Genomic DNA, 105,961 nt, shown 5'->3' on the forward strand with positions numbered 1-105,961 from the left:
TGCTTTTGCGCGCGGAAAAAGGCGTGCTTCCTCGCTTCTTTTCTCGACTGCGAATGCCGGCGGCGACTGTCACAATTGCCCTGGAAACTACCCATCCTGCATGAAACGGATGGACGGCTACCTCCCCCAGGCGGATCGAAAACGCGCTCCAGAGGGCCTCCCGGGCCCCTCCGTGAAAGGCTGGAGCCCTTGTGTTTCCAGGCTTTTAGGGGTGTGGCAGGGCTTCTCCCAAGGCTTGCGGAAAAATGTCGGAAGGCTGATGGCATTTCATCCAACTGTCACATTCCTTTCATAGAGTCTTCATGCGGCCTGACGATACTGGCCCCCGTTCCATCCAACCCCATCCTGTCCAAGGAGCAAGGCATGAAACTCAAGCGTTTGATGGCGGCCCTGACGTTCGTCGCCGCAGGCGTAGGCGCCGCTTCCGCGGTAGCCGCGATCGACCCGGCGCTGCCGGAATATCAGAAAGCCAGCGGTGTGTCGGGCAACCTGTCGAGCGTCGGCTCCGACACTCTGGCCAACCTGATGACCATGTGGGCCGAGGAGTACAAGCGCCTCTATCCGAACGTGAACATCCAGATCCAGGCTGCCGGCTCTTCTACCGCGCCGCCGGCCCTGACCGAAGGCACCGCCAACCTGGGCCCGATGAGCCGCAAGATGAAGGACGTCGAGCTGCAGGCTTTCGAGCAGAAGTACGGCTATAAGCCGACCGCCGTCCCGGTCGCTGTCGACGCCCTGGCGATCTTCGTGCACAAGGACAACCCGATCAAAGGCCTGACCATGCAGCAGGTCGATGCGATCTTCTCCGCTACCCGCCTGTGCGGCAGCAAGCAGGACGTGAAGACCTGGGGCGACCTGGGCCTGACCGGTGACTGGGCGAAGAAGCCGGTGCAACTGTTCGGCCGCAACTCGGTTTCCGGCACCTACGGCTACTTCAAGGAAGAAGCCCTGTGCAAAGGCGACTTCCGTCCGAACGTCAACGAGCAGCCGGGTTCGGCTTCCGTGGTGCAGTCGGTCAGCCAGTCGCTGAACGGCATCGGCTACTCCGGTATCGGCTACAAGACCGCCAGCGTGAAGACCGTGGCCCTGGCCAAGAAGGAAGGCGCTGCCTTCGTCGAGGACAACGAGCAGAACGCCCTGAACGGCACCTACCCGCTGTCGCGCTTCCTCTACGTCTACGTGAACAAGGCGCCGAACAAGCCGCTGGATCCGCTGGAGGCTCAGTTCCTCAAGCTGGTTCTGTCCAAGACCGGCCAGCAGGTCGTGGTCAAGGACGGCTACATCCCGCTGCCGGCCAAGGTGGCCGAGAAGGCGATCAAGGAACTGGGCCTGTAATCCAGTGACTTGAGCGGATGGCCCAGCGATGGGCCGTCCAGGCATGAAGGCTCTGCCGGCGGGCGCTAGGACCCGCCGGCCTTTCCCGCCAGCGAGGCTCTGCTGGCGGGCTTTGTTGCGTCATGTTGCTGTCATCTGTCTGTCATACAGAGCCTTTAGGGTGTCACCCCATGAACGACATGGCCAACTCCCCGATGAACTCCTCCCTTGCTCCCGAGCGGATTGACTTCAATACGCCAGCCCTGCAACGCAAGCGCCGCATCCGTGCCCTCAAGGACCGCCTGACCCGCTGGTACGTGCTGGTCGGCGGCCTGGCCGTGCTGGCGGCGATCACCCTGATCTTCTTCTACCTGGCATACGTCGTGCTCCCGCTGTTCCGCGGCGCCGACCTGGAGACCCGCGAAGCGCTGACTCCGGCCTGGATGCAGCAGGCGCAGGTGCCCCTGCTGCTCAGCATCGAGGAGCAGAACCAGGTGGCCATGCGCGTTGGCGGCCAGGGCGAGATCCTCTTCTTCAACGCCAAGACCGGTGTCGAACTGAAGCGTGTCGCTCTGCCGCTTCCGGCGGGCAGCGAGATCCGCTCGATCGCCCAGGACCAGCCGGGCAGCCCGACGGTCGCCCTGGGCCTGTCCAACGGACAGGTGCTGGTGTTCCAGCACACCTACAAGGTCACCTACCCGGACAACAAGAAGACCATCACCCCGGAGATCGCCTTCCCCTACGGCGAGACCCCGATCGGTCTCGATCCGCAGGGCCGCCCGCTGGAGCATGTGAGCATCAATGCCGGCGACGACAGCCTGCTGCTGGCTGGCTCCGTCGACAAGCAACTGCTGCTGTTGAGCATGACTCGCGAAGAGAACATGCTGACCGGCGAAAGCACGCTGGACGAGGAGCGCATCGAACTCCCGCAGATCGCCGAACCGGTGAAAGCCATCTACCTCGACCCGCGCAAGCAGTGGCTGTACGTGATCAACGGACGTGCCACCGCCGATGTGTTCGACCTGCACAGCCGCCAGTTGAACGGTCGCTACAAGCTGCTGGAAGACCCCAACGCCGAGGTCACCGCGAGCACCCAGCTGCTGGGCGGCATCTCGCTGCTGGTGGGCGATTCCAAGGGTGGCATCGCCCAGTGGTTCATGGCTCGCGATACCGACGGCGAACCGCGCCTGTCGCACGTTCGCGACTTCAACCTGGATGGCGCGCCGATCAGCGCCATCGCTCCGGAACAACGGCGCAAGGGCTTCATCGCCCTGGACGAGAAGGGCAACCTCGGCGTCTTCCACAGCACGGCGCACCGTACCCTGCTGGTCCAGCCGGTCGCCGACTCTTCCGGGGTCATCACCCTGTCGCCGCGGGCCAACCGCCTGCTGCTGGAGCAGGGTGGCAAGATCCACCGCTTCGCCCTGAGCAACCCGCACCCGGAAATCTCCTGGAGCGCGCTCTGGGGCAAGGTCTGGTACGAGAGCTACGACAAGCCGGCCTACGTCTGGCAGTCCACCGCCGCGACCACCGACTTCGAACCGAAGCTGAGCCTCTCGCCGCTGACCTTCGGCACGCTCAAGGCCGCCTTCTACGCGATGATCCTGGCAGCTCCGCTGGCCATCGCGGCCGCCGTCTACACCGCCTATTTCATGGCTCCGGCGATGCGCCGCAAGGTCAAGCCGGTGATCGAGCTGATGGAGGCGCTGCCGACGGTGATCCTCGGCTTCTTCGCCGGCCTGTTCCTGGCGCCCTACGTCGAAGGCCACCTGCCGGGGGTGTTCAGCCTGCTGTTGCTGACGCCGCTGGGCATCCTTCTCGCCGGCCTGCTCTGGAGCCGCCTGCCCGAGCGTATCCGCCTGAGCCTGCCGGCCGGCTGGGAAGCCGCGCTGCTGATCCCGGTGGTGCTCGCCGTCGGCGCCTTCGCCCTGTGGCTGAGCCCGCACCTGGAGACCACCTTCTTCGGCGGCGACATGCGCCTCTGGCTGAGCCACGACCTGGGCATCACCTACGACCAGCGCAATGCCCTGATCGTCGGGCTGGCAATGGGCTTCGCGGTGATCCCGAATATCTTCTCGATCGCCGAGGACGCCATCTTCAGCGTGCCGCGCAGCCTTACCTACGGCTCCCTGGCCCTGGGCGCCACGCCCTGGCAGACGCTGACCCGCGTGGTGATCCTGACCGCCAGCCCAGGCATCTTCTCGGCGCTGATGATCGGCATGGGCCGCGCCGTCGGCGAGACCATGATCGTGCTGATGGCGACCGGCAATACCCCGGTGATGGAACTGAACATCTTCGAAGGCATGCGCACCCTGGCGGCCAACGTCGCGGTGGAGATGCCCGAGTCGGAGGTCGGCGGCAGCCACTACCGCGTGCTGTTCCTCTCGGCGCTGGTACTGCTGACGTTCACCTTCGTGATGAACACCCTGGCAGAGCTGATCCGTCAGCGTCTGCGCAAGAAATACGCGTCGTTGTAAGCGGCGGAGGTATAGCTCTGTGAAACAGAAACAGGAAACCGTCAAAGCCTGGTTCGGCAGCGGCTCGCCCTGGGTGTGGATGAACGCCGGCGCGGTGTCGATCGCGGTGATCATGACCATCGGCCTGCTGGCGGTGATCGCGGTACGCGGCCTCGGCCACTTCTGGCCGGCGAACGTCATCGAGGCGACTTACCAGATCCCTGGCGAAGCCGCCAAGACCGTGATCGGCGAGGTGGTCCAGGCCGAGGAAGTGCCGCGCGCGCGCCTGCGCAGCGCCGGCATGCCGGTCCCGGAGGCCGGCCCCGAATTCATGACCCGCGAGCTGCTCAAGCTGGGCAACCGCGAGCTTTACGGCAGCGATTTCTCCTGGGTCGTCGGCGAGTGGCTGCAGGACATCAAGCGTCCCGAAGCGCTGATGGTTCTCGAACGCCGCGAGTGGGGCAACTTCTACGGCTACCTGCTGAGCGTCAAGGAGAACGGCCAGGTGGTCGCCGAAGGCGACGCCGCGGTAGGCGAACTGCAGAAGCGCATGCAGCGGGTGGATGACCTCTACGCCAAGCTCTACAAGCTGGAGAAGGGCGACATCGGCGGGATCAACCACGGTCTCGAGCGCCTGCGCCTGAAAGAGCGCAAGTTGCAGTTGGACGGCAAGCTGGACGCCGCCGCCCAGGCCGACCTGGCCGCCGAGCGCAGCGAGTTGCAGGCGCGCTACAAGGTCCTGGAAGAGCAGCTCAACGGCCTGCACCAGGAGTTCAACCGCGACAGCGTGGTAATGCGCGACGCCAGCGGCCGCGAGAGCGAAATCACCCTTGGCAAGCTGGTGCATGCCTACCAGCCCAACGCCATGGGCCTGGGCACCAAGATGACGGTGTACTTCAAGAAGCTCTGGGAGTTCCTCAGCGACGATCCGCGCGAGGCCAATACCGAGGGCGGTATCTTCCCGGCGATCTTCGGCACCGTGATGATGACCCTGGTGATGGCGCTGATCGTCACCCCGTTCGGCGTGATCGCTGCGGTCTACCTGCGCGAGTACGCCAAGCAGGGGCCGCTGACCCGGGTGATCCGCATCGCCGTGAACAACCTCGCCGGCGTACCGGCGATCGTCTACGGCGTGTTCGGCCTGGGCTTCTTCGTCTACGTGCTGGGCGGTTCCATCGACCGGCTGTTCTTCCCCGAGGCCCTGCCGGCGCCGACCTTCGGTACCCCCGGACTGTTCTGGGCCTCGCTGACCCTGGCGATCCTCGCCGTGCCGGTGGTGATCGTCGCCACCGAGGAAGGCCTGGCGCGGATTCCGCGCGCGGTCCGCGAAGGCTCCCTGGCGCTCGGCGCGACCAAGGCGGAAACGCTGTGGAAGATCGTCCTGCCGATGGCCAGCCCGGCGATGATGACCGGCCTGATCCTCGCCGTGGCTCGTGCCGCCGGCGAAGTGGCGCCGCTGATGCTGGTCGGCGTGGTGAAACTGGCACCGTCGCTGCCGGTCGACGGTAACTATCCGTACGTGCATCTCGACCAGAAGATCATGCACCTCGGTTTCCATATCTACGACGTCGGTTTCCAGAGCCCCAACGTCGAGGCCGCACGGCCGCTGGTATACGCTACGGCGTTGCTGCTGGTCGTGGTGATCGCCCTGCTGAACTTCTCCGCCATCGCGATCCGCAATCGCCTGCGCGAGAAGTACAAGGCCCTGGAAAACTGATTGAGGGAGCTTCCCATGCAAAACGAGACCGCCAGCCACGGCATCAACTTCGATGCGCTCGGCCGCGACCGCCAGAGCCTCGACCTGGCTTCCGAAAGTGTCGAACTGGAAGTGCCCGGGCTGAACCTGTTCTACGGCGCCAAGCAGGCCCTGTTCGACGTCCGGATGAACATTCCGAAGCAGCGCGTGACCGCCTTCATCGGCCCGTCCGGCTGCGGCAAGTCGACCCTGCTGCGCTGCTTCAACCGGATGAACGACCTGGTGGACGGCTGCCGCGTCGAAGGCGAGATCCGCCTCGATGGCCACAACATCTTCGCCAAGGGCGTCGACGTCGCCGAGCTGCGCCGTCGCGTCGGCATGGTGTTCCAGAAGCCCAACCCGTTCCCCAAGAGCATCTACGAGAACGTGGTCTACGGCCTGCGTATCCAGGGCATCAACAAGAAGCGCGTACTTGACGAGGCCGTCGAGTGGGCGCTGAAGGGGGCTGCGCTGTGGGAGGAGGTGAAGGATCGCCTGCACGAGTCCGCCCTCGGCCTGTCCGGTGGCCAGCAGCAGCGCCTTGTGATCGCCCGGACCATCGCGGTGGAACCGGAAGTGCTGCTGCTCGACGAGCCGTGCTCGGCGCTGGACCCGATCTCCACGCTGAAGATCGAAGAGCTGATCTACGAGTTGAAGTCGAAGTTCACCATCGTCATCGTTACCCACAACATGCAGCAGGCCGCGCGGGTTTCCGACTATACGGCGTTCATGTACATGGGCAAGCTGATCGAGTTCGGCGACACCGATACGCTGTTCACCAACCCGGCGAAGAAGCAGACCGAAGACTACATCACCGGCCGCTACGGCTAGCGGCGCGTCCGGAGGCGCGGCGATACCGCTGCCTCCGGCGCTCTCCGTAGCTCGTTGATGTCACCGGTCGCAGCGGCTTCAGAAGGATTCCCCACATGATCAACAAAGACAGTCTCACCCATCACATCTCCCAGCAGTTCAACGCCGAGCTGGAGGATGTGCGCAGCCACCTCCTGGCCATGGGCGGGCTGGTGGAAAAGCAGGTCAACGACGCGGTCAACGCGCTGATCGACGCCGACTCCGGCCTCGCCCAGCAGGTCCGCGAGATCGACGACCAGATCAACCAGATGGAGCGCAACATCGACGAGGAGTGCGTGCGTATCCTCGCCCGGCGTCAGCCGGCGGCCTCCGACCTGCGCCTGATCATCAGCATCTCGAAGTCGGTGATCGACCTCGAGCGGATCGGCGACGAGGCCTCCAAGGTCGCCCGCCGCGCCATCCAGCTGTGCGAGGAAGGCGAGTCGCCGCGCGGCTACGTCGAGGTTCGGCACATCGGCAGCCAGGTACAGAAGATGGTGCAGGAGGCACTGGACGCCTTCGCCCGCTTCGATGCCGACCTGGCGCTGTCCGTGGCGCAGTACGACAAGACCGTCGATCGCGAATACAAGACCGCCCTGCGCGAGCTGGTCACCTACATGATGGAAGACCCGCGGGCGATATCCCGCGTGCTCAACATCATCTGGGCCCTGCGCTCGCTGGAGCGCATCGGCGACCATGCGCGCAACATCGCCGAGCTGGTGATCTACCTGGTTCGCGGCACCGACGTTCGTCACATCGGTCTGACCCGCATGAAGGAAGAGGTCGAGAACAACCGCGGCGAGTGATCTTCCGCAGGCAAGGCTCCCTTGACCTGGAGCCTTGTTTCTTCGCGCGACTGCAGCAAGGCTTGGCATCCTGCCAGCAGGGGAGGCTATCCTAGGCGAACCTGTCCAGGAGAAGTCGATGAGCAAAGTCAGCGCGCTAGTGGTGGATGACGCCCCCTTCATCCGAGATCTGATGAAGAAAGGGTTGCGCGACAACTTCCCCGGCCTTCATATCGAGGAGGCCGTGAACGGCCGCAAGGCCCAGCAACTGCTCAGTCGGCAGAACGTCGACCTGATCCTCTGCGACTGGGAGATGCCGGAGATGTCCGGCCTCGAACTGCTGACCTGGTGCCGTGCCCAGGAAAACCTCAAGACTACCCCGTTCATCATGGTCACCAGTCGCGGCGACAAGGAGAACGTGGTCCAGGCGATCCAGGCCGGGGTGTCGGACTACATCGGCAAGCCATTCTCCAATGACCAGCTGGTGGCCAAGATCAAGAAGGCCCTGAGCCGCAGCGGCAAGCTGGAAGCCCTGGCGGCCCACGCGCCGCGCCGGGAGATCGCCAGCGGCATGGCCAACGATTCGCTGGCCGCCCTGACCGGCGGTCGCGCCGAGGTGATCAAGCCCGCCGCCAGTCCGGCAAAACCGGCTCCCGCGCCGAAGCCGGCTTCGGCTCCCCAGGCCAGCGCGCGTCCCGCCGGCAGCGGCAACCCGCTGGGCCAGGCGCAATTGCGCCTGCCGCAGAGCAGCATGCCCTGCGTGATCAAGGCGGTCAGTCTGAAGGAAGCGCAACTGGTGGTGAAGCGCGCCGACCCGTTGCCGCAGGTGCTGGAAAGCGCGGTGCTGGACCTCGAGGAAAACAGCGACGTGGCGCGCCTGAACGGCTACCTGCACGCCATCGCCGCGCTGGAGCCGAAGCCGGATAGCGATTGGCTGCTGCTGACCCTGCGTTTCGTCGACCGCGACCCGCAGAAGCTCGACTACCTGTCGCGCCTGATCGCCCGCGGAAGTACCCAGAAGCACTACGTTCCCGGCGCCTGAGCGGGTTTTTTCCCGACGATCCGTTCACAGCCCGCTCGCTGTCGTCTCGCCCTGGCAATAAAGCGCTGCTAGTCTTGCCGATTCGGGATAACCAGAACGACACGATCCGTGCAGTCATGCTAGGGCGCCTTCTCCTTCTCTGTGGCCTGTTCGCCGCGGCAGCTCCGGCTGCGGCCCTGACCATCTACAAGTACACCGACGCCAATGGCGTGGTGACCTACTCCGACCGCGCCGTGGCCGGGGCGCAGGTGTTCGTCTTCCGCGACCGGATGGTCGAGCACCTGGAACGGGAAGTGAAGCTGGAGACGAAGAAGCACGCGGGTGGCGAGACCCTGCAGGTGCGCAACGACCTCTACGCGCCGGTCGAGGTCGAGTTGCGGATCCGCAACCCGCGCAATGCCGTTGGGGTGCCCGACGGGCCGATTCGCTGGGTGGTCCCGGCGCGCAGCCAGGTGCGCCTGGCGACCCTGGCGCCGCGCAAGGCCGGCAAGCCGATGAGCTACACGCCGAAGCTGCGCTATGCGCTCGGCGACCCGCGCCAGCAGCCGCTGCTCTATCGCTATCCGCTGCCCTGGCGCGGCGGGCCGTTCCGCCTGTCCCAGGGCGCCAATGGCAAGTACAGCCACTTCACCCCCAAGGGCCGCTACGCGATGGACATCGCCATGCCCGAGGGCACGCCGATCATCGCCGCCCGCGGCGGCACCGTGGTGAAGATCGAGAACAACCAGAGCGGGCGCGGCAACAATCCCTCGGGCAACTTCGTCCGCATCCTGCACGACGACGGCACCATGGGCGTCTACCTGCACCTGATGCGCCATTCGGTGCTGGTCGCCGAGGGCCAGCGGGTCCAGGTCGGCACGCCGCTGGCGCGCTCCGGCAACACCGGCAACAGCAGCGGGCCGCACCTGCACTTCGTGATCCAGCGCAACGTCGGCCTGGCGCTGGAGTCGATTCCCTACGACTTCGCCCAGCCGGTCGACAGCCTGCCGAACTTCGCTATCGTCCGCGAGCCTTGAAAAGTCACCGGCGCCGTGGCGGCGCCGGCTCGTCTCAGTCGAGCTTGACCACCTTGGCCAGGACGATCTTCGGACCGCGCATCTTCTTCACGATGATCCGCAGGCCCTCGGTGTCGAGGACTTCCTCTTCCTCCGGCACCCGCTTCAGGGTGTCGTAGACCAGCCCGGCGAGAGTGTCCGCCTCGACATGATCGAGGTCGATGCCGAGCAGGCGCTCGAGCTTGAACAGCGGTGTGTCGCCGCGCACCAGCAGCTTGCCCGGCTGGTAGGCGAGGATGCCGCGCTCGGTCTTGCGGTGTTCGTCCTGGATGTCGCCGACCAGCACTTCCAGCACGTCCTCCATGGTCAGGAAGCCGACCACCTTGTGATCGGCCTCTTCCACCACGGCGAAGTGCGCGCCGCCCTTGCGGAACTGCTCCAGCAGGCGCGACAGCGGGGTGTGCTTGGTGACGATCTCCAGCGGGCGCACCAGTTCGTCGAGGTCGAAGGTCTCCGGCAGGCTGTCCAGGGCGGACAGTGCCAGCAGCAGGTCCTTGATGTGCAGCAGGCCGATGAACTCGCCCTTGTGGCTGTCCCAGACCGGGTAGCGGCTGTACTTGTGGCGGCGGATCACCGCGAGGATGTCCGCCAGCGGCGCATCGTGCTCGAGGTAGACCAGGTCTTCGCGGGAGTTGGCCCAGTCGACCACCTCCAGCTCGCCCAGCTCCACCGCCGAGGCCAGCACGCGCATGCCCTGGTCGCTGGGGTCCTGGGCGCGGCTGGAGTGGAGGATCAGCTTCAGTTCGTCGCGGCTGTAGTGATGCTCGTGGTGCGGGCCGGGCTCGCCCTGGCCGGCGATCTTGAGGATGGCGTTGGCGCTGGCGTTGAGCAGCCAGATCGCCGGGTACATCAGCCAGTAGAAGAGGTACAGCGGCACCGCCGTCCACAGCGACAGCAGTTCCGGCTTGCGGATCGCCCAGGACTTGGGCGCCAGCTCGCCGACCACGATGTGCAGGTAGGAAATGATGAAGAACGCGGTGAAGAAGGAGATCCCGCGGATCAGTTCGTCGGAATGCACGCCGATCATCGCCAGCAGCGGTTCCAGGAGTTCGGCGAAGGCCGGCTCGCCGACCCAGCCCAGGCCCAGGGAGGCCAGGGTGATGCCCAGCTGGCAGGCGGACAGGTAGGCGTCCAGCTGGTTGTGTACCTTGCGCAGGATGGCGCCGCGCCAGCCGTGCTGCTTGGCGATGGTTTCCACGCGGGTGGCGCGGAGCTTGACCATGGCGAACTCGGCGGCGACGAAGAAGCCGTTGAGCAGGACGAGGAAAAGCGCAAAGAGGATCAGGCCGGCATCGGCGAAATAGGTGGCGATGCTGGTACTAGGAGAAGGGTCCATGGGGGTGTGCGGTAGCCAAAAGGCCCTTAAGAATGAGGGGCTGTGTCGTCGCTTGCAAGCCTTGGCCGTGCCGACGCCGGCGGCGCGGCACCGCGACGAGGCTCACTTCGACGCCTTGCGCTCGGCCTCGGCGACCTGCGCCGGGGCGAAATGGCAGGTGAAGGTGCTGCCCTTGCCGGGCACGCTGCTGATTTCCAGGCGCGCGCGGTGGCGGATCAGCACGTGCTTGACGATGGCCAGGCCGAGGCCGGTGCCGCCGGTGTTGGAGGCGCGGCTGGAGTCCACCCGGTAGAAGCGCTCGGTCAGGCGCGGCAGGTGCTTGGGATCGACGCCGATACCGGTGTCCTGCACCGACAGGTGCGCGCCCTGTTCGTCGGCCCACCAGCGGATGCGGATCTCGCCCTCGTCGGGGGTGTACTTCACCGCGTTGAATACCAGGTTGGAGAAGGCGCTGCGCAGTTCCGCCTCGCTGCCCTTGAGCTGCACCGCGGGTGTGGCGTCCAGGCTGATGCGGTGGTTGCGCCCGGCGGACAGGGCCTGGGCGTCGTTGCGGATGCTGGCGAGGAGAGCGTCCACCGCCACCGGCTTGTTGTCGCCGGGGTATTCGGTGGCCTCCAGCTTGGCCAGCAGGAGCAGGTCGTTGAGCAGGTTCTGCATGCGTCCGGCCTGCTGCTGCATCTGTTGCAGGGCGCGCAGCCAGCGCGGGTTCACATCCTCGACGTTGTCGAGGAGGGTCTCCAGGTAGCCGGCGATCACCGTCAGCGGCGTGCGCAGCTCGTGGGAGACGTTGGCCACGAAGTCCTTGCGCATCTGCTCCAGCTGGTGGACGCGGGTGACGTCGCGGACCAGCATCAGGTGCTCGCGGTTGCCGTAGAGGGTGATGTGGAACTGCAGGCGCAGGCGCTCGTTGATCGGCGAGGGGATTTCCAGCGGCTCGCGGTAATCCTCCTGGTCGAAGTATTCCTTGAAGCGCGGATGGCGGATCAGGTTGCTCACCGGCTGGCCACCGTCCTGCGGGGTCTTCAGGCCGAGCAGGTTTTCCGCGGCGAGGTTCCACCATTCCAGATTGCCGTCGCTGTCGAGCATGATCACCGCGTCACGCAGCGCCGCGGTGGACTCCTGGATCCGGTCGATCACCGCCTGCAGGCGGCCACGGGCGCGCTGGTTGCGGCGTTGCAGGTGGTAGATATTGTCGAAGACTTCGCCCCAGAGGCCGTAGCTGTCCGGCGGTGGCTCGTCTGGCTGGTGGTTGCGCAGCCACTGGTGCAGGCGCAGTAGCTGCCAGAGGGTCCAGCCGAGGTAGAGAGCCAGGCCGAGGGCCAGGGCCCAGCCGTAATGGCCGCTGACCACGCCGAGCACGAGGCTGGCGGCCAGCACGAGAAGCAGGTGGCGGATCAGCGCTCCACGCCAGTCTTGGTTCACGACGGATTGCATCCTGTCCAGTGGCGGTCCGTCACGGACCGTCCAGGGGAAACGACTCCGGCCGCCGGGCGGCCGGGCGCGGGGTCAGCTCTTGGTGGAGAAACGATAGCCGGTCCCGCGGACAGTCTGAACCAGATTTTCGTAGACCTCGCCGAGCGCCTTGCGCAGGCGGCGGATATGCACGTCGACGGTGCGCTCCTCGACATAGACGTTGCCGCCCCAGACCTGGTCCAGCAGTTGGCCGCGGGTATAGGCGCGTTCCTGGTGAGTCATGAAGAACTGCAGCAGGCGGTACTCGGTGGGGCCCATCTCGGCCGGCTTGCCGTCGATGGTCACGCGGTGGCTGATCGGGTCCAGCAGCAGGCCGCCAACCTCGATCGGCGCCTCGCTGTCGCCAGGCCCGGTGCGGCGCAGTACGGCCTTCAGGCGGGCGACCAGCTCGCGGGGCGAGAACGGCTTGGTGATGTAGTCGTCGGCGCCGACCTCCAGGCCCTGGATCTTGTTGTCCTCCTCGCCCTTGGCGGTGAGCATGATGATCGGGATGTCGACGGTCAGTTCGTCACGCTTCAGGCGTCGCGCCAGTTCGATGCCGGAAGTGCCGGGGAGCATCCAGTCGAGCAGGATCAGGTCCGGCTTGCGGTCGACGATCACCGCGTGCGCCTGCTGGGTATTTTCCGCCTCCAGGCACTCGTAGCCGGCCATCTCCAGGGCCACGGCGATCATCTCGCGAATCGGTGCTTCGTCATCAACGATGAGGATTGTCTTGCCAACCATGGTCTTGCCTCGGGTCGATCTGTCTTGCGCCGCATTAGATAACGAAATTGTGTCAGGTATGTGACACAACGGCGTAGTTTCCGCCGACTGCCCGCGGCGGGGCTATGCTCAACAGGTTCCGGTGCCGTCCCTGCGGGCGGCGAACGCTCCACCTGAAGACACAGGAGAGAGACGCGATGAACAGAATCCACCTGGCGCTGGGTCTGGCGCTGGCCCTGCCGGCGTTCGCCGCGCTGGCCCAGGAAACGGTGGCGCCGGCCACCGAGAAGGACGGCGTGCTGGTCGATGGCAAGGGCATGACGCTCTATACCTACGACAAGGACAGCGAAGGGCAATCCGCCTGTTCCGGGCAGTGCGCGAAGAACTGGCCGCCGCTGGCAGCGGCCCAGGGAGCGCAGGCCAGCGGCGACTGGAGCCTGGTCGCTCGCGAGGACGGCACCCAGCAGTGGGCCTACTACGGCAAGCCCCTTTATACCTTCATCCAGGACAAGAAGCCTGGCGACAAGAACGGTGACGGCAAGATGGGCGCCTGGCACGTCGCCCAGCCGGACATGGACTAGACGGTCGCCGGCCTGCGCGCCGCTCAACGCAGCGCGTAGTCGGCGACCGTGCCGAGGAAGATCGCCAGGCCAGCCCAGTGGTTGTGCAGGAAGGCGCGGAAGCAGGCCTGCGGGTCGCGGTCGCGGGTCGACCAGGCTTCCCAGACGAAGCAGGCCGCCGCCACCGCCAGGCCGAGGTAGAAGCACAGGCCCAGTTCGAAGCGGTTGCCGGCCAGCGCCAGCAGGAGCAAGGTCAGGCCCTGCAGGCTGCCGATGATCAGGCGGTCGGCATCGCCGAAGAGGATTGCGGTGGACTTGATGCCGATCTTCAGGTCGTCCTCGCGGTCGGTCATCGCGTAGTAGGAGTCATAGGCGACCGTCCACAGCACGTTGGCCAGGAACAGCAGCCAGGCGCTGGCCGGCAGTTCACCGCGCTCGGCGGTGAAGGCCATCAGGATGCCCCAGGAATAGGCGGCGCCCAGCACCACCTGCGGATAGTAGGTGTAGCGCTTCATGAAGGGGTAGAGCGAGGCCACGGCTACCGCGCCGAACGACAGCCAGACGGTCGTTGCGTTGGTCAGCAGGACCAGGCCGAAGCTCAGCGCGACCAGGACGGCGAAGGTGATCCAGGCCTCGCGCACGCTGATCTTGCCGGTGGCCAGCGGGCGCGCCTTGGTGCGTGCGACATGGCCGTCGAAATTGCGGTCGGCGAAATCGTTGATCACGCAGCCGGCGGCGCGCATCAGGATGACGCCGAGGACGAAGATCAGCAGGTTCTTCAGCTCCGGCACGCCGTCCGCGGCGATCCACAGCGACCAGAGGGTCGGCCAGAGCAGCAGGTAGATGCCGATCGGCCGGTCCAGCCGCACCAGTTGGACGAAGTCCCAGGCGCGGGGGTGCAGGCGGGCCAGCGGCTTGATCAGGGTGACGAACATGGGGACCTCCGGAGTCGACCGGGGGATTATACGTCGGCGATTCCCGCCTGGTCCCACAGGCGCGGTAGGAACACCTCCGCCACCAGCACCCCGAGCGCGCCGCGGGAAAACCGTGAGCGACGGCCCCAGAGACCCTCGGCGCGGACCTCGGCGGGCAGACCGGCCGCCGGATAGCGGCAGACTTCGATGGGCCCGCGCTCGAAGGCGCTGTCGCTGAACAGCAACTCGCCCAGCGAGCGGGTGCCGAGCAGCGCCAGGTCGAAGCCCGAGCCTTCCAGGGCGCTGCGCGCCGCCACGCTGCGGGCGAACACCCAGGGACGGTCGTGGCCATGCAGGTAGACCTCGCGGACCCAGCCGCTACTGCCGGGAGGGACGTCGAGCCCCTGGCATTCGTCGTCGCGCAGGGTCTGCCAGCCTTCCAGCAGGGGTTCGACGCGGAACGCGCCGTCGGCCAGGGCGGTCAGGCGCCGGGTCAGCGACCCTTCGTCGAACAGCCAGTCGAGGACGGCGGGGGAGACGCTGGACAGTTGGTCGGCGCGAAGCCAGAGCGCATTGCTGGGCATGACGGGACTACGAGACGGCGGCAGAAGGCGGCGAGGGTAGCACGTTCGGTCGGCGGCCGGTCTGCGACGCGGTGGCGCGTCACCCCCAGCCGTTCAGGCGCAGGGTGGCGCGGACCAGGCGCTGTTCTTCCTGCTCGATCTCCCGCAGGTTGTCGCGGATGCTGTGGATATGTTCGCGCGCCGCCCGTTGCGCCTGGTCCGGCTGGCGCTCGCGGAGGGCCGCGTAGAGGCGCGCGTGCTGGCGGTCGATCTGGCGTTTCTGCGGCGGCCGGTGATAGAGGTTGTTCACCGAGGCGAACACCGTGCTCAGCAGCAGTTCGTTGAGCGATTGCAGGGTATGCACCAGCACCGGATTGTGCGATGCCTCGCTGATCGCCCGGTGGAACGCGTGGTCGCGGCGGGCGTGCTCGCGGGGATCGATCGGCTGGGTTTCCTCGTGGCTGGCGAGCATCTCTTCGTAGCGCCGGGCGAGCAGGACGAAGTCTGCCTCGGTGCCGCGTAGCGCTGCCAGGCGGGCCGCCTCGCCCTCCAGCAGGGCGCGGACTTCGAGCAGGTCGTAGAGGGTGCGCGGCTGGGAGCCGAACAGGTGCATCAGCGGGCTGGCGTCGGCGTTGCGGTCGAGATCGGCGACGAACGACCCACGGCCATGCTCGGTATCGATGATGCCGCGCCCGCGCAGCGCCCGCAGGCCCTCGCGCAGGGCCGAGCGCGAGCAGCCGAGCTTGGCCACCAGGCGCCGCTCGGACGGCAGTGCCTGGCCGACCTTGAGCACGCCGTCGACGATCAGCCGCTCGATACGCTCTGCGACCTGGTCGGCCACCCGCTGTTTCTGCATGGAAGCTCCCGTTGCACTGGTAGGACCAGTTGGCTGTCGTTACTCACTATAGAAGCTCAGGGACTTTCTAGCATGCGCCTCATGCCCATGGCTCCTGGTGATACTGGTAGGACCAGTTAGACGCCTGCTGGACCCCGGCGTCCGCGCGGTACAGGCTGTGGACGCTTGCTGATCCCGCCGACAACCACAACAAGGACAGCCGCCATGAACATCCTCTACGACGAGCGTCTGGACGGTCCGCTGCCGCAGGTGGACAAGGATGGCCTGCTGGCCGAGTTGCGCCTCCGCCTGCCCGACCTCGAACTACTGCACGCCGCGGAAGACCTGCGTCCCTACGAGTGCGACGGACTCTCGGCGTATCGCTGCACGCCGTTGCTGGTGGCATTGCCGGAACGCATCGAACAGGTTCAGGGCCTGCTCGCCCTCTGCCATCGGCTGAAGGTACCGGTCGTGGCGCGCGGTGCCGGCACCGGCCTGTCCGGCGGCGCGCTGCCGCTGGAGAACGGCGTGCTGCTGGTGATGGCGCGTTTCCGGCGGATCCTCGAGATCGATCCGCTGGGTCGTTTCGCCCGGGTCCAGCCTGGCGTGCGCAACCTGGCGATCTCCCAGGCCGCTGCCCCTCATGGTCTGTACTACGCACCGGACCCGTCCTCGCAGATCGCCTGCTCCATCGGCGGCAACGTCGCGGAGAACGCCGGCGGCGTGCATTGCCTGAAGTACGGCCTGACCGTGCACAACCTGTTGCAGGTGGACATCGTGACCCTGGAAGGCGAGCGCCTGAGCCTGGGGTCCAGCGCCCTGGACAGCGCCGGCTTCGACCTGCTAGCGCTGTTCACCGGCTCCGAAGGGCTGCTCGGCGTGGTGGTGGAGGTCACCGTCAGGCTGTTGCCGCGCCCGCCGGTGGCGAAGGTCCTGCTGGCCAGCTTCGACGATGTGGAAAGCGCCGGGCGGGCGGTGGCCGACCTGATCGGTGCCGGCATCGTCCCGGCCGGGCTGGAAATGATGGACAACCTGTCGATCCGCGCCGCCGAGGACTTCATCCATGCCGGCTATCCGGTCGATGCGGCGGCGATCCTGCTCTGCGAACTGGATGGCGTGGAAGCCGACGTGCACGAGGATTGCGAGCGGGTCCGCGAGCTGTTCGAGGCGGCTGGCGCCACCTCGGTGCGACAGGCCCAAGACGAGGCCGAGCGCCAGCGCTTCTGGGCCGGGCGCAAGAATGCGTTTCCGGCGGTCGGGCGGATTTCCCCCGATTACTACTGCATGGACGGCAGCATCCCGCGCCGCGAGCTGCCGCGGGTGCTGCATGGCATCGCCGAGCTTTCGCGCGAATACGGCCTGCGGGTGGCCAACGTATTCCACGCCGGCGACGGCAACATGCACCCGCTGATCCTCTTCGACGCCAACCTGCCGGGCGAGCTGGAGCGCGCCGAAGCGCTGGGCGGCAGGATCCTCGAGTTGTGCGTGGCGGTAGGCGGCAGCATCACCGGCGAACATGGCGTCGGCCGCGAGAAGATCAACCAGATGTGCGCTCAGTTCAATGCCGACGAGCTGACCCTGTTCCACGCCGTGAAGGCGGCGTTCGACCCGGCCGGGCTGCTCAATCCCGGCAAGAACGTGCCCACCCTGCATCGCTGCGCCGAGTTCGGCGCCATGCACGTCCACCACGGTCGACTGCCGTTCCCCGAACTGGAGCGTTTCTGATGAGCCAGCCGTATTTCGATCCGGACGCTGGCGCCGACCATGCCGGCGCGCTGCTCGAGCGGGTCCGCGACGCCCTGGCGCGGCGCGCCCCGCTGCGCATCGTCGGCGGCGATAGCAAGGCGTTCCTCGGCAGGCCGGTCGCGGGCGAACCGCTGGCGCTCGCCGAACACCGCGGGATCGTCGCCTACGATCCCTGCGAACTGGTGATCACCGCCCGTGCCGGTACGCCGCTGGACGAGCTACAGGCCGTGCTGGCGCGCGGCGGGCAGATGCTTGCCTGCGAGGCGCCGGGTTTCGGCGGCCGGGCGACGGTCGGCGGGGTGCTCGCCAGCGGCCTGTCCGGACCGCGCCGGCCCTGGGCGGGAGCGGTACGCGATTTCGTCCTCGGCACGCGGCTGATCAGTGGCCTGGGCACCCACCTGCGCTTCGGCGGCGAGGTGATGAAGAACGTCGCCGGCTACGACCTGTCGCGGTTGCTGGCGGGCAGCTTCGGTTGCCTCGGGGTGGTCACCGAAGTGTCCTTCAAGGTGCTGCCCATGCCGCGCTGCCAGGCCGGCCTGAGCCTGGACCTGCCGGTGGCGACGGCGTTGCGCAAGCTGGCCGAGTGGGGAGGCCAGCCATTGCCGATCAGTGCGGCCTGCCACGACGGCGAAGCCCTGCGCCTGCGCCTGGAGGGCGGCGAGGGCTCGGTACGCTCGGCGCGCGACCGCCTCGGTGGCGAAGCGCTCGAGGACGGCTTCTGGGCCGACCTGCGCGAGCAGCGCCTGCCGTTCTTCGACGACCCGCGACCGCTCTGGCGCCTGTCGCTGCCGGCGCTGGCGCCGGAGACGCCGTTGCCCGGTCGTCAGTTGCTGGACTGGGGCGGGGCGCTGCGCTGGCTGAAGAGCGACGCGCCGGCCGCGGACATCCGCGCGTGGGCCGCCGCCCATGGCGGTCACGCCACCTGCTACCGCGCCGGCCATCTCGATGCGCCGTTCCAGCCGCTACCGCCTGGACTGCTCGGTCTGCACCGGGCACTCAAACGCCAGCTCGACCCGCAGGGCATCTTCAATCCCGGGCGGATGTACGCCGAACTCTGAGGAGGCGCGATGCAAACCAACCTCTGCGATTCCGCCCGGCAACGCGCCGAGGCCGCCGAAGCCGAGCGCATCCTGCGCAGCTGCGTGCACTGCGGTTTCTGCAACGCCACCTGCCCGACCTACCAGGAGCTGGGCGACGAACTCGACGGCCCGCGCGGACGGATCTACCTGATCAAGCAGTTCCTCGAGCGCGACGAGGCCAGCGAGCGCACCCGCCTGCACCTCGATCGCTGCCTGAGCTGCCGCAACTGCGAAACCACCTGCCCGTCCGGAGTCGAGTACCACAAGCTGCTGGATATCGGCCGCGACCTCCTCGCCGAACGCCTGCCGCGCGGCTTCCGGCAACGCCTGCTGCGCGACGGGCTGCGCCTGCTGGCCCCGCGCCCGGGGTTGTTCGGCGCGCTGGCCGGCGCTGCCGGGCGGCTGAGGCCTCTGCTGCCTGAGGCGATGCAGGGCAAGCTGCCACGTCGGGTCGCGGCGCCGGGCAGGCGGCCGCAGCCCCGGCATGCGCGGCGCGTGCTGCTGCTCGAAGGTTGCGTGCAGCCGGCGCTGTCGCCGAACACCAACGCCGCCGCCGCGCGGGTTCTGGACCGCCTGGGAATCAGCGTGACGCCGGCGGCCGCGGCCGGCTGCTGCGGCGCGCTGGATTTCCACCTGGATGCGCAGGAGCGCGGCCGCCAGCGCGCGCGGCGCAATATCGACGCCTGGTGGCCGTTGTTGCGCGAGGGTGCCGAGGCCATCGTGCAGACCGCCAGCGGCTGCGGCGCCTTCGTCAAGGACTACGCCTACCTGCTGCGCGACGACCCACGGTACGCGGACAAGGCGCGCGAGGTCGCCGCCGCTGCCCGCGACCTGGTGGAAGTGCTTCGCGACGAGCCGCTGGAATCCCTCGGCCTGCGCTGCGACCAGCGCCTGGCATTCCACTGCCCATGCACACTGCAGCACGCGCAACGACTGGGCGGGGCCGTGGAGGCGGTGCTGCGGCGACTGGGCTTCCATCTCACCGAGGTGGCCGACGGTCATCTCTGCTGCGGCTCCGCCGGCACCTACTCGCTGACCCAGCCGGCGCTGTCCCGGCGTCTGCGCGACAACCGCCTGGACGCCCTGGAAAGCGGCGCGCCGGATGTCATCGCCACGGCCAACGTCGGTTGCCAGGCCCATCTCGACGGGGCCGGACGGACCCCGGTACGCCACTGGATCGAGCTGCTCGACCAGGCCTTGCCCGGAGGAGAGTGAAACCATGCACAGCAAGCCGGTACTCGGCCGCGAGGAGGTCGCCCGCGTCCTTGGCGCGGCCCGCGAGGAGGCACAGCGCCAAGGCTGGGCGGTGAGCATCGCGGTGGTCGACGACGGGGGCCACCCGCTGGCGCTGGAGCGCCTCGACGGCTGCGCGCCGATCGGTGCCTACATCGCGACGGAAAAGGCCCGCAGCGCCGCCCTCGGGCGCCGGGAAACGAAGCGCTACGAGGACATGATCAACGGCGGACGCAGTGCCTTCCTCTCGGTGCCGCTGCTGCAGGCCACCCTGGAGGGCGGCGTGCCGATCCTGGTGGACGGACAGGTGGTCGGCGCGGTCGGGGTTTCCGGCGTACGCGCCGAAGAGGACGCCCAGGTGGCGCGGATCGGAGCCGAGGGGCTGTGAGGCGACCGGTGGGCACCACCCATCTTTGGTTGGCCCGTTCGGCACCACCTTGCCTTTCGGGCAGGTTGGCGGACAGGGTGGATTTGTTATAGGTTGCCGGCGCTGAACCGTGGTAACCCGCCCGAGGTAAACAATGAAGAAGTGGCAATGCGTGGTGTGTGGACTGATCTATGACGAGGCCAAAGGCTGGCCGGAAGAAGGCATCGAGGCGGGAACGCGCTGGGAAGACGTGCCTGAAGACTGGCTGTGCCCCGACTGCGGCGTCGGCAAGCTGGACTTCGAGATGATCGAAATCGGCTGAGCCCCGCTCGCCGGCGAAGAAGGCGGCCCTGGCCGCCTTTTTTCATGCCTGGCCAGCGGCCGTCCAGGGGTTATCCTTGGGGCTTGGGTCCGGTCATTGACTGTCCTGCCGGGAACGCCCGGCAGCCTTGCCGTTGGCCGGCCACCGACGCTGAGCTAGGTTCGACGAACGAGGAGGGTGGCTATGCGCAAGTGGCAATGCGTGGTCTGCGGCTTCATCTACGACGAAGCCCTGGGCCTGCCCGAAGAAGGCATTCCGGCGGGAACCCGTTGGGAGGACATCCCGGCGGACTGGGTCTGCCCGGACTGCGGTGTCGGCAAGATCGATTTCGAGATGATCGAGATCGCCTGAGCGAAATCCACAGAAGCGGCGCCCGGCGCCGGCAATCACAGAGGAACGGAAATGAGCGAGCGTGCGCCCCTGGTAATCATCGGAACCGGCCTGGCGGGCTACAACCTGGCCCGCGAGTGGCGCAAGCTGGACGGCGAGACGCCGCTGCTGATGATCACCGCCGACGACGGCCGTTCCTATTCCAAGCCGATGCTCTCCACCGGCTTCTCGAAGAACAAGGACGCCGACGGCCTGGCCATGGCCGAACCGGGCGCCATGGCCGAGCAACTGAACGCGCGCATCCTGACCCATACCCGGGTCACCGGTATCGATCCGGGCCATCAGCGGATCTGGATCGGCGAGGAAGAGGTGCGTTATCGCGACCTGGTCCTGGCCTGGGGTGCGGAGCCGATCCGGGTGCCGGTCGAGGGCGATGCCCAGGACGCGCTCTACCCGATCAACGATCTGGAAGACTACGCGCGCTTCCGCCAGGCGGCTGCCGGCAAGCGCCGGGTACTGCTGCTCGGTGCGGGGCTGATCGGTTGCGAATTCGCCAACGACCTCTCCAGCGGCGGCTACCAGCTCGACGTGGTGGCGCCTTGCGAGCAGGTCATGCCGGGCCTGCTCCACCCGGCCGCGGCAAAGGCCGTGCAGGCCGGCCTGGAAGGCCTCGGCGTGCGCTTCCACCTGGGGCCGGTGCTGGCCAGCCTGAAGAAGGCCGGCGAGGGGCTGGAAGCGCATCTTTCGGATGGCGAGGTGATTCCCTGCGACCTGGTGGTCTCCGCCGTCGGCCTGCGTCCGCGCACCGAACTGGCCTTCGCCGCCGGGCTGGCGGTCAACCGCGGGATCGTCGTCGACCGCTCGCTGCGCACCTCCCACGCCAACATCTACGCGCTGGGCGACTGCGCCGAAGTGGACGGCCTCAACCTGCTCTATGTGATGCCGCTGATGGCTTGCGCACGCGCGCTGGCGCACACCCTCGCCGGCAACCCCAGCCAGGTGGCCTACGGTCCCATGCCGGTGACGGTGAAGACCCCGGCCTGCCCGCTGGTGGTGTCGCCGCCGCCGCGCGGAATGGATGGCCAATGGCTAGTGGAAGGCTCTGGAACGGACCTCAAGGTCCTGTGCCGGGATACCGCTGGTCGAGTGATCGGTTATGCCCTGACCGGAGCGGCGGTGAACGAAAAATTGGCCCTGAACAAAGAGTTACCCGGCCTCATGGCTTGAATGCCATTGGTTCCGGCCGTTATGCCGTCGAGACTTGCGGCAAAATTGTCGGACGATACTGGCGCAGTCCTCGGGAGCATGCCATCCTCCATCGCGTCTACCGCAGTCTAGAGCCTATGGTTCCGGTGGACTGCGGTGCCTTTGAGCGCTGCTGGGAAGACAGCACGGACACAAAAACAACAAACCGTCAAAGAGGCAACTATGCGTAAACCAGAACTAGCCGCCGCTATCGCCGAAAAGGCCGATCTCACCAAGGAACAGGCCAATCGCGTTCTCAACGCCCTGTTGGATGAAATCACCGGCGCGCTGAACCGCAAGGACAGCGTGACCCTGGTCGGTTTCGGCACCTTCCTGCAACGCCATCGCGGAGCCCGCACGGGGAAGAACCCGCAGACCGGCCAGCCGGTGAAGATCAAGGCCAGCAACACCGTCGCCTTCAAGCCGGGCAAGGCCCTGCGCGACGCGGTCAACTGACCGCCGAGAGCCCGGAGTCAGAGCGGCTCCGGGCTTCGTCGAAGACGCTTCCGCGCTCATCGAAAGGACAGCTGTAGTCCTCCTCGCGAACAGCTACAATGCGCCGCTCATCTCCCCGGATATCGAGGCGCGTGCATGAAATTTCGTCTTCTCCTGTGGATGCTTGGTCGCCTGATGGCCAAGGCCAGCCGCGACAATCCCGCTTTCCAGAAGCAGCTCGAGGGCAAGGACCTGGTGTTCCAGTTGCATACCCTCGACGGCAAGGTGGCGCGCCACTACCTGGTCAGGGACCTGCGCGTCAGCAGCAAGCGCGGTACCCATCCGCAACCGGCATTTTCCCTGGGGTTCAAGGACGGAGCCTACGGTTTCGCCGCGATGACTTCGAAGAACCCGCAGTTGGCCTTCATGCAGGGCATCCAGAACAAGGACATCCAGATACAGGGCAATCCGGCGCTGGTGATCTGGTTCCAGGGTCTGGTGAAGTACCTCAAGCCGAGGAAGAAGGCTCCGGAGAAGAAAGCCGCCTGAGGGCGGCTTTCGATCTCATCCGGGCTGCGGCCGCAGCCTTTCGGTAGTGCGTTTCGCGGCGGACTACCCGGTCACCCCGGCAAGCGATTGAACTGGGCCGCCAGTTCGCGCAGGGCCGCTTCCGCTTCCAACACCTTTTTCACGGCGTCCCCGGCCTTCTCCGGGGTGATCCCCAGGCGCTCGTACAATGCCGCCGGAATCGCTTGCTGCGGGCCATCGCCGATGCCGCTGTTGCGCAGCAACCGGTTGGTCAGGCAGATCAGGTTGGCGTAGACCGCGTTCGGCCCGGTGTAGCTGGGGTCCTGCTGGAAGCGCAGGGCGCAATAGAGGTCGTCAGGCATGTCCCAGACGCGCATCAGCCAGGCGCCGATCTGCTCGCGGGTGATCCCCAGCAGGTGCTGTTCGATGTAGGCATGGCCGAGGTGCGGGTTGACCTCCAGGTGCCGGCAGATCAGCGAGAAATGCGGCGGGAAGACATGCGCCAGGACCAGGTAACCGAAATTGTGCAGCAGGCCGCCCAGGTAGCTCAGGCCGGACTCCGGGCGCAGTTCGCGTGGCATGGCGCGGGTCAGGCCCTCGATCACCGCGGCGGTGTAGATCGCCTGCTGCCAGTAGGGCGTGGCCTGCTGCGGCTGGTCCTTGGGCAGGCTCAGGCTCTTGCCCAGGGCGAGGCCGAGGGCCAGGTTGATCACCAGGTCGAAACCGAGGACGCGGACGATCGCGTCTTCCACCGAGCGGATCTTGCCCGGCGCGGCGTAGTAGGGCGAGGCCGCCCAACTGACCACCTGGGCGGCGAGCGCCGGATCGGTTTCCACCAGGCCGGTGATGTCGTCGACGCTGGCGTTGGGGTCGACCCGCAGCTTGATGATCTTCTGCGCCGTCTGCGGCAGCGGTGGAATCTCGATGGTCTGCTCCAGGCGCTGCTGGATGCGCCGGGCGGTGAAGGCCTGCACGGCCTGGCTGATTTCCGCGCGGTCATCGTCCGGGCGGTCAAGGTTCAGGTTGATGTTTTCCAGCGGTTCGCCGAAGCGCGCGGCGCTGGCCTTGCCCAGCAGGCCGCGGAAGTCGTTGCTGGCGATCTCCAGGAGGATGCCGGGCTGGCCGGACTCGATCAGCAGGCGCGGTTCCTGCAACAGGCGCTCGTCGTACAGGCAGGGCGAACTGGTCAGGGGCGGCAACGCCGGCAGGCGGTGCAACTCGTGCTTGCCGAGCATTCGTTCCAGGCGCTCGGGCTCGATCGCCAGCAGCTTGCGGCCGGTCAGTTCGGTGAGCCGGGCGAGGTCCAGCAACTGGCTCTGCGGGAACAGCACCAGCAGGGTGCCGACGGCGTCGTCCAGCAGCACCGCCTGGACCCGGCGGGCGGCAGGCAGCTCCGCGCTGTCGCTGACCTCGCGGCAGGCGATGCCTAGCTTGGCGAGCAGCTGGAGGATGACCTGGGGGGCGTGAGGAGCATCGGCGGAGGCCAGGGCGGCTTCTGTCATGACGAGACCATGCGAGCTGGATTTTCCCTCAGTATAACCAGAGCTGCTTCAAGACTGAGACCTACGCCGGTCAGCGAGAGCGAAATAGATCACACTTGACCGTATTGCTGGCCGTGGCGCAACCACCGTTCGAGCAGCGGGCTGACATGCTGCGGCCAGTGCGCCAGGAGGGATTGGGCGGCATCGCGGACCGCCGGCAGCAGGTCTGCGTCGCGCATCAGGTCGGCGACCTTGAATTGCAGCAGGCCGGTCTGGCGGGTGCCGAGCATTTCGCCGGGGCCGCGCAATTCCAGGTCCTTCTCGGCGATGACGAAGCCGTCGCTGGTTTCGCGCATGATGCCCAGCCGCTCGCGGCCGATCTGCGACAGCGGCGGGTGGTAGAGCAGCACGCAGTGGCTGGCGGCGCTGCCCCGGCCAACCCGGCCGCGTAGCTGGTGCAGTTGGGCCAGGCCAAGGCGCTCGGGGTTCTCGATGATCATCAGGCTGGCGTTGGGCACGTCGACGCCGACCTCGATCACCGTGGTCGCCACCAGCAGTTGCAACATGCCTTCCTTGAAGGCCTCCATCACCACGGCCTTGTCCGCCGGCTTCATGCGCCCGTGGATCAGGCCGACACGCAGTTCGCCCAGCGCCGAGGAAAGCTCTTCGTAGGTGGTCTCGGCGGCCTGGCAGGTAAGCTCCTCGGACTCTTCGATCAGGGTACACACCCAGTAGGCCTGGCGCCCTTCGCGGCAAGCCGCGCGGACTCGCTCGATCACCTCGATACGGCGGCTGTCGGCCACCAGCACGGTATTCACCGGGGTACGCCCGGGCGGCAGCTCGTCGAGGATCGAGGTGTCGAGGTCGGCATAGGCGCTCATCGCCAGGGTCCGCGGGATCGGCGTGGCGGTCATGAACAACTGGTGCGGGCAGAGCCTGCCGTCCACGCCCTTCTGGCGCAGGGCCAGGCGCTGCTGCACGCCGAAGCGGTGCTGTTCGTCGATGATCGCCAGTGCAAGGCGCTTGAATTTCACTTCATCCTGGAACAGCGCGTGGGTGCCGACCACCATCGGCGCGCCGTCGCCGATGCGTTCCAGTGCCGCCGCGCGGGCCTTGCCCTTGAGCTTGCCGGCCAGCCAGGCGACTTCGATGTCCAGCGGCTGGAGCCACTTGCTGAAGTTGAGGAAATGCTGCTCGGCGAGGATCTCGGTCGGCGCCATCAGCGCCACCTGGTAGCCGGCCTCTATGGCTTGCAGGGCGGCGAGGGCGGCGACCACGGTCTTGCCGGCGCCGACGTCGCCTTGCACCAGGCGCAGCATCGGTTCGTCCTGGGCCAGGTCGTAGGCGATCTCCGCGCCGACCCGGCGTTGCGCGCCGGTTGGCTGGAAGCCGAGGTTGGCAAGGAAGCGTTTCGGCAAGCGGCTGGCCGCCGGCAAGCGCGGCGCTGCCTGCGAACGCACGGCTTCGCGCAGGCGCTGCAGGGATAACTGGTGGGTCAGCAGTTCTTCGAAGGCCAGGCGCAACTGCGCCCAGTGCCGGCCTTCGGCCAGTTCCTCGATGTCGGCATCCGGCGGCGGCCGGTGCAGGTAGCGGATCGCCTGGTCGAGCGGGCCAAGTTGGTAATCGCGGGCCAGTTCCGCCGGTAGCCAGTCGGGCAGGCTGCTGGGACCGAGCATGGCCAGGGCCTGTTGGCTCAACTGGCGCAGGCGCTGCTGGGTGAGTCCTTCGGTAGTCGGGTAGATCGGCGTCAGGGTCTGCTCCACCGGAATCGGCTCGTCGCCGTTCAGCGCGCGGTATTCCGGATGGTAGATCTCCAGGCCCGAGGCGCCCGGCCGGACTTCGCCGTAGCAGCGCAGGTGGGTGCCGCGCTTGAGACCGTCCTTCTGCGCCTGGCTGAAATGGTAGAAGCGCAGGCTCAGGGTGCCGCTGCCGTCCTGCAGGCGCACCAGCAGGCTGCGGCGGCGCCCCATCACCACGTCGGCGCCGGCCACCACGCCCTCGACCACCGCGTCGGCCCCTGGCCGCAGGGCGCCGATGGCGGTGACGCGGGTACGGTCCTGGTAGCGCAGGGGCAGGTGGAACAGGATGTCCTGCAGGGTTTCCAGGCCTACCCGAGCGAGCTTCTCCGCCAGCGCGGCGCCTACGCCCTTTAGCGCGGTGACCGGGACCCTGGACAGCTCGGTCATGCGATTTGCGGTTGTTCCTGGGTTTGCGGGCGGGCCACCGAGCACAGGCGGATCGAGTCGGCCAGCACTTCGATGGCGCGTGGACGCGGGAAGCTGGCGCGCCAGGCGATGGCAACGGTACGGAACGGCACCGGCGCGCTGAACGGGCGCACTTCGATGACGCCCGGGGCGTAGTGGTGGCTGTCCACCGCGGAGAACGGCAGCACCGAGACGCCCAGTCCGGAGGCGACCATGTGGCGGATGGTCTCCAGCGACGAGGACTCCACCGTGGTGTGCTTGTTCTCGTCGCCCTTGCGCACGGTCGGGCAGGCTTCCAGCACCTGGTCGCGGAAGCAGTGGCCTTCGCCGAGCAGGAGCAGGCTCTTGTCGTTGAGCAGCTCGGAATCGATGCTGGCCTTGGCGGTCCAGGGGTGGTCGGCCGGCATCAGCACATAGAAAGGCTCGTCGAACAGCGGCTTGGTCAGGACGTCGGCTTCCTGGAACGGCAGGGCGATGATGATCGCGTCGAGTTCGCCGGTGCGCAGCTTGTCGCGGAGGATATGGGTGAAGTTCTCCTCGATGTACAGCGGCATCTGCGGCGCGACCCGGTGCAGCTGGGGAATCAGGTGCGGGAACAGGTACGGTCCGATGGTGTAGATGGCGCCGACCTTCAGCGGCGCGGCCAGCTGGTTCTTGCCGGCCTGGGCCAGCTCGCGGATGCCCTGGGCCTGTTCGAGGACCTTCTGCGCCTGGGCGACGATGCCTTCGCCCACTGGCGTCAGGCGCACGGCGCTCTTGCTGCGCTCGAAGATCAGCACCCCCAGCTCGTCCTCGAGCTTCTTCACGCCGACCGAGAGGGTCGGTTGGCTGACGTGGCAACGCTCGGCGGCGCGGCCGAAGTGTTGTTCCTGGGCGAGGGTGACGATGTAGCGCAGTTCGGTGAGGGTCATGGCTGCTCATCCGTTAAGATCGGCCAAGCATAGCGGCTGCACCGCCGCGAACCAACCTCCGGGGGCATGATCGGGCGTGCATTGCAGACGATTCGACGCCTACACTGCCCGCCTTGTTGTAGGAAGGAGACGGCTTCATGTCGCAAACAGTGATGATCGCCGGCTGCGGCGATGTCGGCGGGCGCCTCGGCGAGGCGCTGCTGGCCGATGGCTGGCGGGTCCATGGCCTGCGTCGCTCGGTGGACGCCTTGCCGCAGGGGATCCTGCCGGTGGCTGGCGATCTGCAGGCTCCGGAGTGTCCCGCGCAGTGGCCGAGCGAGCCGCTCGACTACCTGGTGTACAGCGCCGCCGCCAGTCAGCACGACGAGGCTGGCTACCGTGCCGCCTACGTCGACGGCCTGCGCCATGTGCTGGGCTGGTTGCAGGCCCACGGCCAGCGGCCCAGGCGCCTGCTGTTCGTCTCCAGCACCGGGGTCTACGCGCAGACCGATGGCGGCTGGATCGACGAGGAGTCGCCGGCGCTTTCCCAGGCCTATTCCGGACGGATCATGCTCGACGCCGAGCAGGTCGCGCTGGACAGCGGGATACCGGCTACCCGCGTGCGCCTGGCCGGCATCTACGGTCCGGGGCGGGAATGGCTGCTCAACCAGGTGCGCCAGGGTTACCGGGTGGTCAGCGAGCCGCCGCTGTATGCCAACCGGATCCACGCCGACGATGCGGCCGGGCTGCTGGCCTTCCTGTTGCGCGCCGATGCCGGCGGCCAGGCGCTGGAGGACTGCTACATCGGTGTCGACGACGCGCCCGTGGCGATGCACGAGGTGGTCGACTACCTGCGCCAGCGCCTGGGCGTCAGCCAATGGGCCGACGAACATTCGGTACGCCGCGCCGGCAGCAAGCGTTGCAGCAACCGCCGCGCCCGGGCGCTCGGCTGGGTGCCGCGCTATCCGAGCTACCGCGAGGGCTACGCGGCGGTGCTCGGGGACGCCTGATGGCTGCCAACCGGTTGTTGGCGCGTCCCTGGCTGCCTGGCGTGGAGCTGTTCCATGCGGACTTCTCCGGCCAGGCGTTCGGCCGCCACAGCCATTCGGCCTTCGCCATCGGCTCGATCCTCCACGGCGTCGGCGGCTACCAGTGCCGCGGGCGGCGCCATGCGCTGCCGGCCGGCACCCTGTCGCTGATGAACCCGGAAGAGCCGCATACCGGGCACGCCGAATCCGAGCGGCTGGTCTACCGGATGCTCTATGTCGAGGAAACGCGCCTGCTCGGCCTGCTCGGCCGCAAACAGTTGCCGCGCGGCTTCGGCGAACTGAACCCGGCCGACGACGGCAGCGTGGCGGTTGGCCTGGCGCGACTGGCCGAGGACTTCCAGCGCAGCGACGCATTGGGGTTGGAAAGCCGCCTGCTGGCCTTGCTCGAACAGGTCTTCGTGCGCCACGGCGGCTTGCGCCCGGCGGCCGCGGCGCCCCGCGACGGCGGAACCACCGCACGCCTGCGCGATTACCTGGAAGCGCATGCCACCGAGGCGCTCGGTCTGGACCAGCTGGCGCAGTTGCTGCAGCGCCACCCGCGCCACCTGATCGAGGCTTTCCGGCGTGCCTACGGCGTGCCGCCGCATACCTACCAACTGCAATGCCGGGTGCGCCAGGCCAAGCGCCTGTTGCTGGAAGAACGGCCGCTGGCGGAACTCGCCCAGCACCTCGGCTTCTACGACCAGGCGCACTTCTCCACGACCTTCCGGCGTTTCACCGGGGTCACTCCGGGGCAGTTCCGGCGCAGCGCCAAGACCTGAGTTTTTTCCAATACGGCGCCCGCCGCGCTGCACAGACTGGAGGCCTTCGCGTTTCGAGGGGCCTTCATGTTCGCCGCGTTCGTCCTTGTCGCCAGTACCCATTTCGCTGCCCTGCTGTCGCCGGGGCCGGACTTCTTCCTGTTGGTGCGCGCCGCCCTGCTGCGCGGCCGGCGCCAGGCCGACGGGGTGGCCGCCGGCATCGCCCTGGCCAACCTCCTGAGCATGCTGCTGGTGCTCGGCCTGCTGGCCAGCGTGCCGGACTCGGCGCACAGCGCCTTGCGCTGGCTGCAGGCGCTCGGCGGACTGTACTTCCTCTGGCTGGCGGGCCAGGCGCTGCTTGCGCAGAGGCGACTGGAAATGCCGGCGCAGCGCGACGTCCCGTCCCGCGGCGGCTATCTGCGCGGGCTGCGCGACGGCCTGCTGGCGAGCAGCCTGAATCCCAAGCTGCCGATCTTCTATGCGGGGCTGTTCGGCGTGCTGGCGCGCTTCAGCCTGCCGGGCTGGGCACTGGCCCTGTGCCTGGCGTGGATGAGCCTGGCGGTGCTGTGCTGGGACATGGCGCTGGTGCGCCTGCTGGACAGGCCGCGCTGGCGCGGCTGGTTGCAACGGCGGGTAGGTGCGCTGGACCGGCTGTGCGGCGTCCTGCTGCTGGCGCTGGGCGGCTGGCTGGTGCTGGCCGCCCTCTGAGAGGCGTCAGCGCTCCAGCAGCCAGACGCGCTTGCCGGGCACGTAGCTGGGCATCTCGTTGGCGCCGGCGGTATTGACCGCTTCGAACAGTTGCAGCTCGTCGTCGTCGAGGCTGAACAGCAATTCGCGGCCGCGGTTGCCTTGTTGCAGCCAGATGCTGTCGTTGTCGCCGCTCATCGCCGCGCAATCGCCGGCCAGGCACAACGCGTAGCGTTCGGCGCCGGGCAGACCGCTGACCAGGCCATTGGCCTGGAACTCGACCTTGCCGCCCTGGCCCTGGCCTTCGCGGATCTTCCAGCTGCCCTTCAGATAGCTGCCGTACAAGGCCCGCTCGAAACCGCTGCCGGCAGGGCTGTTGGCCGCGGGTTGCGGGTCGAGACGGCGGAAACGCTGTTCCGGGCCGTTGGCGCTGGCCTGCTGGATCAGCTCCTTGCCGTCCAGTTCGAGGCTCTCCTGGTTGTCGTCGCCATAGAAGGCAACCTTCCAGTGCTCGTCATCGCTCTTGCTCAGGGTCCCTTCGCCCAGTTCGAAGCCGTTGCTGAAGGTGGCTTCGCCTGCCTTGCTGTCGAGCTTCCATTCCAGGTTCGGGCCATAGGCGAGCAGGGCCTCGCGCAGCTTGCCGTCCTTGCTCGCGGCGTCGATGGCGGCCTGGTTGATCCAGGTGCCGGACGGATCGGCCGTGCCGGCGCAGCCGGCCAGCAGGGTGGCGGCTGCGGCGAGGAAAATCACGCGGCGCATCGTGCTACTCCATGCAGAGCGACGGGGCCTTGGGCCCCGTCGCGAACATCCGGCTTACTCGAGGACGACGATGGCGTCCATTTCCACCTGTGCGCCCTTCGGCAGGGCGGCCACGCCGATGGCGGCGCGCGCCGGGTAGGGCTGGGTGAAGTAGCGGCCCATGATCTCGTTGACCTTGGCGAAGTGCGACAGGTCGGTGAGGAAGATGTTCAGCTTGGCGACGTCGTGCAGGTAGCCGCCGGAAGCCTCGATCACCGCCTTGAGGTTCTCGAACACCTGGACGGTCTGCTCCTCGAAGCCTTCCACCAGTTCCATGGTCTTCGGGTCCAGCGGGATCTGCCCGGACACGTAGACGGTATTGCCGGCCTTGATGGCCTGGGAGTAGGTGCCGATGGCGGCCGGGGCGTTGTCGGTGTGGATAACGGTCTTGGTCATGGGAACTCCTTGCTGAAATCGAGTGGGCGCGGGGGCGCCGGATGACACAGGAAAAAGCGGGTCAGCTGCGCAGGCGGGTGATCCGGATCACTCCCTTGAGGGCGCGCAGCTTCTTGATGACGCGGGCCAGGTGGACGCGATCGTGCACGCTGACGACCAGCTGGACCACGCTGATGCGACCGTCGCGCTCGTCCATGCTGATCTTCTCGATGTTGCCGTCGGCCGCGTTGACGCTGGTGGCGAGCAGGGCGATCAGGCCACGCTGGTGCTCCAGCTCGACGCGCAGTTCGACATTGAATTCGCCGGTGACATCCTTGGCCCAGCTGAGCTGGATGCATTTTTCCGGGTTGTGGCGTACTTCGCTGATGTTCTTGCAGCTTTCCAGGTGCACCACCATGCCCTTGCCGGCGGACAGGTGGCCGACGATCGGGTCGCCGGGAATCGGCGTGCAGCACTTGGCGTAGCTCAGGACCAGGCCTTCGGTGCCGCGGATCGCCAGCGGACCCTCGGCGCTCGGCGCTTCCTCGCCCTCGCTGGACAGCAGGCGGCGGGCGACCACGTAGGCCATGCGGTTGCCCAGGCCGATCTCTTCCAGCAGGTCCTCGAAGACTTCCATGCGGTACTCGGCGAGCACGGCCTGGATGCGTTCCTGGGGAATCTTCTCGAGGTGGCTGTCGAAGCCGGTGAGGGTCTTGTTCAGCAGGCGCTCGCCGAGGTTGATCGACTCGGAGCGGCGTTGCAGCTTGAGCGCATGGCGGATATGGGTGCGCGCCTTGCCGGTGACCACGAAGCTCAGCCAGGCCGGGTTCGGCCGGGCGCCCGGGGCGGTGACGATTTCCACCGTCTGGCCGCTCTGCAACGGCTCGGAGAGCGGCGCCAGGCGGCGGTTGATGCGGCAGGCGATGCAACTGTTGCCGACGTCGGTGTGCACCGCGTAGGCGAAGTCGACCGCGGTGGAACCCTTGGGCAGTTCCATGATGCGGCCCTTGGGCGTGAACACGTAGACCTCGTCCGGGAACAGGTCGATCTTCACGTTCTCGATGAATTCCAGCGAGTTGCCGGCGCGCTGCTGCAGTTCCAGCACGCCCTTCACCCATTGCCGGGCGCGGGCATGGGTGCCCTTGGGCGTCTCGTCGTTGGACTTGTACAGCCAGTGCGCGGCGATCCCGTGGTTGGCCATCTCCTCCATCTCGCGGGTACGGATCTGGATCTCGATGGGCACCCCGTGCATGCCGAACAGGGTGGTATGCAGCGACTGGTAGCCGTTGGCCTTGGGAATCGCGATGTAGTCCTTGAAGCGTCCGGGGAACGGCTTGTACAGGCTGTGCACGGCGCCCAGTACGCGATAGCAGGTATCGACCTTGTCGACGATGATGCGGAAGGCGTAGACGTCCATGATCTCGTTGAACGCCTTACGCTTGCCGCGCATCTTCTGGTAGATGCTGTAGAGGTGCTTCTCGCGGCCGATCACCTGGCCTTCCATGCCTTCGCGGGCGAGGCAGTTGACCAGCGACTCCTGGATCTTGCCGACGATCTCGCGGCGGTTGCCGCGGGCCTTCTTCACCGCCTGGCGGATGCGCTCGGCGCGCATCGGGTGCATGGCCTTGAAACCGAGGTCCTCGAACTCCACGCGCATGGTGTGCATGCCCAGGCGGTTGGCGATGGGCGCGTAGATTTCCAGGGTTTCCTTGGCGATGCGCCGGCGCTTCTCGCCGGACAGCACCTCGAGGGTGCGCATGTTGTGCAGGCGGTCGGCCAGCTTGACCAGGATCACGCGGATATCGCGGGCCATGGCCATGGCCATCTTCTGGAAGTTCTCGGCCTGGGCCTCGGCCTTGGTCTCGAAGTTCATCTGGGTCAGCTTGCTGACCCCGTCGACCAGTTCCGAAACCGTCTCGCCGAACTGCGCGGTGAGCGCTTCCTTGGCGATGCCGGTGTCCTCGATCACGTCGTGCAGCATCGCGGCCATCAGGCTCTGATGGTCCATGTGCATGTCGGCGAGGATGTTGGAGACCGCCAGCGGGTGGGTCACGTACGGCTCGCCGCTGCGGCGGCGTTGCCCGTCGTGGGCCTGCTCGGCGTAGTAGTAGGCGCGGCGGACCAGGTTGACCTGGTCCGGCCCGAGGTAGCTCGACAGTCTGTCGGCGAAGGCGTCTATGCCCGGCAAGGGTTCACCCCCTGCCCGTAGGCGGGTTGCGGCGCTCGCAGGCGACGTCGAGCCGAGGCCATGGCTTACAGGGCCTCGGTGTTGGCCTCGTCGTCGAACGCTGCGAACAGCGGTTCGTCCTCGACGATGTCTTCCTGCTGGACGACGTTCTCATCGACCAGGCCGGAAGCGATCTCGCGCAGGGCGACGACGGTCGGCTTGTCGTTTTCCCAGGCCACTTTCGGCTCCTTGCCGCCGGTAGCCAGCTGACGGGCGCGCTTGGTGGCGAGCATGACCAGCTCGAAACGGTTATCGACGTTGTCCAGGCAGTCTTCAACGGTGACGCGGGCCATGGTGTTCCTCGTAACGAAAAGTGAGCCCGACGTTTGCCGGGCGGACTGAATAGTCTAAAAAATCGCCAATCTTTATGGAAGAGCCGATTTAGGCGAGCAGACGACCGAGCAGTTCGGCGTGGCGTTGCTGCTGGGCGTCCTGGCGCAACTGGCGGGCGCGGAAGATCGCCTTGAGGTCGTCCAGGGCGTGGGCGAAATCGTCGTTGATCACCAGGTGATCGTACTCCACGTAGTGGCTCATTTCGCTGACGGCTTCGCGCATGCGCCGCTCGATCACCTCGTCGCTGTCCTGGCCGCGGTTGGTCAGGCGCTGGCGCAGGGCTTCCTGGCTCGGCGGGAGGATGAAGATCGATTGGGCCTCGGGCATCAGCCGGCGCACCTGCTGGGCGCCCTGCCAGTCGATCTCGAGGATCAGGTCGAGGCCTTCGGCGAGGGTTTTCTCGACCCAGCGCTGCGAGGTGCCGTAGAGGTTGCCGAAGACTTCGGCGTGCTCGAGGAACTCGTTGCGTTCGAGCATGGCGAGGAATTCCTCGCGGCTGGTGAAGTGGTAGTTGACCCCGTCCACCTCGCCCGGACGCATGCCGCGGGTGGTATGGGAGACGGACACGCGGACCTCGGGGGCGGCGTCGAGCAGGGCCTTCACCAGGCTGGTCTTGCCGGCGCCGGAGGGAGCGGAAACGATGTACAGGGTGCCGGACATGAGGTGTTCCTGGTGCTTCGTACGGGTTGGAAAGAGATCGGGCGGAGGCGCCCGCCGGTCATTCGATGTTCTGGACCTGCTCGCGCATCTGCTCGATCAGGACCTTGAGGTTGACCGCCGCCTGGGTCGAGCGCGGGTCGAACGCCTTGGAGCCTAGAGTGTTGGCTTCCCGGTTGAGTTCCTGCATCAGGAAGTCCAGGCGCCGACCGGCGGCGCCGCCGGCCTTGAGGACCCGGCGGACCTCGCCGACGTGGGTGGCGAGGCGGTCCAGCTCCTCGGCGACATCGCTCTTCTGCGCCAGCAGGACCAGTTCCTGCTCCAGGCGCTGCGGATCGAGTTCGGCCTTGAGTTCGGCGAAGCGGTCGAGGATCTTCTGCCGCTGGTTGGCCAGCATGGTCGGCACCAGTTCGCGCAGGTTGCCGACTTCCACCAGCATCGCGTCGAGCCGATCGTTGAGCAGCTTCGCCAGCTCCTGGCCTTCGCGCGAGCGGCCGGCCTTGAGTTGCTCCAGGGCCTGGCCGAAGGCTTCCAGGGCGGCGGCGTTGAGCGCCTGCGGATCGGCCGAGTCGGCCACCAGTACGCCGGGCCAGGCCAGCACGGCGAGCGGATCGAGAGGCGCCGGCTGGCGGATCAGGGCGGCTACGCCTTCGGCGGCGGCGACCAGTTGGCGGGCGCGCTCCTGGTCGACCTGCAGGCTCTTGCCGGCGGTTTCCTCGGCGAAGCGCAGGGTGCATTCCACCTTGCCACGCGACAGGCCCTGGCGCAGCGCCTCGCGCACCGCGCCTTCGAGGTCGCGGAAGGCGTCGGGCAGGCGCAGGTGGGGCTCCAGGTAACGGTGGTTGACCGAGCGCAGCTCCCAGCTCAGGGTGCCGTGGGTACCGGCCTGCTCGACGCGGGCGAAGGCGGTCATGCTGTGCACCATGGGTCTACCTCGATAGTCGTGTGGGGAGTGCGTTCGGCGCCGGACGCGCGCGGCTGCCGTGATTCGAGCCGGGCATTGTAACCCACGTCCGGCGGGGCCCGCACGCCGACGGTGGTTGAGAGCCCGGGCTGGCCTCTATAATGGCGGCCAATTCCGCTTTCTCAGTACAGGATATCCACGATGAATCGTCCCAGTGGCCGTGCCGCCGACCAGCTGCGCCCGATCCGCATCACCCGCCATTACACCAAGCACGCAGAAGGTTCGGTGCTGGTCGAGTTCGGCGATACCAAGGTGATCTGCACCGTCAGCGCCGAGTCCGGGGTGCCGCGCTTCCTCAAGGGCCAGGGCCAGGGTTGGCTGACCGCCGAGTACGGCATGCTGCCGCGCTCCACCGGCGAGCGTAACCAGCGCGAGGCCAGCCGCGGCAAGCAGGGCGGTCGTACCCTGGAGATCCAGCGCCTGATCGGCCGTTCCCTGCGAGCGGCGCTGGACCTCAGCAAGCTCGGCGAGAACACCCTGTACATCGACTGCGACGTGATCCAGGCCGACGGCGGCACCCGCACCGCCTCGATCACCGGCGCCACCGTGGCGCTGATCGACGCCCTGGCGGTGCTGAAGAAGCGTGGCGCGCTCAAGGGCAATCCGCTGAAGCAGATGGTCGCCGCCGTTTCCGTGGGCATCTACCAGGGCGTGCCGGTCCTCGACCTGGACTACCTGGAGGATTCCGCCGCGGAAACCGACCTGAACGTAGTGATGACCGATGCCGGCGGCTTCATCGAGGTGCAGGGAACCGCCGAAGGCGCGCCGTTCCGTCCCGCCGAGCTGAACGCCATGCTCGAACTGGCCCAGCAGGGCATGCAGGAGCTGTTCGAACTTCAGCGCGCCGCGCTGGCCGAATGAGCAGACGCCCGGCACTGCCTGCCGGGCCCCGGAGAAGGAGCGCTACATGAACGATGTATCCGAAGAGGTCGCCGCGACCCCCGGCCAGGAAGCCCGGCAATGGGCGATGTTCTGCCATTTCGCGGCGTTCATCGGCCTGGTGTTTCCCTTCGGCAGCCTGCTCGGGCCGCTGATCGTCTGGCAACTCAAGCGCGAGAGCGATCCGTTCGTCGACGCCCAGGGCAAGGAAGCGCTGAACTTCCAGATCACCGTGGCGCTGGCGATGTTCGTCAGCTTCCTGCTGATGCTGGTGGTGATCGGCTTCTTCCTGCTCGGCCTGGTCTGCCTGGCGGCGCTGGTGTTGACCATCATCGCCGGCATCAAGGCCAACGAAGGCAAGGCCTATCGCTATCCGTTCTGCCTGCGGCTGATCAAGTAGGTCGCACGTGGAATAGAGTGGAATAGAAAAGCCGGCGCATGCGCCGGCTTTTTCGTGTCTGACAGGGCTCAGATGCTCAATTGCCAGTCGTAGTCGACGATCAGCGGCGCATGCTGGGAGAAGCGCGGCTGGCGCGGCAGCTTGGCGTTGCGCACGAAGCGGCGCAGGCCGGGGGTCAGCACCTGGTAGTCGAAGCGCCAGCCGAGGTTGAGCATCTCGGCCTGTTCGCTGTCCGGCCACCAGCTGAACTGGTCGCCTTCGCGGCTGACTTCGCGCAGGGCGTCGGCATAGCCGAGGTTGCCGAACACTTCGTCCAGCCAGGCCCGTTCGGGCGCGAGGAAGCCCGGCATCTGCTGGCATTCGCGCCAGTTCTTCACGTCCATCTTCTGATGGGCGACGTACAGCGAGCCGCAATAGATGTATTCGCGGCGCTTGCGACGCTGCTTGCTCAAGTAATGGGTGAAGTCGTCCATGAACTTGAATTTCTGGTTCAAGCTCTCGTCTCCGCTCTGCCCGGAAGGCAGCAGCAGGGTGGCGATACTCACCTTGTCGAAGTCGGCTTGCAGGTAGCGCCCGTAACGATCGGCCGTTTCGAAACCTAAGCCGCTGATCACAGCTTTGGGCTGCAAACGGCTGTAGAGTGCGACACCGCCCTGTTCGGGTAGCTCGGCATCGCAGGCATAAAGGAAGTAGCCGTCCAGTTGGAAGGACGGGTCATCCAGATCGAAGGCGGAGGCTCGGGTGTCCTGCAAGCAGATCACGTCGGCATTCTGTGCTTGCAGCCAACTGAGCAAACCGCGCTCGGCCGCAGCCTGAATACCATTCACGTTCACACTGATGATCCGCATAAATGGCCCCCAAAATCACGTGCGTGTATGATACCCGAGCTCAAACGGTTTAGCTAAATTCATGCGGCTTGGTGTCATTCATGCAGGCGTATCAGCGCGATTTCATTCGTTTCGCCATCGAGCGCGGGGTTCTGCGCTTCGGTGAGTTCACCCTCAAGTCCGGGCGCACCAGCCCCTATTTCTTCAATGCCGGCCTGTTCGACAGCGGCCTGGCTCTGGCCCGCCTGGGACGCTTCTACGCCGAGGCGGTGATCGACAGCGGAATCGACTTCGACGTCCTGTTCGGCCCGGCCTACAAGGGCATTCCCCTGGCCGCCACCACCGCGGTGGCCCTCGCCGAGCAGCACCAGCGCGACCTGCCCTGGTGCTTCAACCGCAAGGAAGCCAAGGACCACGGCGAAGGCGGCACGCTGGTCGGCGCGCCGCTGAGCGGCCGGGTGCTGATCATCGACGACGTGATCACCGCCGGCACCGCGATCCGCGAAGTGATGCAGATCATCGACGCCCAGGGCGCCAGGGCCGCGGGCGTGCTGATCGCGCTGAACCGCCAGGAGCGCGGCAAGGGCGAGCTGTCGGCGATCCAGGAGGTCGAGCGCGACTTCGGCATGCCGGTGGTGAGCATCGTTTCCCTGGAGCAGGTGCTGGAATATCTTGCCGAAGATGCTGAACTGAAGAAGCATCTGCCGGCGGTAGAGGCCTATCGCGCCCAATACGGTATCTGAACCTTTCACAAGGGACTGGCATGGTCGGACAGGATGTAATGCGTTGCCTGATGGCCCTGGGGCTGGTGCTCCAGGGGCTTTCCTTCGGCGCCCAGGCGGCGCCGGGCGGAGCGGTGGAGCTTTACCGCTACGTCAACGACAAGGGCGTGGTGGTGCTCGACCGCCAGGGTGTGCCGCCGCAGTACATCGGCAAGGGCTACCAGGTCCTCAACGACCAGGGCCGGGTGATCCGCACCGTACCGCCGGCGCCGACCGCCGAGGAGCTGCGGCAGCGCAAGGCGGCCCAGGCCCAGGCCAGTTCCGATGCGCAGTTGCTGCGCCTGTATTCCAGCCTCGAGGACGTCGACCGCGCTCGCGAACGGCGCCTGGCGGAACTGGACGGGCTGAGCAGCGTGGCGCGCGGCAACCTGCAGTCGCTCAAGCTGCAACAGGCCAACCTGCAAGGCCAGGCGGCCAACCAGGAGCGTGCCGGACGTCCGGTGGCGCAGGCGCTGGTGGACCAGCTGGACGATCTCAAGCAGGAGGAAAAGCGCCTGCAGGGCGAGATCGGGCGCTTCCAGAAGGCCCGCGAAGAGGCGGAAAGAACCTATGCCGCCGACCGCGCGCGGCTCTCCCAGCTACTCGGCGTGAGTCCCTGACTCCACTGGCGACTGTCGCTCGAACGCCCTGATCTTCTCGCGCAGCCAGTCCGGTACGGGCTGGCTCTGTCGCTCGTTCGCATCCGCATAGACGTAGACCAGCTCGCCGACGGTGAGCAGCTGCTCGTCGCGCCAGATGCCCAGCTCGAAAACCAGGCTGCTGCGCCCCAGCCGCGCCACGCGGGTGCCGATGTCCAGCCAGTCGTCGAAATGCGCCGGGGCGCGGTATTCCAGGGTGCTCTTCACCGCGAACAGGTCGCCTCCGCCGCGCAGCAGGTCGGCCGGGTAGGACATGCCGAGCTGGCGGTAGTACTCGGTGGTGGCGACGTCTAGATAGGTCAGGTAGTTGCCGTTGAAGACGATGCCCTGCGGATCGACCTCCGCCCAGCGAACCCGCAGGGAATGGAAGAAGGTGTAGTTCTGGCGCTGTGCTGCGCTGCTCATGCCGGCTCCTCGACGCTGCTGCAGACATCGACTCTAGACCGCCATCGCGCGGTGCGAAAGGGCTGGCCGCAGAACCCCCCGTCGCTGGCCCGCATTGCCCTCATCCTCGGGGCGTCGCGGCCTTAGTGTTGTTCGACGAGAACGCACGCCGTGCGCAACGAGAGAGGAACACCATGTCGTCCACGCTCCGCCCCGGACCGGGCAACTCGCGCCTTTGCCGCCCGGGGTTGCTGCTTGCCCTGGGCCTGATGCTGGTGGCCTGCGGAGAATCCACGGAGCCGCCGGCGCGGGCCGCCGATTCCCAGCGTGTCCCTGCGGACCCTGCGTTGGCGCAGGTGTATTCCGCCAGTTGCAAGCTCTGTCACGCCAATCCCGCCTCCGGCGCGCCGCTGACCGGCGATGCCGCTGCCTGGGCGCCACGCCTGGCGCAGGGCATCGACACCCTGCTGGACCACAGCATCAACGGCTACAAGGGCATGCCGCCCATGGGCATGTGCATGCAGTGCTCGGAAGAGCAGTTCCGGGCTTTGATCGATTTCATGTCCGCAGCGCAGGACCGATAGGGGATACCGGCATGCCAAGTCATCTGTCGCGACGCCAGCTCCTGCAACGGGCGGGAGCGCTCGGTGCGTTCGCCGCCATGGTGGGAAACCCCGCGCTGGCGGAGTTGCTCCGCGCACCGCGCCTGATTCCCTGGCGCAACTGGTCCGGCGCGCAAAGCTGCCTGCCCCTGGCGCGGGAGGCACCGAAAGACCTCGACGAACTGGTCCGGGTCATCCGCCAGGCGTCCGGCAGGATCCGCCCGGTGGGCTCCGGCCATTCGTTCAGCGCGTTGGTCCCGACCGACGGCACCCTGCTCTCACTCGCCTACTTCAGCGGCTTGCTCAGCCACGACAGCGCGACCCTCCAGGCCGAGTTCGGCGGTGGTACGCCGATGTCGCAGATGGGCGCTCCGCTCAGGGAGATCGGCCAGGCGCTGGTGAACATGGCCGACATCGATTACCAGACCCTGGCTGGCGCCATCGCTACTTCCACCCATGGCACCGGGGTCGGCTTCGGTTCCTATTCCGCCCAGGTTCGCGGTCTGCAACTGGTCACCGCGAGCGGCGAGGTGCTCGAGTGCGACGCCAAGCGCAACGTGGAGGTGTTTGATGCCGCGCGGGTCTCGCTGGGGGCGCTGGGCGTCGTGACCCGGGTGCGCCTGCAGAACCGCGCGGCCTACCGCCTGCGTGAACGGCAGTGGATCGCCCGGACCGAGGAATTGCTGGAGGACGTGGAGAAGAACACGCGCGAGAACCAGCACTGGGAGATGCTGGTGGTGACCCACTCCGACTACGCCCTGTCGATCGCCCTCAACGAGACCGACGAGCCGAAGACCCCGCCCCTGGACCCGGCGAAGGAAGGCGGCAACGAGTTCGTCGGCCTGATCGAAGGTCTCGACAAGTACCTCAGCGACTTCCCGGAAACCCGCCGTACCCTGCTCAACAGCCTGCGCCACTTCGCCCGCTTCGACGAGCGGGTCGACGATTCCTATGCGGTCTACGCCAACGTGCGCAACGTGCGCTTCAACGAGATGGAGTATTCGGTCCCCGCCGAGCATGGCCCCGCCTGCCTGCGGGAAATCCTCGCGCTGATCCGCGACAAGGACCTGCGCACCTGGTTTCCCATCGAGTACCGCTACGTGAAGGCCGACGACATTCCCCTGAGTATGTTCGAGGGCCGCGACAGTTGTTCCATTTCCGTGCATCAGCACTACAACATGGACCACCACAACTTCTTCGCCGCGGTGGAACCGATCTTCTGGAAATACGCCGGGCGTCCGCACTGGGGCAAGCTGCATGGCCTCAACGCGCACCAGTTACAGGGACTCTATCCGCGCTGGAAGGCGTTCGCCGAGGTGCGCCAGGCGCTGGATCCTCGCGGGCGGTTCCTCAATGCGCACCTCTCTTCCATCCTGGGCGTGACCTGAAAGGAGCAACGCCGTGAATCGACGCAAGTTCATGTTCGCCGGCCTCGGGGCCGGCGCGCTGCTGGCGGGAACTGCCGCCTGGATGCGTCCCGCCGACCGTGGCGGGCCGTACGACGACTATTTCCGCGCGCTGAACCGCGAACTCAAGGCCAATGGCCCGATGTGCCCGGTGCTGCTCATCGACCTCGATCGCCTGGACCACAACATCGATGTGGTGATGCGTTCGGTCCGCCGCGGCGGCAAGCATCTGCGGCTGGTGGAGAAGTCGCTGCCCTCGCCCGGCCTGCTGGCGTACATCGCCAGGCGCGCCGGCACCCGGCGGCTGATGTCCTTCCACCAACCGTTCCTCAACCACGACGCAGTCGCTTTTCCGGATGCCGACATCCTCCTCGGCAAGCCGTTGCCGGTGCGTTCGGCGGAACTGTTCTACCGCGAGCACAAGGGCGCGTTCGACCCGGCGCGGCAGTTGCAATGGCTGATCGATACGCCGCAGCGCTTGCGTCAGTACCTGGCGCTGGCCCAGGGGCTGGGGACCCGGATGCGCGTCAACATCGAACTGGACGTCGGCCTGCATCGCGGCGGGGTGGCCGACCAGGCCGCGCTGGGTGAATTGCTGGCGCTGATCGCGGCGCATCCGCAGCACCTGGAGTTCGCCGGCTTCATGGGCTACGACCCCTTCGTCGGAATGGGTGTGCCGGGCATCCTCGGTTCGCCCGAGGAGCTGTTCGCCAAGGTCATGGCGCTCTACCAGGGACATGTCGACTTCGCCCGCCAGCGCTTCGCCGCGCTGTGGACACCACAGCTGACCCTGAATACCGCCGGCAGCCCCAGCTATCGCATGCACGAGAAGGAAACGCTGAGCAGCGAGGTCTCGGTGGGCACCGCCATGCTCAAGCCGAGCCACTACGACCTGGCGTCCCTGGCCGAGCATGTGCCGGCCGTCTACATCGCCACGCCGGTACTCAAGAGCACCGGCGCGGTGCAGATCCCGGCGCTGGACGGCAAGTCCCGGCTGTTTTCCTGGTGGGACCCCAACCAGCGCGGCACCTTCTTCATCTACGGCGGCAACTGGATGGCCGACTTCGCCTCGCCCGAGGGACTGCGCAGCAACGGCATCTACGGGCGCAGCTCGAACCAGGAAATGGTCAACGGCTCGCCTTCGGTGGGCCTGGAGGTGGACGACCAGGTCTTCCTGCGGCCGACCCAGAGCGAGTCGGTGCTGCTGCAATTCGGCGACCTGCTGGCGCTGCGCGGCGGGCGGATCGTCGAGCGCTGGCCGGTTTACGCCTAGGACGCCTGGCGCTTTTCCTAGTCGATGGCGGCAGCCCGCGGATACCGGGCTGCCGCTTCGTTCCGATGCCTCAGAGTTCGAACGGAATGGTCAGCTTGGTCCAGAGCATGTCGCCTTCGGGGCGGTTCTCCACGTCGAATTCCTTGGCCCAGCGGATCTCCGCGCTGGCGTACTTGAGGAAGGTCAGGTGCACGGCCGGGCCGATGGCGAAGACCTGGCCGCGTACGCCGTCGTCGACTTCCTCGCCGAAACCGAACACCCGTACGGTCTCGCCGTTCTGTTTGTCGTCGGTGGTCTGCTTGAGGTAGTAGCCGTTCAGGCCGAGGCGCAGGTTGTCGGTCACCCGATAGCTGGCGGAATAGTCGAAATGGAAGATCTGCCCCGAGCGATAGTCGGTGTCGTGGTTTTCCATGTTGAAGCTGTAGGTGGCCTTCAGCGACAGCTCGGTGCGTTCGGTGGGCAGCCAGGTGAAGGAGAACAGCGGCTTGTAGGTGTAGAAGTTGTTGCTGGTGTTGGCCAGCCGCTCGGCATCGTACTTGCCGGTGGGCACGGTGACCTCCACGGCGGCGGCCAGGGTCAGGTCCTTGCCCATGTCCCAGAGGATGATCGGCGCGAAGGTGGTGTCACCCATGCTTTCCCGTTCGTCGCTCAGGCCGAACGCGGCCACCCGTTGGCGGATATAGGGCTGGGCGATGTAGCCGCCCAGGCGCCCGCCGAAGATCCGCAGCGGGCTCAGGTAGTCCAGGCGAGGGATGATCGCATCCGAGCTGATCTTCACGTCGGACACCTTGCCGCCGAAGGAGCTGATGTTCAGCTTCCTGGCTTCGTAGTGGTTGTAGTAGACGTTGAAGGCGAACATGTGGTCGGGGAGGTTGTCGACGTCCAGTGGCAGGGTGAAGAAACCGTCGGTTCCTGGACCTATGTTGTCCACGCCGCCTTCGCTGGCATGGGTGCAGCAGCTGAAGGCGAGGGTGACGCAGGCGGCCAGGCGCAGGGGCCTGCGGGGGTGGGTCGGATTCATGGGCGGGCTCTTATTATTGTTTGGCGTGGCTCGGGGTACGGCATAGGAATAAGCCCTATCGACAGGCCGAGGCAGGGCATTGACGGTCAGCGAGGGGGGGATTTGCGGACACCGTGCAATGCTTTGTTACATCTGTGCGGAACGCTATATGATGGGACGCTCATCCCATGTCGCGATCCACCGCCAGAACAAGAACGAAGCCGAGACCGGCTCAGGATTTCGCCCATGCACAACAATGCCGCCGATGCGCGCTACGAACTCGCCCAGGTATCCACCTTCCTGCTGCAGACGCTGGCCGAGGTGGTCGAAGGCCATGGTGTCGATCCCGCGCGGCTGTGCCGGGGCCTGGGCTTCACCGTCGAAGACCTGCAGGACCCTACCCAGCGCATCTCCTACCGCCAGGCCGTGAGCATGATCCAGCGTGCCCTCCAGGCCCTGCCGGAGCGGGGACTGGGGCTGTGGGTCGGACACCAGAACGTGCTCGGCACCCTTGGCCTGCTGGGTCATGTGCTGTCGCTGTGCCGGACCCTGCGCGACGCGTTCGACATCGGCGTGCGCTACCAGCACAGCTCGGGCGGGATCGTCACCTCCAGCGTCTACCAGCAGGGCGAAACCTTCTTCGTCGAGGTCGAATGCCACCTGCCCAGCAGTGAGGTGCAGGTGTTCGCCATCGAGGAGTTCTTCGCCAGCCTGCTGGTGTATGGGCGTGCCCTGGTCAGCCCGGCGTTCGAACCGCTGGGCATCGAACTCATCCATGCCGCTCCGCCCTACGCGGGCGAGTACCTGCGCCTGCTGGGCCCCCAGGTACGCTTCGGCTGCCTGCACAACCGCATGGCGATCGCCAGCCACTGGCTGGACATGCGCCTGCCCAACCACAACCTGCCGGCGTTGCGCCAGGCGCTGGCCCTGCTGGAGCAGGAAAACACCCAGGTGCACCGGAAACTCGACCTGGTCCAGGCGGTGGAACGGGCCATCGCCCGCGACCTCAGCCTGGGCAGCCAGATCGAAAGGATTTCCGCCGAACTGAACATGAGCAGCCGCACCCTGCGGCGCCGGCTGGCCGAACACGGGCTGACCTTCGAGGCGTTGCTGGAGCAGGTGCGACGAGGGCGGGCGATGAGCCTGCTGGGCAACCCCGGGATGTCCATCGAACGTATCACCGAGGAAGTGGGATACCGTGACATCCGCAGTTTCAGGCGCGCTTTCAAGCGTTGGACGGGAGTGAGCCCGGCGACCTTCCGCAGCGAGGGTGCGAGCCCGCTGGAGCAGGCCTTCGCGCTGGCCGCGCGACGCTAAGGGAGAACCGTCATGGCGCGCCGGAGCGCGCCATGGCCGGGCGATCAGTGACGCTTGCGGTTGCTGATCAGGGTGCCGACGCCGCTGTCGGTGAAGATTTCCAGCAGCACGGCATTCGGCACCCGGCCATCGATGATGTGCGCGCTGGTCACGCCGCCCTGTACCGCTTCCAGGGCGCAGCGGATCTTCGGCAGCATGCCGCCGTAGATGGTGCCGTCGGCGATCAGCTCGTTGACCTGTTCGGTGGACAGCCCGGTCAGCACCTGGCCCTGCTTGTCCATCAGGCCGGCGATGTTGGTCAGCAGCATCAGTTTCTCGGCCTTCAGCGCTTCCGCCACCTTGCCGGCCACCAGGTCGGCGTTGATGTTGTAGGACTCGCCGTTGCTGCCCACGCCGATCGGCGCGATCACCGGAATGAAGTCGCCCTTGACCAGCATGTTCAGCAGTCCGACGTTGACCCCGGTGACTTCGCCCACATGGCCGATGTCGATGATCTCCGGCTTGGTCATCTCCGGGGTCTGGCGGGTCACGGTGAGCTTCTTCGCGCGGATCAGCTCGGCGTCCTTGCCGGTCAGGCCGATGGCGCTGCCGCCGTGGCGGTTGATCAGGTTGACGATGTCCTTGTTCACCTGGCCGCCGAGGACCATCTCCACCACGTCCATGGTCGCCGCGTCGGTGACGCGCATGCCGTCGATGAAGTGGCTCTCGATCGACAGGCGCTTGAGCAGGTCGCCGATCTGCGGGCCGCCGCCATGCACCACCACCGGGTTGATGCCGACCGCTTTCATCAGCACCACGTCGCGGGCGAAGCCGGCCTTCAGCTCCTCGCTCTCCATGGCGTTGCCGCCGTACTTGATCACCAGCGTCTTGCCGACGAAGCGGCGGATGTAGGGCAGGGCCTCGGAAAGGACCTTGGCAACCTGGGCGGCGTCATCGCGACTCAGGGTCATGGGGAGCTCCGACATGTCAGAAGGGCACGGGCAGCGAGGAATCCACTGCCTTCAGTTGGTTACGGAAGACGGTCTTGATGCGCTCCAGCTCTTCCTCGGTGTCCGCTTCGAAGCGCAGGACCAGCACGGGAGTGGTGTTGGAGGCGCGTACCAGGCCCCAGCCTTTGGGGTAGTCGACCCGCACGCCGTCGAGGGTGGTGATGTTGCCTTCGCCCCATTGGGCGTCGCGTTGCAGCGCCTCGATGATGGCGAACTTGCTGTCCTCGGTGACGGTGATGTTGATTTCCGGGGTGGAAATGTCGCTCGGGAAGGCCGAGAACACGTGCTCGCTGTCACGCTGGTCCTGGCTGAGGATTTCCAGCAGGCGGGCGGCGCTGTAGATGCCATCGTCGAAGCCGAACCAGCGCTCCTTGAAGAACACGTGGCCGCTCATCTCGCCGGCCAGCAGGGCGCCGGTTTCCTTCATCTTCCTCTTGATCAGCGAGTGGCCGGTCTTCCACATCACCGGACGGCCGCCGTAGCCGCTGATCAGGGCGATCAGGCGGCGGGTGCACTTGACGTCGAAGATGATGTCGGCCCCCGGGTTGCGCGAGACCACGTCCTTGGCGAACAGCATCAGCAGACGGTCCGGATAGATGATGGTACCGGTATTGGTGACCACGCCGACGCGATCGCCGTCGCCGTCGAAGGCCAGGCCCAGGTCGGCGTTCTCGGCCTTGACCTTGGCGATCAGGTCCTTCAGGTTCTCCGGCTTGCCCGGGTCCGGATGGTGGTTCGGGAAGTTGCCGTCGACCTCGCAGTACAGCGGGATCACGCTGCAGCCCAGGGCCTCGATCAGCTGCGGGGCGATCACCCCGGCCACGCCGTTGCCGCAGTCGACCACCACCTTCATCGGCTTGGCCATGGCGATGTCGTCGCGGATCTGCTTGAAGTAGCGCGGCAGGATGTCGACCTGCTCTACGCTGCCGACGCCGGATGCCAGGTCGTTTTTCTCGATGCGCTCGCGCAGGGCCTGGATCTGCTCGTTGGCCAGGGTCTCGCCGGCGACCACGATCTTGAAGCCGTTGTAGTCCGGCGGGTTGTGGCTGCCGGTCAGCATCACCCCGGACTTGCCCTCGAGCACGTTGGCCGCGTAGTACAGCACCGGGGTAGGCACCATGCCCACGTCGCTGACCTGGCAACCGCAGTCCACCAGGCCCTGGATCAGCTGCTTGACCAGTTCGGGACCGGACAGGCGGCCATCGCGGCCGACAGCGACGCACGGTTCGCCGCGGGCGAGACTTTCCGAGCCGATGGCGCGACCGATCCAGTAGGCGGTCTCGGCGGTGAGGGTATCGCCTACCACGCCGCGGATGTCGTAGGCGCGGAAGATGCTGGCGGGCAGCGTCGGTGCTTTTGCAGTGCTCATGATGGGGGTTTGCTCCAATCCCAGGAGGTCCTGGTCTTCATCGAGAATGTCGATATCCAGAATGTCGGTGTTCTGGAACAACGGATCTGCCAATGCCGGCTCCTCGCGAGGAGGCGCTTTCGCCACCGCCACCGCCACCGGCGCCACCGGCGCTGCCTTGGCAGGGCTGGGCGCGCTGGTCGGCTCCGGCTTGCGCCGCGGCTGGCGGGCCAATGCCTGGATCAGCGGGGCGAAGCCCGGCAGGCTAGGCACAGGGGGTTTGGCAGTGCGTTGCCCGCCGAGTTCCTGAAGATACTGACCGAGGGTCAGGACATCCTGGTGCAGGCGGCGCAACAGCGACGAACGGGTGAGGTAGGCGCCGAGGATGCCGCCGAGCAGGGCCAGCAGCGCCGCGAGTGCCAGCAGCAGCGGCGAGGCCTGGGTCGAGGCGACGCTGCCGGGTGTGTAGTTCAGTTTCCAGTTCGGATTGCCGCTGTCCAGCGCTTGCGCACCCTTGCCCGGCGCCGGCATACCGCGTTGCAGCAGCACCTGGGCCGGTGCGCCGGAGAACTGCTGGACCAGTTGCACCTGGCCGGCATCGCCCGGCAAGGGCGGCAGGGCGCGCAGCAGCCGTTGCAGGTCGACCGCCAGCAGCAGCGTGCCTTGCAGGCTCTGGTCGGCGCCGCGCACCGGCGCGGCGCTGTACAGCAGCCAGCGCTGGCCGACCTTGTAGGCTTCGGCGGCGACGTTCTGGCCACTTTCCACCCGGTGCAGGATATCCAGGGCGGCGAAGCTGACCGGGCCGGGGCTGTCGTTGTCCTGGGTGGCCTGACCGGGCGCGTTCAGGTGGGCATCGACCACGCCGTCCCAGGCCAGCAGGCTGCGCTGGGCGGCCTCGATGCGGGCGGCGTCGCCGCTTTGCAGGGCTTCGAGGGCGAGGGGGCTGGCCGCGGCGGCGCGGGTGTCGGCGGCGAGTTGCTGCAAGGCCTGGCGCAAGGCGCCGGCCTGGCCTTCGGCCCAGGCCGCGTCCAACTGGCGCTGCTGTGCCTCACCGGCGCCGCCGAAGACGCCGAACCAGAGCAGGGCGCCGGCGGCCGCCACGCCCAGCAGGCTGGCGCCTATGCCGGGCAGCAGGTCCTTGCCGTCAGCGCGTTCGGACGCTGCCTTGCGCGGCTTCTTTTCCGGTTCGAGCAGGTCGCCCAACTCGTTCCCATCCTTGGCGGTGCGCTGGAAAAGCTTCATGCCGCGTCTCCTCGGCGTCTCGTCCTGTGTTCGGGGTCAGTGGCTGCCGGAATGGCCGAAGCCGCCGGCGCCGCGCTGGCTTTCGTCGAACTGCTCGACCAGCTCGAAATGCGCCTGCACCACCGGCACCAGTACCAACTGCGCGATGCGCTCGCCGACGGCGATGGTGAACGGCGACTCGCCGCGGTTCCAGCAGGACACCATCAGCTCGCCCTGGTAGTCCGAGTCGATCAGGCCGACCAGGTTGCCCAGCACGATGCCGTGCTTGTGGCCCAGGCCGGAGCGCGGCAGAACCAGGGCGGCGAGGCCGGGATCGGCGATGTAGATGGACAGGCCGGTGGGAATCAGCAGGGTCTGGCCCGGGCCGAGGACGGTGTCTTCCTTGAGCATGGCGCGCAGGTCGAGGCCGGCCGAGCCCGGCGTGGCGTACTGCGGGAGCGGGAAGTCGGAGCCCAGGCGGGGGTCGAGGATCTTGGCTTGGAGAGAGTGCATCAGTAACTCATTGCTGGTTGAGGCGGTCGGCGATGAAGGCGATCAGCTGGCGAGCGATCTTGCCCTTGCTGGTCTGGGCGAAGGTGCTCGGATGCAGGTCGCGGTCGATCACCGTGATCGCGTTCTCGTCGCTGTTGAAGCCGATCGAGGGGTTGGCCACGTCGTTGGCGACGATCAGGTCGAGGTTCTTGTCCTTCAGCTTGCGTGCAGCATAGTCCAGCAGGTTTTCGGTTTCTGCGGCGAAGCCCACGCTGAAGGGACGATCCTCGCGCTGTGCGAGGGTGGCGAGAATGTCGGGATTGCGCACCAGCTGCAAGAGCAAGCCCTCGCCGCTGGTAGGGTCTTTCTTCAGTTTGTGCGCGGCGACCACTTCCGGGCGGTAGTCGGCGACCGCCGCGGAGGCGATCAGCAGGTCGCAGGGCATCGCCGCCTCGCAGGCGGCCAGCATGTCGCGGGCGCTGACCACGTCGACGCGCTGCACCCGGTCGGGCGTCGGCAGGTGCACCGGGCCGGTGACCAGGGTCACTCGTGCGCCGGCTTCCACCGCCGCCTCGGCGAGGGCGAAGCCCATCTTTCCGGAGCTGTGGTTGGTGATGTAGCGCACCGGGTCGATGTTTTCCTGGGTCGGGCCGGCGGTAATCAGCACATGCACGCCGGTCAGCGCCTGGCGCTGGAAGCAGTCGGCGGCGCGCTGCGCCAGTTCCTCGGCTTCGAGCATGCGCCCGAGGCCGACGTCGCCGCAGGCCTGGCTGCCCGCTGCCGGACCGAACAGGTGGAAGCCGCGCTGGCGCAGCAGCTCGGCGTTGGCCTGGGTCGCGGTGTCGCGCCACATGGCCTGGTTCATCGCCGGTGCCAGGGCGATTTGCGCGTCGGTGGCCAGCACCAGGGTGGTCAGCAGGTCGTTGGCCACGCCCTGGACCAGGCGCGCCATGAGGTCGGCGGTAGCCGGTGCGATCAGCACCAGATCGGCCCAGCGGGCCAGTTCGATGTGGCCCATCGCGGCTTCCGCCGCCGGGTCCAGCAGATCGGTATGCACCGGATGGCCGGACAACGCCTGGAGGGTCAGGGGCGTGATGAACTCGCGGCCGCCCTGGGTCATCACCACTCGGACTTCAGCGCCCTGGTCGCGCAGGCGGCGGACCAGTTCGGCGCTCTTGTAGGCGGCAATGCCGCCGCCCACGCCGAGGACGATGCGTTTCCGATAGAGCCGCTGCATAGGCTTGCCTTAATAAGGAAATGGATGACATGCGCTTCGGCAAACGCGCCTCCCCAGGTCGTCTGCCGCGCAAAAAGGATGGGCTAAGATAGCACAGCGTCCGCACGGGAACAGCGGGCGGGCTCGATGGGGAAAGCGAATGAGCATCCGCGATTGGCCCGAAGCCGAACGGCCTCGGGAGAAGCTTCTGGAGCAGGGCGCGGCGGCCCTTTCCGATGCCGAGCTGTTGGCGATCTTCCTGCGCACGGGAGTGACCGGTTGCAGTGCGGTCGAGCTGTCGCGGCGGCTGTTGAGCGAGTTCGGCGGGCTGCGTGCCCTGCTCGAGGCGGACCTCGCCTCGTTCTGCGGCCATCTCGGGCTCGGCGTGGCCAAGTATGCGCAATTGCAGGCCGTGCTGGAGATGGGCCGGCGCCACCTGGCCGAGCGCCTGCGTCGCGATTCGATACTGGAGAGCCCGCAGGCGGTGCGCGACTATCTCAAGGCGCGCCTGCGCCACGAGCAGCACGAGGTGTTCGCCTGCCTGTTCCTCGACACGAGGCACCGGGTCCTGGCGTTCGAGGTGTTGTTCCAGGGCAGCATCGATGGCGCCAGCGTCTACCCGCGCCAGGTGGTCAAGCGCACCCTGGCGCACAACGCGGCGGCGCTGATCCTGACCCATAACCACCCTTCCGGCGACGCCCGTCCGAGTCTCGCCGACCGCCAGCTCACCGCGCGCCTCAAGGAAGCCTTGGCGCTCATCGACGTGCGGGTGCTCGACCACTTCATCATCGGCGACGGCGAGCCTCTGTCGCTGGCCGAATACGGTTGGCTGTGAGCGTTCGGCGAAGGGCCCAGCCCAGGCGCCGCTCGATGCCCGCCAGCAGGCGCCGGCGGATCAGCCCGCTGACCGGGCGGATCGCCACCCAGTAGGGGGTGAAGCGCAGGCGGCTGGCGCGATCGGGGCAGAACACCCGGGTTTCCGTGTGCAGCAGGGTAGCGCCGGCGCTTCGTGCAGGGCGCACCCCAGCGGGTCGTCGAAGCGCAACAGGCCTTCCACCGCGTCGAGCAGCGCGGCGGCCGGCGCGTCGATCAGCCGCTGATGGCGCTCGCTGAACTGCCAATGCGGCAGGTAGAGGGGTCGAGATCCATCGCCGGGTTCTCCCGGGCGTGGCCTTCAGCGTTTCACGGCGACCCGCGAGAAATCCTGGCGACCGAACGGATTGACCTGGTAGCCCTGCACCTCCTGGCGGGTCAGGGCGAAGGCGGTCGGGTGGGCCAGGGGCAGCCAGAGCGCCTGTTCGTGGATCAGTTTCTGCGCCTGGTGGTACAGGCCGGTGCGTTGTTCCTGGCTGCTGGCGACCTTGCCGTCGGCAATCAGCTTGTCCAGGCCGGGATCGCAATAGCGCGCGAAGTTGAGCCCCGACTTGACGCTGGCGCAGCTGAATTGCGGAGTGAGGAAGTTGTCCGGATCGCCGTTGTCGCCGGCCCAACCCATGAACAGCAGGTCGTGTTCGCCATTCTTGGCGCGACGGATCAACTCGCCCCATTCGATGACGCGGATGTTGGCCTTGATCCCGGCCTCCGCCAGGTCGGCCTGGAGCAGTTGGGCGCCGAGGCTCGGGTTGGGGTTGAGCAGGCTGCCGGACGGGCGGGTCCAGATGTTCAGCTCGGGAAGCTGCTTGCCGGCCAGCAGCTTGCGCGCCTGTTCGGGGGCGTGCGGGTAGGCGGGAATATCCCTGGCATAGCTCCAGGTGTTCGGCGGATAGATGCCGATGGCGGCACTGGCGCTGCCTTCGAATACCGCTTGCAGGTAGCTGGTGCGGTCGAAGGCCAGGTTGATCGCCTGGCGCACCTTGGGATCGTCCAGCGGCGGATGCTGGGTATTGAGGGCGACGAAGGCGGTCATGAAGGCCGGCGTCTGCTCGACCTTCAGGCTGGCGTCCTTGCGCGCGCTCTCCACGTCCAGCGGCTTCGGCGACAGGGCGATCTGGCATTCGCCGCGGCGCAACTTCTGCAGGCGCACGTTGGCGTCCGGGGTAATGGCGAAGATCAGCGCGTCGACCGCCGGCTTGCCGGCGAAGTACTCGGGGTTGGCGGCGTAGCGCACCACCGCGTCCTTCTGGAAGCGCTTGAACACGAACGGCCCGCTGCCGATCGGCGCGGTGTTGAGCTTTTCCGGGGTTCCGGCCTTCATCAACTGGTCGGCGTACTCCGCCGAATAGATGGAGGCGAAGCCCATGCTCAGCATCGGCAGGAAGGTCGCGTCGGGGTGGTCGAGAACGACCAGCACCTGGTGGTCGCCGCTTTTCTCCACCCGCTTGATCAGCTCCGGCAGTTGCATCGACTGGGCGTGCGGGAAGCCGTTCTGCGCCACCTTGTGCCAGGGATTGGCCGGATCGAGCATGCGCTGGAAGCTGAACACCACGTCGTCGGCGTCGAGCGTACGGCTCGGCTTGAAGTAGGCGGTGCTGTGGAAGTGCACGCCCTGGCGCAGGTCGAAGCGATAGCTCAGGCCGTCGTCGGACACCGACCAGCGCTCGGCCAGCGAGGGCACCACCGTCCCCTTGCCGGCGTCGAACTCGACCAGGCGATTCATCAGCACATCGGCCGAGGCGTTGGTGGTGGTCAGCGAGTTGTACTGGACCACGTCGAAGCCCTCGGGGCTGGCCTCGGTACACACACTCAAGGTGGCAGCGGCGGCGGGCTGGGCGAGCAGCAGGGGGGCGAGGAACAGGGAGAAAGCGGCGAGGCGCATGACGGGCTCCATTCGAACGGTTAACATGCCCATCCGCAGCGGTTGGGCGCAGTCATGCAAGGCCGTTGGCGACCTTGAATCGCTACCCTAGACCATGCGGCGGGCAGCGACAACGAGGCAAGGCGACGAACGGCCACGGTGCGAAGCCCGCAGCGAGGCGGGCCGCGGCTGCGCCATGGGCCTTCGCCCTTGCGGCGCGGGGCGCCTTTCTGATATAAAGCTGCGCTCTTTTCTGGGGCCACGCTCTCCTTCGTCGGGATGCAGCGGGTAAGACCCCGGTGAAACTGAGTATCGAACTTGAGTTAAAGCAGCCAACCCATGCCGGGTTGGGCATGAGGTTATAGAGGGCTGAGGCATGTCTAGAGTCTGTCAAGTAACCGGTAAGGGTCCGGTTACCGGGAATAACATTTCCCACGCACACAACAAAACCCGCCGCCGTTTCCTGCCGAACCTGCAGCACCACCGTTTCTGGGTCGAGTCCGAGAAGCGCTTCGTACGTCTGCGCGTTTCCGCCAAGGGCATGCGTATCATCGACAAGCGTGGCATCGAGGCCGTCCTGGCTGACCTGCGTGCCCGCGGCGAAAAATTCTAAGGAGCTGAATCATGCGTGAATTGATTCGTCTGGTGTCCAGCGCCGGTACCGGCCACTTCTACACCACCGACAAGAACAAGCGTACCAAGCCTGAGAAGATCGAGATCAAGAAGTACGATCCGGTCGTTCGTCAGCACGTGATCTACAAGGAAGCCAAGATCAAGTAATTGATCCGGCACCTTGCGAAAAGCCCGCCATCCGGCGGGCTTTTTCATTTCCGGCGTACGAACTCCCGGGCTGGCGCACAAAAAAGCCCGCCAGGTGGCGGGCAAGGGTAACAAGCATTCGGGATGAAGCCGGGGCTCAGGCCTTGGCTTCGAAGATCACATAGACCTTGCGACAGGCTTCGAGCACTTCCCAGGTGCCCTGGAAGCCGGCGGGGATCACGAAGCGGTCGCCGGCGCGCACGGTCTTGGCGTTGCCGTGCCGGTCGCGCAGCACCGAGACGCCCTGGATGATCTCGCAGTACTCGTGTTCGGTGTAGTTCACCGTCCACTGGCCCACGGCGCCTTCCCAGATACCGGCGTTGAACTGCCCGCAGGGGCTGCCGTAGTGGTTGCGCACGCTCTGTTTCGGGTCGCCCTTGAGGATTTTCTCCGGCGCCGGGCTGTAGTGCTCCGGAGCGCTGTTGGCCTGGGCGAAGTCGACGATCTGTTCGATGTTCATGCTGACTCTCGGTTCTTGTGGTTCTGGCCAGTTGGAGGCAGGGCGGCGCCAGCCGCCCGCCTGGATCAGACGCTGGCGCGGATGGCCTGGGCCAGGCGCTCGACGATCTGGTCGATGTGGGGCTTGTCGATGATCAGCGGCGGCGACATGGCGATGATGTCGCCGGTCACCCGGACCATCAGGTCGTGCTCCCAGAAGCAGCGCTCGAAGACGTCGTAGCCGCGCTTGCCGGGGCCGTCCGCGTGCGGCGCCAGTTGCACGCCGCCGACCAGGCCGACGGCGCGGATGTCGACCACGTTGGGCAGGTCGCGCAGGCTGAACAGCGCGTCCTGCCAGTAGCCTTCCAGTTCGACGGCCCGCTGGAACAGGTCGTCGCGACGGTAGATGTCCAGGGTCGCCAGGGCGGCGGCGCAGGCTACCGGGTGGCCGGAATAGGTATAGCCGTGGAAGAACTCGATGGCGCCCTGCGGGCCTTGCATGAAGGCGGCGTGGATCTTCTCGTCGACGAATACGGCGCCCATCGGGATGCTGCCGTTGGTCAGCCCCTTGGCGCAGGTCAGCAGGTCCGGGACGACGCCCCAGCGCTGCGCGGCGAAGGCTTCGCCGACGCGGCCGAAACCGGTGATCACTTCGTCGAAGATCAGCAGGATGCCATGCTTGCGGGTGATCTCGCGCAGCCGCTGAAGGTAGCCCTTGGGCGGCAGCACCACGCCGGCCGAGCCGGACATCGGCTCGACGATCACCGCGGCGATATTCTCGGCGCCGTGCAGGGTCACCAGGCGTTCCAGCTCCTCGGCCTTTTCCGCGCCATGCTCGGGCAGGCCGACGGTGAAGGCGTTGCGGGCGACGTCCAGGGTGTGCGGCAGGTGGTCGACCCCCGGCAGCAGGTTGGCGGAGAAGGCCTTGCGGTTGTTGACCATGCCGCCTACCGACAGGCCGCCGAAGCCGACCCCGTGGTAGCCCAGTTCGCGGCCGATCAGGCGGGTGCGGGTGCCCTGGCCGATGGCGCGCTGGTAGGCAAGGGCGATCTTCAGCGCGGTGTCCGCCGATTCCGAGCCGGAGTTGGTGAAGAACACTTTGTTCAGGCCCGGCGGGGCGATTTCCGCCAGCCGCGCGGCGAGTTCGAACGGCAGCGGGTGACCCATCTGGAACGGCGGGGCGTAGTCGAGGGTGGCGATCTGCCGGGCCACCGCTTCGCTGATCTCGCGCCGGCCGTGGCCGGCATTGCAGCACCAGAGGCCGGCGGTGCCGTCGAGGATGCGGCGCCCGCCCTGGGCGATATAGTGGATGCCTTCGGCGCTTTCCAGCAGGCGCGGCCGCGCCTTGAACTGGCGGTTGGCGGTGAAGGGCATCCAGAAGTTGTCGAGGCTGCTCGACTGCGGCTCGTTATTCATTGTCATAGGGCCACCCAGGTTGCACGCGAGGGATGAAGACGCTAGTCCGGGCGAGTCTATGTTTAAAATAATGAACGTGACAAGGGAGTTAGAGGGGTTCCTGTCAAATATATTGAAAACAGGCGCTGCTCTGGTTTAGGGTGGCGGACACCACGGGCCGCGCGCCCGCCTTGCAGAATCTGACAGCGCGCCTGTCTCCCAGGCGCCCAGAACACCAATAAGAGGACACGTTGTCATGACCACCCTGACCCGCGCCGACTGGGAAGCCCGCGCCAAAGACCTGAAGATCGAAGGCCGCGCCTTCGTCAACGGCGAATACAGCAACGCCGCCTCCGGCGAGACCTTCGATTGCCTGAGCCCGGTGGATGGCCGCTTCCTGGCCAAGGTCGCCAGTTGCGACCTGGCCGATGCCGAGCAGGCGGTCAAGGTCGCTCGCAATGCCTTCGATTCCGGCGCCTGGTCGCGCCTGGCGCCGGCCAAGCGCAAGCAGGCGATGATCCGCTTCGCCGATCTGCTGCTGGAGAACGCCGAGGAGCTGGCCCTGCTGGAAACCCTGGACATGGGCAAGCCGATCAGCGACTCGCTGCACATCGATGTCGCCAGCGCCGCCAACAGCCTGCGCTGGAGCGCCGAGGCGATCGACAAGATCTATGACGAAGTCGCCGCCACTCCCCATGCCGAGCTGGGCCTGGTGACCCGCGAGCCGGTCGGCGTGGTCGCCGCCATCGTGCCGTGGAACTTCCCGCTGCTGATGTCCTGCTGGAAACTCGGTCCGGCCCTGGCCACCGGCAACTCGGTGATCCTCAAGCCCTCCGAGAAGTCGCCGCTGACCGCCATCCGCATCGCCCAGCTGGCCGTCGAGGCCGGCATTCCGAAAGGCGTGTTCAACGTGCTGCCGGGCTACGGCCACACGGTAGGCAAGGCGCTGGCACTGCACATGGATGTCGACACCCTGGTGTTCACCGGTTCGACCAAGATTGCCAAGCAACTGATGGTCTATGCCGGCGAGTCGAACATGAAACGCGTCTGGCTGGAGGCCGGCGGCAAGAGCCCGAACATCGTCTTCGCCGACGCCCCGGACCTGAAGGCCGCCGCCGAAGCCGCTGCCGGCGCCATCGCCTTCAACCAGGGCGAAGTCTGCACCGCCGGTTCGCGCCTGCTGGTGGAGCGCTCCATCAAGGACAAGTTCCTGCCCCTGGTGATCGAGGCCCTCAAGGGCTGGAAGCCGGGCAACCCGCTGGATCCGGAAACCAACGTCGGCGCGTTGGTGGACACCCAGCAGATGAACACCGTGCTGTCCTACATCGAGGCCGGTCACAACGACGGTGCCAAGCTGGTTGCCGGCGGCAAGCGGACCCTGGAAGAAACCGGCGGCACCTACGTCGAGCCGACCATCTTCGACGGCGTGACCAATGCGATGAAGATCGCCCGTGAGGAGATCTTCGGCCCGGTGCTCTCGGTGATCGAGTTCGAGGATGCCGAGGAGGCCGTGCGCATCGCCAACGACACGCCCTATGGGCTGGCGGCGGCGGTCTGGACCAGCAACCTGTCCAAGGCGCACCTGACTGCCAAGGCCCTGCGCGCCGGCAGCGTCTGGGTCAACCAGTACGACGGCGGCGACATGACCGCTCCGTTCGGCGGCTTCAAGCAGTCGGGCAACGGTCGCGACAAGTCGCTGCACGCCTTCGACAAGTACACCGAGCTGAAGGCGACCTGGATCAAGCTCTGATCGCCTAGGTCGGCCCTTCCGGGCCGGCTCTCTCGAGCCACACCCGCGGCCGGGTTTCCTTCTGGAAGCCCGGCCGCTGTGCTTCGTGCGCCGGATATATCCGCTCGCCCCGGCAAGGCTTCCGGGGTGCCAACGGGAGAATCGCAATGCGTTGGGGAAGCTATTTCGCCGTCTGTTCCGCAGTCATTAGTATCGGCCTCGCCCTTGGCCTGACCATGCCGCTGGTCTCGTTGCGCCTGGAGAGCTGGGGCTACGGCAGTTTCGCCATCGGCGTGATGGCCAGCACGCCGGCAGTGGGCGTGCTGCTCGGCGCGATGATCGCCGGGCGCCTCGCCGCGCGCGTCGGTACGCCGCGGCTGATGCAGTTGTGCCTGCTCACCGGGGCAGCCTCCATCGGCCTGCTGGCACTGCTGCAGAGCTACCCGGTATGGCTGTTGCTGCGCCTGCTGATCGGCGTGCAGCTCACCGTGGTGTTCATCCTCGGGGAAAGCTGGATCAACCAGTTGGCGGTGGAGAAGTGGCGTGGCCGGCTGGTCGCGCTGTACGGCACCGGCTACGCCCTCAGCCAACTGTCCGGGCCGGTACTGCTGACCTTCATCGGTACCGCCGACGACCGTGGCTTCTGGTTCGGCGTCTGCCTGCTGATTGCTGGCTCGTTGCTGCTGCTGGGCCGCGGCGGTGCGCCCAGGGTCGATCCGCACAGCGCCTCCGGGCGCGGTTTGTGGGCCTTCTGCCGGGGCCTGCCGGCGATCGCCTGGGCGGTGGTGTTGTTCGCTGCCTTCGAGGCGATGATCCTCACCCTGCTGCCGATCTACGGGTTGCGCCAGGGCTTTCCGCAAGCGGTGGCGCTGGCCATGGTCAGTACCGTGGTGGTGGGCGATGCATTGTTGCAGTTGCCGATCGGCTGGCTCGCCGACCGGGTCTCGCGCAGCGGCCTGTTCGGCGGCTGCGGCCTGGTGCTGCTGCTGAGCAGCCTGGCGATTCCCCTGCTGCTGCAGACGCCGTTGATCTGGCCGCTGCTGGTGCTGTTCGGGGCCAGCGCCGGCGGGTTGTTCACCCTGGCGCTGATCCTGATCGGCGAGCGCTACCGAGACGATGCCCTGGTCCGGGCCAATGCCCATGTCGCGCAGCTATGGGGGATCGGCTGCCTGCTCGGCCCGCTGGCCACCGGCGCCGCCAGCCAGTGGATCAGCGGTCACGCCCTGCCGTTGATGATGGCGCTCGGCGCGGCGGGCTTCGTGGTGCTGGTGCGGCTGCGCGGGGCGATTCCGGCGGACGAGGAGGCAACCGGCCTGGAAGCCTCCGAGTGACCCTCAGAGCATCTTTTCCAGTCCGATCATTCCCGCGACCCAGGCGTTCAGGCGTCGCCACAGGCTACCCGGCTCGTGGCGCAGGACCTGGGCCCGGCCGTCGCGTTCGTCGATCCAGACCAGCTTCGGCCGGCTGCCGCTGCGGTCGATGCGAACCTGGTAGCTGACGCTCGGCGCCATGCCCTCCAGCGCCAGTTGGCGGACCTGCTCGGCCAGCAGCGGACTGTCGACGATGACCCCGACTTCGGTGTTCCACAGGATCGAGCGCGGATCGAAGTTGAACGAACCGATGAATACCTTGCGCCGGTCGAAGACCATCGCCTTGCTGTGCAGGCTGGCGCTGCTCGATCCGTGCAGGCGCCAGGGCGCGCCGCTCAGCGGCTGGTCGGGATTGGCGCGCAGCTCGTAGAGCTTCACGCCATGTTCCAGCAGCGCCATCCGATAGGGTGCGTAGCCGGCATGCACGGCGGGCACGTCGGTGGCTTCCAGGGAGTTGGTCAGCAGGCGCACGCGGACGCCGCTGTCGGCCTTGCCGGTGAGGTAGTTGAGACCGTCCTTGGCCGGAACGAAATACGCCGAGACCAGGATCAGTTCCTTCTGCACGCCCTTGAACAGGCCCGCCAGGTGCGGACTGAGCAATAGGTGCGGGTCGGGCTCGCCGCGGCTCAATACCTTCAGCGGCGCATCCCAGATCGCCTCGGCGCGTGCCCAGGTGAGATTCTCCAGCCAGTTGCCCAGGCGTGGCTGGTCGCCGCGGTCGAACAGGTGGCGGATGTAGCCGGACTCCTTCACCGACTCCTTGCGCAGGTAGCGCTGCAACTTGCGTCGGGCCGACTCCAGTTCGCCGGGATAGGGCGCGCGCCAGAGGAAATCCTCGATCGGCCGGCTGATGGCGCTGTTCCAGTACTGGTCGAAGCTGTGCGAGAGCTGGTTGGCGATGGGGCCGACGCCGAGCAGGTCGAGGTCGGTGAAGTTCATCTCCGGTTTGGCGTTGAAATACTCGTCGCCGAGGTTGCGTCCGCCGACGATGGCCGCCGTGCCGTCGGCCAGCCACAGCTTGTTGTGCATGCGCCGGTGCTGCTGGGACAGGTTGAACAGGCGGCCGACGCCTCGCGTGATGCCGGTGGCGCGGCCCAGGTGCAACGGGTTGAACAGGCGCACCTGGATGTTCGGATGGGCGGAGAGCACACCGATCTCGTAGTCCCAGCCATCGCTGGCGGTGTCGTCGATGAGGATGCGTACCCGCACGCCACGGTCGGCTGCTTTGAGCAACTCGTAGGCGAGGGCGCGCGTGGTCAGTCCGTCGTGGACGATGTAGTACTGGATGTCGAGGCTGCGCTGGGCTGCGCGAATCAGCGCCGCGCGGGCGACGAAGGCATCCTCGCTGGCGCCCAGCAGGTGGAAGCCGGACTGGCCGGGGTGGTCGCGCCCCTGGACTTCGGCCTGCCTGGCCAGCCAGGTACCCTCGGCGGGCAGTGCCGACGACGGTTGCGGCGGAGGAGTGCTGGCGCAGCCGGAGAGGGCCAGGAGGGCCAGCAGGAGGAATCGGCGAAGCAAGGACATCTCCCGTGGAAACTCGAACGACCGGCTCATCCCGGTCGTGCGAATTCTAGGAGTTTTCCTCGGAAGAGCGATGCCCCGCCTGATTTTTTCAGAATCCGCCGAGCCTCGGATGGGCTCAGCTACCGAGTTTTTCCTTCAGCCGGTACCAGGCCATGCCCAGCGCCAGCAGTGGCGAGCGCAGCAGCTTGCCGCCGGGGAAGGTGATGTGCGGCACCTTGGCGAACAGGTCGAAGCCGTCGCTCTGCTGGCCGCCGATGGCTTCGGCGAGCAACTGCCCGGCGAGGTGCGTGGCGTTCACCCCGTGTCCGGAATAGGCCTGGGCGAAGTACACGTTGGGTTGCCCCGGCAGGCGGCCGATCTGTGGCAGGCGATTGGCGCCGATGCCGATCATGCCGCCCCATTGGTAGTCGATGCGGACGTTCGCCAGTTGCGGGAATACCTCCAGCATCTTCGGCCGCATGTAGGCGGCGATGTCGCTGGGGTCGCGGCCGGAATAATGGCAGGCGCCACCGAACAGCAGGCGGTTGTCGGCGGAGAGCCGGTAGTAGTCGAGGGCCACGCGCTGGTCGCACACTGCCATGTTCTGCGGCAGCAGTTGGCGGGCCAGTTTCTCGTCCAGCGGCTCGGTGGCGATCACGTAGCTACCGGCCGGCAGTACCTTGCCGCCGAGCAGCGGGTTGAGGTCGTTCATGTAGGCGTTGCAGCCCAGCACCAGGGTCTTCGCCCGCACCTTGCCGGCGGCGGTATGCACCTGGACTTCCGTGCCGTAGTCGATGCGCGTCACCGGCGAGCGCTCGAACAGGCGGACGCCCAGCGACTGGGCAGCGGCGGCTTCGCCGAGGACCAGGTTGAGCGGGTGCAGGTGGCCGGAGCCCATGTCCACCAGGCCGCCGACGTAGCGATCGGAGCCGACCACGCTGCGCATCTCCGCGGCCGGCACCAGGCGCATCTCGTGGCGATAGCCGAGGGCCTGGAGTTCCTCCATGTCCTCGCGGAAGCCCTGGTAGTCGCCGGGCTTGTTCGCCAGGTCGCAGTAGCCCCAGCGCAGATCGCAGTCGATGGCGTATTGCTCGACCCGGCGACGGACGATCTCCACCGCCTCCAGGCCCATCAGCTTGAGTGCCTTCACGCCGTCGGCGCCGATCACCGGGAGGAACTGCTCGACGTCATGGCCGACGCCGCGGATCAACTGGCCGCCATTGCGCCCACTGGCGCCCCAGCCGATCCGGTGCGCTTCCAGCAGGACCACGGAGAAGCCGCGCTGGGCCAGTTCCAACGCCGTGTTCACCCCCGAGAAACCGCCGCCGACGACGCACACGTCGGCCTGCTCTTCGCCGGCCAGGGGTGGGCACTCGATGCGTCGGTTGAGCGTGGCGGCGTAGTAGGAGGGGGCGTGTTGGGCGGTATGCACCGGCTGGTGAACGCGGGCGTTCATGTGTGAAATCCTGATTATTATGTGTGGAAAATTTGACGGAGCATAAACGTCAGTCGAGGCGCTCGCCAAGGGCGAAAAAGGAAAAAACTGCGAGGTGTTGCGGGGATCGTGTGCGGAAACGACGGTGTTTCCCGTCTATGCCGGGAGTCCTGGCGGACTCCCGGAGCGTGTCATGTCAATCCGGAACCGGTAGGTCGAGCGACTCCTTGACCTCTTCCATGACGATATAGCTCTTCGACTCGCGAACGTGCGGCAGTTTCAGCAGGATGTCGCCGAGCAGCTTGCGGTAGGACGCCATTTCCGAGATGCGAGCCTTCACCAGGTAGTCGAAGTGGCCGGACACCAGGTGGCATTCCAGCACATGGGGCAGCTTGAGCACCGCCCGGCGAAACTCTTCGAAGGTATCGCCGGACTTGTAGTCCAGGCTGATCTCGACGAACACCAGCAGGCTGGCCTTCAGATGCTGCGGATTGAGCCGGGCGTGGTAGCCCATGATCAGGCCTTCGCGCTCCAGGCGGCGCACGCGTTCGGTGCAGGGTGTGGTCGAGAGGCCGACGCGTTCGCCCAGCTCGGTGAAGGAAATGCGACCTTCCTCCTGCAGGATGCGGAGGATGTTGCGGTCGATCTTGTCCAGCTCGCGCTTGCTCTGATGCTGGGTACGCATGGATGGAGGCTCCCCGTCTGGCTCGGAAAATCCGGAAATTTTCCGCCAATATAACGTCGAAAGCAGGGAAAAACACTGGCCGGGGAAAACGCCTTGATCTTGCACGAGGGCCCCGCCACCCTTGGCCGGGTCGGCAACGGACAGAGGTAGGACATGCGTTTGCGCAGAAGGACAACGTTGCTGCTGGTATTTGCAGTGCTGTTGCTGCTGGCGTTCGGCTACGGCTGGCATGCCTGGCGCAGCCTGTTGCGCGAGCAGGGTGTCGAGCGCCTGGAGTGGCAAGGCCTGGGCCTGTCCGCCGAAGGCATCGGGCTGCGACGGCTGGCGCTGGAGCGGCGCGGCGCGGATGGCGCCAGCCTGCGACTGGACGTGGAACATGCGCTGCTGCGCTGGCCCGGGCTGTCGGGTTGGCGTCCGCGTCTACCCGGCCTGCGCGTGGAGCAAGTGGCGCTCGCCTGGCAACCGGCTGCCGCGAGTTCCGACGACGACTCCGCTGCGCTGGACTGGACGTCCCTGCGGGAGACCCTCGCCTGGCTGCCGGAACAGATCCACCTCGAACGCTTCCATCTCGACCTGCCTTGTCCCGCCGGCCGCTGCGAGCAGGAAGGCGGACTGGATATCGGCCGCCCGTCGGGAGCGCTGTTTCCGCTGGCTGCGCAACTGCGCCTGCAACAGGAGGCGCAGCAGGCCCAGCTCGACGCCCAGCTCTTCGAGGAGCCTACCGGCTGGCGCCTGCGTGCGCGCGCGCAACTCGACCGGCAGGCGCTGCTGACGCTGGACAGCCAGCTCGCGCCGTCCGATGGCGACGGCCTCTGGCAGGGGCGCCTGGAGGCGCCCGGCCTGCCCGACACCCGTGGCCTGGTGGTCTGGCTCAATCGCTGGCTGCCGGAAGCGCAGCGCCTGCCCGACGCACCGCAAGCCCTGCGTCTGCAAGCGGACTGGACGATCCGCCTGGCGCCTGGCAGCGACTGGCTGGAGCCGCGCCGGGTGCTCGACGGCGGTGGCTCGGCGGCGCTGCTGGTGCAGGCTCCGCAAGCCTGGCCGCTGCCCGGTCTGGGTAATGTACAGGGCGAACTGCAAGTCCAACTGGATGGAGACGAGGGCGCCTGGTTGCCACGCCAGCTGCGCAGCGACTTGCGCCTGAGCCAGTTGCACGGCGAGTGGTTGCAGGCGCTGCCGGCCGAGTTGCGGCCGAGCGCGCTGGGCTTGCGCAGCGAGCCGCTGGAGCGCGATGCCGATAGCGTCACCGCGTTGCGCCTGGCGTTCGCCAGCGAGGGCGCGAGTACGCTGAAGCTGGAGGCGCGTCTCGACCTGCTGGGCATCTCGCCGTGGGCCGCCAGGCTGGTGGAGGGGCGCTTGCAGGTGGACGCGCCGCGCCTGCAATACCAGGGCTGGAAAGCCGAGCGACTGGTCGCGGAGATTCCCCTGGAGGGCCGGCTGGACGGGCAGCGCGCCAACCTCTCCTTCGGCAGAGGCGCGCGGTTGCAGGCGGCGTCCCTGGCCGAGCCGTCGACGCTGCACCTTGGCCAGCCCCGCCTCAATCTCGCCGGGACCGCTCTCGAACTGGCCTACCAGCCGCTGGCGCTGCATTTCGCCGGGCCGCTGCAGGCGCAGGTCGGACAACTCCGCCAGGCCAACCTCAAGCCGTTGGCCTGGACCTTCGAGGGGCCGCTCGACACCACCCTCGAGCGCACCAGCCTGAAGGGACGGCTGAGCAACGGTGCGGGGCTGGCGGCGGACATCCAGCTGCAGCGCGATGCGAAGACGCCCCTGGCACTCTCCGCCAGGCTGGCCGAGGTGTTCTTCCGTACCGGCAATCCGCTGGCCGCGACCCTCGCCGACTGGCCGGGGCTGCTCGAACTGGGCAATGGGCGCGCGACCGCCGCGGCCGGCTGGAAGCTCGACGCGGCGGGTGGCTCGTCCCTCGACCTGGACCTGACCCTGAAAGGCCTCGACGGTATCTACGACCGCAGCGAGCTGAAGGGGCTGGGCGGCAGCCTGGCCTTGCGCCTGCGCGGCGGTCAGTTGAGCCTGGACAGCCCCGGCCTGAGCCTGGCCGAGGCCAATCCCGGCCTGCCGCTGGGGCCGGTGAGTTTCCGCGGGCGCTACGAGGCCCCGCTTTCCGCGCCGGGCAGCGGCCGCCTGAGCTGGCAGACGTTGCAGAGCGGCCTGTTCGGCGGGCAGGCCTCGGTCCCCGCGGGGAGCATCCGCCTGGGTCAGGCCGAGCAGAAGTTCGCCTTGCGTATCCAGGGCATACAACTTGGCGAGATTTTCCGGGTCTATCCGGCGGAGGGCCTGGCCGGCGAAGGCACCCTGGACGGCGAGCTGCCGCTGATGCTGAACCGCTGGAAGCCCAGCGTCTCCGGCGGCCAGGTCAAGGCCCGCGAGCCCGGCTACCTGCGCTTCCGCTCGGCGAAGATCGAGGCGCTGGGGCGCAGTAACCCGGGGATGAAGCTGGTCGCCGATGCCCTCGACGATTTCCACTACGACGTCCTGCAAAGCAGCGTCGATTATCATGAGAACGGCAAGCTGTTGCTCGGCCTGCGCTTGCAGGGCAGCAACCCGGACCTGGAGAAGGGGCGCCCGGTCAACCTCAACGTCAACCTGGAGGAGGATATCCCGGCACTGCTGACCAGCCTGCAACTGAGCGACCGGGTCAGCGAAACCATTCGCCAACGTGTGCAGGAGCGCATGCAGAAACGCAAGGCTTCGGCGCCATGAGCCATACAGGAGAACCCCCGATGCGCCTCTGCGCTCTATTCGCTGTCCTGCTGCTGGGCAGCCTGACGATGGCCTGCACGCCCACCGTGCAGCTGGCGGCTCCCAGCGAGCCGATCAACATCAATCTCAACGTGAAAATCGAGCACGAGATCTACATCAAGGTCGACAAGGCTCTGGACGGCATCATCAACGAGAACAGCGGCCTGTTCTAAAGGAGCGGATCCATGACAACCCGTAGCAAACTCAGTATCGCCCTGCTGGCCCTCGGCATCAGCCTTTCCGCCATGGCGATGGACCTCGGCCAGGCCATGTCGGCCCTTGGCGGCGCCAAGGCCCAGGGCCTGGTCGGCGAGCAGGCGGACGGTTACCTTGGCGTGGTCAGCAACAGCGGCCAGGCGGCGGACATCGCCGCGCAGATCAATGCCGCGCGGCGCGCCGAATACCAGAAGGTGGCCAACAGCAGCGGCGCTTCGCTGGCCGACGTGGAGGCCATGGCCGGCAAGAAGGCGATGGAGAAAACCCCTGCCGGGCAGTACGTCCAGGTTGGCGGCAAGTGGGTGAAGAAATAGCGCGAAGGCTCTGCGAGCCCTCTGGGACGCTGCTCCGATCGCAAGGGCCGGGCAGCGTCCGCGGGATTTTTCCTGTCGCGATTGCTTCCCCTAGGGACTCCTGTCGTTTTCCATGGATTCTGCGACAGGCTTTCCCGAAAAAGCGGCTCCCGGCCTGAGTTCGATCATTTAAATATGCGGTATTTTTCCAGTTTTATGGTGGATGCGCCTCGGTAAAACCCCTATTTGTCCGGTTTTTTACCTGAGTAGTCGCCTAAAATTGGTGATTATTTCTGCCTGCCTCTTCCTATACTGCGCGCATCTACACGCTCAAAATAACAAACGTCCGCGGTTCCTCCGCGACGTGGGAGGCGACAATGCGAGTTCTGGTCCTTGGCAGCGGTGTCATCGGTACCGCCAGTGCGTATTACCTGGCCCGAGCCGGGTTCGAGGTGGTGGTGGTCGACCGTCAGGACGGTCCCGCGCTGGAAACCAGCTTCGCCAACGCCGGCCAGGTGTCTCCCGGCTACGCTTCGCCCTGGGCAGCCCCGGGCATTCCTCTGAAGGCCATGAAGTGGCTGCTGGAAAAGCACGCGCCGCTGGCCATCAAGCTCACCTCCGATCCCAGCCAGTACGCCTGGATGCTGCAGATGCTGCGCAACTGCACCGCCGAGCGCTACGCGGTGAACAAGGAGCGCATGGTCCGCCTGTCCGAGTACAGCCGCGATTGCCTCGACGAACTGCGCGCCGAGACCGGCATCGCCTACGAGGGCCGCACCCTCGGCACCACCCAACTGTTCCGCACCCAGGCGCAGCTGGACGCCGCCGGCAAGGACATCGCCGTGCTCGAGCGCTCCGGCGTGCCCTACGAGGTTCTCGACCGCGACGGCATCGCCCGCGTCGAGCCGGCCCTGGCCAAGGTCGCCGACAAGCTGGTCGGTGCCCTGCGCCTGCCCAACGACCAGACTGGCGACTGCCAACTGTTCACCACCCGCCTGGCGGAAATGGCCAAGGGCCTGGGCGTGGAGTTCCGCTTCGGCCAGAACATCGAACGCCTGGACTTCGCCGGCGACCGCATCAACGGTGTGCTGGTCAACGGCGAATTGCTCACCGCCGACCACTACGTGCTGGCCCTGGGCAGCTACTCGCCGCAACTGCTCAAGCCGCTGGGTATCAAGGCTCCGGTCTATCCGCTGAAGGGCTACTCGCTGACCGTGCCGATCACCAACCCGGAGATGGCGCCGACCTCGACCATCCTCGACGAGACCTACAAGGTGGCGATCACCCGCTTCGACCAGCGCATCCGCGTCGGCGGCATGGCGGAAATCGCCGGCTTCGACCTGTCACTGAACCCGCGTCGCCGCGAAACCCTGGAAATGATCACCACCGACCTCTATCCCGAGGGCGGCGACATCAGCCAGGCGACCTTCTGGACCGGCCTGCGCCCGGCGACCCCGGATGGCACCCCGATCGTCGGCGCCACCCGCTACCGCAACCTGTTCCTCAATACCGGCCACGGCACCCTGGGTTGGACCATGGCCTGCGGGTCGGGTCGCTACCTGGCCGACCTGATGGCGAAGAAGCGCCCGCAGATCAGCACCGAAGGCCTGGATATTTCCCGCTACAGCAATTCCCCGGAGAACGCCAAGAATGCCCATCCAGCGCCAGCACACTAACGAGCGTATGAGCCAGATCGTCGTCCACAACGGCACCGTCTACCTGGCGGGCCAGGTGGGCGAGGACATGTCCGCGGGCGTCGAGCAGCAGACCCGCGAGACCCTGGCGGCCATCGAGCGTCTGCTGGAAGAGGCCGGCACCGACAAGACCCGGATCCTCTCGGTGACCATCTACCTGAAGGACATCGACGCCGACTTCGAAGGCATGAACCGCGTCTGGGACCAGTGGCTGCCGCGCGGCGTCGCGCCGGCGCGGGCCACCGTCGAAGCCAAGCTCTGTGAGCCGGAGATCCTGGTAGAGATGTCGGTGGTCGCTGCGCTGCCCTGAGTTTTGTCTGGCCCGGCCGGAGAGCCGGGCTTTTTTTCGCCTGATGAAAGGTGCGCGATGCCGCACCTCGCTGAAGAGAGACCCGTCGCCATGCGCCCCGCCCGTGCCCTGATCGACCTGCAAGCCCTTCGTCACAACTATCGGCTGGCCCGCGAGGCCACCGGCGCCCGTGCGCTCGCGGTGATCAAGGCGGACGCATACGGCCACGGCGCGGTGCGCTGTGCCGAAGCGCTGGCGGCCGAGGCCGATGGCTTCGCCGTGGCCTGCATCGAGGAGGGCCTGGAGCTGCGCGAGGCCGGTATCCGCCAGCCGATCCTGCTGCTGGAGGGCTTCTTCGAGGCGTCCGAGCTGGAGCTGATCGTCGCCCACGACTTCTGGTGCGTGGTGCATTGCGCCTGGCAATTGGAGGCGATCGAACGCGCCAGCCTGGCCCGCCCGCTGAACGTCTGGCTGAAGATGGATTCGGGCATGCACCGCGTCGGCTTCTTCCCCGAGGACTTCCGCGCCGCCCACGAGCGCCTGCGGGCCAGCGGCAAGGTGGCGAAGATCGTGATGATGAGTCACTTCTCCCGCGCCGACGAACTGGATTGCCCGCGCACCGAGGAACAGCTCGCCGCCTTCGCGGCCGCGAGCCAGGGCCTGGAAGGCGAGATCAGCCTGCGCAATTCGCCAGCCGTGCTCGGCTGGCCGAAGGTGCCCAGCGATTGGGTACGTCCGGGCATCCTGCTCTACGGAGCCACGCCGTTCGAGCGCGCACATCCGCTGGCCGACCGCTTGCGCCCGGTGATGACCCTGGAATCGAAGGTGATCAGCGTCCGCGACCTGCCGGCCGGCGAACCGGTCGGCTACGGCGCGCGCTACAGCACCGAGCGTAGCCAGCGCATCGGCGTGGTCGCCATGGGCTACGCCGATGGCTATCCGCGGCACGCCGCCGACGGCACCCTGGTGTTCATCGACGGCAAGCCGGGGCGCCTGGTTGGCCGGGTATCGATGGACATGCTCACCGTCGACCTTACCGACCATCCCCAGGCCGGGCTGGGCAGCCGGGTCGAACTATGGGGCCCGAACGTGCCGGTCGGCGCCCTGGCGGCGCAGTTCGGCAGCATTCCCTACCAGCTGCTGTGCAACCTGAAAAGGGTGCCGCGCGTCTATTCCGGGGCTTGAGAAAAACTTTCCGAATTCTTTGCGCAGGCATGTCGACCGATCTGTTGTAAATACTGAACAGTGTTGCCATGATACGGCCGACTTGGGGTCGCCAGCCGTGTGCGGCCTCGTTTTGCCTTGCCTGCCAGAAGAATAAGGAGGACTCCACCCTTGGACGTCGGTGCTCGTCTGCAAACCATCCGAAAGCTCAAAGGTCTTTCCCAGCGCGAACTCGCCAAACGGGCGGGTGTCACCAACAGCACTATCTCGATGATCGAGAAAAACAGCGTGAGCCCTTCCATCAGTTCGCTGAAGAAGGTGCTGGGCGGTATCCCCATGTCCCTGGTGGAGTTCTTCTCCCTGGACCTGGAGCAGGACAGCCATACCCAGGTTGTCTACAAGGCAGACGAACTGATCGACATTTCCAGCGGCGCGGTGTCCATGCGCCTGGTGGGCAAGGCGCACCCGAGCCGGGCGATCGCCTTCCTCGACGAAACCTACCCGCCGGGCTCCGACACCGGCGAGGAAATGCTCAACCACGAAGGCGAGGAGGCCGGGGTGCTGGTCGACGGGCGCCTGGAACTGACCGTCGGCAGCGAGACCTATGTGCTCGAGCGCGGCGACAGCTACTATTTCGAGAGCAACAAGCCGCACCGTTTTCGCAATCCCTACGATGTGCCGGCACGCTTGATCAGCGCCACCACGCCCGCAAATTTCTGACCTGAAGCACAAGACCCCGCCGGGCCCGAAGGGCGCCGGCCGACAAGGGGCATGCGGGGCTGCGACCTAATGCCGCAAGGCTTTGCGAGGGTGTGCAATTGTTTCTGCCGGGCTTTCTTTGCCGTTATACTTGCGCCCGCCCGCGCGGCCCGCAGTGATCGGTATCGTGCCCGGGTGTGATAAGCCACGATGAGGGTGTAAGGGTGAACCTGATTAAAAAAATGCTGGCGGCCCAAGCTGCCGTGTTGGCCCTGTGGGCTGTAAGCGCTCAGGCTACGACCACTGACGATGCGATCGCCAAGCGCCTCGAGCCGGTAGGCAAGGTCTGCGTACAAGGCAAGGAATGCGAAGGCGTCGGCGCCGTCGCGGCAGCCGCCGGTGGCGGCGGTGCGCGTTCCGGCGAAGACATCGTCGGCAAGACCTGCAACACCTGCCACGGCACTGGCCTGCTGGGCGCGCCGAAGGTTGGCGACAAGGCCGAGTGGGGCAAGCGCGCCAAGGAGCAGGGCGGCCTCGATGGCCTGCTGGCCAAGGCGATTTCCGGTATCAACGCCATGCCGCCGAAAGGCACCTGCGCCGATTGCTCGGACGACGAGCTGAAAGCCGCGATCAAGCATATGTCCGGTCTGTAACAACGCCGGGACAGTGTCGCGAAAAGCCGCCTCCTGGCGGCTTTTTCGTATCCGCGGTGCGGGTTTTTCCCGCTGGCGGATCGTCCCGCCGGCAAACAGGGTCCAAACTTCCGGCTACCCATTCGCCGGAGGGCATCGTCTTGAGCCGAACCTGTTCCATCGACGCCGCAGTCGATCACTTGCTGCAGACCATCAAGGGCCCGATCCGCATGGGCCTGCCCCTCGGGCTGGGTAAGCCCAACCGACTGGTCAATGCGTTGTACCAGCGGCTGCGGACCCTGCCGGAGCGCCAGCTGACGCTGTATACCGCGCTTTCCCTGGGGCGTCCCGCCGCTGGCGGCGACCTGCAACGGCGTTTCCTCGAGCCTTTCGCCGAACGGGTCTTCGCCGACTACCCGGAGCTGGATTACCTGCACGCCCTGCGCCGCGACGAACTGCCGGCGAACATCCGCGTCGAGGAGTTCTACCTGCAGCCCGGCAGTCTGCTGGACAGCGCGCCGGCGCAGCAGCACTACATCAGTTGCAACTACAGCCACGTCGCCCGCGACATCAACGCCAAGGGCGTCAACGCGGTGGCGCAACTGGTGGCGCGGCATCCCGAGCGGCCGGGCAAGCTGAGCCTGGCCTGCAACCCGGATATCACCCTGGACCTCCTGCCGATGCTGGAGAAGCGTCGCGCCGCCGGCGAGACCATCGTCGCCATCGGCATGGTCCACGATGACCTGCCCTACCTGCCGGGCGACGCCGAGGTCGAGGAGTCGGTATTTGACCTGCTGATCGACGCGCCGGCGGAAAGCAGCCGGCTGTTCTCCACGCCGAACATGCCGGTCAACCTGCAGGATCACTGCATCGGTCTCCACGCCAGCGCGCTGGTGCGCGACGGCGGCACCCTGCAGATCGGCATCGGCTCGATGGGCGACGCGCTGACCGCCGCCCTGCTGCTGCGCCAGCGCGACAACGCCACCTACCGGGCGTTGATCGACGAGCTGGGGGTGCGTGCGCGCTGGGCCGAGACGGTCGAGCGCGACGGCGGCCTGGAGCCGTTCCGCCGGGGGCTCTACGGTTGCAGCGAGATGTTCGTGCCGGGTCTGCTGGCGCTGGCCGAGGCCGGCGTGCTGAGCCGCCGGGTCTACCCCGACGAAGCGCGACAGCGTGCCGCCGAGCGCGGTGAGGCGCCGGTGGAGGGCGGGGTGTGGTTGCACGGCGGCTTCTTCCTCGGTCCGTTGGCGTTCTACCGGCGCCTGCGCGAGATGTCGCTGGAAGAGCGCGCCGGGATCGGCATGACCGGCATCGGCTTCGTCAACAACCTGTACCGCCAGGAAGAGCTGAAGCGCCTGCAGCGGCGCGACGCGCGCTTCATCAACAGCGCCTTCACCGTGACCTTGCTCGGCGCCGGGGTCGCCGACCAGCTGGAGGACGGCCGGGTGCTCAGTGGCGTCGGCGGGCAGTACAACTTCGTCGCCCAGGCCCACGAGCTGGAGGGCGCACGTTCGATCCTGATGCTGCGTAGCTGGCGCGAATCCGGCGGGGAAGTCAGTTCGAACATCGTCTGGCAGTACGCCCACACCACCATTCCCCGGCACTTGCGTGACATGGTGGTGACCGAGTATGGGATCGCCGACCTGCGCGGCAAGAACGACGCGGAAGTGATCGCCGCGCTGCTGGCCATCGCCGACTCGCGTTTCCAGCAGGCGCTGGCCGAGCAGGCCCGGGCGGCCGGCAAGCTGCCGAAGGATTTCGTCCTGCCCGAACGCTATCGCAACAATACCCCGGAGCGCCTGCAGGCCTTGCACCAGGCCCACGCAGCGGCGCTGCCGGAGTTTCCCCTGGGCAGCGATTTCGACGAGGTCGAGCAGGACCTGCTGCGGGCGTTGGGTTGGCTCAAGCGCAAGCTGAAGCTGAGCGAGATCCTCGAACTGGGCAAGGCGACCCTGGACGCGCCGGAGCCAGAAGCCTACCCGGCGCATCTGCGGCGCATGGACCTGGACGATCCGCAGGGGCTTCGCGAGGAACTCTACCAGCGCTTGTTGCTGGCCGGCCTGCGGGCCAGCCAGGAAGAGCGGGGCTGAGTGGCGCTCAGTCGAGGAACTCGACCTGGCCGCCGGCCAGCGATTTCACCCGGGCCAGGGACTCGACCCGGTAGCCTTCGCTTTCCAGCAGGGCGCGGCCATCCTGGAAGGATTTCTCGATGACGATGCCGAGCCCGGCGATGCTCGCGCCGGCCTGGCCGATCAGGTCGATCAGCGCCTTGGCGGCATGGCCGTTGGCGAGGAAGTCGTCGATCACCAGCACGTGGTCGTGGGCGTTCAGGTGCTTGGCCGAGATGGCGATGGTGCTCTCGGTCTGCTTGGTGAAGGAGAACACCTTGGAGATGTACAGGTTGTCCTTCAGGGTCAGCGACTGGTACTTGCGGGCGAAGATCACCGGGACGCCCAGCTCCAGGCCGGCCATGACCGCCGGGGCGATGCCGGAAGCCTCGATGGTGACGATCTTGGTGATGCCCTGGTCGCGGAAGCGCGTGGCGAACGCGTGACCGACCTGCTGCATCAGCTGCGGGTCGATCTGGTGGTTGAGAAAGGCGTCGACCTTGAGTACATGCTCGGAAAGGACGATGCCTTCCGAGCGGATTTTGTCTTTGAGAATGTCCACGGGTGGCTTCCTGCGAAGCGGCTGTCGCTGATGAAGCGCGGCATTGTACCGCCAGCCGGCGCCGCGCGCGACGTTCTCTCGGACGAGCGAACATGATCGAGCGGTCAGGAATCCGCGCCTGCCCGGCGCGGCCCCGTGGCAGGCGGGCCGCGCCGCTGCCGGCTCATTTCAGCAGGTTGTTCACCAGTAGCGTCTCGACGTCCTTGAAGCGCCCGCTGAGCACGGCCTTGGCGGCGTAGAGCGCGGTGTCGGCGACCTGGCCGAACTCGATCTTCGGCGGCATCACCAGCTCCGCAGGGTTGGTATGCACGTCCAGCAGCGCCGGACCGGGCTGGGCGAGGAACTCCTGCACCGCCGCCTCGAGATCCTCGGAGCGCGTCACCTTGCGCCCGTGGAAGCCGATGACCTCGGCGAGCCGGGCGAAGTCCGGGTTGAGCAGGTCGGTGTAGTTGTCCAGCAGGCCCTCGACCTTCTGTTCCAGCTCGACGAAGTTCAGCGAGGCATTGTTCAGCACCACTACCTTGATCGGCAGTTTTTCCTGGATGGCCGTCAGCAGGTCGCCGAGCAGCATGGCCAGGCCGCCGTCGCCGGAGATCGAGATCACCTGGCGCTCGGGGTAGGCCTTCTTCAGTCCCAGCGCCTGGGGCATGGCGTTGGCCATGGTGCCGTGGACCAGGCTGGTGAGGGTGCGGCGCTTGCCGTTGCTGTGGATGTGACGCAACAGCCAGACCATCGCCGAGCCGCCGTCGGCGGTGAACAGGGCGTCCTCGCTGGCGTGCTGGTCGAGCAGGCTGACCAGGTGCTGGGGGTGGATCAGCTCGCCCTTGCCGGCTTGCTCCTCTTTTTCCAGCGTCCGCAGCGAGCGCTCGCGGTGCTCCAGGCATTCGTCGAGGAAGCTGCGTTCCTCGCGGACTTCGAGCAGCGGCAGGAGCGCCTCGAGGGTGGGGATCACGTCGCCGACCACGCCGAGATCGACGGGGTGGCGGCGACCCAGGTGGCTGCCGTCGCGGTCGACCTGGATCAGGGTGGCCTTCTGCGGATAGAACTGCGCCCAGGCGAAGTCGGCGCCGAGCAGCAGGAGGGTGTCGCACTCGGTCATCATGTGGAAGCCGGACTCGATCCCGAGCATACCGGTCATGCCCATGTTGAAGGGGTTGTCGTACTCGACGAAGTCCTTGGCCCGCGACGTGTGCGCGATGGGCGCCTTGAGGCGGTCGGCGAGGGCCACCAGCAGGTCGTGGGCGCCCTGGCAGCCGGAGCCGGCGTAGATGCCGATCTTCTTGCCGTGGGCCAGCAGGCGGGCGATATCCTGCAGTTCGGCGTCGCTGGGGCGCAGCACCGGTTGCGGGAAATGCACCGAGAACGGCAGGTCGTCCTTCACCGTGGCCTGGCTGATGTCGGCCGGCAGGATCACCACCGCCACGCCGCGCCGGTTGAGCGCCGCCTGGCAGGCCAGGGCCACCACCCGGCGCGCCTGTTCCGGGCTGTGCACCTGCTCGCAGAACACCGAGCAACTGGCGTAGACCGCCTTGAAGTCGACCTCCTGGGGAAACTCCATGCCCAGTTGCGGGGTGACGATCTGGCTGGCGATCAGCACCATCGACGCGCGGTTGCGCTGGGCCTCGTAGACGCCGTTGATGAAGTGCAGGCTGCCCGGTCCGCAGGAGCCGGCGCAGGCGGTCAGGCGTCCGCTGATGTAGGACTCGGCGCCCGCGGCGAAGGCCGCCGCCTCTTCGTGGCGCACGTGGACCCACTGGATCTGGCTGCGATGGATGGCGTCGGTGACATGGTTGAGGGTGTCGCCGACGATGCCATAGCAATGGCGGACGCCGGCGGCTTCCAGGGTTTCCACGACGATCTCGGCGACTTTCTTGCTCGACATGAAGCTGTCCTCGAATGGAATTCGTTAGCTAGCTAATTTTGGTCGCGCGTGGAGCGGCAAAAGTTCCTCGCCCGAGGCTAGGCATCGGGCAAGACACTTTTGTGAAAATCGAGACAGTCGAGGCGCGGCGGGCTCAGCGCTTGAGCATGGCGCGGATGTCGGCGAGGGCGGCGTTGCCCTTGGCCGCCTTGACCTCTTGCGGGGCGTCTTCCATGCCTTCCCATTCGAGGTCTTCGGGGGGCAGTTCGTCGAGGAAGCGGCTCGGCGAGCAGTCGATGATCTCGCCGTATTGCTTGCGCTTGGCGGCGAAGGTCATCGCCAGGTTCTGCCGCGCGCGGGTGATGCCGACGTAGGCCAGGCGGCGCTCCTCTTCCACCGTGTCGGCCTCGATGCTGGAACGGTGGGGTAGGATCTCTTCCTCCATGCCCATGATGAACACGTAGGGGAACTCCAGCCCCTTCGACGCGTGCAGGGTCATCATCTGCACGCCTTCGGCGCCTTCCTCTTCTTCCTGCTGGCGCTCCAGCATGTCGCGCAGGACCAGCTTGGCGATGGCCTGCTCGATGGTCATGTCGCCTTCCTCGTCGCGCTCGAGGGTGTTCTTCAGTGCCTCGATGAGGAACCAGACGTTGCTCATGCGGAATTCGGCGACCTTGTCGCTGGAGGCGTTCTGCCGCAGCCAGTTCTCGTAGTCGATGTCCATCACCATGCTGCGCAGCACGGCGATCGGCTCGTTCTCCGCGCACTGTCGGCGGATACCGTCCATCCAGCGCTTGAAGCGTTGCAGGCGTTCGTGGAAACGGCTGTCGAGGTGCTCGGCCAGGCCCATCTCGTCGCAGGCGGCGTACATCGAGATCTTGCGCTGGGTGGCGTAGTTGCCGAGCTTCTCCAGGGTCGCCGAACCGATTTCCCGGCGCGGCACGTTGATCACCCTGAGGAAGGCGTTGTCGTCGTCGGGGTTCACCAGCAGGCGGAAGTAGGACATCAGGTCCTTCACTTCCTGGCGCCCGAAGAAGCTGGTGCCGCCAGAGAGCCGATAGGGAATCTGGTGGTGCTGGAGCTTCAGCTCCATCAGCTTGGCCTGGTGGTTGCCACGGTAGAGGATGGCGAACTCGCTGTACGGCCGCTCGGTGCGCAGGTGCAGGGTGAGGATCTCCATGGCGATGCGCTCGGCTTCGGCGTCCTCGTTGCGGCAGCGGATCACCCGGATCGGATCGCCGTGGCCCATCTCGCTCCACAACTGCTTCTCGAATACGTGCGGGTTGTTGGCGATGAGGACGTTCGCGCACTTGAGGATGCGGCTGGTGGAGCGGTAGTTCTGCTCCAGCATCACCACCTTCAGCGAAGGGAAGTCTTCCTTCAGCTGCATCAGGTTTTCCGGGCGCGCGCCGCGCCAGGCGTAGATCGACTGGTCGTCGTCGCCGACCACGGTGAACTGGGCGCGGTCCTTCACCAGCAGCTTGACCAGCAGGTACTGGCTGGCGTTGGTGTCCTGGTACTCGTCCACCAGCATGTAGCGCACCTTGTTCTGCCACTTCTGGAGGACGTCCGGATGTTCCTGGAACAGCTTCACCGGTTGCAGGATCAGGTCGTCGAAGTCCACCGCGTTGTAGGCACGCAGGGTGCGCTGGTAATGCAGGTAGACGATCGCGGCGGTCTGCTCCTTGGGGTTGCGGGCCTTTTCCAGCGCCTCCTCCGGAAGGATCAGGTCGTTCTTCCAGGCGCCGATGTAGTTCTTGATCTCGTCGACGCCGTCGTCCCCGGAATACTCCTTCTGCATGATGTCGGTCAGCAGCGCCTTGATGTCCGACTCGTCGAAGATCGAGAAACCGGGCTTGTAGCCGAGCCGCTCGTGTTCCTTGCGGATGATGTTCAGGCCGAGGTTGTGGAAGGTCGAGACGGTCAGGCCCTTGCCCTCGCCGCCGCGCAGCAGGGTGCCGACGCGCTCCTTCATCTCCCGCGCGGCCTTGTTGGTGAAGGTCACGGCGACGATGTACTGGGCGCGGATACCGCACTGCTGGACGAGATAGGCGATCTTGCGGGTGATCACGCTGGTCTTGCCGGAGCCGGCGCCAGCCAGGACCAGCAGGGGACCGCCGACGTAGTTCACGGCTTCTTGCTGCCGGGGATTGAGTCGGGACATAGGAACAGGCCGGAAGAGAGGGTTGAAGCGGGGGCGTATTCTAACAGGCTGGCTGGCATCCGCGAGAATTAGCGTGCAAGCTGTGACCGATCCCGAGATCGTTCACGCCATTTTGCTGTAGATTCCCTACCGCATTAGGATGATGCCGTTCGTTCTTTACGAAGATTCTTAAAACTTTGGAGGTTGCTTGTCAGCGCCCGCAGAACCCTTGCGCCTGCTCCTTCTGGCGGATACGCCGGACTGGGCGCCACTGCTAGGTGAACGCCTGAGAGCGCTGGGGCCTGCCTTTTCGCTGAGCATCGTCACCACCTGGGAGGGCGCGGCCACCCTGTTCGCCGCCGAGCCCCGCGGGCTGCTCCTGGCCACGCCGGCCTGCCTGCCGCTGGGGACTCCCTGCCCCTGGCCGGTGATCCTGCTGTTGCAGCAGGAGCCGGCGCAGGCGCCGGTTGGGGTGGTCGACTGGCTGGCCGCCGAACAGCTCTCCGAGGACAGCCTGCGCCGCTGCCTGCGCTACGCGCGCGAGCGCCTGGGCTTGCAGGCAACCCTGCAACTGCTCGCCGAGCAGGATCCGCTGACCGGCATCGCCAACCGCCAGGGCTTCCAGACCCTGCTCGCGGCGCGCCTCAGCGAATTCGACGGGCGTGGCCTGGTGCTCGGCCACCTCGACCTGGACAACTTCCGTCACGTCAACGATTCCCTCGGCCACCAGGGCGGCGACCGCCTGATCCTGCAGGTGGTCAACCGCCTGCGCGGCTTCATGGAGAACGGTGACAGCCTGGCGCGCCTGGGCAGCGACGAGTTCGCCCTGCTGCTGGACACCCGTCGCGATCCGCAACGCGCCGAGCGGGTCGCCGAACGCATCGTCGAATGCCTCGGCGAGCCCTACTGGATCGATGGCGAGAGCCTGTTGCTGGGTTGCAGCCTGGGCCTCGCCCACGCCCGTGCCGACGAAGGCGCCGACCCGCTGATGTGGCATGCGCACATCGCCATGCAGCAGGCCAAGAGCCGCCAGGGTTGCACCTTCCATGTCTTCGACGAACGCATCAACCGTGGCGTGCGCAGCCTCGCCGACCTCGAAGCCGAACTGCGCCGGGCGCTGCGTCGCGACGAGCTGGAGCTGCACTACCAGCCGCGACTGTGCCTGGACAGCGGGCGTATCGTCGGCCTGGAGGCGCTGGTGCGCTGGCGCCACGGCGAGCGGGGCCTGCTCACGCCCAGCGAGTTCGTCCCGCTGGCCGAGGAAAGCGGGCTGATCGTGCCGCTCGGCTACTGGGTCATCGCCCGCGCCCTGCGCGACATGCAGTGGCTCAACGGGCGCGGCCTGGAGCCGTTGCACATGGCGGTGAACCTGTCGTTCCGCCAGTTCCAGGACAGCCAGTTGCTGCCGACCCTGCAACGGTTGATCGAAGAGCACGGCGTCGACGCGCGCTGGCTCGAGTTCGAACTGACCGAGACCGCCGTGATGCGGCGTAGCGACCAGGTGCTGCAGACCATGCAGGCGCTCGGCCAACTGGGCGTGCGCTTTTCGCTGGACGACTTCGGCACCGGTTTCTCGTCCTTCGTCCACCTCAATAGCCTGCCGATCACCCTGTTGAAGATCGACCGCAGCTTCGTCGGCGGCATGGACCAGCGGGCGGAAAACTTCCAACTGGTGCGGGCGATGATCAACCTGGCGCACAACCTCAACCTGGAAGTGGTTGCCGAAGGCGTGGAGACCCTGCGCCAGCAGGAGCAGTTGCGCGATTTCGGTTGCGACCAGGTGCAGGGCTACTGGATCAGTCCGCCGCTGCCGCTGGCGGAACTGGCGCGTTTCCTGGGCATCGGCGAGCGCTCGGCGCACCGCGGCCAGCCGCTCGGCAATTGAGCGCCGACGTCTCGCTGGCCGTGGCTTTCGGCAGCAACCGCGCGGTCTTCCACTCGAAGGCCAGGGTCAGGCCGATGGCTGCGCAGGCCAGGCCGCCGGCCAGCCCCCACCAGACGCCCGCGGCGCCCCAGCCGGCCGCGAACGCCAGCAGGCAGGCCAGCGGCACGCCGACCAGCCAGTAGCAGGCCAGGCCGACCAGGAAGGTGGTGCGGGCGTCCTTGAGACCCCGGATCGCGCCCATGGCGACGTTCTGGGTGCCGTCGAACAGCTCGAACCAGGCGGCGATCGCCAGCAGCGAGACGGCCATCGCGGCCACCTCCCGGTTGGCCGGGGCGTCGCGGTCGAGGAACAGGCCGATGATGGCCTCCGGCATCCACCAGAAGAGCCCGGCGAAGAGCAGCATGCACAGCGCGCCGAAGCCGATGCCGACGCGCCCGGCGCGGCGTGCTTCGAGCAGGCGGCCGGCGCCGAAATGCTGGCCGATGCGGTAGGTGGTGGCGTACGACAACCCCACCGGCACCATGAACGCCACGTATACCGCCTGGATGGCGATCTGGTGCGCGGCCAGGGCGTGATCGCCGATGATGCCCATGCACAGGGTGGCGACCGTGAACATCCCCGACTCCACCGCGTAGGTGCCGCCGATGGGCAGCCCCAGGCGCAGGATCTCCTCGACCATCGCCCGCTGCGGCCGTCCCAGTCCGCGCAGCAGCGAGTACGCGGCATAGGCCGGCTGCCGGCGGATATACAGGGCCAGCAGCAGCGGCATGCAGTTCATGACGAGGGCGGTGACCAGGCCGATACCGGCCAGGCCCAGGCGCGGCAGGCCGAACAGGCCTTCTATGAAGGAATAGTTGAGAGCCAGGTTGGCCAGCGCGCCGAGCACGCTGATCGCCATCACCGGGCCGGCGCGGTCGATGGCGCTGGTGAAGCCGCGCAGGACCATGAAGGCCATGTAGCCGGGCAGGGCGAATGTCAGGCTGTGGAGGAACTGCATGGCGCCGTCCACCGTCTGCGGCGCCTGGCCGAAGAGCAGGAGCAGCGGCCGCAGGTTCCATAGCAGCAGGCCGGCGGCCAGGGCCAGCGCGGCGCCGACCCAGAGTCCGGAGCGAGCGGCCGCGGCGGCGCCAGCGGCGGCGTCGCAGCCGTGACGGATCGCCACCAGGTTGCCGACCGCTGCCACCACGCCGACACAGAACGTCGAGACGAAGGCGTAGCTGACCGCGCCCAGGCCGCCGGCGGCCAGCGCGTCGGGGCCGAGCTTGCCCATCATCACGGTGTCGGTGAAGACCATGGCGACATAGGCCAGCTGGGCGGCGATCAACGGGCCCGCCAGGCGCAGGATGGCTTTGAGTTCGACGAGGGATGGCGAGGACATGGATGAGTATGGCTCAGGAGGAGATGGTTGCCGCGATGGGCTGTCGGCGTTGAGAATGCGGCTATTCTCGGTGCGACTGGCATGGCTCCACAAAAGGAAAAACAAGATGCCAGGCATGAGTAAAAGTCATGAAAGAGGTAATTCCCCAATGACCCGTCGCCTGCCCCCGCTGTATGCCCTGCGCGCCTTCGAGGCTGCCGCCCGGCACGCCTCTTTCACCCGCGCCGGCGAGGAACTGGCGATAACCCAGAGCGCGGTGAGCCGGCACATCCGTACCCTGGAGGAGCACTTCGGTTGTCGTCTGTTCGAGCGCCATGGCCGCCAGTTGCAGCTGACCGAGCCGGCACGCCTGCTACTGCCCGGGCTGCGCGACGGCTTCGATGCGCTGGAACGGGCCTGCACCGCCCTGCGCGTGGACGACGCCACCCTGCGCCTGAAGGCGCCTTCCACCCTTACCCTGCGCTGGCTGCTACCGCGCCTGAGCCGCTTCCGCCACCTGAACCCGGATATCGAGGTGCAGCTCACCAGTGCCTGGATGGATGTGGACTCGGTGGATTTCCAGCGCGAGCCTTTCGACTGCGCGGTGTTGCTGGGCAGCGGCCAGTTCAGCCCGGAATGGGAAACGGCAGCGCTGTTCGCCGAATGGCTGGTGCCGGTCTGCGATCCCGACGAGGCCGTGGAGCCCTGGACCCTCCAACGCCTGCGTGACAGCGAGCTGCTGCACCCCACGCCGGATCGTCGCGACTGGCGACGCTGGCTGCAGCGGACCGGGCTGGGGGACGAGGTGTCGCTCAAGGGCGGCCAGGTGTTCGACACGCTGGAACTGGGCATCGTCGCCGCCGCACGAGGCTATGGCGTGTCCATCGGCGACCTGGTGATGGTCGCCGAGGATGTTGCCCAGGGCCGCATCGGCCTGCCCTGGCCGGTGGCGGTGGCCAGCGGCGAAAGCTATCACCTGGTCTGGCCTCGCGCCCGCAGGGGACAGGAACGCTTCCAGCGATTGCGCGACTTCCTCCTCGCGGAGGTGGCGGCGATGCGTCTGCCCGTCGTCGAGCGGCTGGCGTGACGCCGCCGGACAACTCCTGGCGCTGACGCGACGTTACAGGTCGCTGCCGTCGCTGGGCCGGGCGCAGGGTTTGCGCTAGGGTCGTTGGTCGTTGCCTGTCGGGAGCGGCAGGGGACGGAGCTTCCTTCCAACCGCCCAAAGGAACCCGCCATGACCTTCGCCAAAGGAATACTCGCCGCGCTGGCGCTCGCCGCCGCAGTCGGCCAGGCCAGCGCCACCGAACTCGAGCACTGGCCGGCCCCTGCCGCCAGGCAACTGAATGCGCTGATCGAGGCCAACGCGAACAAGGGCGCCTACGCCGTGTTCGACATGGACAACACCAGCTATCGCTACGACCTGGAAGAATCGCTGCTGCCCTATCTGGAAATGAAGGGCGTGCTGACCCGCGACAGGCTCGACCCTTCGCTGAAACTGATCCCGTTCAAGGACCAGGCCGGGCACAAGGAGAGCCTGTTCAGCTACTACTACCGGCTTTGCGAGATCGACGACATGGTCTGCTATCCCTGGGTCGCCCAGGTGTTCTCAGGCTTCACCCTCAGGGAACTGAAGGGCTATGTCGACGAACTGATGGCCTACGGCAAGCCGATCCCCGCCACCTATTACGACGGCGACAAGCTCGCCACGCTCGACGTCGAGCCGCCGCGCGTGTTCAGCGGCCAGCGCGAGCTGTACAACAAGCTGATGGAAAACGGCATCGAGGTCTACGTGATCAGCGCGGCCCACGAGGAACTGGTGCGGATGGTCGCGGCGGACCCCAGGTATGGCTACAACGCCAAGCCGGAGAACGTCATCGGCGTCACCACCCTGCTGAAGAACCGCAAGACCGGCGAGCTGACCACCGCACGCAAGCAGATCGCCGAGGGCAAGTACGATCCCAAGGCCAACCTCGACCTGGAGGTGACCCCCTACCTGTGGACCCCGGCGACCTGGATGGCCGGCAAGCAGGCTGCGATCCTCACCTACATCGACCGTTGGAAGCGGCCGATCCTGGTCGCCGGCGATACCCCGGACAGCGACGGTTACATGCTGTTCAACGGCACCGCGGAAAACGGCGTGCACCTGTGGGTCAACCGCAAGGCCAAGTACATGGAGCAGATCAACGGCATGATCAAGCAGCATTCCGCCGCCCAGGCCAAGGCCGGCCTGCCGGTGACGGCGGACAGGAACTGGGTGATCGTCACCCCGGAGCAGATCCAGTAGGCGAAACGGCGAGGGGCCGGCATTGGCCGGCCCCCGCATCCCTCAGCGCACCACGTGCAGGAAGTGCATGTGCCGCTCGTACTGATCGAGGATGTCGCCGATCACGCCGTCGCGGCTCCAGCCCATGATGTCGTAGTCCTGGCCGCCTTCCTGGAGATGGACCTCGGCGCGGAAATACTTGCGCGACTCGCTGCTGTCCTCGGTGTCGCGCATCACGAAGCTCGGCGTGGTGAAGGCGCGCGGACGCACCTCGTAGATGAAATCGACCTCGCCGCCGTGGCTGACTTCCAGCCGAACCCGGCCGTCCTCGCCGTCCTGCACCTGGACTTCGTAGCCCTGCTTGCGCAGTTCGGCGGCGACGTCCTCGCAGGCCGGTCGCGCCACATCGGTGATGAAGCGGTTGACGTGGCTGCGCCTCGGGAACATGGCGATGTTGCGCAGGCGGCGCTGCCAACCGTCGCCCTCGCTTGCGCCGCTGCGCGTGGTGGGGCGGGAGAAGGTCAGCGCCTGGTAGCGGATGCCGCGCTTGGTGGCATCCAGGTGCAGCGCCTTGAACAGGCCCCAGATCGACGCCAGGAGCACGATGGAGAATGGCAGCGCGCTGGCGATGGTCGCGGTTTGCAGCGCCTTGAGGCCATCGGCGAGGAGCAGGGCGATGGCCACCACGCCCATCAGCACCGACCAGAATATCCGCTGCCAGAGCGGCGAGTGGTCCTTGCCGCTGGAGGCCAGCATGTCCACCACCAGCGCGCCGGAGTCGGCCGAGGTGACGAAGAACACCACCACCATCAGCACCGCCACCAGCGAGATCACGCTGCCCAGCGGGAAGTGCTCGAGGAAGGCGAACAGCGCCACCGAACTGTCCTGGTTGACCACTTCGGCCAACTGGGTGAAGCCCTCCTGCAGGACCATGTGGATGGCGGTATCGCCGAACACCGTCATCCACAGCAGGGTGAAGCCGGCCGGGACGAACAGCACGCCGCAGACGAACTCGCGGATGGTGCGGCCGCGCGAGATACGGGCGATGAACAGGCCGACGAAGGGCGACCAGGACAGCCACCAGCCCCAGTACAGCAGGGTCCAGCCGCCGATCCAATCGGTGGGCTCGTAGGCGTACAGGTTGAAGGTCTTGTTGACGATGTCGGACAGGTAGGCCCCGGTGTTCTGCACGTAGGTCTGCAGGAGAAACACGGTCGGCCCGAGGACCAGCACGAAGAGCAGCAGGATCACCGCCAGGCTCAGGTTCAGTTCGGACAGGATGCGGATGCCGCGGTCCAGTCCGCTGGCCACCGATAGCGTGGCGAGGCCGCAGGTGGCGGCGATCAGGGCGATCTGCACGGTCTGGTTCACCGGCCAGCCGAACAGGTGGTGCAGACCGCTGTTGATCTGCAGCACGCCGTAGCCGAGCGAAGTCGCCACGCCGAACACAGTGCCGATGATCGCGAAGATATCCACCGCGTGGCCGATGGGGCCGTAGATACGTTCGCCGATCAGCGGATACAGCGCCGAGCGCAGGGTTAGCGGCAGGCCGTGGCGATAGCTGAAGAAGGCCAGGATCAGCGCGACGATGGCGTAGATCGCCCAGGCATGCAGGCCCCAGTGGAAGAAGGTCAGCTTCATCGCTTCCTTCGCCGCCTGCACGGTATTCGGCTCGCCTACCGGTGGGGTGGTGAAGTGCATCACCGGTTCGGCAACGCCGAAGAACATCAGACCGATGCCCATGCCGGCGGAGAACAGCATGGCGAACGAGGTGGTGTTGCGGTAGTCGGGACGACTGTGGTCGGGGCCGAGCTTGATGTCGCCGTAGCGGCTGACGGCGAGGAACACCACGCTGATCAGGATCAGCGCCACGGCCAGTACGTAGAACCAGCTGGCGTTGGTGATGATCCATTGCTGGACGTGGTTGAACAGCGATTGCGCTTCTTCCTGGAGGAGCACGGTGAACAGCACCAGGGCCAGGATCAGGGCGGCGGAGGTATAGAAGACCGGAGGATTCAGGGTGCTCCGGGGGGTAGTGGGTGTCTCCATGTAAGCTAGCTCTCCTTGTGATCGGATTGCCCGCCGAAGGCGGAAGACGAAACAGCCTAACACATCGTGATAGCTAATTTGATTCGGAAAGCCTTAATCGATAGCTTTGCTGAATTATTACGCTTCACGTGGAGGTCGTTGCCCGATACTGCAGGGCTTCCGCCAGGTGCCGGCGTTCGATAGCATCGATGCGCTCCAGGTCGGCCAGCGTCCGGGCCACCTTGAGTATGCGATGCAAGGCGCGCAAGGAAAGTTCCAGGCGCTCTCCGGCAGCCTCCAGCCAGCGGCGGTCCGCTTCGGCGAGTGCACAATTGCGGTGCATCGCCTGGAGGTCGAGATGGGCATTGGCGCAGCCCTGGCGGGCCAGTTGCCGTTGCCGTGCGGCGCCAACCCGTTCGCTGATCTCGGCGGTAGCGGTTTCGCCGTGTCCTGGCTGCAGGCTGGTGCTTTCGCGGAGCACGCTGACGTGCAGGTCGATGCGATCGAGCAGCGGTCCGGACAGCTTGCCCCGGTAGCGCTGGACCTGTTCCGGGGTGCAGCGGCAGCGGCCGCTGGGATCGCCGAGGTAGCCACAGGGACAGGGATTCATCGCCGCCACCAGTTGGAAGCGCGCCGGGAAACGTACCCGGCCGTTGGCCCGGGCAATGACGATCTCGCCGCTTTCCAGCGGCTCGCGCAGGACCTCCAGGACCTTGCGCTCGAACTCCGGCAGTTCGTCGAGGAACAGCACGCCCTGGTGCGCCAGGGTGATCTCGCCCGGCTGCGGGCGGCTGCCGCCGCCGACCAGGGCCGGCGCGGAGGCGGAGTGGTGCGGCTGGCGGAACGGTCGCTGCGGCCAGTGCCTGAGGGGGACGTGGCTGGCCACCGAATGGATCGCTGCGACCTCCAGGGCCTCGTCCTCGTCGAGCGCCGGCAGCAGGCCGGGCAGGCGGCTGGCCAGGAGGGTCTTGCCGGTGCCCGGCGGGCCGCTGAGCAACAGGTTGTGCGCGCCGGCGGCGGCCACCAGCAGGGCGCGCTTGGCGGCGGCCTGGCCCTGGACCTCGGCCAGGTCTGGATAAGGGAAGGGCGCGCGGAGCAGGCCGCGGGCCTGGTAGGGCAGCAGCGGGGCCTGGCCGGAGAGGTGTCCGGCGATCTCCAGCAGGTGGTCCACGGCGAACACCGTCAGCCCGCTGGCCAGGCTGGCCTCTTCGGCATTTTCCTTCGGTACCACCAGAACGCGCCTTGCGTCGCGCGCCGCCAGCGCGGCCGGCAATACGCCTCGCACTGGCCGGATCGCCCCGGACAGGGCCAGTTCGCCAAGGCACTCCAGGCCGTCGAGGGCGGTGCCGGGCAACTGGCCGCTGGCGGCGAGGATGCCGAGTGCGATGGCCAGGTCGAAGCGACCGCCGTCCTTGGGCAGGTCGGCGGGGGCGAGGTTGAGGGTGATGCGCCGCGCGGGGAAGTCGAAACCGGCATTGAGCAGGGCGCTGCGCACGCGGTCCTTGCTCTCGCGCACCGCGGTTTCCGGCAGGCCGACCAGGGTCAGCGAAGGCAGGCCGTTGGCCAGGTGCGCCTCGACGCTGACGCAGGGGGCTTCGACGCCGACCTGGGCTCGGCTGTGGACAATCGCCAGGGACATGGATCGCTCCTTGATCTCACGCCGCTCGCAGGGGGAAGGATCAGTCGGCGGGCGGCGTCAGCTTGCTTTCGAGTTCCGCCACCTTGGCCTCCAGGGCTTCCAGCCGTGCGCGGGTGCGGGCGAGGACCAGCATCTGGCTGTCGAATTCCTCGCGGCTGACCAGGTCGAGCTTGCTGAAAGCGCTCTGCATCAGGGCGCGGAACTGCGACTCCAGCTCGGCCTTGGGCAACGGCGATTCGCCGGCGAACAGGCGGCTGGCTTGTTGGCTGAGGGCTTCGAAGACGGCTTTGGGCGGCAGCATGGCGAGGGTTCCGGTAACGAGTGGGCGGCAGTCTAGCACGATGTCGGCGGCGCTCGCGGGAGGGCCATTGCACACTTTTTGCGCAACTGTCGGAGCGCGTCTGCGCCTATTTGGTGCGCCGCCCGGAGGCCGGCGTTCCGCACTATCCCCGGGTTGGCGGCTAAGGGCTTGAAATCCGGCGGATTTGCCGGAGCTGGCAAGCTTTCTGCTTTGGCCGGGGTGAGGCGTGCACTGAAGCAGTACCGGTGCGGCAGATGAGGCGGTTGCGGGAGGCCGGCAGGTTGCGGCATCGAACGGCCGCAGCAGGGCCAGGTCGGGGCGGAGGGTCCCGATCATGCTTCCCAGAGGGACCGGCGCGTTACAAAGCCAGACACTGCGCTTAGACTGTCCTCGGGTTCGTTTTCCTGGGGCGAGTCCACCAAACACGGGAGAGAGTTTCATGAAGCTAGTCACTGCCATCATCAAGCCGTTCAAGTTGGACGACGTCCGCGAGTCGTTGTCCGAGATCGGTGTGCAGGGCATCACGGTGACCGAGGTCAAGGGTTTCGGCCGGCAAAAGGGCCACACCGAGCTGTATCGCGGCGCCGAGTACGTCGTCGACTTCCTGCCCAAGGTGAAGATCGACGTGGCGATCGCCGACGACCAGCTGGACCGCGTCATCGAGGCGATCACCAAGGCGGCCAATACCGGCAAGATCGGTGACGGCAAGATCTTCGTGGTGAACCTGGAACAGGCCATCCGCATCCGTACCGGCGAAACCGATACCGACGCGATCTAAGCCCAACCGAACCCCCAAAAGCCCCAGGAGAATACCAACATGACTCTGCGTAAGATCGCAGGGCTAGGAGCCCTATTGTCCCTCGCTTTGCCGGGCGTCGCCCTGGCCGCCGAGGAACCCGTCCTGAACAGCGGCGACACCGCCTGGATGCTGATCTCCACTGCGCTCGTCCTGCTCATGACCATCCCCGGTCTGGCGCTGTTCTACGGCGGCATGGTGCGAGCGAAGAACGTGCTGTCGATCATGATGCAGTGCTTCGCCATCACCGGCCTGATCACCATTCTCTGGGTGGTCTATGGCTACAGCCTGGCGTTCGATACCGCCGGGATGGAGAAGGGCGTCCTCAACTTCAATTCCTTCGTCGGCGGGCTGGACAAGGCCTTCCTCAGCGGTCTCACCGCCGACGGCCTGACTTCCGCCACCGCGCTGTTCCCGGAAAGCGTGTTCATCACCTTCCAGATGACCTTCGCGATCATCACTCCGGCGCTGATCGTCGGCGCCTTCGCCGAGCGCATGAAGTTCTCGGCGATGCTGATCTTCATGGCGGTCTGGTTCACCGTGGTCTACGCGCCGATCGCGCACATGGTCTGGAGTGGCGACGGCGCCCTGATGTGGGACTGGGGCGTGCTGGACTTCGCCGGCGGCACCGTGGTGCACATCAACGCCGGTATCGCCGGCCTGGTCGCCTGCCTGGTGCTGGGCAAGCGCAAGGGCTACCCGACCACGCCGATGGCGCCGCACAACCTCGGCTACACCCTGGTCGGGGCGGCCATGCTGTGGATCGGCTGGTTCGGTTTCAACGCCGGTTCCGCCGCCGCCGCCAACGGCACCGCCGGGATGGCCATGCTGGTGACCCAGATCGCTACCGCCGCCGCGGCCCTGGCCTGGATGTTCGCCGAGTGGATCACCCACGGCAAGCCGAGCGCCCTGGGCATCGCGTCCGGCGTGGTCGCCGGTCTGGTGGCGATCACCCCGGCCGCCGGCACCGCCGGTCCGATGGGCGCGCTGGTGATTGGCCTGGCCTCCGGGGTGATCTGCTTCTTCGCCGCCACCAGTCTCAAGCGCGCGCTGAAATACGACGATTCCCTCGACGCCTTCGGCGTACATGCGGTCGGCGGTATCGTCGGCGCGCTGCTCACCGGGATCTTCGCGGCGCCGTCGCTGGGCGGCTTCGGCAGCGTGGAGGACATCGGCGCGCAGTTCTTCGTGCAGTTCAAGGGCGTGGCCTTCACCGTGGTCTACACCGCCGTGGTGACCTTCGTGATCCTCAAGGTGCTGGACCTGGTCATGGGCCTGCGGGTCACCGAGGAGGAGGAAGCGGTCGGTCTCGACCTGGCGCTGCACAACGAGCGCGGCTACAACCTGTAATACCTGCCGGCGCCCGGCTTTCCGCCGGGCGTCGGCTTGCCTCCCGCGCTCGCCTTCGCCGAACGCCATGCCCTTGCGCGTCGAAAGTCCTGGGCGTTTCCCGCGACTGCCACGACCTCTCCGCAACCGGTCTTTCAGCGACTGCCGGCGGACTGCGCAACCCTCAGCTTTCACAGGTCTGTCTCTTACGCTCTTTGCTTTTTCAAATGCCGCGCTAGAATGCGCGGCGCGACGGATCGGAGCCGATTTGGAACAGCAGCATGTGGCAGCAGACCCTGATCACCTTGCGCCCGCGTCCGCGGGGCTTTCACCTCGTCACCGAGGAGATACTCGACGCCTTGCCGGAGCTTCGGCGGTGCCGGGTCGGCCTGCTGCACCTGCTTTTGCAACATACGTCGGCTTCACTGACCCTGAATGAAAATGCCGATCCTGCCGTACGCCGGGATTTCGAGCGTTTTTTCGAGCGGCTGGCGCCACGCGGCGAAGTCGGCTATGAACACAACGACGAAGGTCCGGACGACCTTCCGGCGCATTTCAAGGCCAGCCTGCTGGGCTGCCAACTGACCCTGCCGATACAGTCGGGAGGGTTGGCACTGGGCACCTGGCAGGGGATCTATCTCGGTGAACACCGGGACAGGGGCGGGGCACGGCGCGTGCTCGCCACCTGGCAGGGCGAGTCAGTATGAATTTTTTCCGGCGGCGCTCATCAAAACGCGCGGCTGGGCTATAACTAACCTGCTTTTGCAGCACCGAGAGGTTGACCATGAGCGAAGAAGAACTGGAACAGGACGAGCTGGACGGCGCTGACGAGGACGACGGCGAAGAGCTGGCCGCGGCCGACGACGGCGAAGCGGACAGCAGTGACGGCGACGAGGCCCCCGCCCCCGGCAAGAAGGCGAAAGCCGCCGTGGTGGAAGAGGAACTGCCCTCGGTCGAAGCCAAGCAGAAAGAGCGTGACGCCCTCGCCAAGGCGATGGAGGAATTCCTTTCCCGCGGTGGAAAGGTGCAGGAGATCGAACCCAACGTGGTGGCCGATCCGCCGAAGAAGCCGGACAGCAAGTACGGCAGCCGCCCCATCTGATTTCGCGTCATCCCAAGGCCCGCCACCCGTGAGGGAGTGGCGGGCCTTGTGCTATGGCGCCTGCTATCTTGGCGGGCATCTCGCCCCGCCGCATCCCGGTTGGCGAGCCGATCTTTCGCCTGTTCAGGCACGGCTGGCGACGGGCCAAGGCCTTTTCCTTTCCGGTGGCAGCGCTACCGTTCCACATCGTCAACCGAAGCTGCTTGCCATCCAGGCGCTCCAAGCGGCGTCCGGGGCCGATCCTGCACTTGCCGGAGAGCGAGCTGTAGAGCTTGCTTAAGAATTTTCCTAGCGATTCTTAGGTGGATTCGCGGAGCCGTGTAGGTCCTGTCTTATGGCTCTTTTCCAGGCGTTCTGAAAAGATTCGCCACCCATCAAGTTCGCGCCGGTTCCGCCGGATTTTCCCGGACATGCCGGACACATCGGTTGTCATCCCATGGAGTTCAAGACGTTCCGTCGAACCCTGCTGATCGCGGCAGTCCTGTTCGTTCCCGCCGGCACCAGCATGGCTGCCAATCTGTACGCTTTCGGCGGCCGCGATATCGCCGTCCCCTCGATCCTTCCCGAGGGAAACGTCACGTCGCGCTACACGTTCACTCCCATGCAACTGTGCGGCAAGCCCAGCTGCGATCTCATCGGCGTCGCTCTGTACAACAAGGGAAGTGTCTGGGACCCGGTCGATGGTCCGGACCTGAATACCAACGTGCCGGGCCTTTCGGTGCGCCTGCTGCTGGATGGCATACCGGCGAGCAGCCGTTTCAAGGGCACTTTCTCGCAAATCGCGGAGGTCCAATTGTTCCGCAACTCGACGCCGCTCTCCGACGGCCAGTTCGCGAGCGGAGCGTTCAACTCGTACTTCCTCATTACCTACAAGGACGGGCTTGTCGCGTCTGGCACCTCTTCCGTCAGGTTGACCGGGAGCGTCACCACGATCAATGCGACCTGCCAGGTCGCCGACCAGACCGTGAAGCTGCAGTCGATCGCTGCCGCCCGGCTGAACGGCGTCGGCACCTACGCGGCCGTTACCCCGTTCAATCTCGTAGTGGCCGGCTGTCCTCGCGGGTACAACCGCGTCGGCTACAGCCTTCAAGCGGTGGGGGGGGCGGTGGCCGAAGGCTCGGGTGTGCTGCCGCGCCTGGCGGGCAGCACCGCGACCGGCGTATCGATCCGGGTCACCGACGAGGCCGGCGTGCCGCTACGGATGGGACTCTCGTTGCCGGTGACCGCGTACGACAAGAACACCGGCGGGGCGTACTGGATCCCGATGAAAGCGTCCTATGTGCAGACCGCCGAGAAAATCACGCCCGGCTCGGTCCTGGCCGCGATGGTGATCCTGCTCGACTACCAGTGAGGCAGGGGAGGGCAAGAGCGCGCCTCACCCGAACGCCTCGAAGAACGCCAGGGCCCGCGGGTCGCTGGCATAGGCGATGTTGATACGCAGCCAGTCGCTCTCCTCGCCTTCCGGGCTGAAGCCGCTGCCCGGCGACAGCAGCACGTCCAGGCGTGTCGCCACGGCCTGCAATTCGGCGAACGGGTAGTCGCCGATACGGGCCCAGACGAACATCCCGCCGACCGGTTCGGCGAACACCTCCCAGCCGTTGTCCCCAAGCACCCGCAGGGTCGCCGCCATCTGCCGGGTCAGGCGCTGGCGCAGGCGTTGCACCAGCTTGCGGTAACTGCCGTTGGCGAGCATGGTCGAGACCACGCATTCGGCGAAGCGCTGGCTGCCGATGCTGGTGTACATCTTCACATCCGCCAGGCGCCGGATCAGCTCGGGGCCGGCGATCAGGTAGCCGACCCGTAGCGAGCAACTGAGGGTCTTCGAAAAGCTCGCCAGGTAGATCACCCGGCGCAGCGAATCGAGGGTTGCCAGGCGGGTGCTGGGGCCGTTCTGGAAGTCGGCGTAGATGTCATCCTCGACGATGTGGAAATCATGCTGCTCGGCCAGTTGCAGCACGCGGTGGGCCACCGAGGGGCTGAGGCTGGTGCCGGTGGGGTTGTGGTACATGCTGTTGGTGAAGAGGAACTTCGGCTTGTGCGCGAGGAGGATCGCCTCCAGCGCGGCGGTGTCCGGGCCGTGGCGGGTGCGCGGCACGCCGAGCATCTTCACCCCGTGGAATTTCAGCAGGTTGAACAGGTTGTAGTAGCCGGGGTTCTCCACCACCACCACGTCGCCCGGCTTGAGCAGCGTGCGTACCAACAGGTCGAGGGCATGGCTGGCGCCGGTGGTGGTGAGGATCTGCTCCGGGTCGACATGGATATCGATCAGCCGCAGACGTTTCTGGATGTGCTGGCGCAGCGCCGGCAGGCCCAGCGGAGTGCTGTAGTCGAACAGCCCGGCGAGTTCGCTGCGGGCGACCTGGCGGATCGCGTAGCTGAGTTCCTCGACTTCCCGCCAACTGTCCGGAATCCAGCCGCAGCCGAGCTTGAGTTTCGTCGAGCTGCCGCTGAACTGGCCCCATGCGCTTTCCGCGCCTTCGTGCCACTCGCTGTCGAGTTCGGTAGCGGCGGCGGGTGCCTCGGCGACGAAGAACCCCGAGCCGTGCCGCGATTCCAGCAGCCCCAGGGCGACCAGGCGGTCGTAGGCCTCGATCACGCTGGACTGGCTGAGCTGGTTTTCCCTGGCCAACTGGCGTATCGACGGAATCCGCGTGCCGGCGCGGACGCGATTGCCGCGGATCCAGCCGCTGACCCCTGCGACGATCTGCTGCACCAGCGGCTCGCTGGCTTTGCGGTCGATCCGGAGGTGCATGCCTGACTCACTGTTCGGTCTTTTCAGGCGAACAGTTAATCACAAATCCGAACAGCTGTTACTTGTTCCGTAGCGCCGTCGCGCCGGATAGTCGACGCCTCTTCTCGCGGGCTAGCCAATGCCCACCGCTCTGCCGCGGCAGGCCCTTGTACGGAGAAACGCATGAGCAATACCCATCGCCACGCCGCATGCCTGGCCTTCGGCCTGTGCCTGATCACCTTGGCGGTGAACCTCCAGGCGCCGCTGTACACCGCCTACGCGGAGCTTTCCGGCTACGGCGCGGCGGCCACCGCCAGCGCTTTCTCCGGCTATGTGCTCGGCGTACTGCCGGTGCTGCTGGTACTCGGCGGGTTGTCCGATCGGATCGGGCGCAAGCCGCCGATCGTCGTCGCGTTGCTGCTGTCGATGGTGGCCACCCTGGTGATGGCGCTCTGGCCGCGCCTGGAGGCGCTCGGCGTGGCGCGCCTGTTGCTCGGCGTCGGCACGGCCCTGGCATCGGCCACCGGGACGGCCTACATGAGCGAACTGATGGCGGGCGGGGATTCCCGCACCTCGGCCAACTGGGTGACCGCCAGCACCTCGCTCGGCTTCGGCCTCGGCGCGGCACTGACCAGTCTGTTCCTGCTGTTCCGGGAGAGCCTGGTGCCCGGCAGCTTCTGGGTCCAGCTGGGACTGGCCTGCGTGGCCCTGGCGGCGGTGGCGGGCCTGCCAGACGAGGCGCCGCGCGGGCGCGATACGCCGATGCTGCGGCTGCCGTTCTTTCCCGCCGGCAGCCTGCCGTACGGCTTCTCGATCCTGCTGGCATGGGCCACTGTGGGCCTGGTCATCGCGGTCCTGCCTTCGCTGCTGGCAGCCCACGGGCTGGCGCGCTGGTCGGGCTTCTCGACCTTCACCGTGATCAGCTGCGGCCTGCTGTTCCAGCCGCTGGCGCGGCGGATGGCGCCGGCCTCGGCGACCTGCCTGGGGCTGGTGATCCTGCCGCCGAGCTATGCCCTGCTGGCCTGGGGCGCGATCCACGGCTCGCTGGCTGCGGTGCTGTTCGGCGCGCTGGGCGCGAGCAGTTCCTGCTACGGCTTTACCTACCTGGGCGGGCTGTCGGCGGTGAATGTCCTGGCCGGTGCGGAAAAGCCGCGGGCCAGCGCGGGCTACTTCCTGTTGGCCTACCTCGGCTTCAGCCTGCCGGTGATCTTCACCGGGTTGATCGCGGATCGCTTCGGTGCGTCGACGGCGTTGCTGCTTTTCGGCGTGTCGCTGACGTTGGCTGCCGTTGCGGTGGCGTTTTCCATCTTGCGCGGGGTCGGGCGCTTCAAGGCCAGCGCTTCGCGTGCCTAGGGCGCTACCCGCGACCGGGGGCCCGGTTCGTCATTGCAGGCGGGCGAGCAGGGCCGGCAGCTCGGCGAGGCTGCGGATCTCCGCGCTCGGCTCTTCCTCCCCGGCCCAGGGCTTGCCGTTTGGGTTGAACCAGATGGCACGCATGCCGGCGCGGCGCGCTCCGGCGATGTCGTCGTTGGGGTGGTCGCCGATGTGTACCGCTGCCGAGGCCTCGACGCCGGCGCGCTTCAGGGCTTCGCGGAATGGCGTCGGGTCGGGCTTGCCGACGCCCAGTTCCTCGGCGCAGAGGGCGAACCGAAAGTAGTCGGCCAGGCCCAGGCGGCGCACGTCGGCGTTACCGTTGGTGAGCACGCCGAGGGTGAAGCGGTCGGCGAGGATCTCCAGGGTCGGGTGGACTTCGGGAAACAGGGTGACCCGGTGGCGCGCTTCGAGGAATACCTGGAAACCGGCCTCGGCCAGGCTTTCCGCCTCCGCCTGTGGATAACCGGCGTCGAGCAGGGCATGGAACAGGATGCGCCGGCGCAGCTCGCTGAGACGGTGGCGCAGCATCGGTTCGCGATCCAGCAGGCGGGTGCGGATCGCCCACAGGTGCTCGATGGGCACCGGACCCAGGCGCGCCGCGTTGCTCGCCAGCCATTCGCGGAGCAGGGCCTCGGCGTTGTTCATCACCGGGGCGACGTCCCACAGGGTGTCGTCGAGGTCGAAGGTGATCAGTCGCAGGCTGCTCATGGGTCGTTGCCTCCATCGGCGTTGCCCTTGCGCTTGGCGCGGGGATGGGCGCGGTCGTAGACCGAGGCCAGGTGCTGGAAGTCCAGGTGGGTATAGATCTGGGTCGTGGCGATGTCGGCGTGGCCGAGCAGTTCCTGCACGGCGCGCAGGTCGCCGGACGACTCCAGCAGATGGCTGGCGAAGGAATGCCGCAGCATGTGCGGGTGCAGGTGCTGGCCCAGCTCGCGGACGCCGGCCTGGCGCACTCGCAGTTGGATCGCCCGTGGCGTCAGGCGCTTGCCGCCGCGGCCGATGAACACCGCTCCGTCTTCCGGAGCGGCCTGGGCGCGCAGCGGCAGCCAGGCTTCGAGCGCCTGGCGCGCGGCCTTGCCGACCGGCAGCTCGCGGACCTTGTTGCCCTTGCCGCGCACTCGCACCAGGCCTTCCTTGAGGTCCAGCCATTCGAGATCGAGGCCGACCAGTTCCGAGAGGCGCAGCCCGGAGGAATAGAACAGCTCCAGCAGGGCCTGGTCGCGGCGGGCGATGAAGTCATCCTCCACGGCACCGTCGAGCAATTGCAGGGCGCGGTCGGCGTCGAGGGTCCTGGGCAGCTTGCGCGGACTCTTCGGCGCGCTCAGGCCGTTGGCAGGGTCGTGCCGGCAGCGCCCTTCGCGTAGCAGGTACTGGTAGAGGCCGCGCGTCGCCGAGAGCAGCCGTGCCAGGCTGCGGCTGGATTGGCCCTGCTGGTGCAGGCGGGCGACGAAGGTGCGCAGGCTGCGGGTGTCGAGGGCGTTCCAGTCGGAGAGCCCGGCCTTTTCGGCGAGGGCGAGGATCTTCAGCAGGTCGCGGCGGTAGCCGTCGAGGGTGTGCGCGGAGACCTGGCGCTCGCTGCGCAGATGTTCGAGGAAGGCATCCAGGTCGGCGCGCATCTCGGACCGCCCGCCGCGCTCAGCGGACCGAGCGCAGCGGCGAGGAGAAGCGCGGCAGCACGCGGGCCAGGACCTCGGCGACGTAGCCGAGGAACAGGGTGCCGAGGGAACTCTTGTAATGCTGCGGATCGGGACTGCCGATGGCGAGCACGCCGTGCAGGCCCTGGAAACTCAGGGAGACCACCGCTGCGGAGCCGATCTCGTCGCGGTCGCTCTCGCCGAAGAGGAACGCCAGTTCGTGTGGACGCAGCACGCCGCAGACGGTCTTGCCGCCGGAGAGCAGGCCGCCGATGGCCTGGTGCGCCTCCGCGCTGCTCACCGAGCGGCCCACCGAGACGCTACTGTCGCTGAACAGGATCAGGCTCACGTAGGGCACCTGGAACTCGTGGCGCAGGCTGTCCTCGACGGTACTGACCACGTCTTCCAGGCTGGTGGCGTCGAGCAGGTCGAGGACCAGGCGGCGGGTCTTGTCGAACAGGCGGTCGTTCTCGCGGGCCACGTCCATCAGTTGCGAGAGCCGGTGGCGCATCTCGATGTTGCGCTCGCGCAGCAGGCGTACCTGGCGCTCCACCAGCGACACGGCGTCGCCGGGCTGGTGCGGGATGCGCAGCTCGGGGATCAGCTCGTCATGCTCGACGAAGAACTCCGGGTGCTGGCTCAGATAGGCGGCCACCTGCTCGGCGTCCAGCGCTGCTGTCGGTTCCTGGCTTTTCTCGGTCATAAGCGTCTCGGTTCTCGCGGGCGACGGCCCTTACAGGCGGACCTGGCCTTCATACACGCGGACGGCAGGCCCGGTCATCATAACGGGCTGGCCGGGACCTGCCCACTCGATGTGCAGGCGGCCGCCGGGGAGGTCGATCTGCACCGGCGATTGCAGCCAGCCCTGGCGAATCCCGGCAACCGCTGCGGCGCAGGCGCCGGTGCCGCAGGCCTGGGTCTCGCCGACGCCGCGCTCCCAGACGCGCAGGCGCGCATGGTGCGGATCGAGCACCTGGAGGAAGCCGATGTTGGCCTTCTTCGGGAAGCGCGGATGGACTTCCAGTTGCGGACCGAGGCTGTGTACCGGTGCGCTGTCGACGTTCTCGACGCGCAGCACGCCATGGGGATTGCCCATGGATACCGCGGCCAGTTCGACGCGCTGGCCATTCACCTCTATCTCATAGGACAAGGCTTCGCGCTCGGCCTGGAACGGTATCTCGGCCGGGGCCAGGCGCGGCGGACCCATGTCCACCGTGACCTGGCCGTCCGGGCGGATATTCAGCTCGATGATGCCGCCCTTGGTTTCTACGCGGATGCTCTTCTTCACCGTCAGGCGCTTGTCCTGAACGAAGCGGGCGAAGCAGCGGGCGCCGTTGCCGCACTGCTCGACCTCGGAGCCGTCGGCGTTGAAGATCCGGTAGCGGAAGTCGACGTCGGGGCTGCTCGGGGCTTCGACGATCAGCAACTGGTCGAAGCCGACCCCGGTGTTGCGGTCGCCCCAGAGCTTGACGTGCTTGGGCTGCACATGGGCGTGCTGGCTGACCAGGTCGAGGACCATGAAGTCGTTGCCCAGGCCATGCATCTTGGTGAAGCGCAAAAGCATGGTCTGGGCCTCACTGCGGCAGCAGGCTTTCGCCGGCGTAGAGCTCTTGGACGGTCTCGCGGCGACGGACCTCGTGGGTCTGCTCGCCATCCACCAGCACCTCGGCGGCGCGACCGCGGGTGTTGTAGTTCGAGCTCATGACGAAGCCGTAGGCGCCGGCCGAGCGCACCGCCAGGAGGTCGCCTTCGGCGAGCGCCAGGTCGCGATCCTTGGCGAGGAAGTCGCCGGTCTCGCAGATCGGCCCGACCAGGTCGTAGCGGCGCGGCACGGCATCGCGCGGGCGTACCGCCTGCACGTCCATCCAGGCCTGGTAGAGAGCCGGGCGGATCAGGTCGTTCATCGCCGCGTCGACGATGGCGAAATCCTTGTGCTCGGTGTGCTTGAGGTACTCGACGCGGGTCAGCAGCACGCCGGCGTTAGCGACGATGGACCGGCCCGGCTCGAACACCAGGGTCAGGTCGCGGCCATGCAGGCGCTCGCGGATGGCGCGGATGTAGTCGCCGGCCAGCGGCGGCTGTTCGTCGCGGTAGCGCACCCCGAGGCCGCCGCCGAGGTCCAGGTGGCGAATGCCGATGCCTTTGCCGGCCAGGCGGTCGACCAGCCCGAGCAGGCGCTCGAGGGCGTCGAGGAAGGGCTCCAGCTGGGTCAATTGCGAGCCGATGTGGCAGTCGACGCCGATCACCTCCAGGTGGTCAAGCTCGGCGGCGCGGGCGTAGACCGCCTCGGCCTCGTCGATGGCGATGCCGAACTTGTTCTCTTTCAGGCCGGTGGAGATATAGGGGTGGGTCTGGGCATCCACGTCCGGGTTGACCCGCAGCGACACCGGCGCTTTCACGCCGAGTTCCGCGGCCACCCGTTGCAGGCGCTCCAGCTCTTCGCCGGACTCGACGTTGAAGCAGTGCACACCGACTTCCAGGGCGCGGCGCATGTCGTCGCGGGTCTTGCCGACGCCGGAGAACACCACCTTGGCCGGATCGCCGCCGGCGGCCAGGACACGCTCCAGCTCACCGCGGGAAACGATGTCGAAACCGGCGCCGAGGCGCGCCAGCACATTCAGCACCCCGAGGTTGGAGTTGGCCTTGACCGCGAAGCAGACCAGGTGCGGCATGCCGGCGAGGGCGTCGGCATAGGCGCGGTACTGGGCCTCGATGTGCGCGCGGGAGTAGACGTAGGTGGGCGTGCCGAAACGCTCGGCGATGCGGGAAAGCGCCACCCCTTCCGCGAACAGCTCACCGTCGCGGTAACTGAATGTGTCCATGGGCGCTCTCTCAGAAACCGTAGCGGTCTTTGCTGTGTTCTTTCTTGGCTTTTTCGTCGTCCGGCAGGTACAGCGGGCCTTTCTGGCCGCAGGCGGCGATGGAGCCGGCGAGGAGGGCGAGCGCGACGAAGGACAGGAACAGCCGCTTCATGACGGAATCCTTGTAGAAAACGTGAATTGTTCCGGAGTATACCGACCCCCCGGCGCCTTGCCTATGCGAGCCGGATCAGGTGTGCCGGGGCTTGCAGGGGAATGGCCTGAGGCAGAGGGGGCGCCGGCGTTTTCCGCGAGCGTCGCGGCAAAACAGCGCGGACTACGGCAATACCAGCGTAGAATTGTCGGAATAGGGCAAGACGAAGGTAGTCGCCCGCCTTTTTTCCCGTTAGCGAATGCCGAGGCAATGCATGAGTACGATGAATGAAGCGCGTTTCCACGACCTGGTCGATGCGCTCCAGCAGCAGGTGGAAGACGCCTTCGATGACAGCGACCTGGATCTCGACCTGGAGAACGCCGGCGGCGTGCTCACCGTACGCTTCGAGAACGGCTCGCAGCTGATCCTCAGCCGCCAGGCGCCGTTGCGCCAGCTGTGGGTGGCGGCGAAGTCGGGCGGCTTCCACTTCGATTACGACGAGGCCAGCGGTCTCTGGCGCCACGATGGCAGCCAGGAACCGCTGGGCGCGCTGCTCAACCGGGCGACCCTGGAGCAGGGGGGCGAGGATGTCGAGTTCCCCGGCCTCTGAGGCTTCGCCGCCGGCGGTGGCCTCGCCTTGCCGGCGCCTGTGCTGCCTCGACGATGCGGACGTTTGCGTCGGCTGCGGACGTTCCCTGGCGGAAATCCGCGAGTGGGGCAAGGCCGACGATTCCCGCCGCTTGCAGATCAGGTCACAGGCCGCTCGACGCCAGTCGCTGGCGGGCCGTCTCTCCTGATAGGGGGGGATGTTGCTAATTCCTCCGACTGTGTTAGTGTCCGGGAAAACCCCGCCTTCGGGCGGGGTTTTTGCTTTTTTGCGATTCCTGCTTTTCATCGATCAACCGAACCGGACCAAGGAGCACGCCTGCGATCATGAGCACGCCGCCGATCACCATCACTCGTCTGGACCTGCAGCGCCTGGAGCGCCTGCTGGATGGCCTGGACGAATTCGGACCCGCCGCCGAGGCGCTGGAGGCCGAACTGTCGCGCGCCCAGGTGGTGGGGCATGACGAGATTCCGCCGGGCGTCGTGACCATGAACTCCACCGTGCGTTGCCGTGAGGAAAGCAGCGGCAAGGAGTACACCCTGACCCTGGTCTATCCCGAAGACGTGGCCGGCGAAGGCAAGGTCTCGATCCTCGCGCCGGTGGGCACCGCGCTGCTGGGTCTGACCATCGGCCAGACCATCGACTGGCCGGCGCCGAGCGGCAAGACGCTGAAGCTGACCCTGCTGGAAATCGAATACCAGCCGGAAGCCGCCGGCGACTACGCGCGCTGATCGGTTTTCGCCCGTCGCCTCCCGGCGACGGGCTTCGCGACCCTCAGTCGCCCCCACCGCCCCCGCAACCGCTGCCGCCGTCCCCACCGCTATCGCCGCCGCAGCCGTGGCGCGAATCCTGTCCGTCCGAACCGAAGGTACTGCCGCTATCGCTGGCGCAGCCGCTGCTGCAACCGATATGGCTGGCGCAATACACCGCTGCGCCGCCGTCTTGCCGCTGCGCGCAGTTCAGGGTGTAGCGGAAGCCGTCGGCGATCGCCAGTTCCGTGTCGAGGGCGAACAGCAGCGGTAGGCGCGTGGGGTTCTGGGGGTCGATGCCTTCGCGGCGACAAGCCAGCTTCCAGGCGCGCCGAATGCCTTCCTGGGCCTGTCGGGGGCTGCGCATCGCCTGCGCCGGCGTATGGTGGAGGAAGCGCCCGAGTCCCTTGCGGCAGACGTGCTGGTAGAGCCGGGTATGCAGGATCAACTCGTGCCAGGCGACATCCACCACCTGGGACGGCATCGCGACCATCCGCTTGCCGGCGGCGCGGCATAGCAGCAAGTATTCGCGCAGGCCGCCGAGCACTCGTTGGACCTGTTCCTCGCTGAGCTGCGGATAGCGCTCGCGGACCGCCTGGGCGACCCGCGGCGGCAGGCGGAATTGCTGGATGAAGCGGTAGCGCCGGCGATCCAGGCCGCGGCGGTAGAGATAGCCGCCCACGAATGCGGCGCCAGCGAGCAGGGTAATACCGAGGAGTGCCATCCGTACGTCCTTGTCGAGCCCCGCGCGGTGCGGCGCTGGGTCATTGTTCCAGCAGCGCCTGGTTCAGCGCCGTTTCCAGGACGCTTTTATAACGCAGATAGTGCAGCGTTTGCGGCTGTTCGTCGGCGAACAGCCGCGACAGGTCGAGGTCGGTCAGGTAGCAGGGGTAGGGTTCGCTTTCCGCGCGATGCGCCAGGATATGCCGGGCGACCGCCTTGAACAGGCCGGCGCCGTACTCCAGTTCGGAAAACTCCTGGTGGTCGCAGTACAGGGTGACCTGCACGCGCCTGCGTTCGCCGCGTTCGAGTAGCGCCTGTAGCTCGTACAACGCGGGTCCGGCCAGGGCCTCCGGCGCTTCGCGAGGCTCGACGTGCAATCTGCCGTCGTTGGAGAGCAACTCGTAGTAGCGGATATCCAGCGAGGCCGGCACCTGTTCCGCCAGCGACAGGGCGTTGCGCCGGTACAGCAGCGATTGCAGGAAGCGCTGCAGCGGTGCGAGCAGGCTGCGTTCGTCACGCAACGCCTGGCGCTGGCGCCAGAGCGCGTTGCGTTCGTCGAGCAGGCTGATCTCGGCGCTGTCGAAGTCGCGCCGGTAGAACACCTGGATGCAGTCCGGCCGCCCCATGGACAGGATCAGCCCGAGGTCCTCGCCTTCCAGGGCGTGGCGATCCAGCTTCAGGGCGCTGTAGCCATCGCGCTCGCGGCCCAGGTGCTGGAGCAGGCTCGGCAGGTCGGGCAGGCTCTCGTGGCTGACCGCCTCCGGCGACATTTCCAGCAGGTGGTACTGCTGGCGGATCTGCAGCAGGTAGCGGCTCGGCTGGCCGCCAAGCAGTTGCCCGTAGGTTTCGCGGAACAGCTCTTCGACCCGCACGGCGATGGCGGCGGCCCGGTTGCGACAGAAGCAGCGCACCATCAGTTCGGGTGGCGGCGGCGGGCTTCCGGGCTTTTCGCGGACGGCGTCGAGGAACTCGGCAAGGCACTCGGGCAGCGCCTGGGGGCCTGCGTAATGGCGCACCGTCAGTTCGTTCCAGCTGTTGAGGCTGAGCTGGTCGAGGGTCAGCACCAGGTTGTCGCGCACCCCGGCATAACCGAGCACGTCGGTACGCCCGGTAGCCATGTGCAGGTTCATCTGGCTGTGGTGGCGCAGCGGGTCGACACCGACGTTGACCAGCAGCAGGACGCTCTTGAGCCGACGCGGTTGCAGCAGGTCGGCGTCGTCCACGGTCGCCAGGGGGACCGGCAGGAACTGCCGCAGGCTGCCCAGGAGATTGTCCAGTTCGGCATCGCCGAGGTCGCTCTGGCCGGGATGCAGGGACAGCCGGGTGGCGCTGTCGATGACGCCGTTGCGATGGCACCAGGCGAGCAGCTCGACCAGCCTGAGGCTGCGTTTCAGCGGCGCGTAGTCAGGCCACTGGTGAGCGCCCAGGGCACCGGGGAAGATCGCCCACTGCGCCTGCTCGCGGTCGTCGTCGGCGGGCAGCTGGACCAGGGTCAGGACGTCTTCGCCGAGATCCGGGGCGATCCCCGGGTTGATGTTCTCCACCTTGCCTGCCTTGCGCTCGAAGGCTGCATACAGGCGGCGGCCGAGCAGGCCCAGGTCGCGGCTGTCGATGCCGCTGTCAGCGCCTTGCTGGCGGGCGATCTGGAACAGCAGGCGGTAGCTGTAGGTCAGTTCGTTGACCACCGTGCGACGCTCTTCCATCACCTGGCGCATCTTCCACTGGCTGCGGCTGTCGAGCAGGGCCAAGCGGCGAGGCTCCCATTGCCATTCCGCGACGAGCCGCTCCATCGACAGGTGCTGCCAGCCCTTCTGCGCCTGGCGCTGGCGACCGCCGAGCTTGCGCCCGACCTTGAGGTACAGGCAGCGCCGCACGAGTTCCAGGCGTTCCGGCGCCTGCTGTTCCCGCAGGTAGCGTTCGAGATGGCGATAGACCAGGACGTAGGGGTCCAGTTCGTCGAGATCGAGCTGGCCGGCGAATACCTGCTCCTTGAAGCGCAGGGCGACGCAGCGGACCCGCGGGTGCTCGCTGGCGTAGGCCTCGGTGAGCAGCAGCTTGAGCAGCGACTTGTAGGGCGAATCGATGGCCTTGGACAACTGCCAGAGGCCGGCGCCGATGAACTCCCGGGCGGGGATGTGCGCCAGGTGGCCGAGGTCGAGCACCTCTTCGGCGCGGATGAAGCGTTTGCCGAGCAGGGTCCGGCAGTATTCGTCGTAGCGCCGTTCATGGGCCGGCGGCACCAGCCACCACAGAGGGGTGCGTCCGCCGAGCCAGATCGCGCTGCGGTAGAACTCGTCGAGCAGCAGGAAGTGCTGGGTATTGCCGTCGCCGCCGGGCTCCTTCCGGTCTTCGCGTTCGTCCTGGCCGAAGCGGGCGACGTCGATCAGGAAACAGTGCACCTCGCTGCCCTGGCTGCGCGCCCAGTCCTCGATCAACGCGCACTTGCGGCGCAGCTCCTGGCGCGCGCCGGGCTCCAGTTCTGGGGCATGGCAGACCCAGAGGTCGAGATCGCTCTGTTCCTCCTGGGCCAGGCTCCCCAGGCTGCCCATCAGGAACAGGCCGTGGATCGGCTGTTGTGCGGGTTCCTGCCTGCGTGGCTTGTAGACAAACGAACGGGCCAGGCGCTGGGCTTCGGCGAGTACTTCGTCGTCCGCCTCGAAACCGCTCAGGCCCGCCGGCGTGCTGGCCGACAGGTAGCCCGGCAGCAGCGGATGGTTGATGTGGAACAGCAGCGGTAGCAGGCGCAGGACCCGCTCCTGGCGGCTGGACAACGCCTGTCGGGCGCGTTGCAGGCGACCGGCGTTGACCGCCAGGAAGCGTTGGCGCAACTGGCCGAGGACCTTGCGGTCGATGCCATCGTCGAGATCGAGGCTGAGTGCGGGGTGTCGGTTCATGGGCGTCCGGGCACAGGCAAGGCCAGGCGCCGTGCCTGGCTCCGGTCATGCCATTGTATCGCCCGGAAGCGCGGCGGCTTGAGCGCCGCACCGCGAACCGGGGCAACCGTCGCGGCCTGTCGGGAGCAGGTCGCGATGGCCGCTTCCGTCAACCCTTGAGGATGGTCAGCAGGCCCTGTGCCTGCTCCGCGGCGTCCAGCCCGAGACTGGTCAGGTAGCCGCCGTCGGGCTGGTCGATCAGCCCCTTGTCGTGCAGGCGTCGGGCGGCGGCGACGGCCTTGCCGTCGGCGGTGTGATGGACCTTGAGTCCTTCCTGGGTGTTGTTCAGGTTGAAGAGCGCCAGCAGTTCCAGTTCGTCGATCAGCTCGGGAGTGAAGGCCATGTCGGCTCCTTACGGTGTTGAGCACCGGTGAGTGTAGTTGGACTAGGGCGTAGCGTCGGCGGCCTGGCTCCAGCCGTCGAGGATCTTCTGGTACTCGCCGCTGGCGAGGATGCGCTGCATGCCGAGGTCGAAGCGTTCGAGCAGATGCTCGGCCTGCGGGTGGCGGCGCGAGAACGACAGGTACAGCTCCGGGCGGTGGACCGTGGCCACCGGCTGGAACTGGCCTTCCAGTTCGGGATGTTCGCTGAACAACTGGCGAGCCGTATTGCGGTAGGCCAGGGCGTAGTCGACGCGGCCGCGCTGGAGCATGAGGAAACCGTAGTAGTCCTTGCGCACCGGGATGCGCACCAGGTCGTGGCGGCGATCGAAGCCGTCGCCGTATTCATAGCCGAGGGTCACCGCGACTTTCCGTCCGCTCAGCGCCTGCTCCGCATTCACCGGCCGCGCTTCGTCGCGTCGCGCCCAGAGCTGGATCTCCGCGCGGAACAACGGATGCCGGGGCAGACGGTAGTCGGCGAGGATGTGCGGGTTCGGCGAGGTGTTGAAGCAGCCGGCGATCAAGCCTTTCAGGGCCAGCTTCATGCAGCGGGAGTAGGGGTAGGGATTGAGCTGGACCGGCGTGTCCGCAGCCCTGAAGGCGGCCCGCACGATATCCGCGCTCATGCCCTGGATGCGGCCGTCCTTGTAGGCGGTATAGGGATACCAGTCGTCTTCGGCGCCGAGCACCAGGGGTTCTGTCGGGACGGCCGCTGCCGGGCCGGAAAGGGCCAGCAGCAGGCAGATGGGCAGGAAGTGGAACCAGGATCGCATCCGGTATCGCTCCGCGAAAGCAGGTGGCACGGAGAGTGGGCGCCACCTTTCTACCAGAGCGGCAGGCGTTTGGCGAAACAAAACCGTATGGATACGAGGGGCATTCGCCGACACCAGTCGGCCCGGCTCCGCTCATTCGTCGTCCGGCAACGTCGGCAGGGCACGCAGCGCATGCTCGTAGCCGGCGCTGTCGAAAGCGCGGTCGGCGGCGAGCATGGCGTTGATCTCGTGGGCCAGCACGTAGGCCATCATGCTCAGTGCCTCGTCGCGCTCGTAGCCGACCAGGGTCAGCTTGTTGAACACGGCGCGCGCCGCCGGCGGATTCTCGCTTTCGATCTGGTTCTCGATGGCCTGGATCAGTTTTTCCTCGGCGAAGCCGTCTTCCTGGTTGTCGTCCTGTTCGCTCATCGGGCGTTCCTCGTTCTGGCGCAAAGTACCGCTTGTGCGGCGGCGGGAAGTTGTCCACCCTGCTTGGCCAACGGATGGCCGCGAAGGTAGCGATACCCGACATGATCACCTATTACATCCTTTCCGGCGACCGCCTGGAGCGACGCCAGCACGACGATGCCCAGCGGGGGTTGCCGCCGGGCACCCTGTGGATCGACCTGCATCACCCGACCCCCGAAGAGGAGCGCCTGCTCGAATCCCACCTGCAGGTGAACATCCCGACCCGCGAGGAGATGGCCGAGATCGAGGATTCGTCGCGCTTCTACGAGGACGGCAACGTCCTCTACATGACCACTTCGGTGGTCGGCGGGATCACCGAGCACCGGCCGAGCACAGAGGAAGTGACCTTCGTCCTCAGCGAGAAATGGCTGATTACCGTGCGCTACGCCGACCTGCGTTCGTTCCGCGAGTTCGAGAACCGTTGCATCCGCCAGCTCGACGCCAACCGCAGCAGCACCCAGTTGTTCGCCCTGATGATGGACAGTCTGGTGGACCGTATCGCCGACGTGTTGGAGGCCGTACAGGGGCAACTGAGCAGCATGTCGCGGGAGATCTTCGCCGAGTCCACCGCCCAGACCCGCAAGCCGAAGACCGACCTGCAGCAGATCATCAAGCACCTCGGGCGCAGCAGCTCGCTGCTGTCCAAGCTCAACGACAGCCTGCTCAGCATCAATCGGATGAACAGCTATTTCCGCCAGGGTTGCAACGGCTGGCTTTCCGAGCCGGCCAAGGTGCTGGCGAAGACCGTGGAGCGCGACGTGCGCTCGCTGGACGAGTACCTGGCGAAGATGTCCACCGAGATCAACTTCCTCCTCGACGCGACCCTTGGCCTGATCAACATCGAGCAGAACAGCATCATCAAGGTGTTCTCCATCGCCGCCGTACTGTTCCTGCCGCCGACCCTGGTGGGCACGGTCTACGGCATGAACTTCAAGGACATGCCCGAGCTGGACTGGTCCATCGGCTATCCGATGGCGCTGGGGATGATGGTGGTATCGGCGATCCTTCCGTACCTCTGGTTCAAGTTCAAGAACTGGCTCTGAGGCACTCGGCAGGTGTGCAACTTTTTGCTGGATAACTTCGGGAAAAGCTGTGGATACAACGCCGGGGCCAAGGTCTGGCGGGGTCTTCGATGAAGTGAGCAAGTTCTTGCATAGCACTGTGCAACAACTTGCTCACTTTTTCGGGATAAACCCAGGGGAAAGCGTTCGTGTGGGCCGGGAGATTCTTCAAGAGTTTGATTTAAAAGGTAAATATTTTATTGGCACGAAGCTTGTTGGGTAGCTGCCGCACCAGGACATGTCGTCCCGGCTACCACTGACAAGGAATGCATCCATGGCAAC

At 66.7% G+C, this 105,961-nt stretch carries 102 protein-coding genes; 55 read left to right on the forward strand and 47 right to left on the reverse strand.

The features are described from left to right. Positions 1-363 precede the first annotated feature (363 nt). The 7 genes from pstS to HMPREF2924_RS04565 all read left to right on the forward strand — a co-directional run bounded on the left by pstS (position 364) and on the right by HMPREF2924_RS04565 (position 9,197). Positions 364-1,335 carry a phosphate ABC transporter substrate-binding protein PstS gene (gene pstS, locus HMPREF2924_RS04535; RefSeq protein ID WP_003096673.1) on the forward strand — a complete coding sequence of 324 codons (972 nt, stop codon included), beginning with the start codon at positions 364-366 and terminating at the stop codon, positions 1,333-1,335. A gap of 422 nt (positions 1,336-1,757) precedes the next feature. Then, positions 1,758-3,791 (forward strand): ABC transporter permease subunit, encoded by a 2,034-nt coding sequence (locus HMPREF2924_RS04540; RefSeq protein ID WP_003123734.1) that lies wholly within the window; start codon positions 1,758-1,760, stop codon positions 3,789-3,791. A 19-nt stretch (positions 3,792-3,810) separates the two neighbouring features. Beyond that, entirely contained in the window at positions 3,811-5,487 is a 1,677-nt protein-coding gene (gene pstA / locus HMPREF2924_RS04545; RefSeq protein WP_003096667.1) for a phosphate ABC transporter permease PstA, read from the forward strand. Positions 5,488-5,502: 15 nt separating this feature from the next. Further along, complete coding sequence (pstB, locus tag HMPREF2924_RS04550) at positions 5,503-6,336, forward strand: phosphate ABC transporter ATP-binding protein PstB (RefSeq protein ID WP_003096663.1); 834 nt, start codon at positions 5,503-5,505, stop codon at positions 6,334-6,336. Between the two features lie 95 nt (positions 6,337-6,431). Continuing rightward, positions 6,432-7,160: a phosphate signaling complex protein PhoU gene (phoU, locus tag HMPREF2924_RS04555; protein ID WP_003096661.1), complete on the forward strand. Its 729-nt coding sequence runs from the start codon at positions 6,432-6,434 to the stop codon at positions 7,158-7,160. Positions 7,161-7,278: 118 nt separating this feature from the next. Beyond that, positions 7,279-8,181, forward strand: a complete 903-nt coding sequence (locus HMPREF2924_RS04560; protein WP_003096657.1) for a response regulator — start codon at positions 7,279-7,281, stop codon at positions 8,179-8,181. Positions 8,182-8,297: 116 nt separating this feature from the next. Further along, positions 8,298-9,197 carry a peptidoglycan DD-metalloendopeptidase family protein gene (locus HMPREF2924_RS04565; RefSeq protein ID WP_003096656.1) on the forward strand — a complete coding sequence of 300 codons (900 nt, stop codon included), beginning with the start codon at positions 8,298-8,300 and terminating at the stop codon, positions 9,195-9,197. Positions 9,198-9,231: 34 nt separating this feature from the next. Here HMPREF2924_RS04565 and HMPREF2924_RS04570 read toward each other — a convergent pair whose 3' ends face one another. The 3 genes from HMPREF2924_RS04570 to phoB form a co-directional block, all read right to left on the reverse strand. Further along, positions 9,232-10,572, reverse strand: a complete 1,341-nt coding sequence (locus HMPREF2924_RS04570) for a hemolysin family protein (protein ID WP_003096655.1) — start codon at positions 10,570-10,572, stop codon at positions 9,232-9,234. 102 nt (positions 10,573-10,674) lie between these two features. Further along, a complete protein-coding gene (gene phoR, locus HMPREF2924_RS04575; protein ID WP_003136283.1) occupies positions 10,675-12,006 on the reverse strand; it encodes a phosphate regulon sensor histidine kinase PhoR in 1,332 nt (443 codons plus the stop codon). 72 nt (positions 12,007-12,078) lie between these two features. Beyond that, positions 12,079-12,768: a phosphate regulon transcriptional regulator PhoB gene (phoB, locus tag HMPREF2924_RS04580; protein WP_003096653.1), complete on the reverse strand. Its 690-nt coding sequence runs from the start codon at positions 12,766-12,768 to the stop codon at positions 12,079-12,081. Between the two features lie 176 nt (positions 12,769-12,944). Here phoB and HMPREF2924_RS04585 point away from each other — a divergent pair, with 176 nt between their 5' ends. Continuing rightward, positions 12,945-13,328, forward strand: coding sequence for a COG4315 family predicted lipoprotein (locus HMPREF2924_RS04585; RefSeq protein ID WP_003096652.1), 384 nt, complete (start codon positions 12,945-12,947; stop codon positions 13,326-13,328). A 23-nt stretch (positions 13,329-13,351) separates the two neighbouring features. On the opposite strand, the gene ubiA is transcribed toward HMPREF2924_RS04585, so the two are convergent. The 3 genes from ubiA to glcC all read right to left on the reverse strand — a co-directional run bounded on the left by ubiA (position 13,352) and on the right by glcC (position 15,640). Then, positions 13,352-14,242, reverse strand: a complete 891-nt coding sequence (gene ubiA, locus HMPREF2924_RS04590) for a 4-hydroxybenzoate octaprenyltransferase (RefSeq protein WP_003096650.1) — start codon at positions 14,240-14,242, stop codon at positions 13,352-13,354. A gap of 26 nt (positions 14,243-14,268) precedes the next feature. Further along, on the reverse strand, positions 14,269-14,805 hold the full coding sequence (locus HMPREF2924_RS04595; protein WP_003136282.1) for a chorismate lyase: 537 nt from the start codon (positions 14,803-14,805) through the stop codon (positions 14,269-14,271). Positions 14,806-14,884: 79 nt separating this feature from the next. Next, entirely contained in the window at positions 14,885-15,640 is a 756-nt protein-coding gene (gene glcC, locus HMPREF2924_RS04600) for a transcriptional regulator GlcC (protein WP_003096643.1), read from the reverse strand. 204 nt (positions 15,641-15,844) lie between these two features. Between glcC and glcD the strand changes: the two genes are divergently transcribed. The 9 genes from glcD (at position 15,845) to HMPREF2924_RS04645 (ending at position 22,925) form a co-directional block, all read left to right on the forward strand. After that, on the forward strand, positions 15,845-17,344 hold the full coding sequence (gene glcD, locus HMPREF2924_RS04605; RefSeq protein ID WP_003136273.1) for a glycolate oxidase subunit GlcD: 1,500 nt from the start codon (positions 15,845-15,847) through the stop codon (positions 17,342-17,344). Further along, the gene (gene glcE / locus HMPREF2924_RS04610; protein WP_003136272.1) at positions 17,344-18,423 is read left to right on the forward strand and encodes a glycolate oxidase subunit GlcE; all 1,080 of its coding nucleotides are present in this window, start codon (positions 17,344-17,346) and stop codon (positions 18,421-18,423) included. The genes glcD and glcE overlap by 1 nt, the downstream gene beginning before the upstream one ends. 9 nt (positions 18,424-18,432) lie before the next feature. Continuing rightward, positions 18,433-19,659, forward strand: coding sequence for a glycolate oxidase subunit GlcF (glcF, locus tag HMPREF2924_RS04615; protein ID WP_003136271.1), 1,227 nt, complete (start codon positions 18,433-18,435; stop codon positions 19,657-19,659). A gap of 4 nt (positions 19,660-19,663) precedes the next feature. Continuing rightward, on the forward strand, positions 19,664-20,065 hold the full coding sequence (locus HMPREF2924_RS04620; protein ID WP_003096637.1) for a heme-binding protein: 402 nt from the start codon (positions 19,664-19,666) through the stop codon (positions 20,063-20,065). Between the two features lie 133 nt (positions 20,066-20,198). After that, positions 20,199-20,366 carry a rubredoxin gene (locus HMPREF2924_RS04625; protein ID WP_003098330.1) on the forward strand — a complete coding sequence of 56 codons (168 nt, stop codon included), beginning with the start codon at positions 20,199-20,201 and terminating at the stop codon, positions 20,364-20,366. A gap of 183 nt (positions 20,367-20,549) precedes the next feature. Continuing rightward, the gene (locus HMPREF2924_RS04630) at positions 20,550-20,717 is read left to right on the forward strand and encodes a rubredoxin (RefSeq protein ID WP_003098329.1); all 168 of its coding nucleotides are present in this window, start codon (positions 20,550-20,552) and stop codon (positions 20,715-20,717) included. Positions 20,718-20,768: 51 nt separating this feature from the next. Then, on the forward strand, positions 20,769-21,923 hold the full coding sequence (gene alkT / locus HMPREF2924_RS04635; RefSeq protein WP_003136270.1) for a rubredoxin-NAD(+) reductase AlkT: 1,155 nt from the start codon (positions 20,769-20,771) through the stop codon (positions 21,921-21,923). A gap of 201 nt (positions 21,924-22,124) precedes the next feature. Next, on the forward strand, positions 22,125-22,397 hold the full coding sequence (locus HMPREF2924_RS04640) for an HU family DNA-binding protein (protein ID WP_003096630.1): 273 nt from the start codon (positions 22,125-22,127) through the stop codon (positions 22,395-22,397). Between the two features lie 135 nt (positions 22,398-22,532). Further along, positions 22,533-22,925 carry a hypothetical protein gene (locus HMPREF2924_RS04645; RefSeq protein ID WP_003136269.1) on the forward strand — a complete coding sequence of 131 codons (393 nt, stop codon included), beginning with the start codon at positions 22,533-22,535 and terminating at the stop codon, positions 22,923-22,925. Between the two features lie 71 nt (positions 22,926-22,996). Here the strand turns inward: HMPREF2924_RS04645 and HMPREF2924_RS04650 are convergent, their stop codons facing one another. The 3 genes from HMPREF2924_RS04650 to oxyR all read right to left on the reverse strand — a co-directional run bounded on the left by HMPREF2924_RS04650 (position 22,997) and on the right by oxyR (position 27,500). Then, on the reverse strand, positions 22,997-24,406 hold the full coding sequence (locus HMPREF2924_RS04650; RefSeq protein WP_003136268.1) for an aminoacyl-tRNA deacylase and HDOD domain-containing protein: 1,410 nt from the start codon (positions 24,404-24,406) through the stop codon (positions 22,997-22,999). Positions 24,407-24,495: 89 nt separating this feature from the next. Beyond that, a complete protein-coding gene (gene recG / locus HMPREF2924_RS04655) occupies positions 24,496-26,571 on the reverse strand; it encodes an ATP-dependent DNA helicase RecG (RefSeq protein WP_003136267.1) in 2,076 nt (691 codons plus the stop codon). Next, positions 26,568-27,500 (reverse strand): oxidative stress transcriptional regulator OxyR, encoded by a 933-nt coding sequence (gene oxyR / locus HMPREF2924_RS04660; protein WP_003096622.1) that lies wholly within the window; start codon positions 27,498-27,500, stop codon positions 26,568-26,570. The genes recG and oxyR overlap by 4 nt, the downstream gene beginning before the upstream one ends. Before the next feature lie 137 nt (positions 27,501-27,637). On the opposite strand from oxyR, the gene HMPREF2924_RS04665 reads away from it, so the two are divergent. The 3 genes from HMPREF2924_RS04665 to HMPREF2924_RS04675 all read left to right on the forward strand — a co-directional run bounded on the left by HMPREF2924_RS04665 (position 27,638) and on the right by HMPREF2924_RS04675 (position 29,976). Further along, positions 27,638-28,489 (forward strand): SDR family oxidoreductase, encoded by an 852-nt coding sequence (locus tag HMPREF2924_RS04665; RefSeq protein ID WP_003096618.1) that lies wholly within the window; start codon positions 27,638-27,640, stop codon positions 28,487-28,489. Beyond that, positions 28,489-29,289: an AraC family transcriptional regulator gene (locus HMPREF2924_RS04670; RefSeq protein ID WP_003096615.1), complete on the forward strand. Its 801-nt coding sequence runs from the start codon at positions 28,489-28,491 to the stop codon at positions 29,287-29,289. Before HMPREF2924_RS04665 ends, HMPREF2924_RS04670 begins: the two co-directional genes overlap by 1 nt. Positions 29,290-29,355: 66 nt before the next feature. After that, a complete protein-coding gene (locus HMPREF2924_RS04675; protein WP_003096613.1) occupies positions 29,356-29,976 on the forward strand; it encodes a LysE family translocator in 621 nt (206 codons plus the stop codon). A 6-nt stretch (positions 29,977-29,982) separates the two neighbouring features. Here the strand turns inward: HMPREF2924_RS04675 and HMPREF2924_RS04680 are convergent, their stop codons facing one another. From HMPREF2924_RS04680 to HMPREF2924_RS04705, 6 genes are all read right to left on the reverse strand, one after another. Beyond that, complete coding sequence (locus tag HMPREF2924_RS04680; RefSeq protein ID WP_003096611.1) at positions 29,983-30,714, reverse strand: hypothetical protein; 732 nt, start codon at positions 30,712-30,714, stop codon at positions 29,983-29,985. 54 nt (positions 30,715-30,768) lie between these two features. Next, a complete protein-coding gene (locus tag HMPREF2924_RS04685; RefSeq protein ID WP_003096609.1) occupies positions 30,769-31,149 on the reverse strand; it encodes a RidA family protein in 381 nt (126 codons plus the stop codon). Positions 31,150-31,210: 61 nt separating this feature from the next. After that, positions 31,211-33,316, reverse strand: coding sequence for a bifunctional GTP diphosphokinase/guanosine-3',5'-bis pyrophosphate 3'-pyrophosphohydrolase (gene spoT, locus HMPREF2924_RS04690; RefSeq protein ID WP_003096603.1), 2,106 nt, complete (start codon positions 33,314-33,316; stop codon positions 31,211-31,213). A gap of 65 nt (positions 33,317-33,381) precedes the next feature. Beyond that, complete coding sequence (rpoZ, locus tag HMPREF2924_RS04695; RefSeq protein ID WP_003096602.1) at positions 33,382-33,648, reverse strand: DNA-directed RNA polymerase subunit omega; 267 nt, start codon at positions 33,646-33,648, stop codon at positions 33,382-33,384. Between the two features lie 88 nt (positions 33,649-33,736). Further along, a complete protein-coding gene (gene gmk / locus HMPREF2924_RS04700) occupies positions 33,737-34,348 on the reverse strand; it encodes a guanylate kinase (protein WP_003098317.1) in 612 nt (203 codons plus the stop codon). Positions 34,349-34,406: 58 nt separating this feature from the next. Further along, positions 34,407-35,270, reverse strand: coding sequence for a YicC/YloC family endoribonuclease (locus HMPREF2924_RS04705; protein WP_003096599.1), 864 nt, complete (start codon positions 35,268-35,270; stop codon positions 34,407-34,409). Positions 35,271-35,450: 180 nt separating this feature from the next. Between HMPREF2924_RS04705 and rph the strand changes: the two genes are divergently transcribed. Together rph and HMPREF2924_RS04715 are read left to right on the forward strand one after the other, a co-directional pair. Then, a complete protein-coding gene (rph, locus tag HMPREF2924_RS04710; RefSeq protein WP_003096595.1) occupies positions 35,451-36,170 on the forward strand; it encodes a ribonuclease PH in 720 nt (239 codons plus the stop codon). Between the two features lie 46 nt (positions 36,171-36,216). Beyond that, complete coding sequence (locus tag HMPREF2924_RS04715) at positions 36,217-36,588, forward strand: DUF4870 domain-containing protein (RefSeq protein WP_003096590.1); 372 nt, start codon at positions 36,217-36,219, stop codon at positions 36,586-36,588. 68 nt (positions 36,589-36,656) lie between these two features. On the opposite strand, the gene HMPREF2924_RS04720 is transcribed toward HMPREF2924_RS04715, so the two are convergent. Beyond that, a complete protein-coding gene (locus tag HMPREF2924_RS04720; protein ID WP_003098313.1) occupies positions 36,657-37,436 on the reverse strand; it encodes an exodeoxyribonuclease III in 780 nt (259 codons plus the stop codon). A gap of 80 nt (positions 37,437-37,516) precedes the next feature. Here HMPREF2924_RS04720 and pyrE point away from each other — a divergent pair, with 80 nt between their 5' ends. Together pyrE and HMPREF2924_RS04730 are read left to right on the forward strand one after the other, a co-directional pair. Next, the gene (gene pyrE, locus HMPREF2924_RS04725; RefSeq protein ID WP_003096586.1) at positions 37,517-38,158 is read left to right on the forward strand and encodes an orotate phosphoribosyltransferase; all 642 of its coding nucleotides are present in this window, start codon (positions 37,517-37,519) and stop codon (positions 38,156-38,158) included. Positions 38,159-38,178: 20 nt separating this feature from the next. Then, the gene (locus HMPREF2924_RS04730; RefSeq protein ID WP_003136264.1) at positions 38,179-38,796 is read left to right on the forward strand and encodes a hypothetical protein; all 618 of its coding nucleotides are present in this window, start codon (positions 38,179-38,181) and stop codon (positions 38,794-38,796) included. On the opposite strand, the gene HMPREF2924_RS04735 is transcribed toward HMPREF2924_RS04730, so the two are convergent. Then, positions 38,776-39,240 (reverse strand): acyl-CoA thioesterase, encoded by a 465-nt coding sequence (locus tag HMPREF2924_RS04735; RefSeq protein ID WP_003096582.1) that lies wholly within the window; start codon positions 39,238-39,240, stop codon positions 38,776-38,778. The two genes, HMPREF2924_RS04730 and HMPREF2924_RS04735, sit on opposite strands and share 21 nt — an antisense overlap. Positions 39,241-39,413: 173 nt before the next feature. Here HMPREF2924_RS04735 and HMPREF2924_RS04740 point away from each other — a divergent pair, with 173 nt between their 5' ends. The 3 genes from HMPREF2924_RS04740 (at position 39,414) to HMPREF2924_RS04750 (ending at position 42,500) form a co-directional block, all read left to right on the forward strand. Further along, complete coding sequence (locus HMPREF2924_RS04740; protein ID WP_003098306.1) at positions 39,414-39,803, forward strand: c-type cytochrome; 390 nt, start codon at positions 39,414-39,416, stop codon at positions 39,801-39,803. A gap of 77 nt (positions 39,804-39,880) precedes the next feature. Beyond that, complete coding sequence (locus HMPREF2924_RS04745; protein ID WP_074197704.1) at positions 39,881-41,209, forward strand: D-arabinono-1,4-lactone oxidase; 1,329 nt, start codon at positions 39,881-39,883, stop codon at positions 41,207-41,209. An 82-nt stretch (positions 41,210-41,291) separates the two neighbouring features. After that, positions 41,292-42,500, forward strand: coding sequence for a DSD1 family PLP-dependent enzyme (locus HMPREF2924_RS04750; protein ID WP_003136259.1), 1,209 nt, complete (start codon positions 41,292-41,294; stop codon positions 42,498-42,500). Between the two features lie 70 nt (positions 42,501-42,570). Here HMPREF2924_RS04750 and HMPREF2924_RS04755 read toward each other — a convergent pair whose 3' ends face one another. Beyond that, on the reverse strand, positions 42,571-43,521 hold the full coding sequence (locus HMPREF2924_RS04755; protein WP_003136256.1) for a SphA family protein: 951 nt from the start codon (positions 43,519-43,521) through the stop codon (positions 42,571-42,573). A gap of 225 nt (positions 43,522-43,746) precedes the next feature. On the opposite strand from HMPREF2924_RS04755, the gene sphR reads away from it, so the two are divergent. Further along, the gene (gene sphR / locus HMPREF2924_RS04760; RefSeq protein ID WP_003121306.1) at positions 43,747-44,817 is read left to right on the forward strand and encodes an AraC family transcriptional regulator SphR; all 1,071 of its coding nucleotides are present in this window, start codon (positions 43,747-43,749) and stop codon (positions 44,815-44,817) included. A gap of 44 nt (positions 44,818-44,861) precedes the next feature. Here sphR and argB read toward each other — a convergent pair whose 3' ends face one another. The 4 genes from argB to coaBC are packed head-to-tail and all read right to left on the reverse strand — an operon-like array spanning position 44,862 to position 50,104. Further along, positions 44,862-45,767, reverse strand: a complete 906-nt coding sequence (argB, locus tag HMPREF2924_RS04765) for an acetylglutamate kinase (RefSeq protein ID WP_003096572.1) — start codon at positions 45,765-45,767, stop codon at positions 44,862-44,864. Positions 45,768-45,783: 16 nt separating this feature from the next. After that, positions 45,784-48,396: a phosphomannomutase/phosphoglucomutase gene (locus HMPREF2924_RS04770; protein ID WP_023094949.1), complete on the reverse strand. Its 2,613-nt coding sequence runs from the start codon at positions 48,394-48,396 to the stop codon at positions 45,784-45,786. Positions 48,397-48,432: 36 nt separating this feature from the next. Then, a complete protein-coding gene (gene dut, locus HMPREF2924_RS04775; protein ID WP_003096567.1) occupies positions 48,433-48,888 on the reverse strand; it encodes a dUTP diphosphatase in 456 nt (151 codons plus the stop codon). Between the two features lie 7 nt (positions 48,889-48,895). Beyond that, a complete protein-coding gene (gene coaBC / locus HMPREF2924_RS04780; RefSeq protein ID WP_003098292.1) occupies positions 48,896-50,104 on the reverse strand; it encodes a bifunctional phosphopantothenoylcysteine decarboxylase/phosphopantothenate--cysteine ligase CoaBC in 1,209 nt (402 codons plus the stop codon). 139 nt (positions 50,105-50,243) lie between these two features. On the opposite strand from coaBC, the gene radC reads away from it, so the two are divergent. Continuing rightward, positions 50,244-50,918 carry a RadC family protein gene (gene radC / locus HMPREF2924_RS04785; RefSeq protein WP_003096559.1) on the forward strand — a complete coding sequence of 225 codons (675 nt, stop codon included), beginning with the start codon at positions 50,244-50,246 and terminating at the stop codon, positions 50,916-50,918. 339 nt (positions 50,919-51,257) lie between these two features. Here the strand turns inward: radC and HMPREF2924_RS04795 are convergent, their stop codons facing one another. After that, positions 51,258-52,838 carry an ABC transporter substrate-binding protein gene (locus tag HMPREF2924_RS04795; RefSeq protein ID WP_023094948.1) on the reverse strand — a complete coding sequence of 527 codons (1,581 nt, stop codon included), beginning with the start codon at positions 52,836-52,838 and terminating at the stop codon, positions 51,258-51,260. Positions 52,839-53,193: 355 nt separating this feature from the next. Between HMPREF2924_RS04795 and rpmB the strand changes: the two genes are divergently transcribed. Together rpmB and rpmG are read left to right on the forward strand one after the other, a co-directional pair. After that, positions 53,194-53,430 carry a 50S ribosomal protein L28 gene (gene rpmB, locus HMPREF2924_RS04800; RefSeq protein WP_003096556.1) on the forward strand — a complete coding sequence of 79 codons (237 nt, stop codon included), beginning with the start codon at positions 53,194-53,196 and terminating at the stop codon, positions 53,428-53,430. An 11-nt stretch (positions 53,431-53,441) separates the two neighbouring features. Further along, positions 53,442-53,597, forward strand: a complete 156-nt coding sequence (gene rpmG / locus HMPREF2924_RS04805) for a 50S ribosomal protein L33 (protein WP_003096555.1) — start codon at positions 53,442-53,444, stop codon at positions 53,595-53,597. A 136-nt stretch (positions 53,598-53,733) separates the two neighbouring features. Here the strand turns inward: rpmG and HMPREF2924_RS04810 are convergent, their stop codons facing one another. Both HMPREF2924_RS04810 and HMPREF2924_RS04815 read right to left on the reverse strand, forming a co-directional pair. Next, positions 53,734-54,096, reverse strand: coding sequence for a cupin domain-containing protein (locus HMPREF2924_RS04810; protein WP_003096551.1), 363 nt, complete (start codon positions 54,094-54,096; stop codon positions 53,734-53,736). A 65-nt stretch (positions 54,097-54,161) separates the two neighbouring features. Next, positions 54,162-55,496, reverse strand: a complete 1,335-nt coding sequence (locus HMPREF2924_RS04815; protein ID WP_003096546.1) for an omega-aminotransferase AptA — start codon at positions 55,494-55,496, stop codon at positions 54,162-54,164. A 229-nt stretch (positions 55,497-55,725) separates the two neighbouring features. Between HMPREF2924_RS04815 and HMPREF2924_RS04820 the strand changes: the two genes are divergently transcribed. Both HMPREF2924_RS04820 and HMPREF2924_RS04825 read left to right on the forward strand, forming a co-directional pair. Continuing rightward, positions 55,726-57,219, forward strand: coding sequence for an aldehyde dehydrogenase (locus HMPREF2924_RS04820; protein ID WP_003136252.1), 1,494 nt, complete (start codon positions 55,726-55,728; stop codon positions 57,217-57,219). Positions 57,220-57,365: 146 nt separating this feature from the next. Further along, positions 57,366-58,529: an MFS transporter gene (locus HMPREF2924_RS04825; RefSeq protein ID WP_003136250.1), complete on the forward strand. Its 1,164-nt coding sequence runs from the start codon at positions 57,366-57,368 to the stop codon at positions 58,527-58,529. A gap of 3 nt (positions 58,530-58,532) precedes the next feature. Here HMPREF2924_RS04825 and HMPREF2924_RS04830 read toward each other — a convergent pair whose 3' ends face one another. From HMPREF2924_RS04830 to dadR, 3 genes are all read right to left on the reverse strand, one after another. Next, positions 58,533-60,122, reverse strand: coding sequence for a phospholipase D family protein (locus HMPREF2924_RS04830; protein WP_023092762.1), 1,590 nt, complete (start codon positions 60,120-60,122; stop codon positions 58,533-58,535). 85 nt (positions 60,123-60,207) lie between these two features. Further along, positions 60,208-61,527 (reverse strand): NAD(P)/FAD-dependent oxidoreductase, encoded by a 1,320-nt coding sequence (locus tag HMPREF2924_RS04835; RefSeq protein ID WP_004364667.1) that lies wholly within the window; start codon positions 61,525-61,527, stop codon positions 60,208-60,210. A gap of 175 nt (positions 61,528-61,702) precedes the next feature. Beyond that, a complete protein-coding gene (gene dadR, locus HMPREF2924_RS04840) occupies positions 61,703-62,191 on the reverse strand; it encodes a transcriptional regulator DadR (RefSeq protein ID WP_003096535.1) in 489 nt (162 codons plus the stop codon). 153 nt (positions 62,192-62,344) lie between these two features. Here dadR and HMPREF2924_RS04845 point away from each other — a divergent pair, with 153 nt between their 5' ends. From HMPREF2924_RS04845 to HMPREF2924_RS04885, 9 genes are all read left to right on the forward strand, one after another. Next, positions 62,345-64,912 carry an intermembrane phospholipid transport YdbH family protein gene (locus HMPREF2924_RS04845; RefSeq protein WP_004364665.1) on the forward strand — a complete coding sequence of 856 codons (2,568 nt, stop codon included), beginning with the start codon at positions 62,345-62,347 and terminating at the stop codon, positions 64,910-64,912. A gap of 20 nt (positions 64,913-64,932) precedes the next feature. Then, positions 64,933-65,124, forward strand: coding sequence for a YnbE family lipoprotein (locus tag HMPREF2924_RS04850; protein ID WP_003096523.1), 192 nt, complete (start codon positions 64,933-64,935; stop codon positions 65,122-65,124). Between the two features lie 12 nt (positions 65,125-65,136). Beyond that, positions 65,137-65,481 (forward strand): YdbL family probable chaperone protein, encoded by a 345-nt coding sequence (locus HMPREF2924_RS04855; protein WP_004364663.1) that lies wholly within the window; start codon positions 65,137-65,139, stop codon positions 65,479-65,481. Between the two features lie 356 nt (positions 65,482-65,837). Then, positions 65,838-67,136 (forward strand): D-amino acid dehydrogenase, encoded by a 1,299-nt coding sequence (dadA, locus tag HMPREF2924_RS04860; RefSeq protein WP_003098274.1) that lies wholly within the window; start codon positions 65,838-65,840, stop codon positions 67,134-67,136. Further along, positions 67,111-67,464 carry a RidA family protein gene (locus HMPREF2924_RS04865; RefSeq protein ID WP_003098273.1) on the forward strand — a complete coding sequence of 118 codons (354 nt, stop codon included), beginning with the start codon at positions 67,111-67,113 and terminating at the stop codon, positions 67,462-67,464. Before dadA ends, HMPREF2924_RS04865 begins: the two co-directional genes overlap by 26 nt. Before the next feature lie 90 nt (positions 67,465-67,554). Beyond that, positions 67,555-68,628 (forward strand): alanine racemase, encoded by a 1,074-nt coding sequence (gene alr, locus HMPREF2924_RS04870; protein WP_003096515.1) that lies wholly within the window; start codon positions 67,555-67,557, stop codon positions 68,626-68,628. 150 nt (positions 68,629-68,778) lie between these two features. Then, a complete protein-coding gene (locus HMPREF2924_RS04875; RefSeq protein ID WP_003096513.1) occupies positions 68,779-69,327 on the forward strand; it encodes a cupin domain-containing protein in 549 nt (182 codons plus the stop codon). 203 nt (positions 69,328-69,530) lie between these two features. Continuing rightward, positions 69,531-69,959, forward strand: coding sequence for a c-type cytochrome (locus HMPREF2924_RS04880; protein ID WP_003096511.1), 429 nt, complete (start codon positions 69,531-69,533; stop codon positions 69,957-69,959). Positions 69,960-70,168: 209 nt separating this feature from the next. Further along, positions 70,169-72,028, forward strand: coding sequence for an acetyl-CoA hydrolase/transferase C-terminal domain-containing protein (locus HMPREF2924_RS04885; RefSeq protein WP_073660206.1), 1,860 nt, complete (start codon positions 70,169-70,171; stop codon positions 72,026-72,028). A gap of 7 nt (positions 72,029-72,035) precedes the next feature. On the opposite strand, the gene HMPREF2924_RS04890 is transcribed toward HMPREF2924_RS04885, so the two are convergent. The 3 genes from HMPREF2924_RS04890 to rep all read right to left on the reverse strand — a co-directional run bounded on the left by HMPREF2924_RS04890 (position 72,036) and on the right by rep (position 76,633). Then, positions 72,036-72,608 (reverse strand): xanthine phosphoribosyltransferase, encoded by a 573-nt coding sequence (locus HMPREF2924_RS04890; protein ID WP_003110452.1) that lies wholly within the window; start codon positions 72,606-72,608, stop codon positions 72,036-72,038. A 163-nt stretch (positions 72,609-72,771) separates the two neighbouring features. After that, complete coding sequence (locus tag HMPREF2924_RS04895; protein ID WP_003136242.1) at positions 72,772-74,490, reverse strand: thiamine pyrophosphate-dependent enzyme; 1,719 nt, start codon at positions 74,488-74,490, stop codon at positions 72,772-72,774. A 133-nt stretch (positions 74,491-74,623) separates the two neighbouring features. Beyond that, complete coding sequence (gene rep / locus HMPREF2924_RS04900; RefSeq protein ID WP_003110454.1) at positions 74,624-76,633, reverse strand: DNA helicase Rep; 2,010 nt, start codon at positions 76,631-76,633, stop codon at positions 74,624-74,626. 187 nt (positions 76,634-76,820) lie between these two features. Here rep and HMPREF2924_RS04905 point away from each other — a divergent pair, with 187 nt between their 5' ends. Then, a complete protein-coding gene (locus tag HMPREF2924_RS04905) occupies positions 76,821-78,497 on the forward strand; it encodes a putative bifunctional diguanylate cyclase/phosphodiesterase (protein WP_003121292.1) in 1,677 nt (558 codons plus the stop codon). Here the strand turns inward: HMPREF2924_RS04905 and HMPREF2924_RS04910 are convergent. After that, positions 78,409-79,875, reverse strand: a complete 1,467-nt coding sequence (locus tag HMPREF2924_RS04910) for a NorM family multidrug efflux MATE transporter (protein WP_070700384.1) — start codon at positions 79,873-79,875, stop codon at positions 78,409-78,411. The genes HMPREF2924_RS04905 and HMPREF2924_RS04910 overlap by 89 nt on opposite strands. A gap of 148 nt (positions 79,876-80,023) precedes the next feature. On the opposite strand from HMPREF2924_RS04910, the gene HMPREF2924_RS04915 reads away from it, so the two are divergent. Then, positions 80,024-80,941 carry a LysR substrate-binding domain-containing protein gene (locus tag HMPREF2924_RS04915; RefSeq protein WP_004352313.1) on the forward strand — a complete coding sequence of 306 codons (918 nt, stop codon included), beginning with the start codon at positions 80,024-80,026 and terminating at the stop codon, positions 80,939-80,941. A 150-nt stretch (positions 80,942-81,091) separates the two neighbouring features. Continuing rightward, positions 81,092-82,141 (forward strand): phosphorylcholine phosphatase, encoded by a 1,050-nt coding sequence (gene pchP, locus HMPREF2924_RS04920; protein ID WP_003110458.1) that lies wholly within the window; start codon positions 81,092-81,094, stop codon positions 82,139-82,141. Positions 82,142-82,183: 42 nt separating this feature from the next. Here the strand turns inward: pchP and betT are convergent, their stop codons facing one another. From betT to HMPREF2924_RS04935, 3 genes are all read right to left on the reverse strand, one after another. Next, complete coding sequence (gene betT, locus HMPREF2924_RS04925; protein ID WP_070700387.1) at positions 82,184-84,169, reverse strand: choline BCCT transporter BetT; 1,986 nt, start codon at positions 84,167-84,169, stop codon at positions 82,184-82,186. A 124-nt stretch (positions 84,170-84,293) separates the two neighbouring features. Continuing rightward, positions 84,294-85,787 carry a YifB family Mg chelatase-like AAA ATPase gene (locus HMPREF2924_RS04930; protein WP_003457843.1) on the reverse strand — a complete coding sequence of 498 codons (1,494 nt, stop codon included), beginning with the start codon at positions 85,785-85,787 and terminating at the stop codon, positions 84,294-84,296. A gap of 40 nt (positions 85,788-85,827) precedes the next feature. After that, positions 85,828-86,088, reverse strand: coding sequence for an accessory factor UbiK family protein (locus HMPREF2924_RS04935; protein ID WP_003096478.1), 261 nt, complete (start codon positions 86,086-86,088; stop codon positions 85,828-85,830). A 439-nt stretch (positions 86,089-86,527) separates the two neighbouring features. Here HMPREF2924_RS04935 and glnK point away from each other — a divergent pair, with 439 nt between their 5' ends. The 5 genes from glnK to HMPREF2924_RS04965 all read left to right on the forward strand — a co-directional run bounded on the left by glnK (position 86,528) and on the right by HMPREF2924_RS04965 (position 90,666). Continuing rightward, positions 86,528-86,866 (forward strand): P-II family nitrogen regulator, encoded by a 339-nt coding sequence (glnK, locus tag HMPREF2924_RS04940; RefSeq protein WP_003096476.1) that lies wholly within the window; start codon positions 86,528-86,530, stop codon positions 86,864-86,866. A 39-nt stretch (positions 86,867-86,905) separates the two neighbouring features. After that, positions 86,906-88,234: an ammonium transporter gene (locus HMPREF2924_RS04945; protein ID WP_003109815.1), complete on the forward strand. Its 1,329-nt coding sequence runs from the start codon at positions 86,906-86,908 to the stop codon at positions 88,232-88,234. A 260-nt stretch (positions 88,235-88,494) separates the two neighbouring features. Continuing rightward, positions 88,495-88,920 carry a secondary thiamine-phosphate synthase enzyme YjbQ gene (locus HMPREF2924_RS04950; RefSeq protein WP_003096441.1) on the forward strand — a complete coding sequence of 142 codons (426 nt, stop codon included), beginning with the start codon at positions 88,495-88,497 and terminating at the stop codon, positions 88,918-88,920. Positions 88,921-88,997: 77 nt separating this feature from the next. Further along, positions 88,998-89,315: a transcriptional regulator SutA gene (sutA, locus tag HMPREF2924_RS04955; RefSeq protein ID WP_003096440.1), complete on the forward strand. Its 318-nt coding sequence runs from the start codon at positions 88,998-89,000 to the stop codon at positions 89,313-89,315. A gap of 436 nt (positions 89,316-89,751) precedes the next feature. After that, entirely contained in the window at positions 89,752-90,666 is a 915-nt protein-coding gene (locus tag HMPREF2924_RS04965; protein WP_003136191.1) for a fimbrial protein, read from the forward strand. A gap of 24 nt (positions 90,667-90,690) precedes the next feature. Here HMPREF2924_RS04965 and HMPREF2924_RS04970 read toward each other — a convergent pair whose 3' ends face one another. Next, entirely contained in the window at positions 90,691-92,067 is a 1,377-nt protein-coding gene (locus HMPREF2924_RS04970) for an aminotransferase-like domain-containing protein (RefSeq protein WP_003136190.1), read from the reverse strand. A 162-nt stretch (positions 92,068-92,229) separates the two neighbouring features. Here HMPREF2924_RS04970 and HMPREF2924_RS04975 point away from each other — a divergent pair, with 162 nt between their 5' ends. Continuing rightward, positions 92,230-93,399 carry an MFS transporter gene (locus tag HMPREF2924_RS04975; RefSeq protein ID WP_003136189.1) on the forward strand — a complete coding sequence of 390 codons (1,170 nt, stop codon included), beginning with the start codon at positions 92,230-92,232 and terminating at the stop codon, positions 93,397-93,399. A 30-nt stretch (positions 93,400-93,429) separates the two neighbouring features. On the opposite strand, the gene HMPREF2924_RS04980 is transcribed toward HMPREF2924_RS04975, so the two are convergent. From HMPREF2924_RS04980 to HMPREF2924_RS05005, 6 genes are read right to left on the reverse strand one after another with little or no spacing between them, the layout of a single operon-like run. Next, positions 93,430-94,128 carry an HAD family hydrolase gene (locus HMPREF2924_RS04980; RefSeq protein WP_003096435.1) on the reverse strand — a complete coding sequence of 233 codons (699 nt, stop codon included), beginning with the start codon at positions 94,126-94,128 and terminating at the stop codon, positions 93,430-93,432. Further along, positions 94,125-95,036 carry a tyrosine recombinase XerC gene (gene xerC, locus HMPREF2924_RS04985; protein ID WP_003096434.1) on the reverse strand — a complete coding sequence of 304 codons (912 nt, stop codon included), beginning with the start codon at positions 95,034-95,036 and terminating at the stop codon, positions 94,125-94,127. The genes HMPREF2924_RS04980 and xerC overlap by 4 nt, the downstream gene beginning before the upstream one ends. Positions 95,037-95,055: 19 nt before the next feature. Beyond that, positions 95,056-95,757 (reverse strand): DUF484 family protein, encoded by a 702-nt coding sequence (locus tag HMPREF2924_RS04990; RefSeq protein ID WP_003096433.1) that lies wholly within the window; start codon positions 95,755-95,757, stop codon positions 95,056-95,058. 30 nt (positions 95,758-95,787) lie between these two features. Next, positions 95,788-96,618, reverse strand: a complete 831-nt coding sequence (gene dapF, locus HMPREF2924_RS04995; protein ID WP_003098223.1) for a diaminopimelate epimerase — start codon at positions 96,616-96,618, stop codon at positions 95,788-95,790. A 10-nt stretch (positions 96,619-96,628) separates the two neighbouring features. Beyond that, on the reverse strand, positions 96,629-97,876 hold the full coding sequence (lysA, locus tag HMPREF2924_RS05000) for a diaminopimelate decarboxylase (protein WP_003096431.1): 1,248 nt from the start codon (positions 97,874-97,876) through the stop codon (positions 96,629-96,631). 10 nt (positions 97,877-97,886) lie between these two features. After that, the gene (locus tag HMPREF2924_RS05005; protein WP_003096430.1) at positions 97,887-98,027 is read right to left on the reverse strand and encodes an LPS translocon maturation chaperone LptM; all 141 of its coding nucleotides are present in this window, start codon (positions 98,025-98,027) and stop codon (positions 97,887-97,889) included. Positions 98,028-98,280: 253 nt separating this feature from the next. Between HMPREF2924_RS05005 and cyaY the strand changes: the two genes are divergently transcribed. The 3 genes from cyaY (at position 98,281) to rnk (ending at position 99,344) form a co-directional block, all read left to right on the forward strand. Then, positions 98,281-98,616 carry an iron donor protein CyaY gene (gene cyaY, locus HMPREF2924_RS05010; RefSeq protein WP_003121284.1) on the forward strand — a complete coding sequence of 112 codons (336 nt, stop codon included), beginning with the start codon at positions 98,281-98,283 and terminating at the stop codon, positions 98,614-98,616. After that, positions 98,594-98,803, forward strand: coding sequence for a DUF1289 domain-containing protein (locus HMPREF2924_RS33910; protein WP_003161172.1), 210 nt, complete (start codon positions 98,594-98,596; stop codon positions 98,801-98,803). The genes cyaY and HMPREF2924_RS33910 overlap by 23 nt, the downstream gene beginning before the upstream one ends. 136 nt (positions 98,804-98,939) lie before the next feature. Beyond that, on the forward strand, positions 98,940-99,344 hold the full coding sequence (rnk, locus tag HMPREF2924_RS05015; protein ID WP_003096424.1) for a nucleoside diphosphate kinase regulator: 405 nt from the start codon (positions 98,940-98,942) through the stop codon (positions 99,342-99,344). Between the two features lie 43 nt (positions 99,345-99,387). Here rnk and HMPREF2924_RS05020 read toward each other — a convergent pair whose 3' ends face one another. The 5 genes from HMPREF2924_RS05020 to HMPREF2924_RS05040 all read right to left on the reverse strand — a co-directional run bounded on the left by HMPREF2924_RS05020 (position 99,388) and on the right by HMPREF2924_RS05040 (position 104,579). Continuing rightward, on the reverse strand, positions 99,388-100,086 hold the full coding sequence (locus HMPREF2924_RS05020) for a glycine-rich domain-containing protein (RefSeq protein WP_003096422.1): 699 nt from the start codon (positions 100,084-100,086) through the stop codon (positions 99,388-99,390). A 40-nt stretch (positions 100,087-100,126) separates the two neighbouring features. After that, positions 100,127-102,979: a class I adenylate cyclase gene (locus HMPREF2924_RS05025; RefSeq protein WP_023094944.1), complete on the reverse strand. Its 2,853-nt coding sequence runs from the start codon at positions 102,977-102,979 to the stop codon at positions 100,127-100,129. Between the two features lie 148 nt (positions 102,980-103,127). Then, the gene (locus HMPREF2924_RS05030; protein ID WP_003096418.1) at positions 103,128-103,361 is read right to left on the reverse strand and encodes a TIGR02647 family protein; all 234 of its coding nucleotides are present in this window, start codon (positions 103,359-103,361) and stop codon (positions 103,128-103,130) included. A gap of 42 nt (positions 103,362-103,403) precedes the next feature. Further along, a complete protein-coding gene (locus HMPREF2924_RS05035) occupies positions 103,404-104,171 on the reverse strand; it encodes a substrate-binding periplasmic protein (RefSeq protein ID WP_003096415.1) in 768 nt (255 codons plus the stop codon). Between the two features lie 132 nt (positions 104,172-104,303). Further along, entirely contained in the window at positions 104,304-104,579 is a 276-nt protein-coding gene (locus tag HMPREF2924_RS05040) for a hypothetical protein (protein ID WP_003096413.1), read from the reverse strand. A gap of 101 nt (positions 104,580-104,680) precedes the next feature. Here HMPREF2924_RS05040 and HMPREF2924_RS05045 point away from each other — a divergent pair, with 101 nt between their 5' ends. After that, positions 104,681-105,661 carry a magnesium transporter CorA family protein gene (locus HMPREF2924_RS05045; RefSeq protein WP_003096411.1) on the forward strand — a complete coding sequence of 327 codons (981 nt, stop codon included), beginning with the start codon at positions 104,681-104,683 and terminating at the stop codon, positions 105,659-105,661. Positions 105,662-105,961 lie beyond the last annotated feature (300 nt).

It is taken from the genome of Pseudomonas sp. HMSC063H08 (genome assembly GCF_001813645.1).
In the GTDB taxonomy this organism is placed as follows: domain Bacteria; phylum Pseudomonadota; class Gammaproteobacteria; order Pseudomonadales; family Pseudomonadaceae; genus Pseudomonas; species Pseudomonas aeruginosa.

Coding starts and splice junctions, on each gene's coding strand:
- pstS (WP_003096673.1), top strand. CDS start 364: ATGAAACTCAAGCGTTTGATGGCGGCCCTGACGTTCGTCGCCGCAGGC.
- HMPREF2924_RS04540 (WP_003123734.1), top strand. CDS start 1,758: ATGCAGCAGGCGCAGGTGCCCCTGCTGCTCAGCATCGAGGAGCAGAAC.
- pstB (WP_003096663.1), top strand. CDS start 5,503: ATGCAAAACGAGACCGCCAGCCACGGCATCAACTTCGATGCGCTCGGC.
- phoU (WP_003096661.1), top strand. CDS start 6,432: ATGATCAACAAAGACAGTCTCACCCATCACATCTCCCAGCAGTTCAAC.
- HMPREF2924_RS04560 (WP_003096657.1), top strand. CDS start 7,279: ATGAGCAAAGTCAGCGCGCTAGTGGTGGATGACGCCCCCTTCATCCGA.
- HMPREF2924_RS04565 (WP_003096656.1), top strand. CDS start 8,298: ATGCTAGGGCGCCTTCTCCTTCTCTGTGGCCTGTTCGCCGCGGCAGCT.
- HMPREF2924_RS04570 (WP_003096655.1), bottom strand. CDS start 10,572: ATGGACCCTTCTCCTAGTACCAGCATCGCCACCTATTTCGCCGATGCC.
- phoR (WP_003136283.1), bottom strand. CDS start 12,006: ATGCAATCCGTCGTGAACCAAGACTGGCGTGGAGCGCTGATCCGCCAC.
- phoB (WP_003096653.1), bottom strand. CDS start 12,768: ATGGTTGGCAAGACAATCCTCATCGTTGATGACGAAGCACCGATTCGC.
- HMPREF2924_RS04585 (WP_003096652.1), top strand. CDS start 12,945: ATGAACAGAATCCACCTGGCGCTGGGTCTGGCGCTGGCCCTGCCGGCG.
- ubiA (WP_003096650.1), bottom strand. CDS start 14,242: ATGTTCGTCACCCTGATCAAGCCGCTGGCCCGCCTGCACCCCCGCGCC.
- HMPREF2924_RS04595 (WP_003136282.1), bottom strand. CDS start 14,805: ATGCCCAGCAATGCGCTCTGGCTTCGCGCCGACCAACTGTCCAGCGTC.
- glcC (WP_003096643.1), bottom strand. CDS start 15,640: ATGCAGAAACAGCGGGTGGCCGACCAGGTCGCAGAGCGTATCGAGCGG.
- glcD (WP_003136273.1), top strand. CDS start 15,845: ATGAACATCCTCTACGACGAGCGTCTGGACGGTCCGCTGCCGCAGGTG.
- glcE (WP_003136272.1), top strand. CDS start 17,344: ATGAGCCAGCCGTATTTCGATCCGGACGCTGGCGCCGACCATGCCGGC.
- glcF (WP_003136271.1), top strand. CDS start 18,433: ATGCAAACCAACCTCTGCGATTCCGCCCGGCAACGCGCCGAGGCCGCC.
- HMPREF2924_RS04620 (WP_003096637.1), top strand. CDS start 19,664: ATGCACAGCAAGCCGGTACTCGGCCGCGAGGAGGTCGCCCGCGTCCTT.
- HMPREF2924_RS04625 (WP_003098330.1), top strand. CDS start 20,199: ATGAAGAAGTGGCAATGCGTGGTGTGTGGACTGATCTATGACGAGGCC.
- HMPREF2924_RS04630 (WP_003098329.1), top strand. CDS start 20,550: ATGCGCAAGTGGCAATGCGTGGTCTGCGGCTTCATCTACGACGAAGCC.
- alkT (WP_003136270.1), top strand. CDS start 20,769: ATGAGCGAGCGTGCGCCCCTGGTAATCATCGGAACCGGCCTGGCGGGC.
- HMPREF2924_RS04640 (WP_003096630.1), top strand. CDS start 22,125: ATGCGTAAACCAGAACTAGCCGCCGCTATCGCCGAAAAGGCCGATCTC.
- HMPREF2924_RS04645 (WP_003136269.1), top strand. CDS start 22,533: ATGAAATTTCGTCTTCTCCTGTGGATGCTTGGTCGCCTGATGGCCAAG.
- HMPREF2924_RS04650 (WP_003136268.1), bottom strand. CDS start 24,406: ATGACAGAAGCCGCCCTGGCCTCCGCCGATGCTCCTCACGCCCCCCAG.
- recG (WP_003136267.1), bottom strand. CDS start 26,571: ATGACCGAGCTGTCCAGGGTCCCGGTCACCGCGCTAAAGGGCGTAGGC.
- oxyR (WP_003096622.1), bottom strand. CDS start 27,500: ATGACCCTCACCGAACTGCGCTACATCGTCACCCTCGCCCAGGAACAA.
- HMPREF2924_RS04665 (WP_003096618.1), top strand. CDS start 27,638: ATGTCGCAAACAGTGATGATCGCCGGCTGCGGCGATGTCGGCGGGCGC.
- HMPREF2924_RS04670 (WP_003096615.1), top strand. CDS start 28,489: ATGGCTGCCAACCGGTTGTTGGCGCGTCCCTGGCTGCCTGGCGTGGAG.
- HMPREF2924_RS04675 (WP_003096613.1), top strand. CDS start 29,356: ATGTTCGCCGCGTTCGTCCTTGTCGCCAGTACCCATTTCGCTGCCCTG.
- HMPREF2924_RS04680 (WP_003096611.1), bottom strand. CDS start 30,714: ATGCGCCGCGTGATTTTCCTCGCCGCAGCCGCCACCCTGCTGGCCGGC.
- HMPREF2924_RS04685 (WP_003096609.1), bottom strand. CDS start 31,149: ATGACCAAGACCGTTATCCACACCGACAACGCCCCGGCCGCCATCGGC.
- rpoZ (WP_003096602.1), bottom strand. CDS start 33,648: ATGGCCCGCGTCACCGTTGAAGACTGCCTGGACAACGTCGATAACCGT.
- gmk (WP_003098317.1), bottom strand. CDS start 34,348: ATGTCCGGCACCCTGTACATCGTTTCCGCTCCCTCCGGCGCCGGCAAG.
- HMPREF2924_RS04705 (WP_003096599.1), bottom strand. CDS start 35,270: ATGGTGCACAGCATGACCGCCTTCGCCCGCGTCGAGCAGGCCGGTACC.
- rph (WP_003096595.1), top strand. CDS start 35,451: ATGAATCGTCCCAGTGGCCGTGCCGCCGACCAGCTGCGCCCGATCCGC.
- HMPREF2924_RS04715 (WP_003096590.1), top strand. CDS start 36,217: ATGAACGATGTATCCGAAGAGGTCGCCGCGACCCCCGGCCAGGAAGCC.
- HMPREF2924_RS04720 (WP_003098313.1), bottom strand. CDS start 37,436: ATGCGGATCATCAGTGTGAACGTGAATGGTATTCAGGCTGCGGCCGAG.
- pyrE (WP_003096586.1), top strand. CDS start 37,517: ATGCAGGCGTATCAGCGCGATTTCATTCGTTTCGCCATCGAGCGCGGG.
- HMPREF2924_RS04730 (WP_003136264.1), top strand. CDS start 38,179: ATGGTCGGACAGGATGTAATGCGTTGCCTGATGGCCCTGGGGCTGGTG.
- HMPREF2924_RS04735 (WP_003096582.1), bottom strand. CDS start 39,240: ATGAGCAGCGCAGCACAGCGCCAGAACTACACCTTCTTCCATTCCCTG.
- HMPREF2924_RS04740 (WP_003098306.1), top strand. CDS start 39,414: ATGTCGTCCACGCTCCGCCCCGGACCGGGCAACTCGCGCCTTTGCCGC.
- HMPREF2924_RS04745 (WP_074197704.1), top strand. CDS start 39,881: ATGGTGGGAAACCCCGCGCTGGCGGAGTTGCTCCGCGCACCGCGCCTG.
- HMPREF2924_RS04750 (WP_003136259.1), top strand. CDS start 41,292: ATGCGTCCCGCCGACCGTGGCGGGCCGTACGACGACTATTTCCGCGCG.
- HMPREF2924_RS04755 (WP_003136256.1), bottom strand. CDS start 43,521: ATGAATCCGACCCACCCCCGCAGGCCCCTGCGCCTGGCCGCCTGCGTC.
- sphR (WP_003121306.1), top strand. CDS start 43,747: ATGCACAACAATGCCGCCGATGCGCGCTACGAACTCGCCCAGGTATCC.
- argB (WP_003096572.1), bottom strand. CDS start 45,767: ATGACCCTGAGTCGCGATGACGCCGCCCAGGTTGCCAAGGTCCTTTCC.
- HMPREF2924_RS04770 (WP_023094949.1), bottom strand. CDS start 48,396: ATGAAGCTTTTCCAGCGCACCGCCAAGGATGGGAACGAGTTGGGCGAC.
- dut (WP_003096567.1), bottom strand. CDS start 48,888: ATGCACTCTCTCCAAGCCAAGATCCTCGACCCCCGCCTGGGCTCCGAC.
- coaBC (WP_003098292.1), bottom strand. CDS start 50,104: ATGCAGCGGCTCTATCGGAAACGCATCGTCCTCGGCGTGGGCGGCGGC.
- radC (WP_003096559.1), top strand. CDS start 50,244: ATGAGCATCCGCGATTGGCCCGAAGCCGAACGGCCTCGGGAGAAGCTT.
- HMPREF2924_RS04795 (WP_023094948.1), bottom strand. CDS start 52,838: ATGCGCCTCGCCGCTTTCTCCCTGTTCCTCGCCCCCCTGCTGCTCGCC.
- rpmB (WP_003096556.1), top strand. CDS start 53,194: ATGTCTAGAGTCTGTCAAGTAACCGGTAAGGGTCCGGTTACCGGGAAT.
- rpmG (WP_003096555.1), top strand. CDS start 53,442: ATGCGTGAATTGATTCGTCTGGTGTCCAGCGCCGGTACCGGCCACTTC.
- HMPREF2924_RS04810 (WP_003096551.1), bottom strand. CDS start 54,096: ATGAACATCGAACAGATCGTCGACTTCGCCCAGGCCAACAGCGCTCCG.
- HMPREF2924_RS04815 (WP_003096546.1), bottom strand. CDS start 55,496: ATGACAATGAATAACGAGCCGCAGTCGAGCAGCCTCGACAACTTCTGG.
- HMPREF2924_RS04820 (WP_003136252.1), top strand. CDS start 55,726: ATGACCACCCTGACCCGCGCCGACTGGGAAGCCCGCGCCAAAGACCTG.
- HMPREF2924_RS04825 (WP_003136250.1), top strand. CDS start 57,366: ATGCGTTGGGGAAGCTATTTCGCCGTCTGTTCCGCAGTCATTAGTATC.
- HMPREF2924_RS04830 (WP_023092762.1), bottom strand. CDS start 60,122: ATGAGCCGGTCGTTCGAGTTTCCACGGGAGATGTCCTTGCTTCGCCGA.
- HMPREF2924_RS04835 (WP_004364667.1), bottom strand. CDS start 61,527: ATGAACGCCCGCGTTCACCAGCCGGTGCATACCGCCCAACACGCCCCC.
- dadR (WP_003096535.1), bottom strand. CDS start 62,191: ATGCGTACCCAGCATCAGAGCAAGCGCGAGCTGGACAAGATCGACCGC.
- HMPREF2924_RS04845 (WP_004364665.1), top strand. CDS start 62,345: ATGCGTTTGCGCAGAAGGACAACGTTGCTGCTGGTATTTGCAGTGCTG.
- HMPREF2924_RS04850 (WP_003096523.1), top strand. CDS start 64,933: ATGCGCCTCTGCGCTCTATTCGCTGTCCTGCTGCTGGGCAGCCTGACG.
- HMPREF2924_RS04855 (WP_004364663.1), top strand. CDS start 65,137: ATGACAACCCGTAGCAAACTCAGTATCGCCCTGCTGGCCCTCGGCATC.
- dadA (WP_003098274.1), top strand. CDS start 65,838: ATGCGAGTTCTGGTCCTTGGCAGCGGTGTCATCGGTACCGCCAGTGCG.
- HMPREF2924_RS04865 (WP_003098273.1), top strand. CDS start 67,111: ATGCCCATCCAGCGCCAGCACACTAACGAGCGTATGAGCCAGATCGTC.
- alr (WP_003096515.1), top strand. CDS start 67,555: ATGCGCCCCGCCCGTGCCCTGATCGACCTGCAAGCCCTTCGTCACAAC.
- HMPREF2924_RS04885 (WP_073660206.1), top strand. CDS start 70,169: ATGGGCCTGCCCCTCGGGCTGGGTAAGCCCAACCGACTGGTCAATGCG.
- HMPREF2924_RS04895 (WP_003136242.1), bottom strand. CDS start 74,490: ATGTCGAGCAAGAAAGTCGCCGAGATCGTCGTGGAAACCCTGGAAGCC.
- rep (WP_003110454.1), bottom strand. CDS start 76,633: ATGTCCCGACTCAATCCCCGGCAGCAAGAAGCCGTGAACTACGTCGGC.
- HMPREF2924_RS04910 (WP_070700384.1), bottom strand. CDS start 79,875: ATGTCCTCGCCATCCCTCGTCGAACTCAAAGCCATCCTGCGCCTGGCG.
- HMPREF2924_RS04915 (WP_004352313.1), top strand. CDS start 80,024: ATGACCCGTCGCCTGCCCCCGCTGTATGCCCTGCGCGCCTTCGAGGCT.
- pchP (WP_003110458.1), top strand. CDS start 81,092: ATGACCTTCGCCAAAGGAATACTCGCCGCGCTGGCGCTCGCCGCCGCA.
- betT (WP_070700387.1), bottom strand. CDS start 84,169: ATGGAGACACCCACTACCCCCCGGAGCACCCTGAATCCTCCGGTCTTC.
- HMPREF2924_RS04930 (WP_003457843.1), bottom strand. CDS start 85,787: ATGTCCCTGGCGATTGTCCACAGCCGAGCCCAGGTCGGCGTCGAAGCC.
- HMPREF2924_RS04935 (WP_003096478.1), bottom strand. CDS start 86,088: ATGCTGCCGCCCAAAGCCGTCTTCGAAGCCCTCAGCCAACAAGCCAGC.
- glnK (WP_003096476.1), top strand. CDS start 86,528: ATGAAGCTAGTCACTGCCATCATCAAGCCGTTCAAGTTGGACGACGTC.
- HMPREF2924_RS04945 (WP_003109815.1), top strand. CDS start 86,906: ATGACTCTGCGTAAGATCGCAGGGCTAGGAGCCCTATTGTCCCTCGCT.
- HMPREF2924_RS04950 (WP_003096441.1), top strand. CDS start 88,495: ATGTGGCAGCAGACCCTGATCACCTTGCGCCCGCGTCCGCGGGGCTTT.
- sutA (WP_003096440.1), top strand. CDS start 88,998: ATGAGCGAAGAAGAACTGGAACAGGACGAGCTGGACGGCGCTGACGAG.
- HMPREF2924_RS04965 (WP_003136191.1), top strand. CDS start 89,752: ATGGAGTTCAAGACGTTCCGTCGAACCCTGCTGATCGCGGCAGTCCTG.
- HMPREF2924_RS04970 (WP_003136190.1), bottom strand. CDS start 92,067: ATGCACCTCCGGATCGACCGCAAAGCCAGCGAGCCGCTGGTGCAGCAG.
- HMPREF2924_RS04975 (WP_003136189.1), top strand. CDS start 92,230: ATGAGCAATACCCATCGCCACGCCGCATGCCTGGCCTTCGGCCTGTGC.
- HMPREF2924_RS04980 (WP_003096435.1), bottom strand. CDS start 94,128: ATGAGCAGCCTGCGACTGATCACCTTCGACCTCGACGACACCCTGTGG.
- xerC (WP_003096434.1), bottom strand. CDS start 95,036: ATGCGCGCCGACCTGGATGCCTTCCTCGAACATCTGCGCAGCGAGCGC.
- HMPREF2924_RS04990 (WP_003096433.1), bottom strand. CDS start 95,757: ATGACCGAGAAAAGCCAGGAACCGACAGCAGCGCTGGACGCCGAGCAG.
- dapF (WP_003098223.1), bottom strand. CDS start 96,618: ATGCTTTTGCGCTTCACCAAGATGCATGGCCTGGGCAACGACTTCATG.
- lysA (WP_003096431.1), bottom strand. CDS start 97,876: ATGGACACATTCAGTTACCGCGACGGTGAGCTGTTCGCGGAAGGGGTG.
- HMPREF2924_RS05005 (WP_003096430.1), bottom strand. CDS start 98,027: ATGAAGCGGCTGTTCCTGTCCTTCGTCGCGCTCGCCCTCCTCGCCGGC.
- cyaY (WP_003121284.1), top strand. CDS start 98,281: ATGAGTACGATGAATGAAGCGCGTTTCCACGACCTGGTCGATGCGCTC.
- HMPREF2924_RS33910 (WP_003161172.1), top strand. CDS start 98,594: ATGTCGAGTTCCCCGGCCTCTGAGGCTTCGCCGCCGGCGGTGGCCTCG.
- rnk (WP_003096424.1), top strand. CDS start 98,940: ATGAGCACGCCGCCGATCACCATCACTCGTCTGGACCTGCAGCGCCTG.
- HMPREF2924_RS05020 (WP_003096422.1), bottom strand. CDS start 100,086: ATGGCACTCCTCGGTATTACCCTGCTCGCTGGCGCCGCATTCGTGGGC.
- HMPREF2924_RS05025 (WP_023094944.1), bottom strand. CDS start 102,979: ATGAACCGACACCCCGCACTCAGCCTCGATCTCGACGATGGCATCGAC.
- HMPREF2924_RS05030 (WP_003096418.1), bottom strand. CDS start 103,361: ATGGCCTTCACTCCCGAGCTGATCGACGAACTGGAACTGCTGGCGCTC.
- HMPREF2924_RS05035 (WP_003096415.1), bottom strand. CDS start 104,171: ATGCGATCCTGGTTCCACTTCCTGCCCATCTGCCTGCTGCTGGCCCTT.
- HMPREF2924_RS05040 (WP_003096413.1), bottom strand. CDS start 104,579: ATGAGCGAACAGGACGACAACCAGGAAGACGGCTTCGCCGAGGAAAAA.
- HMPREF2924_RS05045 (WP_003096411.1), top strand. CDS start 104,681: ATGATCACCTATTACATCCTTTCCGGCGACCGCCTGGAGCGACGCCAG.